This is a genomic window from bacterium Unc6 (genome assembly GCA_013626165.1).
Taxonomy (GTDB): Bacteria; Omnitrophota; Gorgyraeia; order Velesiimonadales; family Velesiimonadaceae; genus Velesiimonas; species Velesiimonas alkalicola.
This window is the reverse complement of sequence record NDHX01000002.1, coordinates 1-115,343: the sequence shown is the minus strand read 5'-3', so window position 1 is coordinate 115,343 and position 115,343 is coordinate 1. Positions and strand designations below refer to the sequence as shown.

Sequence of the window (115,343 nt, the reverse complement as noted above, 5' to 3'; positions counted from 1 at the left end):
TATATTTGATAAAAGTTCAAAAATTAAAAATTTTTAATTTAAACAAAGCAAAAAAATAAAAGATGAATATGTTTAAATCTGTATTAGTATTTATAGTTGTTATCGGTTCCTGCTTTGTTTGTGACGCAAGGCAAAAGCCAAGGAGATTTGTTCAGATGAAGGCTCTTGCGGATGAATTATATCTGAGGTCTGATTATATTTCCTGTATTAGGGTATGTGATGACATCTTAAAAAGGTTTCATTTTTTGAAACCCGAATCTGTTTATTATCTTAAAGGACTATCTTTTTTACAAAAACAGGACACAGACAATGCAAAAGCAGAGTTTAATAAACTTCTCGGTATAACCTCTGATAAAAATCTAATTAAACAAATAAAATTAGCACTTATTGATTGTGATTTTGTTGCAGGTAAGTATATGGAGGCATCTTTGGGGTATGAAGAATTTATTCAGGAAAATCCAAATCTTGATAACATACCCACTGTTAAGTTCAAATTGGCAAGGTGTTTTCAGTATATTTCAAGATGGGAAGATTCAAGAAGGATTTTAAAGGGGTTGATAGAAAATTATCCCTTAAGCCCTGAGGCTGCAATGGCAGAGGAAATTCTCAGAACGGAGGTTCCATATTTTCGTGTTCAGGTTGGTGCGTACAGTAAAAGGTCAAGCGCAGACGGCCTTGTCCGAGACCTTTCCAAAAAAGCTATACAGGCAGAGATTGTAGAGGCTGAAAAAAATAGAAAACCTCTTTTTAAGGTAAGAGCAGGTAAATTTCAGACAAGGGCAGAAGCAAAAGATTTTGCAGAAAAATTAAGACAGATGGGATTTCAAACATTTGTTATTCCATAAAAGAAGTATGAAAATACTTATTCTTGCAGCAGGATATGCAACAAGGTTGTACCCGCTTACACTTGATAAACCAAAGCCGTTGTTGCATGTTGCCAACAAGCCTATACTTGAACATATCTTGAAAAACCTTTTTGTAATTCCTGATATATCAGAATGTATAATTGTTACAAACCATAAATTTGCAGAAAAATTTAAAATCTGGGCAAATACATATCAAACCGATGTTTCTATAAAAATAATTGATGACGGCACATTGAGTGATGTTGATAAAAGAGGTGCTGTAGGCGATATGAGGTTTGTTTTTGAAGAAAAAAAGATAAAGGATGATACACTGGTTGTTGCAGGCGATAACCTTTTTGATTTTGATATGATGAAATTTTATTCTTTTGCAAAAAAACATATTCCATATTCTACAATAGGATTGTATAAGGTGCAGGATATATCTGCGGTAAAAAGATACAGTGCAGTTGAAATTGATAAAAAAAACCATATAATACACTTTGAAGAAAAGCCAAAACAACCGCGTTCAAATCTTGTTGCCATATGTCTTTACTTTTTTCCTTCGCATACACTTAAACTAGTAAACAGATACATAGAGGAAGGAAATAACCCAGATCAACCAGGTCATTATATTTCCTGGTTATATAAAGTGGAAAATACATATGGATATAAGTTTGAGGGTGAATGGTTAGATATAGGCGATAAAAATGAATATAAAAAAGCTGGTGAGATATATAAAAACAAGGCACTGGCAACAGGTATTAAGTATTAATACAAATGTGTTAAATTACTTTACATAAAATTTCCCCTAACCTTTCTTTCGGGCACCCTCTTGGTGAGAGGGGAATGTGAGGGATCTCCCCCTTTGAAAAAGGGGGGATGAAGGGGGATTTTTTTTAATTGTGTCATTTTACTTTTGTAATTTTACTTATTACGTTTGTATTAGGTAATTGAGTAATATCAAAAGAAGAAGATGCGTCATTCAGGGTAAATATGGAAAAGTTGATTCTGTTTATTAATAATAAATTATGCCGAGCAAAACCGCCCAAAATTCTGCTGGCTACAGTGCCTCCTCTTAAAGCGGACTTAGGTATTCCCGAATCAATAGCGAAAAGGGTTAAGGACATAATTAATCCGGAAATAAGGGGAATAAACAAGAAATTATCCATTCCCCTTGTGGACAACTATACACTTTTAAGGACAACGTGGAGTATCTTGAAGATGGCATACACCCGAATGAAAAAGGGTATGAACTGATGGCAGAAAACTGGTCTGTTGCCCTGAAGGAAATTATTTTCAAGAAAGAGAAAAACTCTCCTACTACAGGATTTGTCTATGATGACTTTTATCTGGCACATAATCCGGGAAAGACCCATCCGGAACAGCCGGTAAGACTTAATGCTATCCTGAAAGGATTGAGGAAGAAGAACCTGTTTCACCAGCTTTTACATATTAAACCCTTGCCGGCGAATGTAGAATGGATCACCCAGATTCATTCCCCGGACTATGTCAGAGAGGTAATGAAAGTCTCACAGTCCGGTCAAAAGTACCTGCATTCACCAGATACAGGCATTTCAGAGGAATCTTTTAATGTGGCGCTTCTGGCTCTTGGCGGAGTGTTAAAAGCAATAGATGCGGTTATGAGTGGGAAAATAAGAAGTGCATTCTGCGCCGTGCGTCCCCCCGGACACCATGCGATTAAAGATAAAGCAATGGGGTTTTGCCTGTTCAACAATGTGGCTATCGGGGCACGATACTTACAGAAAAAATACAACCTTAAAAAAGTATTTATTGTGGACTGGGATGTACATCATGGCAACGGAACACAGGATGCTTTTTACGATGACCCCACCGTCTTTTTCTTTTCGGTCCACCAATATCCTTTCTACCCCGGTTCCGGCAGAAGTGAAGAGAAAGGGACAGGGGATGGATACGGTTATACTTTTAATGTACCACTTCCGGCAGGCAGTGGCGATGAAGCATACCAGAAGGTCTTTCAAAATATTCTGAAACCAGAAATTATTAAATTCAAACCGGATTTTATCTTTATTTCTGCCGGGTTTGATGCCCATAAGGATGACCCTTTGGGTGATATGCAACTTACACCGGAAGGATTTGCGCAGATGACCGCCATATTGAAAGAACTGGCAGAGAATATCTGTAACGGCCGTATAGTTTCGGTATTGGAAGGGGGCTATAATTTGGAAGGGTTATCAATGTCAGTTTCCGCTCATATTGCTGCTCTTCTTGGGGTAAATATTACTACTTATAAATCCGGTTTGTCATTACGAGGTGAAACCAAATCTCATCCTGTCATTGAGGCTGTGTCACAACCTTTATTTTGCACCTCTATTTTTGGATTGTCTTAAAACAAGAGGATAAGTGCTTAAAAAATATTTGTTCACATCAGAGTCTGTAACAGAAGGACATCCGGACAAGATATGCGATAAGGTTGCCGATGCTATTTTAGATGCTATACTTGAAAAAGATTCTGATGCAAGGGTTGCATGTGAATGTCTTACTTCAACAGGTTTTATAATGGTTGCAGGAGAGATTACAACATCCTGTTATGTAGATATTCCTGCGATTGTAAGAAATACATTAAAGGAGATTGGATATACCAATCCGGAATATGGGCTTGATTGTCACGATTGTGGTGTTTTAACAAGTATCCATGAACAGAGTAAAAACATATCAGTAGGTGTTACACAAACAAAGACACATGAGCAAGGAGCCGGGGATCAGGGAATGATGTTTGGTTTCGCAGTAAAAGAAACTCCTCATCTTATGCCGCTTCCCATTACCCTTGCTCATGGACTTACATTTAAGATGGCAGAGGTAAGAAAGAAAAAGGTTATTCCCTGGATGAGACCTGATGGAAAGTCGCAGGTTACAGTAGAATATGAAGATGATAGACCAAAAAGGATAGATGCAATTGTTATTGCAGCCCATCATGACCCCAAGGTCGGTAGGAAACAAATGGTTTCAGATATTATGAAAAAGGTAATAAAGCCTGTCTGCGGCAGATGGATGGATAAGAATACAAGGATATTTATAAATGCCACAGGTATATTTGCAATTGGAGGCCCTGAGGCTGATTCAGGTTTAACAGGAAGAAAAATTATTGTTGATACCTATGGTGGAATGGGCCATCATGGCGGTGGTTGTTTTTCGGGCAAAGATCCTTCAAAGGTTGACAGGTCCGGGAGTTACATGGCACGGTATATTGCCAAAAATGTTGTTGCAGCAGGGCTTGCCTACAAATGCGAGGTGCAGATTGCATATTCTATAGGTGTTGCAAAACCTGTAAGTGTTTCTGTGGATACTTTTGGGACAGGTAAAATTTTGGATAGCAAAATAATTGAACTAATAATTGAAAACTTTTCTCTTACACCCGCTGGAATTATAGAGCACCTTAAATTAAAAAGGCCTATCTATAAAAAGACTGCTGCTTACGGACACTTTGGAAGAAATGATCCCGATTTTACATGGGAAAAAACCGACAAGGCAGATATGTTGAAAAAGCGTGCTGGACTATAATAGATACATTAATAAACTTTAAGGAAAATGCAATGAGATATCATATAAAAGACATTAAACTTGCACAAAAAGGGAAAAACAGAACAGAGTGGGCTTCCATTGATATGCCTGTTCTTAAAATGATAAAAGAGAGATTTCAAAAAGAGAAGCCGCTTAAAGGAATTAAAATTGCAGCCTGCCTTCATGTAACAAGTGAAACTGCAAACCTTATGCAGACGCTTAAAAATGGGGGAGCGCAAACTGTTCTGTGTGCATCAAATCCATTAAGCACACAGGATGATATAGCATCTACACTTGTAAAAGATGAAAACATACCTGTATTTGCAATAAATGGTGAGGACAATGAAACATATTATAAACATATAGAACAGGCACTTGAATTAAATCCGAATATAACAATGGATGATGGTGCAGATTTAGTTAGTACAATACATACAAAAAGAAAAGACCTTGCCAGGCATGTTATAGGAAGCACAGAAGAGACAACGACAGGAGTTATAAGACTAAAGAACCTTCAAAATCAGAACCTACTTTTATTTCCTATTATTGCGATTAACGATGCAAATACAAAACACTTGTTTGACAACAGATACGGAACAGGGCAGTCCACAATAGATGGTATATTAAGAGCAACAAACCGGCTTCTTGCCGGATGTCAGTTTGTCATATGTGGATATGGATGGTGCGGAAGAGGGGTTGCAATGCGCGCCAGGGGAATGGGTGCAAATGTGATTATAACGGAGACTGATCCATTAAAAGCATTAGAGGCGGTTATGGATGGCTTTAATGTTATGCCATCTATAAATGCAGCAAAGATAGGAGATATATTTGTAACCGTTACAGGCAATATAAGTGTTTTAAGAGAAAAACATTTTAAGGTTATGAAGGATGGGGCAATACTTGCTAATTCGGGACATTTTAATGTTGAGATAGACCTTGACAGACTTTCAAAAATTGCTGTTTCAAAAACAGATGTTAGAGATATGGTAAGAGAATACAAACTTAAAGGTGGGAAAAGAATATTTGTCCTCGGAGAAGGAAGACTCATAAACCTTACTTCTGCGGAAGGACATCCTGCTTGTGTTATGGATATGTCATTTGCAAACCAGGCGCTTGCGGTTGAATATCTTGTTAAAAATAAAAACAAACTTGAAAAAAAAGTTTACAATGTTCCGGAATCCACAGACAAAATAATTGCACAATTAAAATTAAAAACTATGGGCATAGAATGCGATAGACTAACCATAGAACAGGAAAAGTATCTTATATCATGGGAGAGGGGAACATAACTTTCCTTCCTCCATAGACTATCTGGTGTGGATTAAATTTTGATAAGATAAAATGGGGTTGTAGGGCGGGCTCGTGTACAGAAGAAGGTAATATGATTGAGATGAAACTTCTTCAAATACAGATAGATGAAACAAGGTTGGAGCAGGTGGTTGTCCTGAAAGAGAAATCCGGCACAAAGATATTACCAATAGTAATAGGTATAAATGAAGCAAGGGCTATATACGATAACATCTATGATGTGCAGTACCAGAGACCTATGACACATGATTTGATAAAATCTATGATAGAAAAATTTAAAATAAAATTAGAAAAGCTTATTATTGATAAGATTGAAAACGGAACCTTCCATGCAAAACTTGTATTTAAAAATAAAGAAGATGTAGAAGTGGTAATTGATACAAGGCCCAGTGACGGACTTGCCATTGCTCTTCGTATGAAATCTCCTATATTTGCAGAAGAATATGTGCTTCAAAACTCCCTAGAGGTATGAGGTACAATGCATTTTTTGGATTTGAATAAGTTTCTCCCCCGCAAAGTTTTCCAAGCCCTTAAAAAAGCAAAAAAAACCTCAGGTGTAGATTCTGTGTATATTGTAGGCGGAGCAGTTCGTGATATGCTCTTAAAAAAAATACCTATACTTGATGTAGATATTGTGGTAAATATAAATGCGTGTCTTTTTTCAAAAAACCTTTCCAAAATTTTAAACTCACATATTGTTTATCTTGGGAAAAATCCAACCACATACCGCATTCCTTTTCCGCCTCCGGGCCCTGCCCCTTCTAACCTTTTAAGAAAAGGCTGGATGAACAATTTTTGTATTGATGTTACAGAATATCAAGAAAGTATTGAACAGGACTTAAAAAGAAGAGACTTTACGGTAGATGCAATTGCCGTTGAATTTCCTTCCTGTAATATTATTGATACAACCGGTGGGCTACAGGATATAAAAAAGGGCTTGTTAAAAGTTCCTCGTGAGGATGCGTTCTTGAAAGACCCTGTAAGAATCATAAGGCTTTTTTCAATAGGTTCAAGTCAGTGTCTTTTGATAGATAAAAAAACAAAAATTCTTGCAAAAAGAGCGCTAAACAAAATTAAGGATATTCCGGCAGAAAGGATCCGTCAGGAATTGTTAAGGCTGTTTGGCTCAAAACAGACCTACTCAACTATGAATGATATGACAGAGATGGGCGCCTGGAATGTTTTACTTCCTGAATCTATAAAATTAAGAAAGATAAAAGGGGGAAGATTTCACAGACTATCTGTATGGAAGCATTCTATAGAAGCATTAAAATATTTTGATAATCTTGTCTTATCATTAAAAGGAACTCTTAAAAAAAAAATTGATGTATATCTTGAAAAAAAAGGCTGGATTTTAAGATTTGCAATCCTTATTCATGATATAGGAAAGCCGGATACCAGAAAGTACAGGAAAGGCAAAGGATACACATTTTATGGGCATGAATCCACGGGTGAAAAATACTGTCAGATTATAAGCAAAAGATTTAAACTATCTAATGATGAAAGGTATCTTTTAAAGATGCTTGTTAAAATGCATATGAGGGCCGGTCATCTTGCCGAACTGAATTTTCCAAAAAAAGGAATAAGAAGATTTTTCAAAGATGCAGGACCGGATATAATAGGCTTATGCCTTGTCTCTGTTTCTGATTTAGGAAGTATAAAACCGCTACAGGCAAAAAAAGTTTTGAAATTTTTACAAAGAGTTGTTTCGGGTTATTATGATACAGAAAAAAAGATGATAGAGCCGTTTTTAAGAGGAAGGGATATTTTAAGTATGGGGCTGAAACAAGGACCTGTAATAGGGCAGGTATTAAAGAAGATACAGGATATGCAGATACAGGGAAAAATAAAAACAAGAAAACATGCGTTAGAATGGTGTAAAAAAATAACAGCGATACCTTTTTATATTTAATTGACAAAATATTGCGGGCATGTTAGAGTGGGAGTATATGAAAATAATGGATGAGCAGGATATAAAAAATAGGATTCTGGATATATCAGACCAGATTATTTATAAAAACAAGGATATTCAAAAAGTTGCTCTTGTTGGTATAAAAACAAGAGGACTCCCTTTTGCCCAAAGGCTTGCCGATGTAACTTTTAAGAAGACAGAATTTAAAATTCCTGTCGGTGGACTTGATATAACGCTTTACAGGGACGACCTTACACTTGTCCCAAAAAGCACGGTTTCGTTATACGAAATAAACCGGCCCGTAGTAAAAAAAACCGAGATAGATTTTGATACATACAACAAAAACATTATACTGGTTGATGATGTTCTTTTTACCGGTAGAACAATAAAAAGCGCTATGGACGCGATTATGGATTTTGGAAGACCCAAAACTATTCAGCTTGCCGTTCTTATAGACAGGGGGTTAAGAGAACTTCCCATACAGGCTGATTATATGGGTAAAAAAATACAAACAAAAATCGGTCAGGTTATTCAGGTAAAACTTAAAGAGATTGATGGTGTTGATGAGGTGTTGCTTGAAGGAGAATAAAGCATGGCAAAATGGAGAAGGAAAGACCTTCTGGGGCTTGAAGAATTAAGTCCTGATGAGATAGAACTTATTTTACAGGCAGCAGATTCCTTCAAAGAGGTTTCACTAAGACAGATTAAAAAAGTTCCAGCCTTGAAAGGATTGACAATTGTAAATCTTTTTTTTGAATCAAGCACAAGAACAAGAATATCATTTGAACTTGCAGAAAAAAGGTTAAGCGCAGATACAATAAATTTTTTTTCCTCAACATCAAGTGTAAATAAGGGTGAAACACTCATAGATACCGTAAAAAATATTGAGGCTATGAAAATAGACCTTATTGTAATAAGACATCCATCCTGTGGTTCGGCAAAGATGGTTGCAAGTGTACTTAAACAAGGGGTGATAAATGCAGGAGATGGTTCGCATGAACATCCGACACAAGGACTTCTTGATATTTATACAATAAAAGAGAAAAAAGGAAGGGTAAAAGGACTAAATATAAGCATTGTGGGTGATATAGAACATTCAAGAGTTGCAAGGTCTAACATATGGGGGCTTACAAAATTGGGTGCAAATGTAACAGTGTGTGGACCTTCAACACTTATTCCTTGTGACATACAAAAGATGGGTGTCTGTTTGACAAACTCTCTTGAGCAGGCGGTTCGCAATGCAGATGTTGTGAATATGTTAAGAATACAGACGGAAAGACAAGGTATGGGGCTGTTCCCATCTATAAGAGAGTATCAGAGGTTTTTTGGTCTAGATACTGAAAAACTTCAGAAATGGGCAAAACCTGATATTCTTATAATGCATCCGGGCCCTGTCAATAGAGGAATTGAACTGACATCTGATGTTGTGGATGGAAAGTATTCTGTTATACTTGAACAGGTAACAAACGGTGTTGCGGTAAGGATGGCTGTTCTTTTTCTGATAGCAGGAGTAAGATAAAAAAATAGTAGGCGGCGGGCAGGGGAAAGTGTAGAAGGGGATCTTTAAAGCACAAACTGGTTAGTATTAAAAAATGAGTATGGAATAAAATGAATCAGGAGCTTGTCAATATTATAAAAATCTATTCCACAGGAACTCATCAAGAATTAAACAATTACTTGATAGGCAAATCTAAAGACACCCTCATTGGAATACTACTTGATTTATTAACAATGTATATAAATGATAAAAATTCTTCAACAATTAGGGAATTTATAACAGTGAGTTTGGCAGGATATAAACACAAAGAAGGTAAAATTGGATATAACGGATTTAAGCAAGATTCCTATACAGCAGGGAAGACAGTCAAGTGCGAAGCAAAACCTAAAAATTTTGATACCGAGGAGTTTGAAAAATATAAGAAAGGAGAAAGGAAAACAAGTCCAGCAAAATTAAATGGTGGGGGGAATTTTACTGATTATACACCAGCAAGATTAGAAAGGGATAAAAAGGAAAAAGATTTAAATTTGTTAGTAAGTGGATTTGTAGACGGCAAACTGATTTATATTATTGAATTTCTGTTTAACTCTCCTGATTTTGTGAAAAACTTGGAAATAAAAATACAGAAATGGCAGAGGAAATTAAAAGGAAGTAAAAGCACGAAAGGGCAATTTTTAAGAAGTGCTGACTTTGATTACAAAGATTTTATCAAAAGCCCAAATTTAAAAATTGTCCATCTTTTAAATAAAACTGAATTAGCAAAATATGAACCATGTATTTCTAAGGGTTTTTACGAGTTTTTAGAGGGAATGACAAAATGAACCCAAAAGAATATTTAAATAAAATAATTCAAGGGGATGCTTTAACTGTTTTAAAGAGTCTACCTGATGAAGTTGTTGATGTTGGAGTAACATCACCACCATACAATAAAGGCGAAAACAAGAAAGGTTGGTTGGTAAAAAATGTAAAGTATTCAGGAGTGACTGATAAATTGCCCGAAGATGAATACCAAAAAAATCAAATAGTGGTATTGAATGAAATTTTTAGAATTACTAAACCTGGTGGGTCATTTTTCTACAATCATAAAATAAGGTGGGAAAGGGGTGAGATGTTTCATCCTGTAGATTGGTTGAGAAAAACAAAATGGCTAATCAGGCAAGAAATAATTTGGGATAGAATGATTGCGGCTAATATCAGGGGATGGAGATTCTGGCAGGTAGAAGAAAGAATATACTGGCTTTACAAACCGAAAGAAAAGAAATTAATAGGTGAAGAATTAAAACCTAAACATGCATTATTAACATCAATCTGGCGATTTTCCCCTGAACGAAAAAATCCTCATCCTGCTCCTTTCCCTTTAGCATTACCTATTAGAGCAATTTCTTCAACAATGGATGAAAAAAAAGGAGTAGTGCTTGATCCTTATTGCGGAAGCGGAACAACTTTAATAGCAGCAAAAATATTGAGGTGCGATTATATTGGTATAGAAATCTCTGAAGAATATATTAAATTTATAGAAAATAGGTTAAAGAATTATGAAAGCGAGTTAAAATTTGTTAAAGAAGAGATGTCCAAACATATTGTAATAAAAACTTTCAAAGAAAGAAAAGAGAAGGGTGAATTTACAGGAAGATATAGTCCTAAAAAAAGGCATCAGAATGCTTTGCGACAGAAAAAACTTCAGTTTATTATAACCTAAGCACCTTGCACAACCCTACACATAACTTCTGAAATTAACTCCGGTGTGAACATTAGATAGCATTAAGACAACTTAAATGGGAAAGATATGAAGATACTGATAAGAAACGGCAGGGTTATAGATCCAAAAAATAATATAGACAACACACTGGATATTCTTGTAAAAGATGGTGTGATAGCGTCTGTCAAGAAAGGCATTACCTGTGATGATGCAAAAGTGATAAATGCAAAAGGCAAGATTGTGTTTCCAGGGCTTATTGATCTACACGCACATTTAAGACAGCCGGGGAGGGAAGATGAGGAGACAATAGAAAGCGGTTTAAAAGCAGCGGCACACGGAGGTTGGACAACAATAACCTGTATGCCGAACACAAATCCTCCCATTGATGAGCAGGAAATTGTCCGGTCAATAATAGAGGAGGCAAAACACAAAAGCAACATAAGGCTCTGTGTTGCAGGTTGTATAACCCAAAAAAGAGAAGGTATGCTATTAAGTGAGATAGGTCTTTTAAGACAGGCAGGCATATCAGCGCTATCAGACGATGGGAATTGTATCCAGAATGCATCTCTTGCCAGAAGAGCAATGGAATATGCAAGGATGTTTGATGTTCCGATATTTGAACATTGTGAGGATAGAACCTTGTCTGCAGATGGTGTAATGAGTGAGGGATACATCAGCACAAAAATTGGACTGAAAGGGATTCCTGCAGAAAGCGAAAGTATAATGGTTGCAAGGGATATAGAACTTTTAAGAAAAACAGGATGCAGGCTTCATCTATGTCATATAAGTAAGAGCATTTCAATAGAACTTATAAAAATGGCGAAGGCAAAATCGTTGTCCCTGACCTGCGAAACATCCCCGCATTATATTGCATTTACCGATGAGGATTTATTTGATTATAATACAAACCTTAAGGTCAATCCTCCGATAGGAAATATAAAAAATAGAGAACAGTTAAGAAAAGCAGTTATTGATGGCACAATTGATGCCATTGCGACCGACCATGCACCTCATACGCAAGAGGAGAAAGAGGTTGAATTTGATAATGCACCTTTTGGAATAATAGGGCTTGAAACAGCGTTAAGTGTTATCTATACTTATATGGTTCATACAAAACTGATAGATTACAGGAGGCTTGTTGAACTGATGAGTCTTGGTCCTGCAAAGATACTTTGTATAGATGCCGGTCATTTGAGTATTGGCTCAAGGGCAGATATTGTTGTATTTGACCCTGATGATGTATGGGAAGTTAAAAGAAGCACAATATTTTCAAAATCCATAAACTCTCCCTGGCTTGGCTGGACACTGAAGGGTAAGATTATTCTTACCATAGCGGATGGGGAAATAGAATATATTTGCCCAACCTTTTAATTTTAATATAACATAAATCCTCAACCTTCATTGGGAGGCAGCCTATGGGCCCTTAGCTCAGTTGGTAGAGCAGGAGACTCATAATCTCTTGGTCGTAGGTTCGAGTCCTACAGGGCCCACTTTTATAAAGTTCAAAAAAAGTTGCAAAAATCCCTGATTACAGCAGACAAAAAAATTTTTGATACATAATATACTATTTTGCAAATGAAAAAATACAGGATTGTTATTTCAATGGGCGACCCGGCAGGGGTAGGACCTGAGATAATAGTAAAGGCTGCCTGCATAGAAAAAATACGGTGTATTGCTGACTGGATAATTGTCGGGGATAAAAAAATTCTTGAACTTGCTGCAAAAAGGTGTAGGTTAAACCTTTCACAGGATATAAAAATTTTTGATTTAAAAAATATCAATATAAATACATACAAAAGAGGGGTAGAATCATCAGAATACGGAAAGGCTTCTATAGACTATATACAGGAGTCCGTTAAAATTATTAAGCAGAAGAAGGCAGATGCACTTGTTACTGCTCCTGTAAATAAACATTCCATAAATAAAGCGGGCTTTCCTTATTTTAGCGGTCATACCGAATACCTTGCACATCTGACCTCCACAAAACAGGTATGGATGATGCTCGTTGGTGGACCTTTAAGGGTTGTGCTTGTTACAACACACTGTGCACTAAGAGATGTACCGGATAACCTTTCAAGAAAAAAAATAAAAGATGCAATATTAGCAACCGATAAAGCGCTTAAACAGTTTTTTGGCATTGCTTTTCCTTGTATCGGTGTTTGCGGTCTTAATCCGCACGCATCGGATAAGGGCATATTCGGAGATGAAGAAAAAAGGCTTATAATCCCTGTTGTTAAAGAATTAAAAAAAAGTATAAAAAATCTTCAGGGTCCTGTTTCAGCAGATGCTCTGTTTTACAAGGCATATAAACATAAGTTAGATGCAATTGTTGCTATGTATCATGACCAGGGACTTGTTGCACTGAAAATGATTGCATTTGAAACAGGCGTGAACATCACACTGGGGCTTCCATTCATAAGAACATCACCTGACCATGGGACTGCAATGGATATTGCAGAAAAGTACATTGCAAGCCCTTCTTCTTTTATTTGTGCAATGAAGATCGCAGTAGATATAATAAAGAGAAAAAATGCCTGAAAATCTTTCTCAAATCAAACAAACACTAAAACAGATTGGTATAAGACCTTCAAAAAGATTGGGGCAGAATTTTCTTTGTGATAAAAATATCTGTCACAAGGTTGTGTGTTGTTTAGATAACAGGCTTCCTGTTCTTGAAATAGGCGCCGGGTTGGGGATGCTCACCTCTGCTCTTTGCGAAAAAAAGTATGATGTTACCGCAGTTGAATACGATAGAAAACTTTATGAATGGCTATGCGAAAAATTCAAAGGAGATAATTTTGTAAGGATTGTGTTTTGTGATATTCTTAAATTTAATACAGTAGACTTTGCAAAGCAAAAAGGGGGGGTGATAAATATCATTGGCAATATTCCATACAGTATATCAAGCCCCTTAATTTTTCAGATTATAAAAAATTCTAATTTTATAGAAAAAGCTGTTCTTACATTGCAGAAAGAGGTTGCTGAAAGGCTTATTTCAAAACCGTCAAAAAAATCTTACGGAAGATTAAGTGTTATGTTCCAGTATAGGGCATATGCAAGACACATTATGAATATTTCTTCGTCATCTTTTTATCCCATACCGAAAGTTGATTCAGGTGTTCTTGAGATAGGTTTTTATAAAGAGCCAAGGTTTAATATAATTGATGAGGGCCTGTTTTTTAAAGTAGTTAAACTTGCGTTTTTACATAGAAGGAAGATGCTTTTAAATACGCTCAAAGGGAGTTTTGAAAATATAACGGAAATTTTAAAACAGGTAGATGTAAATCCTCAAAAAAGGGCAGAAGAATTATCTGTGGAAGACTTTGTAAAAATCTCAAACAAGTTAGTGCAAAAAAATAGTAAGGCTTGTGGATAAAAAGCAGGAAATTATTAAGGAATCTCAGGAAAAGTATTAGATATCTAACACAGTGGGTCTTCTTAGAGACCCTCAAAATCTAATGCAGTGAGAGTCTTTAGAGGACCCCTCATATCAAAAATTTTCTTGCCTGTGAAAGCAGAGATAGGTAATATTTCAAAAATGGAAAAAGTAAAGGCTGTCATTCTTCTTTCAGGCGGGCTGGATTCAAGTATTGCCGCAAAAATTATAAAAGAACAGGGAATAGACCTTTATGCGCTTCATTTTACATCTCCCTTCTGTCAGTGTGACAAAGATGGAAACTGCTTTTCAAGAAAACTTGCCACAGAGATTAATATTTATTTCAAAACAATTTTGAAAGGTCCGGAATATATAAAAATTGTAAAAAACCCTCGCTTTGGATACGGAAGGGGTATGAATCCTTGTATAGATTGCAGGATATTTATGTTTAAAAAGGCCTGGGAGTTTGCTAAAGGTATCGGTGCAAAATTTCTTATCACAGGAGAGGTTGTCGGACAAAGACCGATGTCCCAGAAATACAATGTAATCCTTCTTATTGAGAAACAGGCTCAACTTGAAGGAAAAATATTAAGACCTCTTTCTGCAAAGATTCTTCCTCCCACGGAGGCAGAGATTCAGGGTTGGGTCAACAGAAATGAACTATTATCTATACAAGGAAGGACAAGAAAAGAACAGTTATCTTTTGCGGATAAATATTCGGTGAAAGGTTTTTCCTGTCCGGCAGGTGGATGTCTTTTAACTGTAAAACAGTTTGTAAGGAAACTTAAAGATTTGTTTTTGCATAAGAAAAATATTACACAAAAAGATATTCTCCTTTTAAAGGTTGGAAGACACTTCAGATACAAAACAGGTAAGCTCATTGTCGGGAGAAATGAAATGGAAAATAAAATTTTAGAATTACATAAACACTTAAAAGATTACATATTCAGGGCAAGAGATTTTAAGGGTCCTGTTACCATATTACAGGGTAGAAAAACAACATCCGCTATAGATTTTGCTGCAAAAATTACAGGACTCTATTCTGATTGTAAGAAAAATGAAAATGTTACTATACTTTATGGAATAAAAGAGCCATTCAAACAGACAAGTATCCTTCCTCTTATGCAAGAACAATCTGCAAAATACAATATATCTTTGTAGTATACTTAGGTGTCCCTGTTCTCGCCCCTGCCTATCTGTACCCGCCTGCTTAAAGCACGCAGGGACGGGCCAGAAAGATTTTCCCATAAGGTATCAAGATATTAAGGGAAAGCTCCACAACCCCCCTTAATCTTCAATCTTCAATCCTTTAATTGGGGGGGAATATTTTTTTCTTGTTTCCATTGAGAGATTAAAAATTACTATACACAGGTGTCTTTATATGATAAAATAATAAAATATTGAAAGCGTTGAAAAATTGGCCGTCTCAGGCCCCTTTGGGTATAGAATTTATTTGTAATTTGTATTTTCGGGTACCCTCTGGATGTGGTGCTTGTTTGTGATTTCGGGTACCCTTTGGGTGTGGAATTTGAGATTTGAGTTTTCTAACAGGGAGTGTTATATAAAAACGCACTTAAATACTTATGTTTTATATATTACAAATTAAGGAGATGATATGATAACAGTCAAATGATGTTGGTGAAGACTCTGGATTACTGGTAATATAGCCGTGGTCTGGAGTAGATAGGTTATAGGTTGTATTTTCCCGTGGGGCTTAATTGACCCCGTGAAGGAGATTAATCGAGCCTATAACCGAATAGTCACCATAGGGCTTAATTGACCTTGAATAGGAGGATGGTGTTCACCGACAAATAGCTCTACTCCGAAGACTACAACCAAAGAAAGGGGTGTAGCGATGAAGAGATGGATTGGAGTAGATTTACACAAGACGCAGTTCACCGTTTGCTATTTGCATGAAAATGGTGAATATAAGATTGAAGTTTTCAAGGTAGATGCAAAAGGTGTAGAAGCATTCAAGAAGACACTGAATAAGAGCGATGAAGTAGCAGTAGAATCAACGGGCAACACCGGGTATTTTGCCAGAGAGATAAAGGGCGAAGTTAAGGCAGTCAGGATAATCAATCCTACGCAATTTAAGATTATCTCCGCTTCGGTGAAGAAAACAGATGAGCACGATGCGGTAACAATGGCAAGGTATTTGAGCAAAGGGTTAATCCCGGAGGTAAGGATGCGAACGAAAGAAGAATCGCAGATAGCCAGTCTCATAGGCACACGGGATAAATTTGTAAAACTAAGAAGTTCTTTAAAGAATAAAATCCACAATATTCTTAATGCCAACGGCATAGTTACCAAGCGTGAAATTTTTGGTTCCAAGAAAGGGTTAGATAAAGTATTGGCTCTTGACATTGAAGCAAGCTATCAATTCGAGCTAAAGATAATTGTTGAGCAGATACACAGCCTTAACAATTCAATCGATGAGATAGACAAAGGACTTATCGAGAAGGGTAAGAAATTAGATGGACATAAGAGCATTACTTCTCTTACCGGTATAGGCAATATCTCGGCAACAATCCTTTTAAATACCATCGGTAATGTAAATGATTTTGCTGATGACAAGAAGATAGCTGCTTATCTCGGTATTGTGCCAAGAGTATCCGTCTCTAACGAAACGAGCCACTACGGCAAAATAACCAAGATGGGAAATAAGATAGCTCGGACAGCATTAGTGCAATCAACACTTATTGCGATAAGGTACAATCCATATTTGAGGAAATTTTATTTTAGGCTTAAAGCCAAAAAAGGTAGTGGCAAGGCAATTATAGCCACCGCCAGAAAGTTTTTAACTATAATTTACCGTACCTTAAAGAACAAATGGGTGTTTGAAGATTTTAATAAATTCAAATTAGCTGTAAGTATTTGATAATACAGTCTTTAGGGTAGAGAGTTATTGACTGTTAACATAGGAGAGATGATGATGGATAAGATCAGTACTCGTGACACTATAGACGGTGTCGAAAAATTGGAGATGGCAATAAAAAGGTTGAAAAAAGCGCAAAGAGTTTTTTCGACTTACACACAAGAGCAGGTGGATAAAATTTTCCTTGCGGCTGCAACCGCAGCTAACAAGGAAAGAATCCCACTGGCAAAGATGGCGGTTGAGGAAACCGGCATGGGTGTCGTTGAGGATAAGGTTATCAAAAACCAATACGCCTCCGAATATATGTATAACGCTTACAAGGACACAAAAACTTGCGGTGTGGTTGAGGAGGACAAAGCATACGGAACAAAGAAAATTGTCGAGCCTATCGGTGTTATTGCTGCGGTTATCCCCACGACCAACCCAACCTCGACGGCAATCTTTAAAACCTTGCTCGCACTCAAAACTCGCAACGGTATTATCATTAGCCCCCATCCGAGAGCTAAAGGCTGTACCATTACGGCTGCAAAAATTGTGCTTGACGCAGCTGTTGCAGCAGGTGCTCCTGAAGGAATTATCGATTGGGTTGATGTACCGAGCCTTGAAATGACCAACATGGTTATGAAGGAGGCAGATATGATCCTTGCAACGGGCGGACCCGGCATGGTTCGTGCGGCTTATTCAAGTGGCAAGCCGGCTATCGGCGTTGGTGCAGGTAATACTCCTGCGATTATTGATGACAGTGCCGATATTTTACTTGCTGTAAACTCGATTATCCATTCCAAAACCTTTGACAACGGTATGATTTGTGCCTGCGAGCAGTCGGTAATCGTGCTTGACAGCGTATATAAAGCAGTCAAAAAAGAATTTTCCGATCGTGGTTGCTATTTCCTCAATAAAGACGAAACCGAAAAAGTTCGCAAGACGATTATCATTAACGGTGCGTTAAACGCAAACATTGTCGGTCAGTCAGCATTTAAGATTGCTTCGATTGCAGGTGTCACCGTTCCCGAAAAAGCAAAGATACTTATCGGTGAGGTTGAAAGCGTTGAGCTGTCCGAAGAATTTGCACATGAAAAGCTCTCTCCCGTACTTGCAATGTATCGTGCAACGGATTTTGCCGATGCACTCGATAAAGCAGAACACCTTATTGCAGACGGCGGCTACGGACACACAAGCTCGATATATCTTAATACCGTTACCGAAAAAGTAAAGCTTGACGAGTTTGCCGCACGGATGAAAACCGGTCGTATTCTTGTAAATACTCCTTCCTCGCAAGGCGGTATCGGTGATTTGTATAACTTCAAACTCGCTCCTTCTCTCACGCTCGGCTGCGGCTCGTGGGGCGGCAACAGCGTATCGGAGAACGTCGGAGTCAAGCACTTGTTAAATATAAAAATGGTTGCCGAAAGGAGGGAAAATATGTTGTGGTTCAGAGCACCTCAAAAGGTGTATATCAAAAAAGGCTGCCTGCCTGTTGCACTTGACGAATTAAAAAACGTCATGGACAAGAAAAAGGTGTTTATTGTAACCGATAGCTTCCTTTATAATAACGGCTACACAAAGCCGATAACCGATAAGCTCGACGAAATGGGAATACAGCACACGACCTTCTTCAATGTTGCACCCGACCCGACACTTTCCTGTGCAAAAGAGGGCGCAGCACAGATGAGAGCATTTGCACCCGATTGCATTATCGCACTGGGCGGTGGCTCTGCAATGGATGCAGGCAAAATCATGTGGGTGATGTACGAGCATCCAGAAGCAGACTTTATGGATATGGCCATGCGCTTTGCCGATATCCGCAAGCGTGTTTATACCTTCCCGAAAATGGGCGAAAAAGCATACTTTATCGCTGTTCCTACCTCTGCTGGTACAGGAAGCGAGGTTACACCGTTCGCAGTCATAACAGATGAACAGACAGGCGTTAAATATCCGCTTGCCGACTATGAGCTTATGCCGAACATGGCTATTGTTGATGCGGACATGATGATGAACGCACCCAAGGGCTTAACCTCTGCCTCAGGTATAGATGCCTTAACTCACGCACTTGAAGCCTATGCTGCAATGCTTGCAACCGATTATACCGACAGTTTGGCACTGCATTCACTTAAAATGGTATTTGAATATCTGCCACGTGCTTATGACAATGGTTCAAATGACCCCGAAGCGAGAGAAAAGATGGCTAATGCCGCAACAATGGCAGGCATGGCTTTTGCAAATGCGTTTCTTGGAATATGTCACTCAATGGCACACAAACTAGGTGCGTTCCATCATCTGCCTCACGGCATTGCAAATGCTCTCATGATTAACGAGGTGTTGCGGTATAATGCTGCTGAAGTTCCAACTAAAATGGGAACCTTCTCGCAATACGACCACCCCCACACCCTTGCCAGATATGCAGAGGTTGCGGATTACCTCGGTGTAAAGGGCAAAACCGATGAAGAGAAGCTCGAAAATCTTATTAAATATATTGATGAGCTTAAGGGGAAGATTGAAATTAAAGCAGCAATCAAGGATTATGGTGTTGAAGAAAAAGACTTTCTTGACAGACTTGATAAGATGGTTGAACAAGCCTTTGATGACCAGTGCACAGGCGCTAACCCCCGCTATCCGCTTATGAGCGAAATCAAGCAGATGTATTTAAACGCCTATTACGGCACAAATAAAAAAGTATAAGGAGGACGGAATGATGAAACTTGATAAGATTATTGCAGTTAGAACATCAAAGACAGTTTATCGTGACGGGGATAAAGCTATTAAAATTTTTGATACTGACTATTCAAAATCAAATATTTTGAATGAAGCACTAAATCACGCAAGAGTTGAGGAAACAGCTTTGAATGTTCCAAAGCTTATTGAGGTTAGCATAATTGAAGGTAAATGGGCGATTGTTACCGAATTCGTAGAAGGCAAAACACTTGCATGGCTTATGGAAGAAAATCCCGATAGATATGATGAATATCTGGAACTGTTTGTCGATTTGCAAATGTCTGTCCATGCGCAGAAAGCTCCGCTTCTAAACAAGCTAAAGGATAAAATGAACAGAAAAATTTCCGAATCGGGCTTGGATGCAACAACTCGTTATGAATTACACACTCGACTTGAATCGATGCCCAAAAACTTAAAGGTCTGTCACGGCGACTTCAATCCCTCAAATATAATCATTTCCGAGGACGGTACACCTTATATCCTTGACTGGTCACACGCAACACAGGGTAATGCTTCTGCCGATGTAGCAAGAACGTATCTGCTGTTCTGGCTTGCGGGCGACATTACTGGTGCTGAAAAATATCTTGATTTGTTCTGTAAAAAAAGCGATACCGCAAAACAATATGTTCAAAAATGGCTGCCCATTGTCGCCGCTTCGCAATCGGTTAAGAGTAAGCCCGAAGAAAAAGAGTTTCTGCTGCATTGGGTAAATGTAGTTGATTTATGAATAGAAAAGGAGTCAAGATAATGAAAATTACAGTATGTATAGGAAGTTCATGCCATTTAAAAGGTTCCAGATAGGTTGTTGAAGAATTGCAATTTTTAGTTGCCGAAAACAACTTAAAGGACAAGGTTGTGCTTGCGGGAAAGTTTTGTATGGACAATTGTCAAAAAGGTGTATGCGTAAAACTTGATGAGCAACAGTTTTCGCTTTCTCCTGAAACAACAAAGGACTTCTTTAAAAAAGAAGTTCTCACAAGACTGAAAATGAAAGGAGATATCTGAAAATGGCTGATAGAGGAAAGAAGCTGATAATGAATGGACAAACCATCACTTTTGAACACGAAAGGAATATCATAGAGGTGGCAAAGAAGGCAGGGATAATTATCCCTACTTTTTGTTACCACTCTTCGCTGAGCGTCTATGGGGCCTGTCGGATATGCACCGTAGAGGTGGAAGGAAAAGGTTTTCAAATCGCTTGCGCCACTCCACCCCGTGATGGGATGATTATCAAGACCAATACTGATCGTATCTTCAGGTTGCGTCGGATGCTCATAGAACTTCTATTAGCTAATCATGATCGTGATTGCACCACCTGCGAAAGAAGCGGCAACTGCAAATTGCAAGAACTATCCAATGCCCTTGGAATTACCAATATTAGGTTCGACAGTTCCCCTGAACGAGAGATAAAGCCTGAAAATGCCGCTTCTATTGTCCGAAATCCCAACAAGTGCATCTTATGTGGTGACTGTGTCCGGATGTGCCAGGAGGTTCAGAGTATCGGCGTAATCGGTTTTACAGGCCGCGCCGCCGAGACGAGAGTAGAGCCACCATTTAATAAAAGTCTTGCCGATGTTGATTGCGTTGAATGTGGACAATGCACACTGGTTTGCCCGACCGCAGCCTTAACCATAAAATCCAATATAGATAAGGTCTGGTCCTTGCTCCACAATCCCCAGATAACTGTGGTTGCCCAGATCGCCCCGGCTATCAGAACTTCTCTTGGCGAGGTATTCGGTATTACATCAGGGACTAATGTGCTTGGACAGCTATCAACAGCCCTGAAGCAACTCGGTTTTGATTATGTCTTTGACACCTGCGTTGGTGCTGATATACATATATTAGAGGAATCCAAAGAGTTCTCTAATCGGCTAAAAAGCAATGAACATCTACCCTTAATCACTTCATGTTGTCCGGTGAGAGTTAGATTTATAGAGCAATATTTTTCTAATCTCATCCCTAACCTTTCTACCGTGCGGTCACCACAACAAATATTGGGTTCCATTATCAAAAGATTCTATTGCAGGGAGAAGAATATTTCACCAAAGAATATGGCGGTTATCTCTCTAATGCCGTGCACGGCTAAAAGAAGTGAGTCAGAGAGGCAGGAGTTATCAAATAATGGCATTCCAGATGTGGATGTTGTTCTTTCAACCAGGGAACTTATCAGTATGTTAAGGCAGGCAGGGATAGATCTGGCAAGATTGCCATCTACCCAACTTGATAACCCACTTGGAAATCCTAGTGGGGCAGGTATTATTTTTGGAGTTACCGGAGGGGTGGTAGAGGCTATTCTTCGCACTCTTTATGAGAAGACAGACAGTCGCCGTCAAAAAATAGCCTTCAACGAGGTGCGTGGTAATGAATTTCGTAGAGAGACCTCTATCAGATTAAACGGAAAGGAGATAAAGATTGTCATTGTTCATACCTTAAAAGAGGCAAAGAGATTGTTCAAGGAGATTAGTGATGGGAAAGTGGATTATCACCTGGCCGAGGTGATAGTCTGCCCAGGTGGTTGTGTGGGTGGTGGTGGCCAGCCGATACCCAAGGATACCTTTGAGACGCCGATGCTCCGCGGAGAAGGACTCTACAAGATAGATGAGTCCCTGACAGTTAGAACATCCTTATCAAATCCTGATGTTAGGGCAATATACGAAAGATGGCTCAGGTCTGAAAAATGTCGTCTTGAAACCCTTCATACGCATTATACACCCCGACGTCGGATATCTGCTGAGGCAATTTCATTATGGAAAGGTAAAGAAGAGGAGAAGACAGTTATAGAGGTGTGTGTTGGAACAAGTTGTTATCTCAAAGGCTCTTACGATCTGATTCAATTGCTGACCCAAAAAATAAAATCTTTAGGACTAACCGAGCATATTGATGTTAAGGCTACCTTCTGCATGGAAAAGTGTAATAAAGGACCAACAATTAGAGTAGATAATGATATTATTACCAACATCAACCCTGATAAGGTGGAAGATATTGTGAGCAATCTTATCGTGCCAATAGTAAAAGGGGAAAGAGTAAGTCAAGAGCGAATCCTTCCTCTGGATAGAAAGTTCCAGAGAGTAAACGAAATTATTGTCAAATATAAAAACAGTTCGGCTAACCTCATTCCTATTTTGCAGGAGACACAGGAGGAATACCGTTATCTCCCGAAAGAGACTATGATTTATATCGCTAACTGTCTTGATATTCCAGTCTCTTCAATCTACGGATTGGCCACTTTCTATGCCCAATTTTCCTTGATTCCCAAGGGAAAACACCTGATTAGGGTATGCGATGGAACTGCCTGTCATGTGAAGAATGCTGATGATATCATTGAGGTCATCTATAAGAGAACCGGTCTGTCAGAAGATATGTCCACAACGAACGATATGTTGATCACATTGGAGAAGGTGGGCTGTCTGGGTGCCTGTGCCCTTGCTCCAGTTGCGGTGATCGATGGCAAGGTATATGGACATCTAACACCGGAAAAGATGACAGAACTTGTTGATACAATTCTTGGATCTTGCGGAAAAACCTGATGGAAAAAACAATCCATATTTGTCAGGGGACCAGTTGCGAAGCAATGGGCTCCCACATTATCAAGGAGGCCTTTGAGAGAGAGCTATCGGTCCTGAATCTCGACAGGGTAACCGTTGATTTCACCGGCTGTCATGGACTGTGTCAGCTCGGCCCGGTTGTGATAATAAGACCTGGGGACACCTTTTACGGAAGAGTTAAGACCGAAGATGTCCCCGAAATTGTGGATTCGCACATAAAGAAGGGGATAATAGTGGAACGATTGTGCTATCTCTGTTCCCAAACCCAGAAACATATACCCCGTTATCAAGATATTCCCTTCTATAAACATCAGCGACGTGTTGTCCTCTCAAATTGTGGACAGATAAATCCAGAACAGATAGATGACTATTTGAGTAAAGATGGTTACAATGGTCTGAAAAAAGCCTTATCTTCTCTTACACCACTAAAAGTTATTGATATGGTGAATTGCTCTGGACTCAGAGGGCGTGGTGGCGGTGGGTTTCCTACAGGAAGAAAATGGGAGTCATGTCAGAAAGTTCAGGATGAGATTAAATATGTGATCTGTAATGCCGATGAAGGTGATCCCGGGGCATTTATGGATCGCTCAGTTTTAGAGGGAGATCCACAATCAGTGATTGAAGGAATGGCTATTGCCGGTTATGCCGTAGGCGCTAAAAAGGGATACATCTATGTTAGAGCCGAGTATCCCTTAGCCGTGAAACGGTTAAAGATTGCTACTGCTCAGGCAAGAGAGAAGGGATTCCTCGGCAAAAATGTTTTAGGGAGCGGATTCGATTTTGACATAGAGATTTTCCAGGGGCCCGGGGCTTTTATTTGCGGTGAGTCTACGGCCCTAGTTCTCTCTATTGAAGGCAAAAGAGGGATGCCGAAGCCTCTCCCCCGTCCCCGCACTACTGAGGAAGGGCTATGGGGAAAACCTACCTTACTCAATAATGTGAAGACCTTTGCCACCATTCCGCGAATTATCATCAATGGGAGCGAATGGTTTAGAAGAATGGGCACCACCGAAAGCCCTGGAACAGCAGTCTTTTCCCTGACAGGAAACATTACAAACTGCGGATTGATAGAGGTGCCAATGGGTATAACCCTGAGAGAGATTATCTATGATATTGGTGGAGGAATTCCTGATGGTAAAAACTTCAAGGCGGTTCAGATTGGTGGGCCATCTGGTGGCTGTTTGCCTTTTGACCTGCTTCATCTTCCGGTTGATTTTGATTCCCTGAAAAATGTCGGGGCAATGATGGGGTCAGGGGGAATGGTGATTCTGAATGAAGAGGATTGCATGGTTGATGTAGCCATGTATTTTCTGCAATTCACCAAGAATGAATCCTGTGGGAAATGCCTGCCCTGTAGAGAGGGTAGTAAACAGATGTTCCGCATCTTAAAAAAGATTGTTCAAGGTGAAGCCAGCCGTGATGATCTTGAACTGCTGGAGGAACTTGCTCTTGTCATCAGGGACAGTTCACTCTGTGGATTGGGACAATCAGTGCCCAATCCCGTCTTAACAACATTAAAGTATTTTCGGGATGAGTATATCGCTCATGTAGAAGAGAAAAGATGTCCTGTAGGGAGATGCCCAGCCTTAAAACACTACTATATTTTAGCAGAAAAATGCAAGGGATGCACCCGTTGTCTTAAATCGTGTCCTACAGGAGCTATTTCAGGAGAGGCTCGGAAAGTTCATGTAATAGATGATAGTCTCTGTACCAGATGTGGTCTCTGTCTTTCTGATTGTCCTTTTGATGCCATAGAACTGGAGGCATAGACAGGGATGAAAATGGTCACGGTGCATATCTGTGTAGGGAGTTCGTGCTATCTTAAGGGTGGCGGTGAAATTGCAGATAAATATTCTCTCCTGATAAAAGAATCTTCTTTGGAAGATAGAGTCCAGCTAAAAGGTGCTTTCTGTCTGAAAAATTGTTCTTCTGGGGTTGCAGTAATGATTGAGGAAGAGATTATTACTGAGGTAACCAGAGAAAACTGTGAGCAGATCTTTAGGGATAAGGTTTTGAGGAGATTGGAATAATATGAATATAATTAACATAAAAAAAGTAGACTGTGAGAATTGCTATAAGTGTGTGAGAAGCTGTCCATTGAAGGCAATTAGAATTAAAAAACAGCATGCCGAGGTGGTTGAAGAACGGTGCATCCTTGATGGCAAATGTGTGGCAGTTTGTCCCCATAATGCCAAGGAGATAGAGGATGGTCTGAATAGGATAAAGGAACTTCTTGCCTCTAAGTTCAAAGTCATAGTCAGTCTTGCCCCGTCTTTTGCCGGACTGTTTGATCTCAAGCATCCCGGGCAGATGGTTTCTGCACTGCATAAATTAGGTTTTGCCGAGGTAGAGGAGACTGCCTGGGCAGCAGAGATGGTTGCCACAGAACATATTAAGATGCTTGAGACTCTTCCAAAACCTGTTCTAACAAGCTCTTGCCCGGCAATTGTCGGTCTGGTAGAGATATATTATCCTGAACTGATTCCTCATCTTGCCAGGGTTGTCTCACCAATGATTGCCCATGGAAGAATGCTTAAGGCAGATCATACCGAAGATATGCGAGTTGTATTTATTGGACCCTGTATCGCCAAAAAGAAAGAGATGGTTGATGTGCCCGGAGCAATTGATGGGGTTCTAACCTTTGTGGAATTAAAAGAATGGTTTGAAGAAGAACATATCAATATTGGGTCTTTGGCAGAGGAAGAATTTGCCAATGAAAGTCCCAAATGGGCAAGACTTTTTCCCCTGGAAGGAGGACTATTAAAAACAGCTTCCATAAATCCTGATATGTTATCGCGAGAGGTGCTTGTTATCTCAGGGGTAGAGGAGTGCAAAGAATTTCTAAAAGATTTTGGCAAGAATATTCCGCAAAAGGTAAATATCATTGAGATGCTTGCCTGTCCAGAGGGTTGTATCAATGGGCCCGGGATAAAAACCGAATATTCTCTTCTTGCTCGCAGACAGAAGATACTCGGTTTTTCAAAAGATAATGAGGGTATCTCTATACCGATCAAGAAGTTTAAGGAAGTAGATTTGAGCAGGAGCTACGCTGACCGCAGAATAACTCCTCTCATTCCTACGGATGAGGATATTGGAGGACTGCTTTCCAGTATTGGTAAATTTACCCCTGAGGATGAAACCAACTGTGGTGCTTGCGGATATGATTCCTGTCGTGAAAAGGCGGTTGCAGTATATCAGGGTATGGCTGAGATAGAGATGTGTATCCCCTATATGCGGACAAAAGCAGAGTCTATGAGCGAGATAATTACTGAATCAATACCCAGTGGAGTGATTGTCGTAGCAGAAGATATGACCATCCTTGATATAAACGCGGCAGCCAGAGAACTCTTTTCCTGTCAAAAGAGAAAGTTGATTGGAAATAAACTCAATACGATAATTGATGACAATTATTTCAGGAAAGCCTTCTCTGAGCAGAATGTTATCTCCGGTGAGGTTTCCTATCCAGGGTATGAGCTTATATTTCAACAGACGATACTCTTTGTGCCTAAGCATAATATAGCCGTAGGTATTTTTATTGATATTACCAAGCAGCAAAGACATATTAAAGAAGAAGAGAGGCGCAAGGAAAGTTTTTCCAGGGCTCATACTGTTATTAACAAGCAGATGCGGGTTGCTCAGGAGATCGCTGGTCTCCTGGGGGAAACCACGGCTGAGACCAAGGCATCTCTTCTTGAACTGTTAAAGTTGATGGAGGGAAAATGAACCCCCGGGAGATTTTTGTGGAGGTATCTCATGGTTCTCTAACCAAACACAATGAAGAGGTCTGTGGCGATAATGTAATGGTAAAAAGAGTAGATGATGGTTCAACAATTGTGGTTATGTCTGATGGATTGGGTAGCGGCATCAAGGCATCAATTCTGGCAACGCTGACTACCAGGATTATTGCAACTATGTTAGAAAAAGGGGTTAACTTGAAGGAAGTGGTAGAAACCCTTGCTGAAACCCTACCCGTCTGTCAGGTGCGAAAATTGGCTTATTCAACATTTACCATCCTACGGATATCTTCCAGGGGAGAGGTAGTTGCGTTTGAATATGGCAATCCAGAGCCTTTTTTTATCCATCAGGGTAGACTTAACACTATTTCAGGAAATGAGTATCCAGTAGGAGGGATAAAAATATCAGAATCTTATTTTCCTATGGATAGGAATGATTATCTGGTAATAGTAAGTGATGGTATTGTTCATGCTGGCCTGGGAAAGGTATGGAGTATGGGGTGGCAAAGGGAGAGAGTAGGGAAGTTTTTAGAGGAGAAAGCAGGGTCTTTACCATCAGCTTCTTCCTTAACCAGGTCACTTCTTGATACAGCAAATAGTTTTTATGAGGAGATGCCCGGGGATGACGCCACTTGTGTAGTGATTAATTCTCGTCTATTCCAGCGACTCATCGCGATGATCGGTCCACCGCTTGATGTAAAAGATGATGAAAATGTGGTTAATGAACTGGTTAATTTTGATGGTATAAAAGTGGTGTGTGGTGGTTCTACAACCAATATCGTTGCCAGAATATTGAAAGAGGAGCTAATCGTAGATATATCCTCAATGTGCAATGGGATACCGCCTACTGGTATCCTTAAAGGGATAGATCTCGTTACTGAAGGCATTTTAACTCTCTCTGGTGCATTAGAACAGATTAAGGGAGGGGTTGTTAGTGATGAGCTGGTGGACAGGAGAGATGGTGCTTCACGGCTGGCAAAGGTCTTGCTTTCTGCAGACAGCATCAACTTCGTTGTTGGGCAGACAATAAATCCTGCCCATCAAAACCCCAATATGCCATCTGAATTAGTCATTAAACGAAAGATTGTTGAATCTATTGCATCATTATTAAGAGAGAAGGGGAAACGGGTTACAATGGAATATTGTTAACCACGGAACCTTATAAGGAGTAGAGAATAGGGTACTGTCAAAAAATAAATGAAAACCACTGAAAACACTGAATTCACTGAAAATAATTATCCTTTTTCTGAGATAACTGATAAGATTATCAAATGCGCCATTGAGGTTCACAGGACCCTTGGCAATGGATTTTTGGAAAGTATTTATGAAAATGCGATGATTTATGAATTGGAACACCAGGGATTAAAAATTGAAAAGCAAAAAATAATATCAGTGGTTTATAAAGGGAATATCATCGGTGAACACCGTTTGGATCTTCTTGTTGAAGGAGAGATAATCGTTGAAAATAAAACAGTTAAAGAATTTGATGTCATTCATCAAGCCCAGATTTTGTCTTATTTGAAGGCAGCCAAAAAGAGAATTGGGCTTTTAATAAATTTTGCTAAAACAAAAATTGACATAAAGAGAGTAATTTTGTAATTCAGTGTCATCAGTGTCTTCAGTGGTAAGATTTTGACATTATGAATAAACGACTCGGGAGATTTAATATGAAAGATAAATTGTTTTTAAAGATGGTATTAGGGCTTATTGTTGTTGTTTTTGTAGCGTTGTATATCGGATACAGGGAGATGGGCAGCCAAGAAGCCCTTGGCAGGCAAACTTTCCAAGGGAAAGATGGGGGGAATGTGGTTAAAAAATTTGCTGCTATAGACACTGATTTTGAACCTGTTTACTTAAAACTTCACAGATCAGGTGAATTAAAAAAACGGGCGGAAAAATTGTGGGCAATGATGGAAAAATGTTCACTCTGTCCGAGAAGATGTGGCATCAATCGTCTCAGGGGTGGGACCGGATTCTGTCGTGCCCCGGGTACAAGGCTTTTTGTTTCATCCTTTCATGCGCATTTTGGCGAGGAAAGGCCACTTGTTGGCAGAGGTGGTTCAGGGACGATCTTTTTTACCCATTGCAATTTAAGATGTGTATTTTGCCAGAACTATGAAATAAGTCATCTTGGCAGGGGCTTTGCAAAAAGTATTGAGGAATTGGCTGATATGATGCTTCAACTGCAAAAAAGGGGCGCTCATAATATAAATCTTGTAACCCCAACACATTACTCTGCGCATATTCTTAAAGCACTTGATATAGCCGCAAGCAGGGGACTTCGGCTGCCAATTATATACAACACTTCTGGCTGGGAACCGCTTGAGATAATCAAGATTCTTGATGGTATTGTTGATATTTACCTGCCTGATTTCAAATACTGGGATAGTGAAATGTCAGCAAAATATTCAGCCGGAGCAAAGAGTTATCCGGAGGTGACAAAAGAAGCAATCCTTGAGATGCACCGCCAGGTCGGTGTGGCAAAACCAGAAAAAGATGGTCTTGTGTACAGGGGGCTGATGATTCGCCATCTGGTTATGCCAAATAATGTTGCTGGTTCAGAAAAGATTATGGAGTGGATAGCGGAAAATCTGCCAAAAGACACATATATCAATATTATGGCGCAGTATAACCCGAGATATAAAGCATTTGATTATCCGCAAATATCCAGGAGGATAACCGATGAGGAATATAAAAAAGTTGTTGACCGTGCAAAAGAACTGGGGCTTACAAATCTTGATACTGGGTGGGGATTCTGGTGGCTGAGAAGATGATGGGATTATTATTGAAACCTGTTGCTTATAATAAACAAGTTATGGCTAAGGCCGAAAGATTTCTAACAGGGTTTATCTGTGTAGTTTTCATAATATTTATAGCTCTTGCAGACCATTGCTTGGCTTATAAAGATTACCAGGAAAGGGTTACCGAGCATACGCTCAAAAATGGCATACGACTTATAATTCTGTCCGACCATTCTGCTCCGGTTGTTTCCTTTCAAGTGCATGTGGATGTTGGCGCGGTAAATGAAAGAGTAGGGGAGACAGGGATAGCCCATCTACTGGAGCATTTAGCCTTTAATGGAACCCAGGTTATTGGAACCAAAAATTGGAAAGATGAGAAAAAGGCTTTGGCCAAACTTGACCGTATTCACAAAAAATTGTTAATGGCTAAAGCAGAAGGAGAAAATACACAGAGGCTTGAGGAAGAGTTTGAAGAAGCTAGACTTGCTGCAGATAGGTTTACCAGAACTAATGAGTTTGGTCAGATTCTCGAGCGAGCTGGAGCAATTGGCCCTGGTGCCTATATCAGTTATGATTTTACCTGTTACTGGGTTGAGCTTCCTTCTAATAAGGTCCAGTTGTGGGCGCTCTTGGAGTCTGACCGGTTACTGAATTCAGTAGCGCGTGGGTTTTATCAAGAATTGAAAGTTGTCAAAGAAGAGAGAAGGATGCTCGTTGACAACTCACCGTGGGGAAGGCTCTGGGAGGAATTCAGGGCAATTGCTTATAAAGCACATCCCTACGGGAATCCTATAATTGGGCACATGAGCGATCTTGAAAATATGACACGAGATAAGATAAGGAGTTTTTATGAAAAACACTATACCCCTTGTAATATAATAGTGGCCATTGTGGGCGATGTAGAGCCAGAAAGACTTATCCCCAAGATGGAGAAGTACTTTGGAAGATTTCCGGTTAAAGACAGACCACCTTCAGTAATAACAGTTGAACCGGTTCAGGCTTCTGAAAGAAAAGTTACCGTGGAAATAAAGGCAGAACCAATTTTAATAATAGGCTATCATACATTTAAGGCTACTCATCCCGACCGACCAATGCTGAGGATAGTTGCAGAGATCTTGGGTGGGGGAAGAACCTCTCGGTTATATGAGCGTCTCGTAAAAAAAGAAAAGGTTGCCATAGATGTGGGTTCTTGGTCCTGGGCTCCAAAATATCCCGGGATGTTTTATTTGTGGGGAATGGCATCAAAGGGCCATACAAACCAAGAAGTGGAAAGGTTAATTTACGAGGAGATTGAGAGATTAAAGAAGGAACTTGTAAATGTCACAGAATTAGAAGGAGCGAAGGCCAGGGTGAGGACCGAGTTCATCAGAGGGCTTAAGTCCAGAAGAGGGATAGCCAGGGAGCTTGCCTGGTATGAAGCGGTGACAGGCGACTGGAGGAATATGTTTAAAGAATTAGAAAAGGTTGAGAAAGTGAGCGAAGAAGATATAAAGAGGGTAGTAAATAACTACTTTTTTTCACAGAATAGAGTTGTGGGAATGGTTGAGCCTAAACTGTGAGTAAGATGAAGAGAGAACTTAAAAAGATTAAAAAAGGAATTATTTTTTTGTTAGTCCCTGTTTTTCTGATAGGCTGCTTTCCAAAAAGAGATACGACAAGGGATTTTCAGAGATTGGAGTTTGTTGAATTAGAGCCTATTGAAGTTCCGGAATATACAAGAAGAGAGCTTAAAAACGGAATGATTGTTTATCTTATGGAGGACAGAACATTACCCCTTATCCATTTCAAGGCTCTTATAAAGACGGGCTCTATTTGGGATCCCCAGGATAAGGCTGGACTTTGTGATATAACATTTGAAGTTATCAGAACAGGAGGGGGTGGACAGAGGACAGGAAACGAGATAGATATGAAACTTGAGAGGGTAGGAGCTCAGATAGAGGCAGGCGCTGATAGAGATATGGGTTGGGTTTGTGGTTTTTCTCTTAAAGATAATTTCAATGAAATCTTCTCTGTATTCGGTGATATTTTAAGGAACCCTCTCTTTGACCAGGCTAAAATAGAACTTGCCAAAATTAAAATAAGGGGATTAATTGCCCGCAGAAATGACAATATAGAGGAGCTTGCCAACAGAGAATTTAGAAGGCTTATTTATGGGAGAGATAATCCCTATGCGAGGATTGTAGAGTATAAAACAATAGAGAAGATTACCAGGAATGATTTAGTGTTATTTTATAATAATTTTTTTCATCCTAACAATATTGTTCTGGGTTTGTGGGGAGATTTTGAGAGCGAAGAGATGCTTAAAAAGGTAGAAAGTATATTCGGAGATTGGGAACCAAGAGAGATTCAATTTCCTGAGAAGCCCATAATTGAGCAGGAGCCCATTGCCTCATTTAATTTAGTTATCCGAAAAGAGGCCACCCAGTCTGCGATAAGAATGGGCCATTTAGGTATAAGGCGTGATCATCCTGATTATTTTGCTTCCATAGTGTTGAGTAAAATATTAGGAGCAGGCTGGCATTCAAGATTTGGCCGTCGTCTGCGGACAGAAGAGGGGCTCGCTTATGAGGTTTGGGCATGGCAAACGGCTGAGTTTGATTATCCAGGGTTGTTTATTGCTACTGCCCAGACTTCTTTAGGTCGCACTATTGAGGCAATAACTCTGATGAAAAGAGAGATTGAACTAATACGGCAGAAAGAAGTAAGTTATGAAGAACTTAAAGTCGGCAAAGAAAGTATTTTAAATGCAGCTGTCTTCTGGTTTGATACAAAAGATGAAATAATTGAAAGGCTTATGCGTTATGAATACTATGGGTATCCCCTTGATTATATAAAGAGGCTCATTGAGGGTATAAAAGAGGTAACAAAAAATGATATTTTAAGGGTTGCCCGGGCTCATCTAAAACCGGACAAACTGACCATACTTGTAGTGGGTAACCCTGAGTTTTTCGATAAGCCTCTTTCAAGCCTTGGTGAGGTTCGCTTACTTGATATTTCAATCCCTCAATAGTTTACCAAGCAACAAACGGGTTTACCCGTTAGAGACCTATCTGCCCTCTGGTATTTATCATTATAACTGGCAAGAGCATATTATTGTTTCCGTAAAAGAAGATGATTTTTGCAAGCAGTTAATGTTGGCAGCTCTGGAGCAGAGGATGGTAGCAAATGCTCCTGTAAGTTTAGTCTTTACTGTGGTCTATTTTTTGCACTACAAGAAGATATGGCAAAAGAGGCGAGGTTCGCTATGTCCCTATGGATGTGGGAGGTGCGGGTCAAAATGTTCACCTGCAGGCAGAGGCATTGGGTTTAGGCACAGTGATAATCGGTGCCTTCCATGACGAAGCAGTTAAGAAAATTCTCGGGGCAAAGGATGAAGTGCCTCTTTACATAATGCCAGTGGGAAGATATTAGGGGGGAGCAAGATTATGAATGAAAGGATACTTATAATTACTCTTTTGGTTTTTAGTATGGTTAAATGGGCAGTAGCAGAAGAGGTTCGGCAACCAGCAGTAGCAGGCAGTTTTTATCCTGCTTCTGTCCCAGAGTTAAGGAGGATGGTTAAAGGGTTTTTAGAACAAGTCCAGCCGGTAGAGTTAGACGGAGAGTTGGTTGCATTAGTTGTTCCCCACGCTGGTTTTGTCTTCTCAGGCCAGGTGGCGGCACATTCTTATAAACAGTTAGAAGGAAGAGATTTTGATACCATTATTTTAATCGGGGATAGCCATAGGATGAAGTTTCCCGGTGCTTCCATCGGAAACTACTCTGCCTATCGCACTCCCTTAGGGGATGTGTCAGTAGATAGAACATTAGTGAAAAAACTAATTAAAGAAAATGAAAAAATAGGTTTTCATCCTCAGGCGCATAAAAAGGAGCATTCCCTGGAGGTACAACTACCATTTTTACAAACAGTGCTTGGAGATTTTAAAATTGTGCCCATAATAATGGGTGAGCGCAACCTTCAGACCTGTAAAATTTTGGCCGATGCGCTTCTTAAACACACCAAGGACAGGAATGTGCTCTTTATCGCTTCTACTGACCTTTCCCATTTCCATCCCTATCAGGAGGCAGTAGAGATTGATAAAAAAACAATTTCGGCGATGGAAAAATTAGATGGTGATCTGCTCTTTAAAGGTTTGCAAAGAAATGAATATGAGCTCTGTGGTGGCGCAGCAACAGTAGTTACTATGTTAGTAGCCGAAAAGTTGGGTGCGAACAAAGTCAAACTGTTAAAATATGCTAACTCCGGGGATGTGCCCTTTGGAGACAAGTCCCGGGTAGTGGGCTATGCGGCAATGGCCATAACTAGTTTGGCCGGCTCTCAAGGGATAGAGACTTATGAACCTTTAAGTAAAGAGGCACAAAAGATACTTCTTAAACTTGCCCGTCAGGCCATTCAGGGGTATGCAGTAACATCTGCAACACCAAAAATTGAACCAGGAAATTATACGGTGTTAAATGAAAGACGGGGCATATTCGTCACTATTTACAAAGACGGAAAATTGCGGGGTTGTATCGGTGTACACGAATCGGAACTGCCACTTTACAAACAGGTTGCAAAAACTGCTATAGATGCTGCTTTTTTTGACAGGCGATTTCCTAAATTGAGGCCAGAAGAGATTGAAGATATTAAAATAGAACTTTCGGTGTATCTTTCTCCCTTAGTAAAGATAGACAATGTTAGTCAATATGAAGTTGGAAAGCATGGAATTATTATGCGAAAGGGCCGACGGGGAGCAACATTTCTCCCCCATGTGCCCCTTGAGCAGGGATGGGATAGAAAAGAGACTTTAGAACAACTCTGCCGCAAGGCCGGACTTGCCCCAGGAGCCTGGCGTGATAAAGATATGGAGTTCTACATCTATTCAACTCAGGTCTTTGGAGAATAAGATTATTATAATACTCTGTCAAATAAATAAGCAGTCGGGGTTTTTCTATTCTTTCCCGAAGGGCTTATCCTAAAGCACGAGGGGCTGAAGGATCTCATGAGATCCTTTGTCGCTTCGCTTCTCAACGGATGACAAGTTGGGAAACTACTCCCTGACCCGTCCATATAACTAATAAGTAGTGAGCCCGTTTATATGATTACTTTAGAATAGAGGGCCAATAATAAATGGTCTCGAAGATATGACTCGCAAGGAATTTGAATCATTGGTTGCAGATGTTTTGAAGGGGCTTCCGAAAAAATTCAAGGATAAACTTCAAAATGTAGATATCACCATTGAGGAAGATCTTAATGTGGACATGGTAAAAAAACTCAGGCCGGGCACACAAAGTCGACTCTTGGGACTTTATTACGGTGTTCCCTTGAAAGACAGGACTCATTATTATGGCATGGTGATGCCCGATAAGATTATACTTTATAAACAAAATATTGAGCTGGAATGTGAGAAAAAAGGATTAGATATTTACAAGGAGATAAAACATGTTATACAGCATGAGATCGCCCATCATTTCGGAATATCTGATAAACGTTTAAAAGATTTAAATGTGTATTAAATTATTGACCTTTGCATAATGATATGTGATAAATGGGGTCAACTCTATTTTCTCTAAAAAACCAATGTAGTATTATTAAAAAAAGAAAATAGAGTTGACCCCATTTATCCCTTTATGCAAAGGTCAATATTAAAACAATAAAATAAACCTATTGTGTTTCACATAAATAATGAAAAGTCATCCCTTTCGTTGTTCCCCCTAATCCAGAGAGTGCCCGAAAGAGGGGTTAGGGGAGATTATTTTATGTAAAGCAATTTAATGTGTTTGTATTAAATATGAGAAGAATAGGGTTAATAATATTTTTGTTTTGTTTAATATCTGCCACTTTAAAAATAAATGGGGTGGGCCTGCTTGTTCGCCGCTTTGCTCCCGCCTACGTAGAGGCTTCGGCGGACAGGCTGGCAGGCGGGAAGGAGGCGATGTTTTATCAAAAATTAGATAATAACAAGGTCCAATGTAGACTTTGTTTCCGGAAGTGTATTATTACTGAAGGCGGGCGTGGATTCTGTCGGGTAAGGGAAAATCAAGGAGGGAAATTGTACAGTTTAGTTTATGGCAGGCCCGTGGGACTTCAGATTGACCCTATTGAACTTGAGCCGATGTATCATATGCTTCCCGGACACAAGAATCTCTGTGTTTTTACCGCTTCTTGCAATTTCCGCTGCAAATACTGCCACAACTGGCATATTACCACCCGGGGTCCTGAAGAACTAGGAAGCAAAAATTATTCTCCCGAAGAGGTTGTAGAGGAAGCAATAAGAAAGGGGTGCAAGTCTATCTCCCACAGCATAAATGAACCAACAATTTTTTACGAGTATATGCTTGATGTTGCAAGGTTGGCTAAAAAGAAAGGACTTTTGAACCTTTTTCATACTAATGGCTCAATATCTCCTGAACCTTTGCGGCAAGTCCTTAAATATATGGACGGGGTTACAGTGGATCTTAAGGGTTTTGATGAAAAATTTTATCAAGAAATTTTACAGGCTCAATTGAAACCTGTATTGGAAACCTTAAAAATTATCAAGCAGGAGGGTGTGCATTTAGAGATTGTCCATTTAATTATTCCAACCCTGAACGATGATCTGGATAAGATAGAACAGATGTGTATCTGGATTAGAGACAATTTAGGAGAGGATGTCCCTTTACATTTTAATCGCTTTTCCCCGGCTTATAGACTAATGCATCTGCCAGCCACACCAGTTAGGACTTTGGAGGCGGCAAGAAAAATTGCTCAAAGCGTAGGACTAAAATATGTCTATATCGGTAATCTCCCTGGCCATAAAGGTAATAGTACTTATTGCCCTCAATGTCAAAAGAGACTAATTCATCGGATTCATTTTACAGTTCTGAGTAATAATATAAGAGATGGAGGGTGCGGATTGTGCGGATATAAAATTGCTGGCATCTGGAATAGGTAACTTGTGATAAGCAAAATAAAAATTGTGAAGATAATTTTGTTAGTAGTTTTAGGGCCGCTTCTTTTTTATCCTTTCGTATTTTGTCCTTTCCGTCTGCCTTACCTATACTGTTCTATTTGCTATTTAAAATGTCCCTGGGGAAGATTAAGGTGGTTCTTGCTTTTAGGGATGCTGGGATTGAATCTTAAAAGGAGGTTTTATTGTTCTTCTTTGTGTCCTTGCGGGACAATTCAGGATTTGCAACGGGGGATAAAGATAAAAAAGTTTATTCTACCTTCCTGGGGCCACTGGGTCAGATTTTTCATTTTTGGTTTAGTATTTTTATTTATATTGGCAACCAGAGAATACTTCTCATTTATTATTGGTGGCTATATTTTTTGGTTTCTTATCGGTTTGATATTTGTACTCTCATTTTTTAGCCATAGATTCTGGTGTTTGATATTTTGCCCAATCGGAACATTAACTGACATAATGTTAAGAATAAAAAGGTGGTTTAGACGCCGCTAAAAATAAATTTGACAAAACCGCTCTAAAGCCCTAATGCTTGGGCTTAAAGGTTACCTTGCCTTGACATTTGTTCATAGATTCTGTTAAAATAAATAAAATAAAAGAGGATGTTCTGGAGTGTTAGTTTGTAACCACATCATAAAGGCCGGGACAAACTAACAACTGTTAAACAAAGGAGGGGAAATGAATAGGATTTGCAAATTTGTTTTAATATTTTTTATTTTTTTTAGTGTTTCTGTTTTTTCAGAACCACGGATAGATAAAAAACAGACATATAAGGAACTTGAAAGGTTTACTGAGGCTCTTTCTATTGTTCAGCAGTATTATGTGGATATTGTTCCTTTAAAAAAGATAATAGATGGTGCAATAAAAGGAATGGTCCAAAATCTTGACCCAAGCAGTGAGTTTATGGATCAAAGACAGTACAGAGATTTACAAATACAGAGTAAGGGAGAGTATGGTGGGCTTGGAATGTTTATCGGCATAAGAGATGAGATTCTTACAGTTATTGCTCCTATGCCTGATACACCAGCATCAAGGGCAGGGATAAAGTCCGGGGATAGAATTGTAAGAATAGAAGGAGAATCAACAAAAGGAATTCAGGCAGGTGATGCTGTTGATAAATTAAGAGGAAAACCCGGAACACAGATTAAAATTGTTATATGGAGAAAAAAGGATAAAAAGCTTCAAGAACTGACACTTACAAGGGAAAAAATAGAAATAAAACCTGTCCAGGAAGAAAAAATCATAAAAGAGGATATTGGACATATCTGGCTTGTGCAGTTTAATGAACATACAGCAGGTGCACTGGACAAGAGCCTTGAAAATCTTAAAAACAAGGGTATGAAAAGGCTTATTCTTGATTTAAGAAATAATCCCGGGGGACTTTTAACATCGGCAATTGCCGTAAGTGAAAGATTTTTAAAAGAGGGTGACACAATTGTAAGTCTATCAGGAAAATCTGAACTTGGGGCAACAAAAGCAATAAAAAGTTCTGGCAAACATGCCACGACCGATATACCCCTTCTTGTTCTTGTAAATGGTGGAAGTGCAAGTGCATCTGAAATTGTTGCCGGTGCCATAAGGGACAACAAAAGAGGATTGATTGTCGGTTTAAAAACATATGGCAAGGGGTCCGTTCAGACAGTTATTCCACTAAAAGACAATTATGCTTTAAGGCTTACTACAAGTAGATACTATACGCCCGGTGGCCATCGCATAGACAAAGGAGGAATAACTCCTGATATTATCATTGAAGAAAAACCTCCCTTTGAAGTAGCAAAAGAAAAAACAGCAGAACAGATATTTGAGGATATAGAAAATGACAAGGTAAAAGAAGATGAGACACTTGAAAAAGAAGATGTAAAATTTTATGATTATCAGTTAGAGCAGGCAGTCTTTCTTTTGAAAGGATTTAAATTTTATGAGCAGATCAAAAAGTAGTGTTGCCGTATTTATATCCGGGATACTTGTTGGTTTGGTCCTGGGTGTCCTTGGTTATTATGTTGCTTCTTACCGGAAAACAGAACCTGTTTCTATCTTGCATGAAAAGGCTGAAGAAAAAAAGATAGAAAAAGAGAAATTAAGGCTCCTTTTGCCTGAGGTTAAACCAGGTAAAATCGCCATTATACTTGACGATTGGGGACATAGCAAACGAAACCTTCCTCTTTTATATAGTATCCAGAGGAAGATAACTATTGCAGTTCTTCCTGATGGTCCATATTCTACACAGATTGCTAAAAAGTGTAGAGAAAAAGGACTTGAGGTAATCTTACACCTTCCTATGGCAAGTGGAAAACTCAGCCTTGATGGGAAAACAAGTATCAGACCCGGTATGACAAAAGATGAGGTATCAAAAATATTTTCTCATTCTTTTTCACAGATACCTAATGCAGTGGGTGTGAACAACCATATGGGTTCTTTTGCAACAAAGGATGAAGCAGTTATGAGACTTGTTTTAGATGAAGTAAAATCAAGAAGGCTTTTTTTTATTGATAGTGTGACATCGGATTCATCTGTTGCTGACAGTGTCCGAAGGAAGATGGGCATAAGAGGGGCAAAAAGGGCGGGTCTTTTTCTTGATATAGATGCAAAAAATAAATTTGAGATAGAACAAAGACTTATTGATCTGGCAAACATTGCCAAAAAAAATGGTAAGGCGGTGGGCATAGGACATGCAAAACAAGATACACTTAAGGCTATATTAAGGGTTGCACCAAGGATAGAATCAGAAGGTGTAAGGTTTGTGTTTGCATCAGAAGTGGTAGAATAACAGGCTCTAAACAAAAGGTTTTATGAAGATATTAGGGGTTGAAACATCCTGTGATGATACAGCATCTGCGGTTATAGAAGAAAAAAATATACTGTCTGATATTGTAAGTTCCAGTGATACATTACATGAGAAATATGGCGGGGTTGTTCCTGAAATTGCCTGCAGGGCACATATTGAATGTATATGGCCTGTTGTTCAGGAATCTCTCAGACAGGCTAATGTCAAAATTGAAGATATTGATGCGGTTGCAGTAACATATGGGCCAGGACTTGCAGGGGCTTTGCTTGTTGGTGTATCATTTGCAAAAGGGCTTTGCTGGGCTTCAAAAAAGCCGTTGATTGGTATAAACCATTTAGAAGCACACCTGTGGGTCTGTTTTTTGACTAAAAATCCTCCGAAGATACCCGGTATTGGGCTCGTTGTATCAGGAGGTCACACAAGCCTTGTCCATATAAAATCATGGAAAAGATTTGAACTTATAGGTTCAACAATAGATGATGCCGCTGGTGAGACCTTTGATAAGGTAGCAAAGATATTGAAATTAGGTTATCCGGGAGGACCCAAATTACAGGAGGCTGCAAAAAATGGAAAGAAGGATGCTATAAAGTTTCCGATAGCAAAATTAGAAAAAAAATATAATTTTAGTTTTAGTGGCCTTAAAACATCTGTTCTTTATTATGCAAAAAATACTGTAAAAAAACACATTTCAGATATTGCCGCATCTTTTCAGGAGGCGGTTGTGGGCGCTATTGTAAAAAAAACTATTGATGCAGTTAAACAGGACAGTGTCCAAAGCCTTGTGTGTGGAGGGGGTGTTGTTTCAAATGAAAGATTAAGAAAATGCTTGGAACAGGAAACAAAAAAAATAGGGATACCTATCTATTTCCCCGATGTTTCACTTTGCAGGGATAATGCAGTTATGATTGCAGCACTTGGGATGGAGTACTTTAAGCAGGGTAGATTTAGCTCAATGGATTTAACGGCGGTTCCGGATTTAGGGATAGGGAAAGGAAATTAGAAGTTTTAGATTTTAAGTTTTAGATTAGAATATGAGAAATTAGAAATTTTAGATTGCTACATTTAACCAGGAAGTGCAACGTTTAAGGATTTCATGACCCCAACGAGACAGGGTCAAAGACCCTTAAAAACAAAGAGGAGAAATGATAGTAATAGGTGAAAAGATAAACACTTCAAGAAAGTCTGTATTTGAGGCGGTTGAAAAAAAAGATGAAGAGTTTATAAAAAACCTTGCTCTGAAACAAACTTCCGCAGGAGCTGATATGTTGGATATAAATTGTGGAACAAATGTTGGGAGAGAGGTTGAAGATATGAAGTGGCTTGTAAAAATTGTACAAGAGGTTTCAGATGTTCCTCTTTGTATAGATAGTCCAAATCCAAAGGCTCTTGAAAAAGGACTTGAACTTGTTAAAAAAAATGGAAAAAAATATCTTGTAAACTCCATTACAGCGGAACGGGAAAGGATAAGGCTCATTCTTCCTATTGTCCAGTGTTTTGATTGCGATGTTGTGGCGCTTACTATGGATGAAACAGGTATGCCCCATACAGCAGATGAAAGAATACAGATTGCAAAAAAAATAATAAAGATGTGTGAAGAGCAGAAGGTAGCAAAAGAAAGAATATACTTTGACCCATTGGTTCGTCCTGTTAGCACAGAACAAGAGCAGGCACTTGCATTTTTGAACGCAGTTGAAGAAATTACAAAATTAGGAGCAAAAACAACCTGTGGTCTTTCAAACATATCTTTTGGACTTCCTGAAAGAGGGCTTTTAAATGCGGTGTTTGTTGCAATGGCAATAGACAGAGGACTAACATCGGCACTTATAGACCCTATGGATAGGCTTATGATGGCAACAATAAAAGCAGCGGGAACATTGCTTGGAAAAGATGAGTATTGTATGAATTATATCACAGCATCAAGGGAAGGAAAACTGTTAAAAACAAAGTAACAGGGTAAGAAATAAGGGGAAAAAGTAGACTATGATGCAGTGGTTGATGCATAAGGTTTTTGCAAGTAAAAATGCAAGAGAATTAAAACGACTTTATCAGAAATTAGAGAATGTTAAGTCTTTTGAAGATAGCATTAAAAATCTTTCAGATGAACATTTAAGGGCAAAAACTGATGAGTTTAAGAGCAGACTAAAGCAAGGTCAGACCCTTGATGATATCCTGTGTGAGGTATATGTTGTTGTAAAAGAAGCCTGCAAAAGAATGGTTGGAAGGGAATGGGATGTTTGCGGTATAGGAACAAAGTGGGATATGATTCCTTTTGATGTCCAGATTATTGGTGCAATAGTACTTAATGAGGGAAAAATTGCAGAAATGGCAACAGGTGAGGGTAAAACGCTTGCTGCTATTATGCCTTTGTACTTAAATGCTCTTACTGGAAAGGGTGCGCATCTTATAACAGTAAACGATTATTTAGCAATGCGTGACAGAGAATGGATGGGACCTATATTTGAGTTTCTTGGGCTGACTGTTGGGTGTATACAAAACCAGATGGAGCCATCACAAAGAAAGGTTCAATATGATTGTGATATTACATATGGAACAAACAATGAATTTGGTTTTGATTATTTAAGAGATAATATGGCAACCAGGATAGAGGACAGGGTCCAGAGGGGACATATTTTTGCAATAGTTGATGAGGTGGACTCTGTTCTTATTGATGAGGCGAGAACACCTCTTATTATTTCAGGTCCTGTTGAGGTTTCAACGCATAAGTACCATGAACTAAAGGGCCCTGTTGAAAGAATTGTAAAAAAACAAACTCTTCTGGTGAACAATATAATTGCACAGGCAGAGGAATTATTATCATCGGAGAAAAATTACGAGGCAGGTATAAAACTGCTTCAGGCAAAAAGAGGTGCTCCCAAAAATAAAAAACTTATGAAGTTGTTGCAGGATAAAAAAAATATAGATTTAATGGGAAAGGTAGAACTTGATTTTATAAGAGATAAGAAACTTCATACCCTGGATGAGGACCTGTTTTTCGCAATAGATGAAAAAGGGCACAGTGCGGATCTTTCTGAACAAGGAAGAAGAGAGATTTCTCCCAACGATCCAAATATGTTTGTGCTTTCAGATATACATGAAGAGATTGCTATACTTGAGTCTGAAAAATCTTTAACCCCTGAACAAAAAATCCAGAAAAGAACAAGCCTTGAACAGGAATCTCTTGTAAAAGGAGAAAGAATACATAATATCTCACAATTGTTAAAGGCATATACACTTTTTGAGAAAGATGTTGAATATGTGATACAGGATGGTAAGGTTATAATAGTTGATGAGTTCACAGGCCGTCTTATGCCGGGAAGAAGATACAGTGACGGGCTTCATGAGGCACTTGAAGCAAAGGAATCTGTTACAATTGAAAGAGAAACACAGACACTTGCAACGATTACATTGCAGAATTATTTTAGAATGTATAAAAAACTTGCCGGTATGACAGGAACCGCCGAAACAGAGGCACAGGAGTTCTGGGAAATATATAAACTTGATGTTGTTGTCATACCCACACACAAGCCGATGGTAAGAAAGGATTATGATGATGTAATTTACAAAACAAAAAGGGAAAAGTACAATGCGGCAATAGATGAGATTGCATATCTTTACAATATAAAAAGACCTGTTCTTGTGGGAACTGTATCAGTTGAGGTCTCTGAAACATTAAGCAGGATGTTAAGAAGGCGCGGTATTTCTCATAATGTTCTTAATGCAAAATATCATCAACAAGAAGCACATATTATTGCAAAGGCAGGTCAGATTGGTTCTGTTACGATAGCGACAAATATGGCAGGAAGAGGAACAGATATAAGGTTAGATTCCCGTCTTTCAGAGACTGTTTCTTGTGCTGTCATAGAACAGGTTAAAAAGTCTTTAAACAATACAAACATATCTGTAAATGTCTGGACAGACATTGAAACGGGAGTATTCAAAAAGGCTATTAAAAGTTTAGAACCAGATGGAATAAGTGTAAATTTTAATACTAACAAAAAACCAATGGTTGCAAGGTTTGGCAGAGGCGTTAATAAAAAACAAGAGGCAGTTATGGATTATAATTTAGGTCTTGCAATTGTTGGAACCGAAAGACATGAAGCAAGAAGGATAGATAGACAGTTAAGAGGACGTTCTGGAAGACAGGGAGATCCGGGCTCTTCAAGATTTTATCTTTCTTTGGAAGATGACCTTATGAGACTTTTTGGCTCTGACAGGATATCAGGTCTTATGAGCCGTATGGGTGTGGAAGATGGACAACAGATTGCACACGGTATAGTTACACGTTCGATCGGAATTGCACAGAAAAGAGTAGAAACACAGAACTTTGAAATAAGAAAAAGACTTCTTGAATATGACAATGTGATGAATCGTCAAAGAGAAGTTATATATGAAGAAAGAAGGATTGCACTTGAAGAAAATAATTTAAAACTCCACATACTCAATATGATAGATGAGGCAATAGAAGAAATAATTTTTGAATATTTACCTGATGAAAAAGAAATAGAAAATATTGAAGAACTTGTGCAAAGAATAAGAGCCCATTTTCCCGTAAGTCTTAAATCTGAGGACTTAAAAGAAAAAGACAGGGAAGGCATATTTGAACATATTGTTAATATCGCGCATTCTGCTTATGATGAAAAAGAAAAACTCATAGGTTCTGATAGCATGCGTTTTATAGAGAAGATGTCCATGCTTACAGTTATTGATATGAAGTGGAAAGAGCATCTTTATGCAATGGATGGACTCAGAGAAGGAGTAAGTTTAAGGGCATATGGACAGAGAGACCCGCTTATAGAATACAAGCACGAGGCGCATTCTATGTTTTCAGAACTTTTAAAGCAGATGAAATTAGAAATAATAGTCAGGGTATTTAAATCATTTATGGTATCTGAAAAAATGCCTGTAAGTCTTATAAGACAATTTTTGCATCCGCAAACATTGCATTTTGGAAAAGAAAAAGAATTTGCCCCTGCTGTTGGTAAATCCACCAGAACAGCACTTACGGAGAATATTCCCATCACCCTTGCAGGTTCTTCTCAATATAAAAGACAAACACCCAAGGTTGGCAGGAACGACCCCTGCCCTTGCGGAAGCGGGAAAAAATATAAGAAATGTTGTGGTGCAAATTTATAGAAAGGAGGGTTATGGTGAAAAAGGCTTTATTTAGTGCGGTTGGTGAAAAAGAAATCACAAGAGCAATTGTTGGGGAATTTGCAGATGAGTTTAAGGAGCACATAGAAAGCGATTGCCTGATTGTTGGAGCGGGCCCAAGCGGGCTTATGGCTGGAAAAGAACTTGCCGCAAAAAAGAAAAAGGTTTTTATTGTAGAAAGAAACAATTATTTAGGAGGTGGCTTTTGGATAGGTGGGTATCTTATGAACAAACTTACAGTAAGAGCGCCAGCCCAGAAGGTTCTTAAAGAACTTAAAATCCCTCACAAAGAAGTAATTAAAGGGCTTTTTGTTGCAGATGGTCCTTATGCATGTTCAAAATTAATTGCGGCAGCTTGTGATGCGGGTGTAAAGTTTGCAAATATGACTGTGTTTGAAGATGTGGTTGTCAGGCAGGATAACAGGGTGTGTGGTGCAGTTATAAACTGGACACCTGTTCAGGCCTTGCCAAGACAGATTACCTGTGTAGACCCTGTTGGCCTTGAGTCAAAAGTGGTTCTTGATGCAAGCGGACACGATGCAGTTGTTATAAAAAAACTTGAAGAAAGAGAAATAATAAAAACAAAAGGATATGGCGCAATGTGGGTTGAAATGTCAGAAGATCTTATTGTTGAACACACTGGAGAGATTCACCCCGGCCTTGTTGTAAGCGGTATGGCAGTTTCAACAGCCTACGGTCTTCCCAGAATGGGGCCGACATTCGGAGGCATGCTTCTTTCAGGGAAAAAGGCCGCAGAGGTTATATTGAAACTTCTGAATGAAGAAAAAAAGTAAAACTATAATTCAGTATGACGGATGTTGGAAGAATATAATTCTGTCCGATATAACAAAAAGATGTAAAAAATACTTAAAATCATTTAATTTTGCGATAAAAGATGAAATCCTGAAACCTTTTATATCAGAAGAACTGGCATGCAGGATTGCGCTATGCAGAATAACGGATATTGCTAAAATGAGCAATCCCAAACAAAAGCCTTTTCCAGCAGAGATAAGTCTTGAATACAGAATTTTAACAAAAAAGACACAGGTATTAAAAGGGTTATTATATGATGGTTTTATGTTTCAACACATATTAAGAAAAATATATAATGACCCTTTCTTGTTTATATATATTACTGATAGGCTGATGTGCACAATGGGACAGGATGGAAGGTATCATGCAAGAACAATAATTCTTGGGAATCCCGCTATTGTCTCAACCACGGGCCTTGTTGAAGGCCCTGCAAAAGTTTCTTCCTATTACAGAATAAAATTTGCCTTGTCAAAAGTAAGTCCTGCTCTTGATGCAGGTTTAGAAAAAGTTTTAGAAAAAAACTATCTGTTAATTGATGATAAAAGGATAAATAAAATTATTCCTGGTTATATCTTACAGGCCATATTCTTTCATTGGACAGGAGAGCCTTTTTGTTCCGATAAAATGTGTAGACTCTACAATGCTCACTGGCAGAAAGAAATGTTAGAATGTCAATTACAAAGGGGTGTTGGATTGTGTGAGGAACACAGGAAGAAACTGGGGAAGATACTGTGTATGATGAATTTATAAAATATGTAAATTTGCCTCTATCTGAGGTTGTGCATATTGCAGATAATATCAGAAGAAAATATTCTAATTCAAAGATAGAACTTTGCAATATAATGAATGCCAAGTCAGGTATCTGCAGTGAAGATTGTAAGTTTTGTGCTCAATCCTGCCATCATTCCACGGGTGTTTCTGTATATCCTTTAAAAAGTAAAGAAGAGATTTTAGAGTCTGCAAGGGTAGCAAAAAAAATAGGAGCACATAGATTTGATATTGTCGCAAGCGGCAACAGTCTTTCAAAACAAGAATTGAAAAATGTTGTAGATGCAGTATGTGAGATTAAAAAATCTATCCGTATAGATATATGCGCTTCTCTTGGGAAATTAAGAAAAGATGAACTTGCAATTTTAAAAAGTGCCGGGCTTTCAAGGTATCATCATAATATAGAAACATCAGAAAGATATTTTAAAAATATTGTAAGCACACATACATTTCAGGAAAGGATTGATACAATAACAGCGGCAAAATCCGTTGGATTACAGGTTTGCAGTGGCGGGATAATAGGCATGGGTGAAGATTGGGAAGATAGGATATCAATGGCTCTGACTTTGAAAAAAATGGATGTAGATTCTGTTCCGTTGAATATACTTGTTCCGATAAAGGGCACTGCCTTACAGGATGCGGCTCCTTTGTCCTGTTCTGATGCAATAAGGACGATTGCAATGTTTCGTATAATCTTAAAAGATAAAATAATAAAGATTGCAGCAGGAAGAGAAACCATACTAAAAGATTTTCAAGCCCTGGGATTTATGTCCGGTGCAAATGGTATGCTCATAGGCGGGTATCTTACACTAAAAGGAAGAAGTATTGAAGAGGATTTAAAACTTGTAGAAGAGATTGACAAAATATTATAGCCCTAACATACCTGTTTGTTAAGAAAATCTACAATCTCTTTTGCAGCCTCTTTACAGGCACCACCTTGGCCTAACATATCTTTCACATTTTTTAAATCATTTTTAATCTTTGTGTATATTTCTTTGTCTTTTAATATTGCTATAGCCCGTCTTGCTATGTTTTCTTGTGTTGCTCGGCCTTGAACATACTCATCTACTATTTTTTTCTCTGCGACCACATTCACCATTGCAATATTTTTTATTTTAACAAGGTTTTTTGCAATAAGAAAACTTAAAAAAGACAGTTTATATGCCACAATCATAGGGGTGTTGATTATTGCTGTTTCAAGCGTTGCTGTGCCTGAACAAACAAGTGCAAAATCCGATGCATTCAGTATGTCATATGTTGAGCCGCTTATTATTACCGGTAGGTTGTGTTTTTGTAAGTATTTCTGATATATATCTTTTTTAAGAAACGGCGATTGGGCAATAAAAAATATAGAATCTTGAAATTCTTTTTTTATGATCTCTGCAGAAGATAGAAATACAGGTAAGATCTTATTGATTTCATTTGAACGAGAGCCGGGAAGTATTGCCACAACATTTGTACCTTGCGGAATATTATTTATCTTTCTGAAAAGTGTTCTGTTGTGTTCTGGTTTTACAATATCAAGCAATGGGTGACCTACAAATCTTACAGGGATATTATGTTTTTTGTATATCTGTTCTTCAAATCTGAATACAACTATCATAAGGTCTACATATTTTTTTATAAGTCCAATTCTTTTTATGCCCCACGCCCATACTTGCGGGCTTATAAAATATATTACCGGAATGTTCCTTTTTTTTGCCTCTCTTGCAATTCTTAAATTAAAACCAGGATAATCAACAAGAACAACGGCATCAGGTTTTTCTTTTTCAAAGTCTTTTATACATTTATTAAAAGCGAACTTCAAAAGATTTATCTTACCTATAACTTCAAGAAAACCTGTTACACCTAATTTTTCCACCGGCAGAATAACATCCATCCCCTGGCTTTTCATTCTTTCCCCGCCGATCCCCCTTATTTTTACTGATGGGTCAAGACTAATTAATTCTTTTATAAGAAAACCTGCCAACAGGTCCCCTGATGCCTCGCCGGAGATAAAAAAAATCTTTTTATCCATTTCTTCTGATATTCCTTATTATTTTGAATGCAAGTTTTACTGCTTCAAAGCCCTCTTTACCAGATACCACAGGCTGTGTCTTATTTCTTACACAATTTATAAAAGACACTATTTCTTTTTGGAGTGGCTGTTCTTTTTGTATTGGTATATCTTTTTTCAGGATCTGATTATTTACCTTTTTGTATAAGACTGCGGTTTGCGCACTATAATCAATACTTATATACATATTGCGTTCAAAGAGTCTTATTTTTCTCATAGACTTGGAAGAGATTCTGCTTGCTGTAAGATTTGCAACAGCACCATTTTCAAACTCAATCCTTACATTTGCAATATCCTCTTCTTTAGAAAGAACAGGGGTTCCAACAGCATTTATTTTTCTAATTTTAGAATTTATCAGAGTAAGAATAATATCAATATCATGTATCATAAGGTCAAGAATTACGCTTACATCTGTGCCTCTTGGTCTGTAAGGGGCAAGTCTGTGGCATTCAACAAAGCGGGGATTTTTTGTAACCTTTCTTATAAATTGTATAGCAGGATTAAACCTTTCAATATGTCCTATCTGCAGGATTGTATTTGTTTTTTTAGTGATATTAAATAAAGATAAAGCCTGTTCAGGTGTTGCTGTCATAGGTTTTTCAAGAAAAACGGGAATGCCTCTTTCTAAAAACGGATACGCAACCTTATAATGGCAAACAGTAGGGACAACAATACTTACCGCATCAACTTTGTCAAACAGGTATCTTATATCTGTACACCCTTGTATATTATATTTTTTTGTGAACTCCGATACTTTTTGAGGATTTATATCGCACACACCCACAAGTTTTACATCCTTTATATTTGAATATATATCAGTATGAACAGAACCTAGGTGTCCAAGCCCTATTACAGCAATATTTATTTTTTTCATAGATAGTATTATATACTGAAAAATTTTTATTTTATCTTGTTTTTTTAGAAAAAATATGTTATACTCTTACCATTAAAAAAAGGAACAGAAACTATTGTTGAAGATAATCAAAACTTAAAAAGACCGTGTAAATGAGCACTCACAGAAATAGAATATAATGTAAAAACTGTAATAGTAAAATCAGGTAGTCTTAATGAACTTAAAGAAACCGTCAACTGTTTTTTTATCACATCTTAAACAAATCCGTTCTGGTAAGGTCCCATCTTGAGATTAATGTATGGAAATTTGTCAAACCAAAATAATAATAGACCTTACAGCAGTGGAGAAAAATCTGAATTTTTTAATATCAAGGATTTCTAAAAACACAAAGGTTATGGCAGTAATCAAAGCAAATGCATATGGGCATGGGCTTTTGGGGCTTGCTAATTTTTTAAAGAATAAGGTTGATTTTTTTGGTGTATCAAGTGCTGATGAGTCAATACAGTTAAGAACAAATAATATAAGAACTCCAATTCTTATATTTGCTATTGTTCATCCGGAATTTTCATATACAGCAGCAAAAAACAGTGTGTCTTTGAGTGTGTGTGATGTAAAGGATGCAGAGGATATTGCAAAAACCTTAAAAAATAAAAATCTCATTGTAAATCTTCATCTTAAAATTGATACCGGGATGGGAAGACTTGGACACTGGTATAAGGATGCATTAAAGATTGTTGAAGGTATAAAAAAAATCAAGAAGGTTTATTTAGAGGGAATATATAGCCATTTAGCCTGTGCTGATAGTATAAAAAAAGTGGTTTCTAAAGAACAGATAAACAGATTTTCACAAGTTGTCAGCCTTCTTCAAGAGAAAGGTTTGAAACCGCCTATCTGTCATCTTTTAAACAGTGCAGGTATATTAAAGTTTCCGGAAGCAGAATTTGATATGGTAAGACCCGGTCTTACACTTTATGGGTTATCTCCCTGCAAGGATAAGAAATATAGAAATCTTTTTTATCCTGCAATGAAATGGATAACATATCCGATGTTTATAAAAGATATTGAAAAAGGAAAAGGGATTTCATATGGACATACATTTATAACACCAAAGAAAATGAAGATTGCAATACTTCCTATTGGTTATGCCAACGGATATAACAGACTTTTTTCAAATCTTTCAAGTGTACTTGTACATGGGAAAAGGTGTAAGGTTCTCGGAAGAGTATGTATGGACCAGACGATAATTGATGTTACAGATATTCCATCTATAACTAAAAAAACGGAAGTAGTGATTTTAGGGAACCAGAAGCAGAACATTGTTTCTGCTGAAGAACTTGCGGGATTTGCAAAAACAATTCCTTATGAGATAGTATGCAGTATAAAAAACCGGATAAAAAGAGAATACATAACATAAAAAGTATAAAAAGAATTAACACTGCCTGTAAGTATTTTCCCTGCCATAAGAGACTACAGGACTGTACATTTTGCTACTGTCTGTTTTATCCTTGCTTAGATAAAGCTCTGGGGGAATATGTATATCTTAAAAAGTCTAAAGAAAAGATATGGTCATGCCAGAGTTGTAATTGGATACATAAAAAAAGTGTTGTTGATAAAATACTTAAAATAATAAGAAAAAATAAAAACATTATAAGATTTAGAATACAGTAAAAATGTAAAATTTAAGTATAGTTGCAATAGGGATAAATCGCAGGACAACATCTCTACAAGTTAGAGAAAAGCTTTTATTGTCAAGCCATTCTAAAAAATAATTGAAGATACTATAAGGATATGCGGTTCGGCGTTTAAAGAAATGAATTGATCGCCAGTCAATTTTATGTAATTATATTACAATTGTACTGGCAGAGTTTGTGATAAAATTACAAAAACTAATTATGAATAAAATAATTCAAGAATTAGAACAATATGGAAAATTGATTGTAGAGAAGGGACTTACAGCAGGTCCGGGTGGCAATATCAGTGCAAAACAGGGTAGCACCATTTATCTTTCCCCAAGCGGGTTCAGTCTTGCCGAAATTGACACCAATCAGTGGGTTAAAATAGACTTAAAAACAGGGAAGAAAAAAGGTAAAAACAACGGACTGAGACCAACCTGTGAGGTTTCTATGCACCTCGGTTGTTATGTTTGTAGGTCCGATATTAGTGCGGTAATTCATACGCACCCCATTGTTGCAACAGCACTGGCAACCGCTGATGTAGAATTTAAGGCGCTTTTTCCGGATTTTGTTGCTCTTTTAAGTTCCGAGGTTCCTGTTTTAGATTATGTAATACCTGCGGGTGAGAAAATTAGAGCATCTGTTACTGGAGAAATTAAAAAAGGGTATAACGCTGTTCTTCTTAAAAATCACGGGGCAGTTTGTGTGGGTTGTAACCTTAGAGAGGCGTATTACAGGTGTTTGGTGTTGGAAGATGCGGCCCGTTTTTTACTAATTACACTTTCTATCGGTAAAAAACCAAGGTATCTTACTTCAAAAGAAGTAAAGGGGATTGATAATTTAGAGGCAGAGGACTATAGAAAACTTTTGTTAAAAATGTATAAATAGCCTGCTGTATAACCCTAATAGAACTGGTGATAGGTGACTGGTTAAAATTTGGTCCAAAGTCTAAAATTTAGTTTGTAGTCAATAGTTTATAAATAGCAGGTCGTATAAAAAGAGGAATGTATGGACTTAAAGGAATTTAAAAATCCTGGTTCCCAATACCGGGGAGCACCATTCTGGTCGTGGAATGGGAAATTAGAGCCGGAAGAATTAAGACGGCAGATACAGATTATGAAACATATGGGTCTTGGCGGATTTTTTATGCATTCAAGGGTAGGACTTGATACGTCGTATCTTTCAAAAGAATGGTTTGAATGTATAAACACTTGCGCTGATGAAGCAAAGAAACTTAATATGAAGGCTTATCTTTACGATGAGGACAGATGGCCATCAGGCGCAGCAGGCGGGCTTGTTACAAAAAATTCCAAATACAGGATGAGGTATCTTGTAATGGCAATGACAAAAGATATTAAAAAAATTAAATGGACAAAGAATGTTATTGCAATATTTATTGCTGAATTTAAAGGAGAAATTATAAAAAAATATAGTTATCTTAAAAATGGTAAAAAAATAAAAACGCTTTCTCCATCTGAGACAATGCTAATTTTTTCTATTGAACAGGAAAAACCAAGCGACTGGTTTAATGGCTACACTTATCTTGACACAATGAACCCAGGAGCTGTCAAAGAGTTTATCAATACTACGCATAACGCCTATAAGAAAAATTCAGGCAGGCATTTTGGTTTAAGTATCCCTGGAATTTTTACAGATGAACCACATTACGGTCTGAACTTTGCTCACTGGGCCGGGGCTGATGCTCCTGAAGGATATATTATGGTTTCGTGGACGGACCATCTGCCAGAAGTTTTTCATAAAAGATATGGATATAATATTTTAGACCACCTACCAGAGATTTATTTTGATATAGAAGGACAAAAAATTTCAAAAGCAAGATACCATTACAGGGATTGTCTTACCTTTCTTTTTGTAGATTCATTTGCAAAACAGATTGGACAGTGGTGCGAAAAAAATAAAATATTATTTACGGGTCATGTTCTTTGTGAAGATTTTCTTTCTTCCCAAGTGCAATGGATTGGGAGCACCTTAAGATTTTATGAATATATGCAGGCGCCGGGTATGGATCTTCTTACAGAACACTGGAGGATTTTCAATACTGCAAAACAGGTTAGTTCAGTAGCAAGACAGTTTGGAAGAAAATGGAGACTAACAGAAACATATGGTTGCACCGGTTGGGACTTCCCCTTTATAGGGCATAAGGCGCTTGGGGACTGGCAGGTTGCTCTGGGCATTAATCTTCGTTGCCAGCATCTTTCTTATTATACAATGCTTGGAGAAGCAAAAAGAGATTACCCGGCAAGTATTTCCTATCAATCTCCCTGGTGGGATGCATATCCAAAAGTTGAGGATTATTTTGCGAGGGTCCACTCAATTATGACAAAAGGAGAAGAGGTAAGAGACCTTCTTGTGGTCCATCCTATAGAAAGTATGTGGGCGATTTTCAAGGCGCCCAAATGGAACACTGAAAAAAAGACAGAAAAACAGGACACAAAAGTAAAAGAATATGATGAAATGTTCGCCACACTATGTGACACTCTTCTTTCCTCGCATATTGACTTTGACTATGGCGATGAGGAAATATTGTCAAGATGGGCAAAAGTATCAAAAAAAAATGGTGTGCCTGTTCTTATAGTAAATAAAGCAAAATACAAAGCAGTTCTTGTTCCACCGCTTTATACAATTAGAAGCTCAACAATTAAACTCCTTAAAAAATTTAAACAGACAGGCGGACAGGTTGTTTTTGTTGATAAAGCGCCTGAATATGTGGATGCAGTTTGTTCTATGCAGGCGAATGATTTTGCCAAATCCTGTGAAAATGTTTCTTCTTTTAAAGAGGCAATAACAAGGATTGAAAAAACATCAAGAAAAATATCAATAACAGACAAAGAGGGCAAAGAAATAAACCCCGCCATATATCTTTTAAGAGAAGATAAAGAAGCATTCTATCTTTTTGTCTGTAATACAGGTATGAACTGGGATAATAAAGATGTTTTCGCAAGAAGTCCGCTTGCAAGAGAAAGGCTGATTGAATTTCCAGAAGTGATAATAAAAGCAGTGCCAGAGTGGAAACATCAGCCGATAGAACTTGACCCGGAAACAGGGAATATATGTTTGGCAAACTCTATCAAAACAGACACAGGTTACCAAATCAAGACAGACCTTGGACCTATAGCAAGCAGGCTGTTTATAATACCAAAATCTGATACGATACAAACTGTCATTGCAAGAAATATGAGCTCTTCCTGTGGTGGGCAAGGACAGGCAATCTCATTTTTAACTGGCAAGGAAAACCTTCAAGAAGTAGATCGGTTCAAGATAGAAAAGGAAATCTGGGAAATAAAACTTTCAGAGCCAAACATTTGCGTTCTTGACAGGCCCTTTTATAAAATAGGTAATGGAAAATGGAAACAAGAAGAAATACTTCGTATAGATAAAACTGTAAGACAACACCTTTCTATTAAAGAAAGAGGTGGAGCGATGGTTCAACCCTGGGCAAGAAAAAAGAACAAAAACCCCAGAAATGCGCCTGTTACTTTAAAATATTTATTTGATATAGAAAAAATTCCATCCGGAGAAATATCGCTTGCAATAGAAAAACCGGAATTTTTTAAAATAAAGATAAATGGCTCTAAGATTTTAGCTAAATTAGAAAACGGATGGTGGGTGGATAAATCCTTAAAAACTTTAAAATTTAATTCAAGCATCTTGCGTGCTGGCAGAAACGAGGTTCTTTTAGAATGTAACTACAATGAAAACCATCCGGGACTTGAGATAGTCTATATACTCGGAGATTTTGGTGTAAAAATTAAGGGAAAACAGGTTATTCTTTGCGAACCTGTGGGTTTTTTAAAAATAGGTGATTGGACAGAACAAGGGCTCCCATTTTATTCCGGCAATATAGGTTATACTTGCAAAATAATCCGGGATTTGAAAGAAAATCAGCGGATTTTTGTTAATATTTCAGATTATAGAGGGGCTGGAATCAGGATACTTGTAGATGGGAAAGGCGCAGGTGTTATTGGATGGCAACCCAATCAGTTGGATATAACCAACTATGTTAGGGGCAAACAAGAAGTTGTTTTAACAATAGAAGTTTTAGGGCATAGACGAAATTCCCATGGGCCACTACATTTATCAGAAAAATGGCCAATCTGGACAGGACCCGGTTCTTTTGTTGCCGAGGGGAAGGATTGGTTTGAAGGCTATCAAACTGTTCCCTGCGGATTGATGAGCAGACCGGAGATTATTATAAAAGAAAAACAAATATGACAAAAAAGGAAAGGGTTATACGAACAATACAGTTAAAAGAAGTGAACAGGGTTCCAATCTATAACTTATTATGCGATGGCGATTATTTTTCAATGTCAGACAGCAATGGAATATAAAGTATAACAAAGATAGAAGATGATAGATAAATACAAATTTGGGGCGTATCTGCCAACATTTGGGTCTTATGCAGACAGGTATTGTCTTTCAGGCTACGAAGGTGTGGCGGAAAGACAACAGAAGAGATGCTTGATATTGCTATGAAGGTAAGGAAATTAGATGGTTTAGAGCTGGTTAGCAACTGGCATATAATAAATGATAAAAATGTTGAGCAGGTAAAAAACTTTTTTAAGGAAAGAAATTTAAAAATTTGTATGGTTGCTCCTGATTTATAGACGCAGGCTAAATGTGGGGGGGAACAAGCCAGCCCTTTTTTTTGCAGGAAACACAATGGCGTTTATCACCAAATTCGGTAAAGATACTTGCCGTTAGATGAGTATAAAATTGTTGGTATCCAGAAAGTGAGGAAAATTTGGGTTTTGAGATTTGTTTGGGATTTGTATCTTCGGGTACCCTCTGGGTGTGGTAACTGGTGCACTGGTGCTCTTAAGAGACCGGTTTTCCAGTTACCTTAAAAGATGAGAAATATAAGAAAGATAATAGAAGGAAAATAGAGCGCAAAGGATTGGATAAATGTCTGGACCATAAATGTTGGTAAGGCATATCACTGTAATAGGTGCGAGAATATATTGATGGTTACAAAGAAAGATATTGGAAATCTTGAGCCGATATGTATGTTGTGGAAAAATGATGGAGCCTTTAATGTCTGACAAGAAGAAGAAATGATACAGTGCAAGATTGGGAGTGTGCTTATATGCTCTGTTTGTGGTCCGGAGGTTACAGTTGTCTTTTATAAGGGGGTTAAGCCTTCTCCTGTATGCTACAATAAACCAATGGAAAATCACATCCTGTCTTTTAAAAATATTCTACTGTTCTGTTTGTGGCTTGGAGGCTGCGTTAATAAAAAAACCACTGGCAAAGTAGAACCTTTTTGTTGTAATAAGCCTATGATATTTAAAAAATGAACGGGGATAATCTTAAAAATATGTATCTGAATAAAATACTTGAAAATAAAAAAATAGAGATTGAGAAAGCAAAAAATATTGTTTCTCTTAATTCAATTATTAAAAGGTGCAAGAAAGTTAATTTTAAGACGAAATCATTATGTACTGCAATAAATAAATCCCACCACATCAGCCTTATTGCCGAAATAAAAAGAAAATCTCCTTCTAAAGGTATATTGGTGGGGCGTCTTAATCCTGTTGTGCTTGCACAAATATATGAGGCTTCAGGTGCTTCTGCAATATCTGTTTTAACAGATACAGAGTTTTTTGGCGGAAGCTTAAAAGACCTTGAAGATGTAAAAAAAACTGTCCATATCCCCGTATTAAGAAAAGAGTTTATAATTGATAAGTATCAGATATATCAGTCTTATGCTTCCGGCGCAGATGCAGTGCTTCTTATAGCAGGCATACTAACACTTAAGGAACTTGAGAATTTTTCACACCTTAGTCATAGTTTAGGCATGCAGGTGTTGTGCGAAGTTCACACCGAAGAAGAACTAAAATGTGTGCTTGACTGCAAGGAAAAAATCAATATCATAGGAATAAACAACAGAAACCTTGAAACATTGGACCTTAATCTCAACACCACCGAACAAATTATAAAACATATCCCGAAAGACAGGGTTGTCGTATCGGAAAGCGGGATAAAAAATTATGAGGATGTCCTGCACCTGCAATCACTTGGTGTCCAAGCAATACTTGTCGGAGAAACGCTTATAACAGCAGAAGATGTCCAGTTAAAAATAAAAGAGTTATTGGGCAATGAATAAAGGCCAGATATTATGGTTTAAAAAAACTACATCTACAAATGATGTTGCATTATCGCTTGCAAAGCGTGGTTTCCCGCAAGGAACTGTTATTGTCTCTGATTTTCAAACCAAAGGAAGAGGAAGACAGGGAAGAACATGGGAAAGTCAACAGGGTAAAGACCTTCTTTTCTCCATAATTTTTAAGTCTTGCGGTTCTTTTTTACAAGATAAGATTTCACTTCTTGCCTCTGTTGCAGTTGCAAATGTTCTTAAAAAAAAATTTAATATTACGACTTTTTTAAGATGGCCTAACGACCTTTTATTTGAAAATAAAAAAATATGTGGGGTCCTGGTAGAAGGTTCTCCTGATGATGAATATTTTGTTGTGGGCATCGGTATAAATGTTAATTCAAAAAAAAATGAATTACCTGAATCTGCAACATCCTTGTCCTTGATAAAAAAGACACACCTTGAAAGAAGAACCCTTCTTGTAAATATTGTTGATTCTTGCGACACATTATATAGGGAATCAAAATACAAGTCCGATATTATTATAAAAGAGGCAACACTACTGTGTGAGACATTAGGAAGAAGTGCAACAATAAAAGAAAAGAAAAAAAGATTTGAAGGCTATTGCATAGGTTTAAATACAGATGGTTCTTTGTTGGTAAGGCTTGACAGCGGGATGCAAAAGACAATAAGGTCAGCAGAAGTGATGGTTATAAAATAGAGTAGAGATTTCAGAACATAGGAAACAGGTGACAAATAAAAGCCATATATCGTATTCCGTCGGCTGTTTTTTTACACAGTACACGAACGACTGCTTTTACGGGCAACGAAATACGGCTGATGAGGGCGGTGCCATCTGGGTTTCGGGTTGTTCCACCCTCCACTTGAGTATACCTGACGACAACATTTACCGCGACAATGTGCCCGATGATATTTATTACGAATGATTGTCAAACAGCGAGGTTGTGCGGAGAACTATAAATGACATTCGGCCGTTATTTCTAATGGGTAAATAGTTACAAATTTAATCTATTATTGCAAAGACACGGGAAAGAAGAGTGATGAAAGGCTTCGGTTTGCTTAAGAAAAAATTAACGGTTATTTTTTTGCTGGCGCTGGCTTTAAGGCTTGTCTGGATTGCCACACTTGACAATACCGTTGACGAGTGGAACGAGGAGGGTGTCAAGGAGGCGGCCTGGTCAATCATTCAGGGCCGGGGTTATTCCATGCCCCGCAGTGTTTCCATTTATCCAGGCACGGAACCGCTTTATTCCTGGAGGGAACCAGGATTTACTTTATTTTTAGTCCCCGTCTTCTTCTTTTTTGGTGAGAACTACCTGGTGGCCAAGATTCTTTTAGCGATTTTAGGAAGCCTGTCTGCGGTTTTACTCTACCGGATTGGTCAGAATACCTTTAATTCTACATCAATAGGAATGACCTCGGCCCTGGTGTTCGGTCTCTTACCGGAGTCTGTCTTCTGGAGCGGTTATCTTGCACGGGAATCCTTCCACGTTTTCATGTTAATGTTGCCGATACTTTTTCTGACGGAAAATTTCAGGAATCCTTCCCGGTGGAATCTCTTCCTGGCCGGTTTTTTCCTTGGTCTGGCGGCCCTTACCAGGGCTCAAACGATATTGATTACCCCTTTATTGCTCATCACTTTTTTTCTGACCCAGCGCGATCGAACAAAAGCGTTCCGAAATACTTGCTTCGTTTTTCTCATCTTTATGGTTACTTTTTCGCCCTGGGTCATCCGTAATTATGCTATTCACCATCGTTTAGTAATAATTCCCACGGTGACCGGCGAAGTTTTTTACATAGCAAACAATCCTGCGGTGGTCAAAAAAATTGACAATCATGCGGGTTTTTTCCGTAGTGAAGACCCTTCTTTATTTGAAGGAATGTCGGAGGTTGAGGTGCACAACTGGTACCGGCATCAAGCATTTGAATTTATTTTTGCGCATCCAAAAGATTATGTCAGGCTGGTCGTCAACCGGTTTTTTCGTTTCTGGAGGTTTTATCCGCACTTGGGTGCGGGCGTGGCTGACCATACCTACGGAAAGGTTCACCTCTGGGTTAGTCTTTTGACCTCCGGCATAATTATTATGCTCTTTGTAGTGGGTGCGTTTCTTTCTCTCAAGAACTGGCGGCAGAGCCTGCTTCTTCTTACCCTTGTCTTTTCCTATTCTTTTTTAACTATACTTGGCAGGGTTGTCATCAGATACAGATTTCCGATTATGCCTTATATAACCTTATTTGCCATTTATGGAATTTACCAATTATGGTTATTTCGAAAAAGGAGTTGAGGTGTCTGACGGTTATTACCGCATACGGTTCCTGAATGATAAAAACCGAGGGGCTGTCTGGAGAGAGATTGTTCGTTACCTGAAGAAGTTCATTCCGAAAGAAGGTGCAGTTTTAGATTTGGGCGCCGGATATTGCGATTTTATCAATCAGGTTGGAGCGCAGGACCGATACGCTCTGGATGTAAATGAAAATTTAAGTAAATACACGGCAGCAGGAGTTAAGCCTCTGGTGGGTAAAACCGAAGAAGTGCTGGAACAGTTTGCGAACAATTCTGTGGGGCTGGTTTTTTCCAGTAATTTTTTGGAACATCTAAATTGGCCGGAAATAGAGCGGGTTGCTTTTCAGGTGAGACGAATTCTCCCCGAGGGTGGTTGCTGGATTATCATACAGCCAAATTTTAAATATGCTTACCGCGGTTACTTTGATGACTACACCCATCGTACAATTTTTACCGAGACCAGCCTTTCCGACTATCTGGCCAGCAAAGGATTTATTTTAGAACAGAAGTTTGCGAGATTTCTCCCTTTTTCTTTTCACACCCGGTTACCGAAGCTTGCATTTCTGGTGAGAATTTATCTACGGTTGCCGTTCAAACCCTGGGGTCGGCAGATGTTGATAATTGTCCGCAAGAAGAAAAATGTGGCATAAAAAGACTGTCTCTGTAATCTTGCCGACCTATAACGAAAAGGATTCCATCCGCCGGGTAATTGAAGAGTTTTTCCAGACCGGCGTGGTGGACGAGGTTATCGTTGTAAATAACAATGCTGTCCCGGGCACCAGCGAAGAGGTGGCGAAGACCGTTGCCAGGGAAGTCTTTGAGAAGAGACAGGGTTACGGAGCTGCCATCAGGCGGGGGTTTAAGGAGGCCGCTGGCGACATCATCGTACTCTGCGAGCCGGATGGAACTTTCCTTGCCCGAGATATCTTCAAGTTTCTGGCTTATGCCGATGATTTTGACACGGTCTTCGGCACCCGGACAACTTCTGTTCTAATTTGGAAAGGCGCCAATATGGGACCTTTTTTGAAGTGGGGAAACTGGGCGGTCGCAAAGATGCTGGAATTCTTTTTCAACACCACTACCTTTACCGATGTGGGATGTACAATGCGACTTATTAAAAGAGATGCATTAAGAAAGATTGAACCCCGGTTCACCGTTTATGGAGAACATCTTGGCCCGGAGATGATGATTTTGGTTGCATTGAACAGACTTAAATACATAGAAATACCGGTAAATTACCTGCCGCGCGTTGGCCATTCCTCGGTAACCGGCCATAAAGGAAAGACCTTTTGGCTGGCTGTAAGGATGATTGTACTTGTACTCCGTTACCGGTTAATTTTTTTGTTCGGCTTACCGTCAAGGAAATAAAACTACAATGCAGGAAAATCTTTCTACGGAAGATGTTTTCCGTCAGCTCTGGACAGGCCGGAGCAAAAGGGAAGCGTTGGGTGCCCTGTATCTTTACGAACAGGGACTTGGAAATTACCCTGGTGCTCCTGAAATTGAAAATCTTGTTTCTTTGGGTCTTGCCATAAAAAAGAGAGGCCGTTTATCCCTTACTCCGCTTGGTTCTTCACTTGCCTACAACCTCCTGGAATACGTCGGCCAGGTTAAAGAAAGAAAGATTGATGAGATTTTACAGCAGTTAAAGATTGATTCTGAATCAATCGTGGCTGATATCGGCTGCGGCGGAGGCCAGACCCTTTTTGCCATACAAAAGTATGTGCCGAAAAAGGTCTTCGGTGTTGACCGTGACCACAATGCGATTAACTTTGCCAAATTTTTGTTCTCGCAAGAAGGAATCCCTGCGGAGCGTTACAACTTTTTAGAGGCAAGAATGGAAAAATATTTCCTTCCGAAAGGTTTTTTCACTCATCTTATCTGTAGAGGCGTGCTTCAGAAATTAAGGGTGGCCAAAACCCTTGCCAGATTTAATTATTCCCTGCTCCCGGGCGGGCGAGTTTATCTTATGGTAATGACCGGCCGCTATTATTTCTCCCGCATGAGAATTGTTTTGCAGAGGCCAATATGGCTCTGTTACTTTCTCTTTGTCTTTCTTAACGGTTGCCTCTTTGCGGCAACCGGTCTGCAATTGACAGTCCGGCTGGGCAGTCGTCGCCTTTCAGAAGTCTTCTTCACGCCGTCTTCCCTGAAACGGGTGCTTCGCCGTAACAACTTTGAAATTGAAACCTTTTCGTTGCGGCCTTTCACAAGGAAGAGCGCCGTTGCTTTTGAGGTCATTGCCCGAAAAAAGAGTCTGGAAGGTTAAAGGAAAATGAACCCCCACCCACTCCCTCCCCTCGGGCGGGGGGTATAGGGAGGGATTCTGAAGGAAATTGGATAGTGCACCGTTGCATAAGTTTAGTCTACCTATATTGTAAGTGGATCTTCAGATAAATGATAGGTGTTTTAAACACCACAGGCAAGAAAGATAGGCTCGGGTTAAGCTCTCTACGGTTTGTATAATCAAGGGTGTTTTTCACAAAATAAACATTCGGAAGAGAAGGATTTTTATAAGATGAAGATTTCAATTATAATGCCGACTTATAATGAAAAAAAAACTGTTTTGAAGATATTAGAAAAAGTTAAAAATGTTCCCATTGATAAAGAGATAATTATTGTAGATGATGGCAGTACGGATGGCACAAGAGAGATTTTAAATAAAATAAAAGAAGAGGGCATTAAGATAATTTTGAAAGAAAACAATGAAGGAAAAGGCGCCGCCGTAAGAGAAGGATTGAAACATATTACTGGTGAAGTCGTGGTTATCCAAGATGCAGATTTAGAATATGAACCGAATGACTGGATTGAGATGCTAAAAATAATGGAAAAAAATAATTTAAGTGTCGTTTATGGTTCAAGAATTCTTGGTAAGGGGAAAAAATCATCTTTCTTTTTCTATTTAGGGGGCAGGATTCTTTCCTTTCTTGCCAATTTTTTCTATAATGCCGGCATTACTGATGAGTCAACCTGTTATAAAATGTTCAAAACGAAAGTTATAAAGGAGATAAATTTAAAATGTAAGGGTTTTGAATTTTGTCCGGAGATTACTGCAAAAGTCAGAAAAAAAGGATATAAAATTACAGAAGTGCCAATTTCTTATTATCCCAGAAGTGTCAAGGAAGGGAAGAAGATAAAATGGAAAGATGGCATTGAAGCTATCTGGACACTATTAAAATACCGATTTATTAATTGATTTACATATTCATCCAGTTTTGGATTTTGCTTTTTTCTATTTCAAGATAAACATTCTCTTTGAGTTTGACGCAACCACAAATACATAGAACCTTTCTTATCTCACAGGCGGGAAGGGACACTTGTTATCTTATATTTATCTGAGATTCGAAGCTTACCTGCCCATAGATTTCCTGTTTAACCGCCGCTATTCTTTCATCAAAACGGGGATGTGTTCTTATGGACCTGTGGGGTCTTATAGGATCTTTCCACATTTTTTCTTTCATCATCTCTAAAACTGTAAGAACGGCTTCAGGATTATAACCTGCTAATTTCGTATATTTCACACTTAATTTATCGGCAAGGATCTCATCTTCCCAACTGTAACCAGCCATTATCTGTGCGAGTGCATAGTTTATATTTCCCCGTACACTGATATTTTCTCCTGCTGTACCTGCAAGAATTTGGAATAATGTAAGTCCCATTGCCCCTTGTAGTTTTTTTACACTGTGTCTTGCGGCTATATGTCCTACTTCGTGTGCAAGAACAGCGGCAATCTCATCATCTGTTTTTAATCTTTTTAGAAGCCCTGTAAAGATATAAACATAACCACCCGGCAATGCAAATGCATTTACCTGCTTTTCATCATCCAGTACCTTAAAATAATACACTATCTCTTGCCTATCACTTACAGCCACAATCTTTTCACCTATGGACTGAATTTTTTCCTGTGTTTTTTTATCTTCTAAAAGTTTAAATTCTCTTTCAACCGAATCTGCAATTCTTCGTCCCATTCTTACCTCTTTTTCTGTGCTTATAAAGATAATATCCTCTGTTTTTGAGGCTGGGTTATATTCGGTTGTAACACACCCACAGATAAGCACAGGCAGAAAAATATATAATATTTTAGTTTTAAAGAAATCCATGTTCTTTCAGATCGGTAATATTGGAGGGAAGTGAATTGGCTATCATTTCTATAACATATCTCATTACAGAAACTTCCCACATATAAGGACTTCCCTTTATTATGGCAGTAAGCATATCCTCTTCACTATCAATCTGAACTGAAAGTTTTTCTATCAGATCTTTTTGAAGTTCAGATATTACCTTGACACAGTGCATAGTGTTGTTGTATTTATAAGGTGGAATATATGCAAGTCTTGAAAGAATAAAATGATTAAGTGTCTTGTTCATATCTCCAAAGCCTTCTAACAACGGATGGTTTGCGCCTGCTCTATAGAGGATAGGTCTTCCTACAATTACTTCTCCTTTTCTTACAACCGTATCGGTATCTCTGACCAATGATTTTGCAAGAAGTATATACGGAAGACGGGTTTCACTAAAAGTGTAGAGCCGTCTTTTTGAAGGTTTTACAATTGTTGTATCTTTCCATACCTGTTCAATTTTTTCTATTAAGTCTTTTTCCATACCAATTATTATATCACTTATTTACAAATAGTCAATATGGCCAGCCTGTTGTATTGTGCAACAGGTTTATTCTTAAAAAAATGATGGAAATATTCTGTATTTAAGATAGAATAATGAAAACTGCCTTATATTCAGGTAGTTTCCATTTGGGGTAAAATATGGCGCTGTTTCTATATAATACACTTACAAGACAAAAAGAAGAATTTAAAACCATTGAAAAAAATAAGGTGAAAATATATGCCTGCGGTGTGACTGTATATGACGGGGCACATATCGGACATGCCCGTGCAATGTTTTCACTTGATGTTATAAGAAGATATCTAAAGTACAAAGGTTTTCAGACAATATCTGTAAGGAATATAACAGATGTTGATGATAAGATTATAAAAAGAGCCCAGGAAGAGTTAGGATTGAACCCATCTCTGAATATCGTTTCTGCTACAAAAAAAATTACAGAAAGATATATACAAAGTTTTCATCAGGATATGAATGACATAGGGGTTGAACCTCCTGATATTGAGCCAAAAGCAACAGACCATATAGGTCAGATGCAGGAGTTAATAAAAAAACTTATACAGAATTCTTTCGCATATGTAAAAGAAGGTGATGTATATTTCAGGGTTAAAAAATTTAGTAATTATGGAAAACTTTCAAACCAAAGTATAGAAAAAATGCAAGGAGACGCTCGTATTGAACTATCTGAAAAAAAGGAGAATCCCCTTGATTTTGCATTATGGAAAGCATCAAAGCCTGATGAGCCATACTGGGAAAGTCCGTGGGGGAAGGGAAGACCCGGATGGCATATTGAATGTTCTGCAATGGCAATGTACTACTTAGGAGAGCATTTTGATATACATACAGGCGGGCTTGATCTTGTGTTTCCTCATCATGAAAATGAAATTGCTCAGAGTGAATCTGCAACAGGCAAACCATTTGCCACATACTGGCTTCACAATGGAATGGTAACAATAAACGGTGAAAAAATGTCAAAGTCACTAGGCAATATAGTTTTAATCAGTGATGTATTAAAGAAATATTCTGCTGATACAATAAAGATATTTTTTCTTCAGGCACATTATTCAAGCCCACTTGATTATTCAGAGAATAAAATGCAAGGGGCGGCCTCTGCACTTGAAAGAATAAAGGTATTTTTTGACAGAGTTGAAAAACTTCCCAAAGATAGAACAAAAAAAAGCGCGCTCCTGCCAGATGAAATGGATTTACTTATCAAGCAGGCAGATGTTTTTACCCTCAGTGTAGAAGAATGTAAAATAAAATTTGAAAAAGCAATGGATGATAATTTTAATACTGCAAGGGCGTTGTCTGTTATATTTGAATTTATAAGCCGTTCTAACAGACTGCTTGATGATATGTTAATCCCTGTGGATAGAAAAATAAATATGTTACGGTGTTTAAGATTTTTTATAACACAGATGGGAAAAATGCTTGGGCTTTTTGTAACCCCTGAAAAAGAAAAACAATCATTAGATGAACAAACAATCTTACAACTTATACAAGAAAGAAACCATGCAAGGACTGAAAAAAAATACAATCAAGCAGACGAAATAAGAGAAAAACTTTATGAAAGTGGAATAATCCTTGAAGATACAAAAGATGGGACAATGTGGAGACGCAGATAGGAGATAGTAGGCGGTAGGTAGTAGATAGGGAAACAAGAGGGTAGGAGCGGGCTTTTGATTTTTGAATTTGTTTTCACCCTACTTCCTACCTACTAATTCCTATCTACTATGTTTATATGGTAGCCCCAAGGGGAATTGAACCCCTGTTTGATGGCTGAGAACCATCCGTCCTTGGCCACTAGACGATGGGGCCTGTTGAGAGAAAATATTAGCATAACAAATAGAGAATGTCAACTATGAGTGGAAATGTCATATAACTGCTATTATAATGTCAAAAGTAGATTTTAGAAGATTCTGTTTGGCCCAAAAGAAAAAGTTCACAAAAAGATTGTTAGGTCAGTAATAAAATAATATGCCAAAAGTATTAATAACCGGTGGTGCTGGTTTTATAGGTTCCCATCTTGCAGAAAGGCTTGTTAAAGATTTAGATGAGGTTTTTATATTAGATGACCTATCAACAGGTTCAAAATTAAATATTGAACATCTAATCGGGGATAGATGTCATTTTTTTCATGATACAATATTTAACCATAACCTATTAAGTGACCTTATCCAGAGTGTAGATGTTATATATCATTTTGCGGCATCTGTCGGGGTTTGTTATGTACTTGACCATCCCTTAAAATCACTCCAGATAAATGTGCAAGGCACAGAAAATATTTTAGATATTGTAAGCACTTTTAATAAAAAGGTGTTTATAGCATCTTCAAGTGAGATATATGGAAAAAATGAAAAGGTGCCACTCTCGGAAGATGACGATAGGATACTCGGCTCAACAAGGATATTCAGATGGAGTTATGCCTGTTCAAAGACAATGGATGAGTTTTTGGTTGCAGCATACCGAAGGGAAAGGGGATTAAAGGCTGTTATCGGAAGGTTCTTTAATATATGCGGACCAAGACAGACGGGCAGGTATGGTATGGTGATCCCAAGATTTATAGAACAGGCACTCTCTGAAAAACCTATTACAGTGTACGGGGATGGAGAACAGATAAGAACATTTACATATGTTTGTGATGCGATAGAGGCAACCGTAGGTCTTATGAACACAGAAAAAGCAGAGTCTGAGATATTTAATATAGGAAGCAGTGAACCTGTTCGTATTAAAGAACTTGCCGAAATTGTAAAAGAAATAACAAAAAGTAATTCAGAGATTATTTATATCCCATATGAAAAGGCATATGAAAAAGATTTTGAAGATATGAGATGCAGGGTGCCGGACATAACAAAGATACAAAGGACGATAGACTATAAACCAAAGTATGATTTGAAAAAAATGATTCAGGAGATTTTAAAGGATTTGCATTGAGAAAACTATCTTATGTATGTATATTCTTTTTAATATTCTCCTGTTCAAACATCTATCCCATTTCAGGTCTGGAACAGGGAAAACCTGTTAAGGAGCGTCAAAAAATACCCATTGTTGTAGAGGGGGATTCTATTGAATATATGACAACTGAACAAAAAGTGGTAGGAAAGGGGAATATAAAAATAAAATATCAGGATGTGGTACTTACCTGCGACAGGGTTGAAATTGATATAGTTAAAAGAATTGCATGGGCAAAAGGAAATGTCCTTCTCAAGCAGGATACACAAATTCTTAGAGCCCCTGAAATGGAATATCATTTTGATACAGGATATGTAAAAACATTTGACGCAGATATGGAAGTATATCCCTGGTATGCCCATCTGAAACGGGGTAAAAGATATGCAAAAAAGTCATACCTTGCGGAGGATGGACATATCACAACCTGTCCACTGGATATAATGTGTCATAGAATACACGGCAGACAGGTAAAGATATATCTTGATGATAAGGTTGTGGTAAGACATGCTATATTCTATATCGGGAATATCCCTGTTATGTATCTGCCGTATTATAGCCATTCGTTAAAAGATAACAGGGTTAATGTTACCGTTGTGCCCGGTCGTTCAGATAGATGGGGATATTATGTTTTGACATCATGGAGATATTTTTTAAGCGAAAATGCAAAAGGTAATATTCGTATAGATTACAGGGAAAGGAAGGGATGGGCACAAGGAATAGATTACATTTACAAAACAGAAAATTTTGGCAAGGGTATTGTAAATGTATATTATATGAACGAAGTAAGCAAGGATAAAAAAGGAAACATTGAAAAAATATTTGATCCGGCAACAGGCCAATGGCATGAAAAAAGAGACACAAGATGGAAAGCAGAAGCAAGACATAATTGGAGGCCAAACGACAGGACCCATGTAATGGCAGAATACCACAAATTAAGCGATGAAACATTTCTGAGAGACTATTTCTGGAGGGATTATAGAATAGACCCGCATCCTATTTCATATCTATCTGTGATAAATAATCAGGATGAGTCCATATTTTCACTTTTTGCACAAAAAAGAGTGAACAGATGGATGGAAGAGGTAGAAAGGCTTCCTGAACTGAAATGGGATTTGAGAAACTATAAACTCACAGATTTTTTAGATGGCTCATTTTACTTTAGGTCAGAAAACTCTGTTTCTAACCTTAATAAAAAATTTCCAGCCCCCAGTGACAGGGATTATAGCGCATTAAGGGCTGATACATACAATAAAATGTCGTATGTAACAGCATTGCCTGGTTATTTAGACTTTTTACAGGCCTCTCCTTATATCGGTGTAAGACAAACATTGTATCAGCGGACAGACAACCCTGTGGCAAGAACAGCATTTTACAGTGGCTGGAATCTGAATACACGCTTTTATAAAATTATAGATAGACAAACAAACTTTCTTGGCCTGAATGCAGAATCGTTCAGACACATAATTACACCACAGGTTAGATTTTCATATATAGACCCGCAGGTTCCACCTTTTAAAATTCCACAGTTTGATGAGATAGACTCAATTGACAAAACATACAAGTACACATACTCACTTGAAAATATCCTTCAGATAAAAAGACGAACGGATATAAAAAATACAGAAAAAGTAGAACTGGTATATTTTAATGCGGAGATAGATCAGTATCCCTTTCCAAAACCACATCAAAAAGATTATTCAAATTTAAGGCTTCAATTGCAGATTCTCCCGTACAATTGGCTTAGTCTTTATAGTGATGCAGAATACAATTTTTTTACCAGAGATTTTGATACTGTAAATACCGAAACAGCGGTAATTGGTAAAAAATGGTCAGTAGGACTTGGAACAAGATATACAAAAGATACAAGCACACAGGGAACACTAAGGGCATCCTTTCAGATTACTGATAAATGGTCAGCAGGAGTATATCAAAGATTTTTATTTAAAAATATAGAAGGGAGATTAGATATTAAAAACAGGTTTGAAGAACAGGAATACAGACTTACAGGGAATATACATTGTTGCTGGTTAATGGACATAGTGTATAGTAAAGATAAACGTGAAGGCAGTGAAATACTTGTTGTATTCAGGTTGAAGGCATTTCCTGATATTCCAATAGGCCCATTTAGAACAACAATGTAAATACATTATGATAAAAAGTCAGATAAAAAAGAATATGGGAAAATTAGAAGATACTGTTTTTAAGGTTTAAACCTCCTGAAAATAAATATTTTGAGAAATAACTATTCAGGTAGATAGACAGAGGGCTCAAACATTCTAATATTCCTTTTTTGTTTTGCATTTTAGGGGGAGGTATGGCAAAATTGACAGTTAAAAGCGGTCCTGATGAAGGAATAGTATTTAAAATACAAGAGGAAATTACTACCATAGGAAGAATAGAAACGAATAAAATTATAATTCATGACGAAGGGGTATCAAAGGGGCATTGCGTTATAGAAGCAAGAAAAACAGGCTACTTTATAACAGACCTTGGTTCTACAAACGGGACATATCTAAATGGAAAAATTGTTAAAACAGAAGCAGAATTATACACAGAAGACCAGATAAAAGTAGGTAATACTGTTCTTATATTTGAGTCAAAAACAGAAAAAAGAAAGACCGATCTTACAAATGCGTTTAAGGAGATAGAAGAAGAGGAACAAAAAGGTAAAGGGTATACAACACTCTTACAAGAATTTGTAGAAACAGCAAGCATTAAATCTGAAGAAGAGGGTATTGTAGAGATAGACCCTGTTTTGATAAAAGAGATTGTTCCTTGTAAAGAGGGGGAGATTCGATTAGTTTTTTCAAATATTATAAATGGAACCGAAATCGGCAATAATGTCAAATTTGATAGAAAAACATATCTTGTTGTAGGAATAGACAAAAAACAAGATAATAAGGGTATTGTTTATAGATTAAAAGAAATCTAATTTATGAAACCTGTAAAATATTTTATAGGTGTAATTTCTAAAAATCCTGATATGATGCAGGCCTCTATTCAAAAACTCCCTGATCCATGGAGATTGATACAGACAGAGAGTAAAACCTTTGATTTTAATTTTACGGATTATTATAAAGAAGAAATGGAAAATCCTCTTTATAAAAAAATTTTTTTGATAACAGGCATCCACACTGAAGAAAATCTTTCAAAAATTAAATTACTCTGCGGTGAAATAGAAAAAAAGACATCAAAACAGAGAAAAAGGATTGTTAATCTTGACCCAGGATATATAAACGAAGGTTCCGTTGTTCTTGCAAGCACAAAATTTGCTTCACACAGAATATATATAGGTTATAATATTTATGCAGAAATTACACTATACTGGTATAAAAACAAATATGAAAATTTACCCTGGACATATCCTGATTTTAGAACACAAGATTATAAGCAATTTTTTTCTGAATGCAGAAAAATATTTTTATCGGAGAAAAAGGCGTTGGTTTAATTGTATAATATTTGTCTTTTTTTTAGCTCCCTGCTTATTTGCAAATGGGAAAGGCAGAATAAAAACACCGGATCCAATTACTAAAACAGTTATAGACGCAGGTAGATTTATTGTTTCACAGGTTAAAAAAGAAGAAAAACTTCCCCTCTCACAGATAAATTTGTATAGAAACAAAATAAAAGAAGCATTTGAAAAAGAAGACTACGAACAGGTAATTAAAACAGTAAGAAAATTTGTTAAGACTTCATATGGAATTGATATGTATGAATGTATATTTCTTACCTCTACAGGTAGACCAGTATTTTTAACAAAACCCAATATTAAGCCCTATCAACAATATCCGGTATATATTCTTGTACAGGATAATCAACCAGACCACAGGCACTTGATTTGGATAAAACACTCATTTCTGTTTGCAAAAGAAGATATTATTACAGTTACAACGCAATACCGAGAAGATAAAGTTGAAGATATTACTTCTATCATTGAATTTTTAAAAAAATTAGAATACACTGATAGTACTCGTATAGGGATTATTTCAGAAGGGAAGGGAAGTATTGCAAAAATAAAAGATTCAATTAAGGGTATAAAATACTATAAAGAAATGGATTTTAATTTTGATACTGACACCCGAACCTCCACATATGGCAGGCAGGAATGAAATCTTATAGACAAGAAATATGGTTTCAAACAAAAAACAGACAAGAATTTATTAACATTACGGACGAGGTTACATCAACTGTTGTTAAAAGCAATATAAAAGAAGGATTATGCCTTGTAAATGCAATGCACATTACAGCGGCTGTTTTTATCAACGATGATGAGGAAGGGCTTCATAAAGACTTTAAAATCTGGCTTGAAAAACTTGCACCTTACGAAAAAAATTTTTACAGACACAATAAAACCGGTGAAGATAATGCAGACTCGCACATGAAAAGGACAATAATGGGACGTGAGGTTGTGGTTGCAGTAACAAACGGCAATCTTGACATTGGCCAATGGGAACAAATCTTTTATGGTGAGTTTGATGGCAAAAGGCGAAAAAGAGTTCTGATTAAAATAATCGGCGAATAAAAATATTAAAAAAGAACAAGGATATGGAAAGAAGCAAAGATTGGTTGATATAAACAGATCTATGAATGGTACTGCTTTGCCAGTTAGCAATCAACAGAAAAAAAGACTATCCAATCGTTATATTGTAAAAAAACAAATTCACGAACTAATCCTTGTTTTAATTTTAAATCTCGTCAGATTAACCCTTTGTTTAATGTCCTATAATATATATTATGTTAATCCAGCACAACTACCAACAATCCCGGGTTAACCTGAAATCTTACCCCGTTAAAAACCCCGCTTCTAACAGGGCCTATTTTACTTTCTATCTATCCAATCCCCACCTGCCCTCAACTTGTCTGTTGGGCAGGCAAATTCTCAAACTTTAAGATTGGAATAACAATTACAGTCGCACCACCTATTTGAACTTTCAAAGGATATGCTATGCCTGTTATGGGTGGGAAAATGGGTGCTTCTAACGATTGTGTGTTGACAATTTTTGTTCTTGGTTTACAACTGGTTCTGATTATTTCTAATACATTATTTAGTTCTTCGTCATGGATAGCAACTAAAAATGTAGTATTCCCTTCAGAAAGAAATCCTCCTGTTGATGATATTTTTGTTGCAGGGATGGACTTCTCACGAAATGCGTAAGAAAGATCGTCTGTATCAACATCCTGAACAATTGCAATAACCAGTCTATTCGGCATTTCCATAATTTTTTTAAAAAAGGGGTTGTTTTATAAGCCGGATTCTGTATCTCATAGCCATTCATCTTGTCCCAATGTTACCACTGGGTTCATGCAACCAACCCGGAATATCTACCTGACTAAAAACAATCGTGAATAACGGCGGGCTCGCCTTGATATCCCCTATTCGGTCTTGCTCCGTGTAGAGATTGCCTCTTTTCACCCTCTTTCCCCATATTGGGGATGAGTTGTAGTCTCTGTGGCTCTAATCCTTATCTATCCCGGCATTCAATCAGTTGGAATAGACAGCCCTAATTTCTTAGGGTACACTGCCCTATGGAGTCCGGACTTTCCTCCCCAACTTTCTCAAGTCGGAGCGGCTATTTAACCAACCCCCTTATTTGAAATCAAATTTTTTGATTTTTACGCATATATTATACGAGAACAGTTTGGACAAAAACATATTTTATTGCTTATTTTTATGTCAATACTGGTCTGAACAGGAATATCCATTGAACATCCCTTGCAGGTATTTCCGATAAGCTGAACAACGGCTGTTCCTATGTTTGCTGAAATTTTTTTATATGCTAAAAATATCTCTCGTGGAATACTTTTACCTTTTTCCTCTTTTTCAGATTCTATTCGTAGAATATTATTTTTAAGAGCATTTATCTTTTTTTGTGCCAAATCTTCTTGTTCCTGAAAGTGTTTTATTTTTTCGTCTAATATTATTTTCTCTTCTTTTAATTTTTTATTGATGTTGTCAATGTCATAAAATATTTTTAATACCTTTTCTTCTATTAAAGAATAATCCGCTTTAAACCCTGATATCTGCTGCTGCAATATTGCATATTCTTTATTTGTTTTTACCTGGCTTAATTGCTGCTGATATTTTTTTATTAATTCATTTTTGTTTTCCATCTCCCCTTCTTCTTGTTTGGATTGGATGGTTATCTGTCTAAGTTCCTGTTCAATTTGCAGACAGACGTGTTTTTCTTTTTCAGCCTCCTGTTTTTGATTTTGCAACCTATTTGTCAATTCTAAAACCATTTTTTGCATGGAATCTATTTTAATATCAAATTCTTGTAATTGCAATAAGGCCGCAATTATTTGTTTTAGCTCCATTTAGAGTTTTCCTGCCATCTCTTTAATAGTGGGCGGTACCGGACTTGAACCAGTGACCTTTGCGATGTGAGCGCAACGCTCTAACCAGCTGAGCTAACCGCCCCCTGCAATTATACACAATATTATTATACACAGGATAGAGTGTGAAAATCAAGTAAAGAATGTATAAGTTATACACATATGAGACATATTATCCCCATTTAGAGGTTTTTTACTTCTAACAGGGTGTACCTATTCCTAATAGATAATCATAACTCTGTTTCAATGCTTCCATCATATCAATGTCGCAACTGTCAAGCTCTACAATCAACAGTTCGGCGTAGTCAGCAACTTCGAGAATAGGCGGGAAATCCATTTTTCCGGTTCCGAGTGGTTGCATTGCTGATGTCTTATCCCCCGGGCCGTCTTTAATGTGTAGGACCTTACCCCGAGGCCCAACTTCTTTAATTATATCAACGGGTTTCTTGCCTCCAACAAATACCCAGTAGGTATCAACCTGCATTAAAACTTCTTCTGGGGTATTGTTCATTAAAATCTGATAACCAGGTCGGCCGTCAACATCAAACATTTCCCAATCGTGATTATGGTAGCCCACCTGAATGCCGTGTTCTGTGGCATTGGCACTGGCTTTTGTCCAGATATCGGCCACCGCCCTGATTTTATCAACAGTTTTAAAGTCTTCAGGACAGCAACCACTAATAATATATTTTGCCCCAATTATCTGAGCCTCTTCAATAGCCTGGTTTTTGTCTTTCCCTATCGGCAATTTGCCGTGGCAGCTTAATGCCTGAAGTCCATATCTTTGGAAAATCTTTGCGGCTTCCGCAATCGTTGATCCCGGATAACCTGCGGGTTCAACATAACGGTACCCCATCTCAACGATTTTCCTGATGGTTCCTTCATAGTCATTTGCAGATTGTTCTCGGACACTATACAATTGAACGCCAATTTTAGGTGCCATTGTTCCTCCTTTCAATAAGTTGTTCTTTCACAAAAAAAACTTGTTTTTATGTCTAATGTGTGCCTTTTTTAATAAATTCAGTGGCATATTTTTAATACCTTGTGACACACTTTTCGGGGGTTGTTAAAAAAAGCCTGAAGATAATCCCATGAGGTTGCACACCTTTGGTTTCTACTTAGGGCGCCATTTGGGTAAAGCAGTTATGCTCACAGGCTCTAAATAGGGTCTTATGAGAAAAACTCATCACACAGACCTTACGATAATCTGTATTTATCTAAATTATAGTGTATTTTAAGCAAGGAGGCAATATGAAAATCAAAAATGGATTTACACTTATTGAAATTATTAGCGCTTATTGTTGTGCTTGCACTTTTAATATTTCCTGCTTTTAAGAAAATCCAGGGATACTATCCACTGTATTATATATCTTAGCAATTAAAAAACAATTTTTCTTGCTTATAAAATATTTTTAAGATAGAATATTAAAAAATATGCAACAAGGAAAAACCGTATTTTAAAATTTTTTATAACTAATGTATTAAAAATAGGAGAAAAATATGTCAAGGATATGCAGTATTTGTGGCAAAGGGCCGATGGCAGGAAGAAATATAGTAAGAAAGGGTATGGCAAAGAAAAAAGGTGGGGTGGGTAGGAGAATTGTAAGAGTAACAAAAAGGGTTTTTTTACCAAATGTAAGGAAAATAAGGGTTCGTGAAGGCTCTTCAATAAAATGGAAGTATGTTTGCTCAAAATGTCTGAAGGCAGGAAAAGTAGAAAAACCAATACCAAGACAAAAACAAGAGATTAAAAAGTCTGTTGTATAGCCGCCCCACCCAGAGGGTACCCGAAGGTGCAAACCCCAAATAAATTCAGAATATAACCCGCCCACCCATCCTTTCTGGCACCCTCTGGGTGAGGAGGGTGTTTTCCCCTACCTCCTACCTCTTATGCCTGTCGCCTGTCGCCAGTTACCTGTTGTTTATTATCTGTCACCTTCTCACCAGTCACCTGTTCTATGGGGATTGTGCTCACGGGCTCTAAAACACAGAGGATATTTTAAGGTCTATTATATCAATTTTTACGGAAGCCATATTTTCAATATATGTTAAAGATGCACCAAAAGCAATGTCCACACTTACAGGTGTTGAAACATAATGTTTTATATTTTGTAGTCTTTTTTTTATCGTTCCCTGATATACCACATTTCCATCTGTAAGCCAGACAATAGTTTTTCCATCCTTTGTAAGAGAGGATGCTTTTACTTTCAGGTTCCTTGCAACAAATATCGGTTTAGGATTGCCCTGTCCGAAAGGTTCAATCTTTTCCATTTCTTCTAAAAAGTCGGGTGTAATATCTTTTAGTTCAATGGACGCATCAACATTTATATTTTCTCTTAAATCTTCCAGTTTTAAGATATCAGATGCTGCTGTGTTTAATTTTGATTTAAATCTTGCAAGGTTATCCTTCTTTATGGCAATGCCAGCAGCGAAGGTGTGTCCGCCATATTTCTCAAGAACATCTGAACACTGGTTCAAGCCTTCTATAAGATTAAACTTTTCAATTGACCTTCCAGAACCTTTCCATATTTCTTTCTCATCACTGCATACAATTACACAGGGCCTTGAATAAATATCCACAATCCTTGATGCAACAATACCAATTATTCCTGTTGACCATCCGCTGCCCTCTATAACTAATGCATATGTATTTCTCAAATCTATTTCTTGTTCAATTCTTCCCTGCACCTCCCGTAGAATACGGTCCTCCTGTCTTTTTCTTTCCCTGTTTGCATCTTCTAATATCCTTGCAATCTCAAAAGCAGTCTTCCTATCTTCCGAGAGCAAAAGTTGCATTGCCTTGTTTGGATCGCCCAATCTTCCTACCGCATTTATTCTCGGTCCCAATATAAATGCAATATGCTCAGAGCGTAATGTCCTGCCTGTAAGACCGCTTGTGTTAATAAGAGCAGATATTCCATAGTCATTTGTATATTGAAGTTTTCTTAAACCGTGTTTTACAAATATTCTATTCTCACCAATAAGCGGAACAACATCGGCAACTGTTCCTATGCATACAATATCAAAAAATTCCTCAAGAACTCTGTTATCCTGCAAAGATTGTATTAGTTTAAACGCAATCCCGACACCTGCAAGATTGTCATCAGGATAAGAGCAATCCAACTGATGTGGGTTTATACAGGCAAATGCCGAAGGGATACCATCTTTAGGGATACAATGATGATCGGTTACAATAACATCTATTCCCTTTGATTGTAAAAATCCTATCTCATCTTTTGCAGATATTCCACAGTCAACGGTTATAATAAGTGAAATATCTTTTGCCTGTTCTACCTGGCAAGATAGTATATTATTCAAAAACTGTCTTGATATCCCATATCCTTCTTCTATCCTGTCAGGTATATACCAGCCTGCATTTACTTTAAATCTTTTTAAAAATTTTACAATAAGAGCGGTTGCGGTAATCCCATCTGCATCATAATCACCGTAGACAATAATTTTTTCTTTTTTTGCAATAGCGGTTCTTATTCTTTCTTTTGCTTTTTCTATACCGAGTAATTTTTCATGGGCATGAAAAGACGAGTATCTACAGGATAAGAATTCTTCAGCAGATTTCAGACTTTTAATATTTCTATTAAGAAGGATTTGTGCAAGCAGAGGAGATATTTGTAAGTTTCTGGAAAAAAGTTCTCTATCTTTTGAAAGTTCTTGTATAATCCATTTCATTTTTAATATTTACCTTTAAAGTCCCTTGCGCAATCCCGTGAGGTTTCGCATCTTCGGTTCTTAACTTTAAGCACCTTTTTGAATGGGCAAGTTATGCAACAGGTTCTTCTGAAGATTTACTGTTTGAAGCAATGCCACCTGAGATAATAAAATTTAGAGCCTCTTCTACACTCATTTCAGGGAATATAAGGGTGCTTCTTGGGACAAACATAAAATATGCAGTCAGTGGGTTTGGAGTGCTGGGGACAAGAATCCCCACAATATCCTCACCTACCACTTTTGAAGATGTTGGGGCATGATCACAGGAAAGAAAGCCTATTGAATAAATCCCTTTTCTCGGATACTCAACAAGCACCACTTTTTTGAGACTTGCCCTATGTTTTACGAAAAGAAAATCTACTACCTGTTTTGTGGGTGAATATATGTGTTTGACGCCTGGAAGATTTGAAAACCATCTTTCAACCCAGGATACAAATTTTTTACCAAGTATTTTGTGAACCACAAAACCAATTAAAAAAACTATTAGAATTGAAAGAAGAAGCCCTGTGCCAGGAATATAAGCTTCGTAATGTCTTTTTTCAAATAAAATCCTTATATATTTACCCAAAATCCCGTCAAAAAAAAGAAAAACGATTCGTATAATCCAGAATGTGATAATAACTGGAAGTATAACTACAAGCCCTGTTATAAAATATTTTCTAAATATCCTTAACATTTTTAACCCCCTGTATTTTATCTGCCCTTAACTTGTCTAAGGGGTAGACAGGTAGAAGATAGTGCGTCTAAAGCGTAAGCGAATTTTTATCTTGTAATTGGAATCAAACCCTGAAATCCCTGAAATGCAAGCGCCATCAGTCCTGCAATAATAAAGGCAATCGGCGCTCCTTTTAAAGACTCAGGAATATCTACAAGTTCCAACCTCTCTCTTATTGTTGTAAGAAGAACAATTGCCAGTGCATAACCGACACCCGCACCAATACTCTGAAACACACTTTCTACAAATGTAAGTTCCTGTTGAACATTCAACAATGCAACAAAAAGCACAATACAGTTAACAGTGATAAGCGGAAGATATATTCCGAGCGACTTGTACAGGGGCGGGTAAAACTTCTTAATAAACATCTCCACAAGCTGAACGAAGGAGGCTATAACAAGTATAAACGTTAAAATATTCAGAAACTCAAGGTGCGCGGGGACAAGAACAAAGTTATATACAGGCCAGGTAATAATGGATGCTATTGTTATAACAAATATAACAGCAGCGCCCATCCCAAGTGCAACTTCTGTCTTTCTTGATACACCGATAAAAGAACAAAGCCCCAAGAAACGGGAAAGAACAAAATTATTTACAAGTATAGCACTTAAAAATAAAAAAAACAACCTGACAAAAAATTCCATATATCCCCTCTATAAAATAAAGAAATGTCAAATGACAAATATCAAATGGCAAACATCATTTGTATCTTGGTTCTTGGAATTTGATTTCGGGGCATCCACAATAGTGGGTCGTCTGGTTTTTAAATTTTCTATGTGATATTTCCCTTTCTATAATTTTTCTGCTATCTGGATTGCGTTTGTTGCCGCTCCTTTTCTTAAGTTGTCTGCAACAACCCACATTACAAACGCATTCTTTACATCAGGGTCTTTCCTCATCCTTCCGACATAAACAGGGTCTTTGCCTGTTACATTTACAGGCATAGGATATGTGCCTGTGGAAGGCTCATCAAGAAGAACAATCCCTTCTGATTTTGATAAAATCTTTCTTATCTGTTCAAGGGTTATATTGTCTTTCGTTTCAAAATAGACTGATTCAGAATGAGCATTAAATACTGGAACCCTTATGGCTGTTGCATTTATAAACATATTGGGCTCATGCATAATCTTTCTTGTTTCTTTTACAATCTTCCATTCTTCTGTCGTATAATCAAGCTTGGTAAAACTGCCTATCTGAGGGATAACATTAAATGCAAGCGGATGAGCAAATGACCCTCCATCAGATAAAATCTTGTTTTTCAAAAGAAGTTCTTCAGATTGTTTTTTTAAATCCTCTATTGCCTTCCTGCCTGCTCCTGATGCTGATTGAAATGTGGTTACAACAATCCTTTTTACTCCTGCGGCCCTATGTATTGGATTTATTGCAACAACCATCTGTATGGTAGAACAGTTTGGATTTGCAATTATTCCCTTATGAGTTTTTATATCTTCCGGGTTGACCTCAGGAATAATAAGAGGAACACTATCTTCCATCCTGAAATCAGCACCGTTGTCTATAACAACTGCCCCACACTGGATGGCGGGCTTTGCAAATATTACTGCTGCGCCTTTTTCACCTTCTGTTCCTGCAAAAAATACTATCTCCATCCCCTTAAAAGCATCTGGTGTGGTTTCTATAACATCATATTTGTGTCCGTCAACCTCTATTGTTCTCTGTCTTCTTGCCATTACAACAAGTTTTTCTGTCGGGAAATTCCTCTGTCTTAAAACCCTTATCGTTTCTATGCCAACAGCCCCAACCCCTATAACAGCAACATTATATTTTTTCAATTCCCTTCCTCTAAGACTATCTCTTTATTTCCTCAGGGTCCGCAACCCTTCCAAGTATTGCACTTGAGATAGCAACTGCAGGACCTGAAAGTATTACCTCGCTTTTGGGATGCCCCATCCTTCCTACAAAATTCCTGTTTGTTGTTGCAACTGCCCTTTCACCTTCTGCAAGTATTCCCATATGTCCGCCTAAACAAGGACCACAGGTAGGAGTTGAAACAGCCCCGCCGGCGTCTACAAATATATCAAGAAGTTCTTCTCTGTTTGCCTGTCTGTATGTCCATTGTGTTGCAGGAATTACAATAAGACGAACATTTTTATGAACCTTTTTCCCTTTCAGTATCTTTGCTGCTATTCTTAAATCTGTAATTCTTCCGTTTGTGCACGAACCTATTATAACCTGATCTATCTTCATATTTTTAATTTCTCTTGCAGGTTTTACATTACTTGGTAAATGAGGAAGTGCAACAAGGGGTAAAAGGTTGTCTACATTGTACTGATGAACTTTTTCATATATGGCATTCTCATCACTTTTCAAATCAAAATTAAAATATCGCATAGTATCGCCGGGAAAACCATCCTGTTTTGCTCTTTTTAGTCCCTGTTCTAAATATTTCTGTGTAAGGCCATCGGGTGCTATAATCCCATTTTGTGCACCCGCCTCAACTGCCATGTTACACATTGCAAGCCTTTCTTCTATCGGAAGGATTTCTATTGCGCTGCCTTCAAACTCCATAGAACGGTCTAATGCACCATCTACTCCTATGTCACCGATTATACTTAATATCAGGTCTTTCCCACCAACCCATTTTTTGAATCTTCCTTTACAAATAAATTTTATTTGCTGTGGGACTTTTAGCCACACCTTTCCTAATATCATTGCACAGGCAAGATCTGTTGAGCCAACACCTGTTGAAAAACATCCCATCGCACCATATGTGCAGGTATGTGAGTCTGCTCCTACAACAAGCATACCGGGTCCAACAAGTGCAAGTTCTGGAAGAAGTGCATGTTCAACACCCATTCTGCCCACCTCAAAGTAATATCTAATCTTTTGTGTTTTAGCAAACTCTCTTATAATCTTTGTCTGCGTAGCACTTTTTATATCTTTATTGGGTGTGAAATGGTCCGGGACAAGAGCAATTTTATTTGTGTTAAAAACCTTTTTTGAACCTATATGATAAAACTCATTTATTGCAACAGGTGCCGTTACATCATTGCCTAAACAGAAATCAACCCTCGCAAGTATCAGTTCTCCCGGTTTAACATATTTTTTCCCGCTGTGTTTTGCAAGTATTTTTTCTGATATTGTCATTGAAACTTTATTTTCATCCGCTCATTGGTGGCATATTATTCCTCTTCCTTATGCTGTTTTTAAAATTTCTTCTGCTGTATAAAACCTTACTTTCCTGTCCTTTTCCTTTGTTTCAAATGTTTTAATCGCTGTCCTGTCTTTTAAATCTTCGTACATTCCCAGTAATGATTTTTTTAAAATCTTTGAACAGTCCTGAGCATAATACCTCCCCAATCGTTTCAAAATTTTTTCCTCCCGTTCATTAAACCTAACAGATATTATTCCCATTTTCTATAAACCTCCTCTCTTTTTGCGATGCTTATTACATAGTAATCATTTTTTTCCGTATAGAATATAGCCCTGTATTTATTTTTTTCTTAGTCTGTAGTAAATTCTGTTTTGATTTGATCTTAATCTTTTTACATCAAACAAATTCATATTGCCGGTTATCTCTAACGCAATAAAAGCATCGTTAAACAGTTGAAATACATCTTTGGAAATTTTACCTTTTTTAAAATTTCTCAAAACTTCATCTTCATATTTTATCATGTTTACATTGTATTACTTTTACATAATATGTCAAGAAAAATGCAATGTGCATTTACTTAAATTGCAGTTCGTATAATCTTTTGTATAAATCAGAAGATTCCATCAGCTGGTCGTGCCTTCCCACTGCTGAAATATTTCCGTTTTCAAGAATAACTATTTTATCCGCATTCTGAACGGTAGAAAGACGATGTGCAATAATAAAAACAGTTTTACCCTGCATAAGATTTTGAATTGCATTCTGAACAAGTTTTTCAAGGTAGCTATCAAGTTGAGATGTTGCCTCATCCAATATAAGTATAGGCGCATTTTTAAGTATTGCTCTTGCTATTGCAATCCTCTGTCTTTCTCCACCTGATAGGGTATATCCCCTATCCCCGACAAATGTATCATAGCCTTTTGGAAGACTTAAAATAAAGGAGTGTGCATTTGCTTTTTTTGCTGCATCTATAATCTCGTCCATAGATGCGCCCTGCCCGCCTGCAACGCCTCTGCCTATCCTGGCGGATTTTCCGAAAGCTATATTTACCGAAACCGTATCATTAAAAAGTATTGTTTCCTGTGTTACAACTGCAATCTTTGACCTTAAATCCGATATCTTAAAATCTCTTATATCAGTATCATCTATCTTGATGCTTCCTCCTGTAATATCATAAAAACGCGGGATAAGATGGACAAATGTTGTTTTACCTACACCACTTTGCCCTACTATTGCAACTGTTTCACCTACTGCTACATCAATGTTTATACCATTGAGAATTAATTCACCGTCGGCATAAGCAAATTGGACATTTTCAAATTTTATACTTTTTGAGATATTTTTTAAATCAATCGTCACATTTTTTTCTTTAACGGTTGGGACCTGGTCAAAAACCTCAAATATCCTGTTTGCAGCAGCAACAGATACTTGCGCAATACCATATATCTCGGTTAGCCTTTTGGCAGGTTTCACCATTGAAAGGATAGACCCTATAAAAAGTATAAACACACCAGCAGAGATATTTTGATTAATCACTGCTCGAACACCAAACCATAAAAACAGGGCTGTTCCGACCACAGCAATAAATTCGGTTGCAGGCCCTATAATTTGTGTTCTTTTAAAAGCACGCATAATATTTTTATAAAATCCATAGTTGTATTTTTTAAACCTATCTGCCTCAATCTTTTCCATAGAAAATGCTTGGACAAGTCTTATTCCTGATACTGTCTCAAAAAGAACAGAGTTTACATCCGCCATCTTCTCCTGGACTATAAATCCAATCTTTCTTAATTTTTTACCCACTTTCAGAACGGGAATAATAATAAATGGAATAAGAATTATTATAAACATTGAATATTCGGGGGATATAAAAAATGCAATACTTATAAATACCAGAAGTTGCAAACTCTGATATATAAAATCCATAGTTCCCCTGCAAATAAAATCCTGTATTATTGAAACATCATATGTAACCCTTGAAACAATCGTCCCTGTTTTTGCTCTGTCATAATAATCCAGTGAAAAACAGAGAAGTTTCTCGTATAAACTGTTCCTTATATCCTGGACAACCCTCTGGCTTGTTCCAAAGGTAAGATATGAGGATAAAAATGTTGTAGCATATTTAAAAAGAAAAAGCGATATAATAACAGGAATAAGAAAATTCAATATCTGCATAGGATGCAAGGTATTTATCCAGTCTATAATGTTTTGAAGATAAGGTGGAACAGTCCTTCCAATTATTATTTCTCTGTTATAAAGAAGTTTATCAAAAAGGGGAATAATCATCCCCAAAGACACACCTCCAAGCAGGCTTGATATAAACATAAAAATTATACTGAAAGAAAAAATTAAAAGGTGTGGTCTTAAAAATTTTAAAAGACGAAAATAAATTTTCATAACTAAGACCTAATAAGCCCCGGATGCAACCATTATTGCTCTTCTGTTACAATGAAATTATTATATCATTTTTTAATTTGTCAACCCTGTTAAAAATAAAAAATTTCTAAACAGGGTAGATATTAAAATTTTTTCAATCTAACAACATCAGACTATTGAATATATCATAGGCGTGAATAAATACAGGGGATATGATGAGCAAGGTTACTCTTTTTATGGTAGCGGGGGACGGATTTGAACCGCCGACCTTTGGGTTATGAGCCCAACGAGCTTCCTGACTGCTCCACCCCGCATCAGTATTATTAGTCTACACACTTTCTATAAGTTGTCAACTTTTATTTTAAAAATCTATCGTCAAAGAAAGTGTTAGAGATAATTTTATTAGAATATTTAAGGGGGAGTAAAAACCAATTTTCTGTATGCTGTATGGTTTGGTTGGGCTTTAAATTAAAAAGCGGACCTAATGTTTCAAGTTCCAACATCTTTGAGTTTGTATAGATTTCCAAGGAGCATCCATAATCAGGATACCGGGCATCTGCTTTATGTTTAAATGTTTTAATAAATATCCCGTTTTTATGGATGTATGCACCCCAGCCTTTATTTGCCATCATACCGAACTTAAAGGCAGATTCGGCTCAATACCTACCTTACCCACAATTTTTTACCCTCCTCTCTAAAGAAAATTCAAAAATCCTTGCCTACCGCAGGCAGGGAACCCTCAACACCTCGAACCCTCGACACTTTATCTACACTGTTTATTAGGCTTTATACATTAAAATGGATGTTCAGGATGTCGCCGTCTTCCAAAATGTATTCCCTGCCTTCCCTGTCCATCTTCCCTTCTTGTTTGACTTTTTGTTCAGTCCCAAGCCTTATAATATCATCATATTTTATAACCTCTGCTCTTATAAAACCTTTGCCCATACTTGTATGTATTAAAGATGCGGCATCAACAGCAGTTGAGCCTTTTTGGAGCAGCCATTGCGTTGCCTTACCTTCTCTAATTGTGAAAAAAGATATAAGATTCAATTCTTTCATGCACAAGCGGGTAAGAAGATGCAGGGCAGGTTCTTGTATGCCAAGAACATCAAAAAACTGTTTCCTATCTTTCTCTTCAAGAAATGCAATCTCGGATTCCACTTTTGCGCAAATCTGTATTCCTGTAAAATCTATATAAGTTCCCTTTATCGCTTCTAAAATCTTTGTATTTTTTATATCCGGTTCAGATACATTTAAGATAAAAATGATTTTCTTTAAAGTAAGAAACGGATAGCCGGCTATTATCTTTTTTTCCTGAGAATTAAAATTACAGTCTATAAGCAGTAAGGATTTTTCAAGATGGCCCTTGATTTTATTAAGAAATGCTCTCTCTTGCTGAACTGTCTGGTCTTTTATCTTTTTTAAATCCTTATCAATTCTTTCAAGTCTTTTTTCAATAAATAAAAGGTCACTTAAAAAAAACTCTGATCTTATAATTTCTATGTCTCTTCCGGGGTCTATTGAACCTTTTATATGACAAACAGAGTCGTCTTTAAATGTTCGTATAACACAGCATATAAGGTCGCTTTTGACAATGTCATTGATAGTCTGTGGATTGGATGAAAATCTTTCCTCTGTGTTTTGAAAGAGTTCTATTTTTATGGCAGGTCGGACACTTGTTTTGGGATTTAATATGCCCAATAGCACATCAAACCTGGGGTCATTAACCCTTACAGTCCCTTTTAACAGGGGTGCTGAAATATCCTTATCCTTGATTTCACACTCTGTAAGGGCCTGAAACAATGTCTTTTTACCTGCACCTGGTAGACCAATTATACATATTTTCATTTTAAGTATTCTTTCTACTTTTTACACATTTTGACATAACCAACAAATACAACAAGAAAAAATATCAGATAATAGATAACTATTGCCCAAGCCGGAAAATCAAACATAAGGTAACCAAATGGAATATGTGAAAGAAATTCTGCAATTTTACACATAAATAATGCAAGAATAGAAGTTGTTTCTCCTAATACACCTGCTAAAAAATTAGAAAATATGCTGAAAAAAAGTGCGGCAATACTTGTTGCAAGAAACAGACTTGCCAGAGGGATTATGATAATGTTTGCAATAAGACCGACAGGGGTTATTATGCCAAAATACATAGATATCACGGGCAATGTTGCAAGGCAGGCAAATGAAGATATAAAAAAAGACTGTGTAACATAAGATGTAATTTTTTGAAAAACACTTTTTATATCAAACCGCCATACTTTCTTAAAAATATGTGCTCCTATAAAAACACCCGCAAGAGACAAAAATGAAAGTTGAAAACTAATGTTAAACAGCTGTGACGGAGAAAAATATAATATAATAAGAAGTGCAGTACATAGTGATACCCAGACAGATGTTTCTCTCTCCATTGAAAGTCCTATCAGAAATATAACCCCCATGATACTGGCACGAATAACAGGCGGCTTTAAACCTGTAAGTATTGAATATGCTACCAGAAAAACCATAAGAACAATCCAGATAATTTTTTTTGGACATCTTGCCATATAGAGAAAATAAAGAAGTATAAATATAATTATACCAACATGAAGACCGCTTACCGAAAGTATATGTATGGTACCTGTTCTGAAAAATCCGAGCTCTACAGAAGAAGGAATATTTATTCTGTCTCCCAATAAAAGAGCAGAAACAAGAGCGGATGAGGTGTGGGATTGAAGGTTTCCAAACACAGGATCCGGAATAATATCTTTTATAATAGATTCTGCCCTGTTTTTAAGCCTAAGAGTTAATGCCACAAACTTATTTCCCCTGTCTTTATTTATAATATGGGTTGCATTTCTTGCTCTTACTTTGAATATTGATGCTGCGTTAAATTTTATACGATCAGATCTTCGTGTGTTTTTTTCTAATCTTCCTTTTATAAGAATCTCATCTCCATAACAGACCGTATTCTTATCTCCATATGCAATGACAATTATATTGCAGTTTGCAGTATGGTTTTCAATCTGTTGAACCCTCAATACATATCTAAATCTTGTTCTTCCAGTAGGTGTGTATGATACAACCGGCCTGCTTACAACAATGCCTCTTACAGAGACTGTTGAATGTTGAAAATTATTTAAAAATTCAACCTGTTTGTTAATCTCTTCATTCCATAATGAATATGAAGATGCCCCTGTAAAAAGACTTGCAAAAATCAAAACTATTGTGAAAGGCAAAGAAAGGTTTAATAGAAAGAAAAGTAAAACCAGAAGTGTAAGGGCAATGACGAAATACAGGGCAGAGTTAAAGAAGGCGAATGAACCTAAAAGAATTCCCAAACAAAATGATATAGCAATAACAACTATCGGATAAACCGCTATCCTCATAGGTTCATCTCTAAAAGTTTATGTATCTATTTTTATTTTTTTATCATTTTTAAAAAACGCCGAATATGAATCTATATCCTCCCACAGTACCATTTTTTATTACAGGGGGTCCGCAAGAAAAACTCATCAGACCTTAAAATCGGTGCCATTTTTCAAAAATCTGTGTCCTCAAGACTTACAACTCGGAACAACCCTGTTCCCATCAGGGATCGCTAGGCTTTTCCGCCTTGACAAAAGTCATTTTGAATATTAATAATAAAAAGCATGTTTTTTAAATTTATCATTTTTTAATACTTTTAATTTTTTCTATTCTTTCTTGCGCAAATTTTGATTCCGGCACATTTTCATTTACAACATTTTTATATAATTTAAGGGCATCATCAGTTTTTTGTTCGTATTCTAATATCTTTGCAACGCGCAAATATGCCTTTATCTTCCAGGACAAATTTTCAGGAAAAAGGTAAGGAATCCTTAAATATTCAGTAACTGCTTCCGCAACCTTTCCCATCTCTTCATAACAGGTGCCTATTGAAAAATGTATCTGCGGCAAAAAGGCTTCTTCAGCATTTTCCTGCGCCTTCCTGTAAGAAGCAATTGCCTGTGTATAAGACTTTTGAGCATTATAAACATCCCCCAATCTCTGCCACAATATTGATGACATATAGGCTTCGGGATATTTTTTGAGATGTCCAGAAAGTATTTTTATTGCCTCCTCATCGTTGTCTTTCTCTACAAGTATCCTTGAAAGAAGAAGCAAAGACCTTGAACCAGCAGGGCTTTTTGGGTTATCAGACACAACCTTCTCAAGGAAGGATACAGATGGTCTTATCTGATCTCTATTGTAGGATATAAGACCCAGTAGATAATATGCATCATACTTTAAATTTGAACTCTGATAATCCTGTATTATTGTTTTTAAGTATCTTATTGCAGATCTTGTATCGTTTTTTTCATAAAAATATTCTGCAAGCCAGTAAAGTATATCTGGAACTATCTGGGATCTTGGATATTCTATTATAAACTGTTCAAATTCCTTTACTGCGATATCCTCTTTCCCTGTCTGCAGATATATCCATGCGATCTGATACTTAGATTTCCAGCCTATTTCTTCAGATGAATAATTTTTTACAATATCTTTAAACACCACCAGAGCATCTTCATATCTGCCGTCATTATACATTGCAATACCTGTTTGGAACAGTGCATCCTGCTTAAAAAGTGTATCAGGATAATCTTTTAAAAGTCTGGAGAATGTTTCAACAGAAGCCCTGTAATTGCCACTTTTAAAATACGCTACACCTATTTTGTATAATGCTGACTGTCTATAAATACTTTTAGGAAAATTCACATACACACTCTGAAACGCCATAATTGAAGCCTCATACTTTCTCTGTTGATAAAGAACAATGCCTATCTGGTACTGTGCATAATCTGCCTGAATAGAGGTTGGATACTGTTTTAATACACTATCATATGCTTCCATGGCAAGTTCATATTCCTTTTTTGCAAGTCTTATATCACCAATCCTACACAAAGAAGATGCTTTTAGCATCACATCTTTTGAATTTTTAATGATAGAAACAAACCCGTTAAGAGCTTCCTTTTCTAAACCAGCCAAATACAGTGTCCAGTAGAGGTTATATTCTGCCTCATCGGTTCTGGGGCTGTATGGATATTTTTCAATCCCTAATTTATAATATGCAATTGCATCGGTGTGCATACCTTTTCTTGAAAGGTTATCTGCAATATCAAAGACTGCATCATCAGCCAGTTCAGATGATGGGAATTTTGTATAAAGTTCCTGAAGTTTTTCAATTGCAGCATCCTGTTTTCCTATAAGAAAAAATATTCTCCCCATCTTGTATAAGACCGAATCGGCAAAAGGCACATCAGGGTGTTCTATATATGCTTTCTGAAAATAGAAAATACTTTTTTCAAGATTATTTAACTTCCAGTATGCCCATCCTAAACCATAAAGAGAGGCAGATGCATAAACACCTTTTTTATCCATAGCAGACACTTGATAATTTTCAATTGCTTTACTATAATCTCCTTTACTGTATGATATTTCGGCAAGCCAGTAGTAAGAATTAGAAAAATTTGCACCCACAGGGAATTGTTCAATATACTTTTTAAACCATAGCGTGGCCTGCTCTTTTTTACCGGATAGATAAAAAACTTGCGCAATTTTAAATGTTACATCTTCTGCAATATGGCCTGATGGATTGTTTTCAAGCACCTTTTCCAACCTTTTTAATGCTTCATTATAATTTTCAAGTTCAACAAGATACCATGCAGATGCTATTTCTGCATATACAGACAAAAGAAAATTGGGAAACTCCTTTTTTAACCTCTCATAATACTGCATTGCAGTTTTATAGTTTTTATCTTTATAGTAAACCTCTGCAATTAGATATAATGCCTGTTCACTGAATTCATTGTATTTTTTTGATACAAGAAATGTATCAAGGATGGCAATTGCTTCTTTTGTTCTGCCAAGATTTAGATAAGACCGAGCAAGAAGAATATTTACCTCTTTGATGCGTTTACTACTGGGATATTTACTAATGAAGGTATTTATTTGATTGACAGCACTTTCATACAATCCATCATTTACAAGCTTTTCAAGAACAATAAAATTGTTTTCCTCCTCGTTTGCACAAAAACAATATGTGCTAAAGGAAAGGCTTACTAAAAAAATATAGAAAAATCTTTTTAACATAAATTTAAAGTAAAACTCCACGTTTTTTTACCTGTATCATTTTGGAGTCTCCGCCTCTTATTGTACCATAAAGGACGAAGGAAGAATGAGTCCAATATCTGCTACAACGACCTTTCCGGTGTAATACTTTGCCTCGGGATTCTTAAAACCAATCTTGGGATAGCCAAAGGTAACGGTTACATTTGCTTTGACGGCTTCACCAGCGCAGGGTTCTCCGGTATCGGCATCAAGACCACTTGGTATGTCCACTGCTACCACCGGTACGCTGAAAGCATTAATTCGGCCAATCAGTTTTACATAAAATTCATCCAGATACCGCCGAATACCTATCCCGAATATGGCGTCAACAATAAGATCTGGGGCAAATTTATTAAGGTTCTTCTCTATTTCATTAATGGTCGCAATCTTTTGAGATACCACACCTAATCTCGAAATCTTCCGGTGATGTTCTTCTGTTTCCGGGCTGAAGACACGATTCTTACCCACTAAAAATACCCTAATGTTATAACCTCGTCTTTTAATATATCTTGCAGTTACCAGGCCATCTCCACCATTGTTACCGTACCCGGCAAAAATAGCCACCGTTCCGGTTCTTATTATCTTCATTGCCTCTTCTGCCACGGCTCGGCCAGCGTTTTCCATCAACACAGATGCCGAAACGCCCTCCTTTTCAATAGTGTAACGGTCAATCTCTCTCATTTGTTGAGCAGTGACATATCTCATAAAATTATATTACTTATCAGAGGTTTTTCTTAAATTTTTATGCTTTTGAACTGGGGTATGTACGGCCTGTTGATAGCCAACATCTCCGCCACCATTTTCTTAATCTCCGCTAACGACAATACCGCTGCGGTAAGCGGGTCATAGGCGATAGCCTGAAAGGCTAACCGGCTATTACCGGTCAGGGCTGCCTCCACCGCCATTTCCTCCACCGCAATACTGACGTTATTGAGCGCCGCACACTGAGGCGGAAGCGCACCCACATGAACGGAATTGAATCCCCGCCTGTTGGCAACCACCGGCACCTCAACGCAGGCACCGTACGGAAGGTTGGTAACGATTCCGTTGTTCGGCACGTTACCGTTAAATTCGTACATCTCCCCGCCTAAGTAGGCGTTAATAATGCTGGCGGCATACTCCTTGCCCCTTTCTAAAGGAATCGGTTCTTTCTTTGCTAACCACTCCTTTGTCTCTTTCTTCCAGGTATCTTCCCTTCCTAAGTATTCTTGCAGAATGTAGGCGTAGACACCGGGATTCCAGTTAGTTCCGTGCGTACAGTACTTCTCAATCAAATCCGGCCTCTTCCGGAACCACCAGTTATATTCCGAGTTGTGACCGCTGGATTCGGTAACGTAATAGTCTAAATGGAGAAACATCTCGTTACGGACAAGCTCGGCATTATAAATCTCCTTTTTCCGTATCGCCTTCCGAATCAAAGGTCTGGCATCCTTTCCGTCCTTCTTGTATTCTATAAACCAGGACTGGTGGTTGATACCGGCACACAGGTAGGTAATCCGGTCCATAGAAGCACCGATCCAGTCCGCCAGCATCTCCGCGGTTCCCTGGACACTGTGGCACAGACCGGTAACCTTAATACTGGAAGTTCTTTGCATCGCCCGGCAAAGCATCGCCATGGGATTGGTATAATTAAGCAGAATCGCATCCGGACAATATTTCTCCATATCCCGGCAGATACCAACCATCACCGGAATGGTCCTCAGCGCTCTAAAGATACCCGAAACTCCCCGGGTATCGCCGATATTGATATCCACACCGTACTTTTTGGGGATTTCTATGTCGTGCCGGAAAACACGAACACCTCCGGATAGGATGGTACACAACACCGCATTTGCTCCCTTAACTGCCTCTTTGCGGTCCAGGGTTGCCTTAACTTTTGCCGGATATTTGCCTAAATCCACAATGCGCTGGACCGCATCCTTAGCAAATTCCAGACGCTCCTTGTCAACGTCCATTAAGTGCAATGTGGCATCGGCCATCAGGGGAAAGGTCAGAATATCTCGCACCAACCCCCGGGTGAACCCTAAACTGCCAGCGCCAATAAAGGCTATCTTTGCCACGCTTTCTCCTATAACTTTTTATGATACAATCGCAACAACATGGTTTTTTGGGAAAAAAACTTTGCCATCGCATTTTGCAAAAAGAGTAAAATCTCTTCCTATCCCTACATTCTGTCCTGCATCAAAGTGTGTGCCTCTCTGACGGATAAGTATGGTGCCGGCCTTAACTGTTTCTCCCCCATAACACTTTATACCAAGATATTTTGGGTTTGAATCCCTGCCATTTCTACAACTACCCTGACTTTTTGTATGTGCCATATATCCTCCAAAAACATAGTAGGCAGGAATTAGTAGATAGTAGGTAGGAAAAATATCCCTCCTTTTATAAAGAGGAGGGATATTTTTCCTACCTACTACCTACTACCTACTATCTACTGACCATTACACTACTATTTTTTCCACCTTCAACAGAGTATATCTCTGTCTGTGTCCCTTTGTCCTCTTAGATTCTTTTCGTCTTCTATACTGAAATGCAATAACCTTTGGTCCTTTTACTTCTTTAAGGACAGAACATTCAACAGAAGAACCTTCTACAAATGGTCTTCCAATCTTTATCTTTTCACCATCCTTTATCATAAGAACATTTTTAACGGTAAACTTGCCGTTCTGTTCAGGTGTAATAAGTTCTGTCTTTATCTGTGAACCCTGTTCCACACAATACTGCTTATCCCCAACTTCTACAACTGCATACATTTTTTACCCTCCTCTTAAGACATAGTCAGGCAGGAAAAACAAATTAAATATCCTCCGACTTGTCAGGGGATATTTAATTTTTTAATATTTGATATTTATATTGTTCTTAACCTATTAATCTTTCTTACCTATATCTGTTTTATCCGATACTCCTCTGTCCCCATCCCGACAATCGGACGAATATAAATCTTAACACCATTTTCATTTTCCATAGCATTAACAGAATTCCTTTCTTCATTTAGAAGATAAGAAGATACATCTGGATGAACTTTTACCTCTAAGGATTTTTTACCATGCCTGTGTAAAGATTGTTTTATATCTCTTAAAATCTCTATAGAGATTGTAAGATATGTTTTTACAAGTCCCCTGCCTTTACAGGAAGGGCACTGCTGGTATGATGCACTTTCAAGGCTCTTTCTTGTTCTCTGACGCGTCATCTCAACCACACATAGTTCCGACATAGGAAGGACCTTTGTTCTTGCCCTGTCTGTTTTTAGCGCATCCTGCAATTCATTAAACACAGCCTTTCTGTGTTCGGGAATGTCCATATCTACAAAGTCTATTACTATTATACCGCCTATGTCTCTTAGCCTTATCTGCCTTGCAATCTCTTTTGCTGCTTCAAGATTTGTTGCATATGCGGTTTCTTCCAGGCTCTTTTTCCCAACAAATTTACCCGTATTTACATCAATGGCAACAAGCCCTTCGGTGGGTTCAATAATAATTGTCCCGCCTGATTTTAGGTGGACAGACCTTTGATATATCCTGTCTATCCGATCTTCTACTGAAAATTTTTCAAAAAGATGTATTTTTTCTTGGTAAAGTCTAATCTTTGACCTCAAATTAGGAATTATTTTTCCAAAATTTTTTAGGATAATCTTATGCTTATCTTTTGAGTCTATATATATCTCAGAGAATTCATTTGAAAATATATCCCGCAATACCCTGGATATAACATCCTGTTCTTCTAATAAAAGAGAAGGAACAGGGGATTTAACAGCCTTTGTCCTTGCATCAGCCCACAAACTTAAAAGATATTTTATATCACTTATTATATCGTTTTTTGAACATCCACTGGCAGCTGTTCTTACAATTACGCCTGCACCTTCTGGAACTCTTATGGTCTTTAATATCTCTCTTATTCTTTCTCTTTCTTTTGGTTCTGATATTCTTCTTGATATACCGCACTGTTTTGTATTCGGCATAAAGACCACAAATCGCCCGGGGATAGCAATCTGGGAGGTAAGCCTTGCCCCTTTTGTGCCTAATGGCTCTTTTACAATCTGAACTGTTATCTCCTGTCCTTTGTGGACAACCTTTTCTATCTTTTGATAAGGCTTCTTTGCTTGAGTTTCTATTTCTAGCTCATCTGTAATCTCATTTGGTGGTTCTGTAATATCCGAAATGTAGAGAAACCCATTTTTCTCCAATCCTATATCAACAAAAGCAGCCTGTATCCCACTTACAACAGCAACAACCCTACCCTTATAAATATTTCCAACAAGCCTTTCTGTATCTGTTCTTTCTACATAATAGTCCCCAAGAACAGAGTCTTCAATAATGGCAATTCTTATTTCTTTTTTTTCAACATTTATTAGCATTTTTTTATTCATATGCTTTATAGACCTCTTTTATAAGTATGCCTTGCGGAAGATTATTTTGTAAAAGAATCTTTATTTTTTCTGCTTCTAATTCGTGCTCTAAATATAAAACAAATTCCTCTTTTTCGCTTTCAGTCCCAAGTTTCAGTGCTCTTTGAAATTGCATCTTCGGATGAGGATGAAATCCTTTCGTCAATTTAAGCGGAATATGTGCCCTCCTTGACGCTCGCTGAAAAAGACGCAACAAATCCAAATGAGACACAAACTTCATAAGGTCTTTTTTCGCATAAACTACTCTGTATGGATAAGACATATTAAAATTGTTTCTCCCAGTGTAATTGCCCTGCCCCTGACAATGGGTCATATTTCCCTTCAAGACCAAATCTATGTAAGGTTTTTTCAATTGTCTCGTACTGGCCTGTTGCGATCTCAAACCCAGCTTCCGCATCAAGGGGTATGTACTGCCATCGTGAAAGTTCTTTTATTGTCTCCGGTGTAAGGATAAATGTTTCTGGATACTCTTCTTTACTATATACATCCTCATTTAAGTAAGACTGAAAACTTTCGGATACCCTTTCAATAGAGGATGCCAAATAATGAGCATTACTTCCTTTTTTAATTAGTGTCTGTTTTGAAGCAGCACAACCTAATAAAAAAATAAGTATTAATGGACAGAATTTTAGGTTCATATTAGTTTTGCGATGGCGATTTTGCCGGTTCTTGTAATATCAAAACCGCCGTCTTCTTTTATTAATTTTAAAAACTCAGAAATATCTTTTGAGTCTGCGCATAGCCCGAGTATCTGATATTCTTTTGTAGAAGATAGAGTTTCTGCTTTGTATTTTTTTACTGTATTCTGGAATTTATGGTCTGCTTTCTTGGACAAAGGCACCTTACAAAGAACAAGTTCTCTGTCTATGATGTCTTCTTTTGTAAGGTCTTTAAGTTTTATAACATCTATAGTCTTTCTTAACTGCTTTTTGACCTGCTCTATAATTTTATCATCACCTGCAACAACTATTGTCATCTTTGAAACTGTAGGGTCCTCTGTCTCTCCAACTGCAAGGCTTTGTATATTAAATCCCCTTGCACTGAAAAGCCCGGAAATCCTTGCAAGCACCCCAGCTCTGTTTTCTACAAGCACTGATAATATACAATGCATATACCTCCCAAAATAGTAGGCAGGAATTAGTAGATAGTAGGTAGGAAAAATATCCCTCCTTTTATAAAGGAGGGTTGGGTGGATTATATTTTCCCCTATCTCCTACCTACTACCTACTACCTACTATTTTTTATGCTAATTCTATCATCTCTGTTATTGCTGTTCCAGATGGAACCATAGGAAAGACATTTTCAGTCTCATCTATTACAAAATCCATAACAACTGTATTATCTATTTTCAATGCCTTTTCAATTGCAGAAGGTACATCTTCTTTTTTTGTTATTCTCATTCCAACAGCACCATATGCCTCTGCAACCTTAGCAAAATCAGGATTTTTGTTGAATATAGATGCGTAATAGTGCTTATTATAAAATAACTCCTGCCACTGTCGTACCATACCTAAACAACCGTTATTCAGTATGGCAACCTTTACGGGTATGTTGTATGAAAGACAGGTTGCAAGTTCCTGAATATTCATCTGAAAACTTCCATCCCCGGCAATATCAAAAACTGTCTTGTCTGGGCATCCCACTTTTGCACCTATGGCTGCTGGAAATCCATATCCCATTGTCCCAAGACCTCCGCTTGATATCAATGTTCTTGGTTTTTTAAATTTATAAAACTGGGCCACCCACATCTGGTTCTGTCCGACTTCTGTGCATATTATTGCATTCTGTCCTGCAATTTTGCATATCTGTTCTATAACATATTCAGGTTTAATCTTCAGTCCCTCTTTATAACGAAGAGGATGCTGTATTTTCCACTTTTTAATTTCTTCTAACCACCGGGATGTGTCCTTTGTTTTATCAGTCTGCAGAATAAGTTCTTTTAATATACCCTTTGCATCTCCTACGATAGGGATATCAACCCTTATGCTTTTACCTACGGATGAAGGGTCAATATCAATGTGTATAATCTTTGCCCCGGGAGCAAATGTTTCAACCTTCCCCGTAACTCTGTCATCAAATCTCGCACCAACTCCTATGATAAGATCTGCTGACATTATAGCATGGTTTGCCCATCCTACTCCGTGCATACCAATCATTCCAAGTGAAAGAGGATGGTCCTGGGGAAAGCACCCCAGCCCAAGAAGTGTTGTTGTAACAGGAGCCTTGATTTTATTTGCAAACTCTACCAGATCTTCCGATGCATCTGAAGATATCACACCCCCTCCTGCATATATAATCGGTCTGCAACTGTCAGATATAATCTTTGCAGCTTTTTTTATCTGCCCCGGATGCCCTTCATAGTTGGGTTTGTATCCTCTTATACTTACATTTTCAGGATACTGAAATTCTGTTTTAGCTGTTGCAACATCTTTGGGAAAATCAACAAGAACAGGTCCCTGCCTTCCGGTAGATGCAATATAAAACGCTTCTTTTATGACCCTGGCAAGTTCTGTTACATCTTTAACAAGATAATTATGCTTGGTTATTGGTCTTGTGATACCTGTTATATCTGCCTCCTGAAATGCATCGTTTCCTATAAGGTTTGATGTTACCTGCCCTGTAAAAACAACCACTGGAACAGAATCCATATATGCGGTTGCGATACCTGTCACTGTATTGGTAGCCCCGGGTCCCGATGTAACAAGAACAACGCCTGTTTTGCCTGTTGCTCTTGCATAGCCATCTGCCATATGTGTTGCACCCTGTTCATGCCTTGTAAGAATAAACCTTAAATCGGAATTATACAGTGCATCCATAACCGGAAGCAACACCCCCCCTGGTATGCCAAATATTGCTTCTGTATTTTCTTTTTTAAGCATCTGAACAAAAATTTCAGCACCAGTCATTATTTTTTTATCAGTCACAATTACCCTTTAATTTGCCTTGCGTGCCTGTGTCTGCCTCGCACAGGCAAGTTTGAAATAAATATTTACTAAATACCGTTTATATTTCAGGCAACACAGTTGACTGAGTATTTACTTGCCGAGTAAGAACCAATTTTTCCCCTGCCACCAATCTCGCCTTAACTAAATACTCAGTACTTTATATTCTTTCCTCATCTCAAACATTGTTTTTGTAACAACAACTGCTGTATACAGGTTTATAAGAACACCAAGTCCCAGTGTTATTGCAAACCCCTGAATCTGCCCACCTCCAAACATATAAATAATAGCTGCTCCTACGAGTGTTGTAATATTTGAATCACATATGGTAAGAAATGCCTTGTTATATCCTGTTTTTATAGCCTGCTTTATACTTAAACCCCTTGTCAGCTCTTCTCTTATCCTTTCAAATATAAGAACATTTGCATCAACAGATATGCCAATTGTAAGTATGATACCCGCTATACCGGGAAGTGTTAGCGTTGCACCTAACATAGCAAGAGAAGCAAGAAGTATAATAATATTGACCACAAGCCCTATATCAGCAATAAGACCTGATAATTTGTAGTACATCCCCATAAAAATAATAACTGCAAGTCCACCCACAATACAGGCGAGGATTCCTTTTTTTATAGAATCTATTCCCAGTGTAGGACCTACAATTGTTGTTTGTATTACATCTACTGGAACAGGCAGTGCGCCTGCTCTTAAAATTATTGCTGTATCGCTTGCATCTTGAATATTCCCTCCACGATGTGTTATGATTGCCCTACCATCCGGTATGGCTGTCTGTATAACAGGTGCAGACTGGACAACCCCATCAAGTATAATGGCAAGTTGTCTGCCTATGTTCCGCTCGGTAACCCTTGCAAATTTTCTTGCTCCAACTCTTGTGAACTCTATACTTACATGCGGCTCTCCAAACTGACCGCCAAAATCAACCCTCGCAGTAGGTTTTAAATCGCCCCCTGTCAAAAGAGCGGTTGATTGGACAACTATTTTTTCTTCTTCCGTACCTGGTAGAACCTCTAAACCTGACGGAATATCTCCGGACAATGCTCTTGAAACAAGTTCAGGAGTATCTTCAACAATCTTAAATTCAAGCATTGCGGTTTTACCTATAAGCTCAAGGGCTCTTTTTGTATCCTTTACCCCTGGCAGTTGAACCCTTATCCACTGTTCACCCTCTCTTACAACAAGTGTTTCGGAAAGCCCTAGCTGGTCAACCCTTTTTACAATTATGTCTTTTGACTGTTCAACTGCCTGCCTCTTTGGCATACCTTCGGGACGTTTTTTTACATCAACCTCTAAAAGAACATCCATCCCACCCTGAAGATCAAGACCAAGGTTTATTATTCCCTTTTGAAGATTAATAACTTCCTCTTCGTCAAGTTCTTCTCTTTCATCCTCAGACATTCCGTACCATCTTACAGTGGGATGCAAAAGCCAGGCACAAAACCCGAGTATTGCAACTGTAATCAAAACCTTTGATTTAACATCCATTTTACCCCCACAAACATAGTAGGCAGGAATTAGTAGGTAGGAGTTAGGAGATCGGGGAAAATATAATCCACCCAACCCTCCTTTATAAAAGGAGGGATATTTTTCCTACCTACTACCTACTATCTACTACACCATTCATCCCTTCTTAGTTATCCTTCCAACACAGGTTTTGTCAACCTCAATCTTCCCTTCCTCAACCCTTATAACAACTGTCTTGTCTTTCACATTTATAACTGTCCCGTGTAGCCCACCTGTTGTAATAATCACATCATTTTTAGAAAGAGATGAAATTACTTTTTCATGTTCTTTCTGCTGTCTGCGTTGAGGTCCAATAATAAGAAAATACATAACAGCAAAAAGAATAATAAGTGGAAGAAGTGATAAGAGTATGTTTCCACCCCCCTGTCCCTGCTGACCTACCATTGCAATTAGATTATGCATCTGTAATCCTCCATTCTTGAGGCAACTAAAAGACTATCAACGAGGAAAACCAGTCTCCAGAGCACCAGAGCACCAGTCACCTGTTACCCTATTTCTTCTCGTCTTCTACCTTAAACTCAGCATCTACAACATTCTCGTCTTTCTTTGTTTCACCTGCTTTTTGTGAAGGTTCTTCTTTCTCTTCTTGTTGCCCGCCAGGCGCCTTCTGCTTATACAATTGTTCTGCAATGCTGTGAGAGGCTTGAACAAGTTCATCCATATCCTTTTTTATTTTCTCTATATCTCTGCCTTTCAGTGTGCTTTTAAGTTGATTGATCTTCTGTTCTACTTTTTCCTTTTCAGGTGCAGATACCTTGTCCCCGTATTCTTTTAATGACTTCTCAGTTGTATGAAGAAGCCCGTCTGCCTGATTTCTGACATCAACCTCTTCTTTTCTTTTTTCATCTTCTTTTACAAAGCGCTCAGCATCTTTTACCATTTTTTCTATTTCCTCTTTACTTAACTTCTTTGGGGCGGTTATCCTGATTGACTGTTCCTTACCCGTTCCCATATCTTTTGCATTAACATGCACAATACCATTTGCATCTATGTCAAATGTGACCTCTATCTGGGGAACCCCTCTTGGAGCGGGAGGAATCCCTATAAGGTCAAACCTTCCAAGTTCAACATTATCGTCTGCCATTGACCTTTCTCCCTGAAGAACCCTTATTGTAACAGCAGTCTGGTTATCTGCTGCTGTTGAAAATATCTGACTTTTTTTTGTGGGTATGGTTGTGTTTCTTTCAATAAGTTTTGTAGAAACACCGCCTAATGTTTCTATGCCTAATGAAAGAGGAGTTACATCAAGAAGAAGTACATCTTTTATTTCTCCTTTTAGTACTGCTCCCTGAATTGCGGCACCAATAGCCACACACTCCATCGGATCAACCCCACGTTCTATTTTTTTACCAACTATGTCTTCTACAAATTTTTGAACAGCAGGCATCCGTGTAGGTCCTCCTACAAGAATAATTCTGTCTATATCCTCAGAGGCAAGTTTTGCATCACCAAGTGCCTGTTCAATAGGATGCCTGCATTTTTCTATAATCGGGGTTACAAGATCTTCAATCTTTCTTCTTGTGATTGACATCGTAAGATGTTTTGGACCTGTGGCATCAGCAGTTATAAACGGAAGATTTATATCCGTTGTCATTGTGCTTGAAAGTTCTATCTTTGCCTTTTCAGATGCTTCTCTTAATCTCTGTATAGCCATCTTATCGTTTCTGACATCTATGCCTGACTCTTTTTTAAACTCCCCCGCAATATAATCAATCAAGCGGTTATCCATATCGGTGCCTCCCAACTGTGTGTCTCCGCTTGTGGATTTTACCTCAAATACACCTTCTGCCATCTCCATAATCGTTACATCAAGCGTTCCTCCACCAAAATCAAATACAAGTACTTTCTGTTCTTTTTTTTCTTTTTCAAACCCGTAAGCAAGACAAGCAGCAGTCGGCTCATTGATAACACGAAGAACCTTAAAACCCGCTATCTCTCCTGCATCTTTTGTTGCAGTTCTCTGGTTATCATCAAAGTATGCAGGGCAGGTAATAACAGCCTCTGTGATGGGCTCCCCGATATAGGCTTCTGCATCCTGTTTTACTTTTTGAAGTATAAATGCCGAAATCTGCTGTGGAGTGTATTCCTTACCGTGTATCTTATATTTATGGTCAGTTCCCATCTTTCTTTTTGCAGTCATTACGGTTCCTTCCGGGTTTATTATTGCCTGACGACGGGCTGGTTCACCCACAAGCCTGTGCCCATCTTTCGTAAAGGCAACATATGAGGGGAATGCCTTACCTCCTAAACTTGTTCCTTCCGCACTCGGAATAATTGTAGGACGCCCCGCTTCCATTGCCGCTGCTGCAGAATTGGATGTACCAAGGTCTATACCTATCACTTTTGCCATATGAACCTCCTCTCTGTATATCATTGTTTTTACACATATTATATGTTTTTATCTAATTTTGCTCAAGTATTTTTGTAACTTTTTGCAGGTCTTCCCATGTATCTTGTTTTGCAGAAAGATTACGAAGAAGATAGGCAGGATGATACGTTGGAATAACAGGTATATTTTTATACACCCCCTGTTTTCCCCTGAAAGTGGTTATACCATCTATTGTTCCAAGTATTGTCTGTGCTGCATACCTCCCTAATGTACATATAACCTTTGGAGAGATCAACTCTATCTGCTTTTCAAGATATTTTCTGCATACCGAAATCTCTATCTGCTGCGGGGGTCTGTTGTCAGGTGGTCTACATTTAAGAACATTACATATATACACATCTGTCCTTTTTAAGTTCATAGCCTCTATCATTCTTGTAAGAAGTTGCCCTGCCCTTCCCACAAATGGCTTTGCCTGTAAGTCTTCGTCCCTGCCCGGGGCTTCACCGATAAACACAATCTTTGCACTTTTATTTCCTTCTCCAAAAACAACATTTGTTCTTGTTTTTGAAAGTTCGCATAAACGGCAACCCACACATTCTTTATAAAGTTCTTCCCATCTATCTTCCAGGCAATCATCGGAGGCGGTGAAAATATATGAGGGGATTGATATATTTTCCCTTCTAACTGCAAGCATCCCAACGCCTGCCATTATGTGTGAATCAAGATATGTTTTTACAGAATTTATTAAATCTTTTTTTGCTGATTTATCCATATTTATTTTAGGGTCTGCTGAAAAACTCATCAGACCCTATCGGTGTAATCTTTCAAAAATCTGTGTAATCAGGGCTTTCAGTAAGCCCTATTTTAACACAAGCCTACAAATATCTATTGCAGAATGGGGCTTCCTTATCTTCTGTATTCCTTTCTTTAATTCAAGTATGTGGTCTTTGTCTTTCATTAAAAACCGGACACTCTCTATCGCCTGCTGGACATTATAAGCCCTTATTCCTGCATTGTTTGATACAAGAACTTCAGTATTTTTTATCTCCTGCCCAGGAATAGGCCTTATTATAATAATCGGCAATTGTTTTGCAAGTGCCTCTGCAACGGTTGAGCCACCTGCTTTTGAAATTATTATATCGCTTACAGACATAATCTCATGCATATTATTTACAAACTCAAATATACAAATCTTTTTTTTATTCATCGCATATGGGGAGGGTTCTGATATTTCTAAACTTGATCTAGCAAATGCAGTCAAATCCTTAAAAAGTTTTGGACTTTTTCCACAAACAACAAGGATCTGTAGTTCCTCAGAAATTATAGTTAAAGATTGGACAATCTTTTTTACAGGTCCTATACCCAATCCACCAGCAGTAACAAGTATTGTAAACACAGAGTCTTTGATTCCTAATTTTTCGCATAATTTTTGCCTATCTAAATCATTAGAAAATTCAGGATGAACAGGTATACCAAAAACTTTTATCTTTTTCTCTTCTACACCCCACCTTAAAAGGTCCTTTTTACCCTCTTCGCCTCCGACAACATAATCATCCACTCCATCAAGTATCCAGAATGAATGAACCCTTAAATCTGTAACACAGGTGACGAGTCTTCTCTCATACAACCCCTTTTTTTTCATTGAACAGACAATCTCTTCGGGAAGAAAGTGTGTGCAGATTATAACATCAGGGGATTGCTCTTTTATAAATTTAACCAACCCCTTGCAGGTTAGTTCGTTATATACCCTTCTTAAAACCTTAAAAAAAGGGGCCGAAAATTTTACATCTGTTACAGAATAAAAAAAAGCCCACAACAACAGAGCATGTTTTAGAAGAAAATCATAACCTTTTACATATAATTTTCCTGCAAGTTTATTTACAAATTCAAGTGAGTTTTTTATTATGACCCGCTCATCAGGGTGTCCTGATCTTTTAAAACCTTCTGCAATTGACTCAGCAGCCCTTCTATGACCTGCTCCACAGGGCGTATAAAATATTATTATTTTTGGATTCATTTTTTGACCGAAATTTCTAATTCTTTCTTTAATGCTTTTATAAATGATGGGGTTGTTCCGCAACATCCGCCTATGATGCTTGCTCCCGCATCTATGAGCATTTTAAGATGTGATGCAAAATCCGCAGGGGTTTGCTCAAACACCGTTTTTCCGTTTTTTATTTTAGGAATCCCTGCATTTGGTTCTGCAATAATTGGAACAGATACAGATGTAGAAATCTGTTTTACAAGACCTATCATTTCTTCAATTACGAGTCCGCAGTTTGTTCCAACCGCACAAGAGCCCTCATCTTTTAATCTTACTGCTGCGCCTTGAGGGGTTTGTCCCATAAGAGTTCTAAATTCACCTTTTTTTGTTTTCTGAAATGTAATAGATGAAAATATCGGAAGTCCAAACTGTTTTAATCCTTTAACCGCACATACAGCCTCTTCAACATCTATCATAGTTTCAATTATAAATCCGTCCACACCTGCAAGGGTAAGAACCTCTCCCTGCTTTTTAAATACATCTATGGCATCTTCTGTTTTCAATTCTCCATATGGCTCAAGTAGTTCACCTGTAGGTCCAATATCACCAAAAACATAATCGGCTTCGGCAGAACGGGCAATTCTTACAGCAGCAGAGTTTATATCTTTAAACAATACTTCAATTCCAGCCTTTTTTAATTTTATTAGATTACCTCCGAATGTATTGGTAAGAATAACATCTGAACCTGCGCCCACATATTCTTTGTGTATCAGGGAAATTATTTCAGGGTGTTTTATATTCCATAATTCAGGCGCTTCTCCCGATTGCAATCCCTGTTCCTGAAGTCGCGTTCCCATTGCACCGTCTAAAAGCAAAACTCTTTTTTGATTTAAGGTTTCAAGTATATTTCCCATAATTGAATCAAAATCCTGCCTGTAGGCAGGTCTGTTGTTTTTGTAAAGACTTTGTATTTCTTCTAACCATAATTGCCCTGTTAAATAGATAGGTGGTTCAATATTTGGATTTATAATACTACCCTGAAATGTGAAAAGAGACAGGAACAGGTTTTTATGTCGTTCCCGTGCCCGCCTTTGGCTGATTGCTCGGCTCAGCCGAGTGCAGGCGGCAAGTTCTTTGGTTAATATAATAAAGCGAGTCTTGCACCTTCAAATATGATATACCTAACCAATTTAGACTGCTAATCAATTTGTCATATTTTTGCACATCGCACAAAGATGGTCTATATGCGTTTTTATGAACAATATCATTTCTTGTTTTATTAATATCGGTATTCTCAATTACGCAAAAACTTTCAGTTCTTTTATCCTCTTTAAGTTTTTCCAGTGTTGGCAATTTTGTTTTTTGAGAAAGGACTTTGAGCAAGAGATTAAGTTGGGCGATTTCAACTGCTTGTGTGTCCAAGCCAACGCCGTAGATATTGTCTTTCAGAATATCAAACTTGGCAAAAAGTGAGGTCTGTGGATTTTGTTTTGTTAGAGTTTCCAAAATCCTATCGTATGCGGCAGTAAGGAAAGAACCTGAACCGCAAGCAGGGTCAAGCACTTTTATTTTTTGTATCTCTTTTGGCCTGGCTTTCCTTAACACCTCACCCAGGGTTTCCTTGACGATAAACTCAACAATATATTTTGGCGTATAATAAATTCCCTGTGATTTTCTTTTTGATTTTTGTTTGTCTCCGCTTTTTCGCCCATTGTGCCGACATTCTCAATCTGAGATAAGTTCCAATGTAACTGGTCTGATTGATAGTTATAATGATGTTTGTAATACCAGAAAATAGCCGTTGAAATGATGCTTGATTTTAAAGATTATGAATTGTTTTAATTCCGTTTTGTTAAAAATTGATTCTGCTTTTTTAATTATTTCTTTTTCTTCATTTTCGTTGTGACAAGGTAAAACAAAATTTAGCGTGTTATCTTTTATCTCAGGATATTTCTTTGGATTTAAAATATTGCCTTCTGCTTTTACCTCTGTCATTACACGGAACCTTAATTTAACAGAGGCTTTTTTAACGTCCCTTACCTTACTGAAACTCTGTTGTTCAGACAGAATTGTCAGGAGTTTTTTCTTTACATCTTCATCAAAACTTTCTCCTCTATCCCTAAGTCTTTCTTCCAAAACCTGTAAAAACGATTGACTGATTAAATCTTCAATGCAAATAGTCTCAAAAAAACTTCCATAAACAAGGCAGACTTTTACATTCCTATTCTTTTTGCCTCTGACGAGATAAAAAACATCCCTGATCGGTAAAGAGTAAATATCTTCGCCATTATTTTCCATCTGTTGTTTGATATTGCTGGTTTCGCTAGTTATTATTTTTGTTATCTCCTTTTTTCCCGAAGGAATGGTTGAATTGAAAGAGGACACTGTATAACTATTGCTATCTTTCGATTCAATTAATTCACCGCCAGTAAAGACTTCCCTATTCGTATTTAGTCTTATAGCCATATCTGGAAAAGTCCCCTTATTTCTGCATGAAAGCAAGTTTTCATTAAACGGGAAGTCTTCAAGTTTATATTCTGTCAAAAAGTGTCTTTTGCTTTCTATAAGCGATTTAAAAAAGTGATATATGGAATACATCATCTCTCCGAACCAAACATTGAAAGCTGTTTAACTCTATACTTTTTAGAGCTATCACCAACTCCATATCCCCAAATTTTTTCAATATCATCAGTATAAACATAATCATTATAATATCTTTGAATATTATCAGACTCTCTGCTATTCGTCAGCCTTTTTTCTATACAATTTATATTTTCTTTATCTTTTTCTATGCCTACAGAATTCCTTCTTAATTGTTCCGCGACTACCAATGTTGTTCCTGTTCCTGCAAAAGGGTCTAAAACTGTATCGTTTGGATTTGACGAGGATAAAACTATTCTTAAAAGCAATTGGATAGGCGATTGTTGTTTATGGAAACGGTTGCCATCTGGTTTACGAATAGCCTCATCTCCAGCAAAATAGCCTGCTGTAAGCTCTCTGATATCGTCCCATACATCAGTAACATACATACCGTCTTCTCGTTTACACTTGTAGTTAGACGGCAAGGGTGGATTGATCCTTAATCTATTAAAAACATTCGCCTTTTTCCCCTTGATTGCATAAGCTATTATCTGGTAATGTTTTCCAAATTTGTTACTGCACGGTACTGCTGAAGTTTTCTTCTTCCAGATTATTAAATTTTGTAAATTCCATCCTGATTCTCTGAGACAGCTTAAAATATGTTCAGTATTTTTTTCCCTTTGCATAAAATAGATTGCTCCGCCTTGTGAAGTTAATTTGTAAATATTGCTGCATACCTCCCGCATCCACTGCCAGTAAACATCGTCAGGCATATTATCATCATGTTCAGCATACTCTTTACCCTGATTAAAAGGCGGATCAAGGAATGTCAAATCAATAGTTGTTGTTAATCTCTCTAATTCTTTTATGCAATCACCCATGATTATTTTATATGCCATTGATTATTCCTCATCTTCGTATTCTTTTATTTCTCCACTTTCTGCAACAATGTTCTCCCATTCTCCTTCTTTTCTGTCATCATCCAATTTGTTTTCAAGATAGTCACAAATCTTGAACTGATAAGAAAGTTTTCCGCTATTTTTGTAAATTTTTTAGCTTTTTCTTCTAAGATAGTCCATGTTGAGTCAAGGTATTCCGGATCAGAATCGTAATTCTCATCTTTTTGTTCAGTATGAAGTTCAGATAATACCGCATTGAGATTATTGATACAGGAAGTTCTTTTGGTTATTTTGCATATTGCTCTAATATAAAACTCAAAATATTTTTCGTCAATTTTATCGCAACCGACTTGAAAATCGTATCTCTTGCCAACTATATTTTCAGTCATTTTTTATCTCCTGCATCGCTCATCGAGCCTATCAACACATTAACCATATCCCACAAAGTCATAAACCATTTATTATCCTGAAAATTCTTTTATGTTAATTTTTGAAGCCCCTCTGGTTTCTTTTGGAATAGATTTATAATCAAATTTTCTTTTTTGGAAAATAATTATGCTTTCCAAAAGATTATCGGGATAGAAATACATCGGATATGGATTTTGCAGCATGACCCCGCTTCGTCTGCTAATTCTTAAATAACCTTCGGGTTTATTCATATGATTATTTCAATAAATTGTCTGATATAATAATTTTTGCTTTTGTGAGTTATATTAAGTTACTGAAAAACCCGGTAATAACTTGATTACAGAGATTTCACAAAAGATTACGGAGATTATTCCGGCAAAACAAAATCGCTGTAATCTGAATTTAATCGCCGTAATCAATAGTTTCCATGGTTTTTCAGTGGAAACTATATTAGGTGCCGAGGTCTCTATTATTCATCTGTCCCTGCCTGCCCCCTATAAATCTAAATACTTAAAAAATTGTGCCTGTTATTTTTTAGAAATAAGTCTATAAGCCTTCCTTAATGCAATTGCTCTGTGGCTTATTTTATTTTTCAAAGACGGAGAAATCTGTGCCATAGTTTTGTTATACCTTGGAAGAAAAAACAAAGGGTCATACCCAAACCCACACCTGCCTGACAACCTGCGGGCAATAATACCCTTGCATTCTCCTCTTACAACCTTATAATGTCCGTCCGGAAAAGCAATTGCTATGGCACATACATAACGGGCTTTTCTTTTTTCTCCTTCCATTGCTTTTAACGAAAAAAGAAGTTTCTCATTATTCATTCTATCATCTGCACCTTCACCTGCAAACCGTGCAGAATATATGCCGGGTGCACCGTTCAGCCCTTCAACCTCAAGTCCTGAGTCATCTGCGATGGTAAAATGGTTTGTGAATTTACAAACTTCCGTTGCTTTTTTCAGGGCATTTTCTTCAAAAGTAGTTCCATCTTCTACAGTCTGAGGAATGTTAGGAAAATCGTTAAGGGTTAAAATTCTTACCTCCAAATTTTTAAGAAGCGATTTTAACTCCTGAAGTTTTTTAAGATTTCTTGTTGCTAAAACAATTTCCATTAGTTTCAATCCCTATCATAACAGGAAAATCCTCAAAAAAAATCTTATATATTGCCTCTGTCCCAAGGTCAGGATATGCAGCAATATTGCATTTTTTCACAAATCTTGAAAGAAAAGCACCCGCCCCTCCGAATGTAACAAAATATATTGCCCTGTATTTTTTTATTGCAAGCCTCACCTGTTCAGACCTTTCTCCTTTTCCTATCATCCCTACAAGCCCGTTTTCAAGAAGCACAGGAGTGTATTTATCCATTCTGGATGAGGTTGTAGGTCCGCACGAACCTATAATATGACCACTGAACGAAGCCGTAGGTCCTGTATAGTATATTATCTGTTCTTTTAAGGGTATTGGAATCTTTTTACCCCTTTCTATTGTCTTTGCAAGTCTTTTGTGAGCGGCATCTCTCACAGTATAAACATAGCCTGTAAGCCTGACCCATTGTCCTGCTTTAAGTGATTTTGCCACAGAATATTTTAATGGAAGAATTATTCTTTTACCACTTAATATATCCATCCACTGATACCTCTTTTCACCTCAAGGGTTTGTTATATAGTTTTCTGGCATCCACGCAGCGCATGGCAACCTATCTGCAGCGCCACAGGAAGTCCTGCAATATGTGTTGGAGCAATCTTTACTCTGACACCAAGGCAGGTTGTCCTTCCACCCAATCCCAAAGGTCCTATACCTGTTTTATTAATCTGTGAAAATATCTGTTTTTCTAATCCTGATATATTTTTCAATTCTGAAAATCTATCCATCCTTTCGGTAAGTGCCTGTTTTGCAAGAACACAGGCAACATCCTGTGTTCCGCCAATCCCTACACCTAAAAACACTGGAGGGCAGGGTCTTCCGCCTGCATCCTCTACACACCGGACAATCCACTGGATAATTTCATCTCTGTCTGCTGTAGGATAAAACATCTTAACAGAACCTGCATTCTCACTTCCGAATCCTTTTATCAAAATCTTTATATCAATTTTATCGCCCTTTGCAACATCCCAGTGAATAAATACACCCGATGCATTACTTTTCTGTCTTGTTATAGGCTCTGCAACAGAGTCTCTGAAAAAACAACTCTTATAAATGCTTTGGACAGACTCTTGAATCTTATCCTGAACATATCCACCTTTGATTCTCACATCCTGTCCTAAACTGATAAAAACAATGACAAGTCCCGTATCCTGACACATTGCAAGATTATTGGCTTTTGCATAATGAGCATTTTCAAGAAGTATCTTTAAAATCTGTTTGGCTTGCGAATTTTTTTCTTTTTTTATTGCTTTGTTAAATGAGAAAACCGCATCTTCTCTTAGAACAAGATTTGCTTTCTTTGACAGGCCAGAGACAACATCTGCAATATGCTGGGAGTCTATGTATTTAGACATTACATTTCTCTAAGTCTTTTGATTCTTTCTTTAACAGGAGGGTGTGTGCTAAAAAGATGGAAAATTCTCTTTTCTGCTCCAAACGGATTTGCAAAATACATATGGGCAGTGCCTTCGCTTGCGGTTTCAACAGAATGAGAGTCAGCAGATATTTTTAACAATGCACCTGCAAGCCCCTCGGGGTATCTTGTAAGTTCTGCACCGGATGCATCTGCAAGAAATTCCCTCTGTCTTGAAAGTGCAAGGTGAATTAGTTGAGCAATAAAAGGGGTAAGTATCGCAAGAACTATTCCCACTATTATAAGTATCGCACCCAAACCACCGTCTCTTCCTCCTCCTCCGCCCCGCCTGCGACCCCCTCCCCAGATGAGATTCTGCAAGAAAAACCTTGAAAGTATAGCTACGGTTCCTACAAGGATTGAGGCAAGGGTGCTTATCCTTATATCAAAATTCTTTATATGAGACATCTCATGTGCAACAACACCTTCTAATTCTTTTCTGTTGAGTCTCTCAAGAAGTCCTGTTGTAACTGCAATGGATGAGTGTTGCGGGTCCCTTCCCGTTGCAAATGCATTAGGAGCCTGTGTTTTAATAAAATATATACCCGGTGTAGGAACGCCTGCTGCAATTGCAAGCCCCTCAACAGTATGGACAAGATAAGGAAAGTCTTCTTTTTTAACAGGTTTAGCCCCTGACACTGCAAGAACAATTTTATCGCTATAATAATAGCTGAATATACCGGTTATAAATGCAATAAAAAATGCAATAATAAGCCCACCCCACCCCATTCCTGAAAGTCTGCCAAGCAACCATCCTAATCCAATGACAATAATAAGAAATATAATAATCAAAAACCAGGAACGGATTTTATTATCTATTATCTGTTCATATAAATTACCCATATTTCCCCCTCGGCACCAGTGCACCAGAACACCTGCCATCTGTTGCCTCGTTGCCTGTCATCTATTCTTTAGAAGATTATCTTTGCCGCTTCTTTTGCCGCCTCTTTTACTTGAAAATATTCTCTTATCTTAAAACTGAACATACCTGCAATAACATTTGAAGAGAATGTGCATGGTCAATACTTGTGAGCAAACTCAAAGAAAGTCCTATTGCGAGAAGAAACAACCATTTATCAAAAGATGTCAATTGGGGATATTGCAAGAAACTTAAAATTGCAAGCAAAGATGCTAAACCACCGATATAGATATAATGAAATGGGACACCCGCTATTTTAATATCAAAAACAATATTAAACGGAATCAACGAAACACTAAAAAATAAAAAAATAAATAAATAATAAATTATGGAGTTAAATAATTTGGATTTAATTACCGATTGTATGGTTGGTCTGGGAGACATAATTGGGCACCATCTCTTTAAGTTTTTTTAAGATTTTTTCTTCATCCATTATGATGGCAAGATGCTCCAATTCCCTTATATCTTTTCTGATTTTAGAGGGGTCAAAATTTTCCGGAGCAGTCACATATATTTTTTTGTGTTTTGTAATTTTATCTTTTTCTTTGTCTAAAAGTATCTCTTCATAAAGTTTTTCACCCGGACGAAGTCCGATATATTTTATTGAAATATCTTTGTCAAGTTTAAGCCCCGAAAAAGCAATAAGATTTTTTGCAAGGTCAACTATTTTTATCTGCTCGCCCATATCCAGAATAAAAATTTCTCCGCCGGCGCCGAAAGCGCCTGCCTGTAATACCAATTGAGCCGACTCCGGGATACTCATAAAATATCTTCGGACATCCGGATGGGTTACGGTAACGGGCCCGCCCTCTTCAATCTGTTTTTTGAAAAGAGGAATTACGCTTCCCGACGAGCCGAGAACATTCCCGAAACGAACGGCAATAAATTTTGTTTTGCTGACTTTTGCCTTTGCCTGTAATATCATCTCTGCGATTCTTTTCGTCGCACCCATTATGCTTGTCGGATTTACCGCTTTATCGGTAGAAATTAAAACAAATTTTTCAACTTTATAATGGTTTGAGGCATAAATAAGGTTTCTTGTTCCGATGATATTAACCTTAACCGCCGAGACCGGATTATCCTCCATCAACGGAACATGCTTGTGGGCGGCGGCATGAAAAACAACCTGCGGTTTGTGTTCGGTAAAAACATGCCTTAATATACCTACATCTCTAATATCACCGATGATGGTCTTATATTTTATATCGGGATATTTTAAGTTAAACTCAAGTCCGAGATAATGGATATAATTTTCGTGATTATCAAATAACACGATTTTTTCAGGAAAAAATCGTGTTATCTGGCGGCACAATTCCGAACCGATTGAGCCGCCGGCGCCGGTAACAAGAACCCTTTTGTTTTTAAGATATGAACTGATTTCCGTCTCATCTATGTTTACGGGCTTTCTTCCCAAAAGGTCTTCCGGCTGGACATTGCGGGGCCTTAATTCTAGATGTCCGCTGATGATTTTATCAAGTCCGGGAATGATTTTTATTTTTGCATCCGTCTGCTCGCAATAAGAAAGTATCCCGCGGATAACATCTCCTTTTACTGACGGGAGCGCCAGAATTATTTCATCAATTTCCAAATCAGCGGCAATCCTAGGAATATGTTCTCTGCCGCCGAAAACTTTCACTCCGTAGATATTGTGTCCTTTTTTGGCAGGGTCGTCATCAACGAAACCGGCGACCTCAAAATCAATTTTCGGATTATTTATACACTCTCTTAAAATTGAAACCCCGGCATCACCGGCGCCGACGATAAGAACTTTTTTCTTTTTCTGAATAAAATCAATTTTTGTCCGTTCTCTGATAAGGCGGGTAAAAAATCGGACGCCCGAGACAAAACCAAAACATAATATAAAATCAATTATAACCACCGAACGCGGAAAACCGAGCAACCCGTGATAAAACACAACCGCTCCGAAAAAAGCAACAGATGACAAGGCATTGGCAAGAAAAATTTTCCACAAATCATGGGTACTGACATACCGCCAGAGACCGGAATATAACCCGAAAAAATAAAAGAAAAGAAGTTTGATTAAAATCAAAAGCGGAAGGGTTTTGGGTATAACCGTTTGAAAATATTCTTTGGGAAAATTAAAATCAAACCGCAAATAAAACGCAGCGAAATACGCCAATACAATAATCCCGAGATGTAATATAATGATTAAAATCCGGCGATAACTATTTATAAGATTTTTAATTTTCATTTTACCAATTTTAATGAGATATTCCCTCTTTTTTTATAACCTTATAAAGCGTTATGAATAAAATTTTGATATCCAAAAAAAAACCTCTATTTTTTAAATAATACTCGTCAAGTTTAACTTTGATTGGGATAGGGATATCATCTCTCCCGTTAATCTGTGCCCATCCGGTAATTCCCGGAACTATTATATGGACATTCTTTTTTGTTCTTAAATCTATCAAATCGTGCTGGTTGAATAATGCCGGTCTTGGTCCTACAAATGTCATATCACCCGATACTATGTTAAATAATTGCGGCAATTCATCTAAACTAAATTTACGCAAAAAAGCACCTATCGGCGTAAGATAGCGGTCGGCATCCTTAAAAAGATGCGTCGCAACTGCCGGGGTATCCACCCGCATCGTGCGGAACTTGGACATCTTAAAAATTGTGTTGTTCTTACCCACCCTGTCTGACCAATATAAAACTGGACCGGAAGAGGTCAATTTAATAATTATTGCAAGTACAAGCAACGGCAAGCTTAAGCAAATCAATAGCAAAATTGCAGTAGTTAAATCAAAAATACGCTTCATCATGATTCATAGTATTTGACGGTTTCCTTTATTCCTTCTTCAAGAGTAAAAGGCGGTTTCCACCCAAGCAGATTCCTGATTTTACTGCTATCAACAAGAAGAGACCCTGTTAATTTTTCCATCTCTTCTCCCTTACCTGCAATTTTGCACAGCGACTTTAAAATACCGGGGTGCAAAGAAAATAAAATTACCTTCTTATTCATCGCGGATGCAATCATCTTTATTAAATCCGGCGTAGACACATCCTGCCCATCACTTACCATAAAAGTCTCACCTGCTGCCAGTGGATGAGTGACACAAGTAATAATAGCGTCTATTAAATTGTCTATATACACAAAACTGCGTAAACTTTTTATATTGCCAAAAGGCAGAGGCAAACCGGTTTTGATTACGCGCATTAACCTCGCGAAATTCCCCGGGGCATCCGGCCCATAAACTAAAGGGGGTCGCAAAATTACAACTTCCATTCCAGAATTTTTTGAAACAACATGTAAAACCTGCTCAGCTTCCCACTTTGAAACAGCATAAGCATTATGTGGATTTGGGAGATTTTTCTCACTAAACGGCATTTCCGAACTAAATTCCCCGTTTACACCTATTGAACTAATAAAAATTAAACGACGTACACCATATTTTGCCGCCATACGCGCCAGTCGTTCGGTCCCCAAAACATTGACTTCCCTGAATGCGGCAAGGGGGTCGGCAGCAGTATCATCCATCACATGCACCCGTGCCGCTAAATGAACAACAGCATCTATACCATCCAGTGCTTCAGACCAATCAGTTTCCGGGCTGATATCGCCGACCATCGCCCCTTCAACCCCTGAAGGCAGAGCCGTCATTTGAGTGACGGCCCTGACAGCTCCCCGCACCTGGTATCCGTCAACCAGCATCCTTTTGCAGAGTGCTTGACCGACAAAACCGTTGGCTCCGGTAACCAATATATTCATTCTATGTCCTTTCTCTCTTTTTCTTTATTGTGTATTTTCGTTCATTTTATCAAACAGCCTTTTATATAATCCAACAACACACTCCCTTGAATATTCCTTTTCAACTAACAGACGTGCGCATCTCCCCATAGCCGCAAGTCGCTCAGAATCGGATTCTGCCTCCAGAACCGCACTTACAAAAGCACTGACATTATTAGGTGGCGCTATCCATCCGACCCCCTCTTCCCGGCATCACCAGCCGATAACCATAAATCAGAAATCCAGAAATAATAAATGTTAAAACACCACTGAGGATAATTTCTCCTACATACTTAGGAGAGTGAAAATCTTTCTTGACATCATAGAGGTCAGCGATGTAGAAGAACACAAGAAAGACAATACCGGTTAGCAGGAAGACAAAAAGATGCTCCTGGAGATAAATTACCCCGACATCTCTACCAAATCTGATAAAAGCAGCCAGAAAAGATGCAGTAATAATAATTATTACGTCAACAAGAAATAAAATCAGCTTTTTTTTAGTAATGCTCAGCAAAAACATTTTAATCCTTGAACCTTAATTCACCCTTACGAAAAAGTAGCCTGGTCCCTTATTCTTTCAGGAGTCTACTATAAATCTCTTCAACCTGGGAAGCAGCATTTTCCCAACTGTGGTTATGCATAACAAACTCACGAGCTTTTCTCCCTATGCGGTCAGCCATTTCAGGTGACTTTATAAGTGTCACAACTGTTTCTGCAAAATCCTCCGCCGTATCAGCCACGCAAATCTCTTCTCCTGGTCTTGCTTTGATATCACCTAAACCAAGTGTTGTTGTCACAACAGGCAAATTACATGACATTGCCTCCAGAATTTTGAACTGCATCCCTGACCCTGACTGCATGGGCGCAATGGCAACCTGAGCCTTATTCAATTCATCCACCATCGATTCTACGAACCCGGTGACAAAAATGGAAAGATTGTCCCCTAATTTTTTTATCTTTGAGCTTGGGTTATTTCCCGCTATTACCAGTTTCGCATCAGGTATCTCTTTTTTTATCCTCCGAAAACATTTCTCTACGAACCAAATAACGGCGCTTTCGTTTGGGAAATACCCCATATTTCCTGAAAAGACAATCGCCGGTTCCTTAGATTCTTTGCTCTGTGGTTTGAACAGTTCTGTATCTACGCCATTAGGGATGACCCTTACCTTTTTATTTGGAATAAGCGCCCTGTCTTTTTCAGAAACTACGATCATCTGATCAAAATAATCCCCAATGTTTCGCTCATAGTGAACTATACGGCGCAATTCCTCCTGAAAGAGCCAGCGTTTTGGAATCCTTTCCATTGCTACACGGCGCTCAAGATTTAGCTGCATGGAATCAATCAACTCCAATACCTTAGGGGCAGACACATCAGATAGATATGGCGCAACCCTCAGCATATACGCATGGATCAAATCAAAGCTATTTTCAGCAAGCAACTCATCAATCCGTTTTTTAAATGCGTTAGACCAATAATACAATGCCTGCAAAGGCAAAGACGTAAAAGGACCTTTCAAGGCTACATTCATGACCGACCGCCATTGGGGTAGCCTGACAGTATGGATCGCCTTGCAAAAAGGTTTTAAATTATCGAGTCCCGCAAGCTCATCCTCTTTATCATAAAGGGAAAGAAGAGTAATCTCATGCCTTCGGTTCAAAATGCGGAGACGGTGATATGGTACCGCTTGGTCACCCTTTAGCGGGGGATATGGAAAGCGTGGCGTAATGAACAATATTTTCATCCTTAATTTTCGTTCCTTAAAGATTCGTAGATTTCAAGAGTTTCCTTTGCCATTTTTTTCCAAGAAAATTTTTTCGCTTGCCGAAAACCTCGCTCCCTCAA

At 37.9% G+C, this 115,343-nt stretch carries 107 protein-coding genes, 4 tRNA genes, 1 other RNA gene and 3 pseudogenes; 63 read left to right on the top strand and 52 right to left on the bottom strand.

Annotation, left to right across the window (positions count from 1 at the left end):
- Positions 1 to 62 precede the first annotated feature (62 nt).
- The 43 genes and pseudogenes from B9J78_01545 to B9J78_01335 all read left to right on the top strand — a co-directional run bounded on the left by B9J78_01545 (position 63) and on the right by B9J78_01335 (position 47,103).
- A complete protein-coding gene (locus B9J78_01545) occupies positions 63 to 845 on the top strand; it encodes a hypothetical protein (GenBank protein ID MBA2123617.1) in 783 nt (260 codons plus the stop codon).
- A gap of 7 nt (positions 846 to 852) precedes the next feature.
- Positions 853 to 1,617 (top strand): hypothetical protein, encoded by a 765-nt coding sequence (locus tag B9J78_01540; GenBank protein MBA2123616.1) that lies wholly within the window; start codon positions 853 to 855, stop codon positions 1,615 to 1,617.
- Between the two features lie 221 nt (positions 1,618 to 1,838).
- Positions 1,839 to 2,102 carry a hypothetical protein gene (locus B9J78_01535; GenBank protein ID MBA2123615.1) on the top strand — a complete coding sequence of 88 codons (264 nt, stop codon included), beginning with the start codon at positions 1,839 to 1,841 and terminating at the stop codon, positions 2,100 to 2,102.
- Positions 2,102 to 3,214, top strand: coding sequence for a hypothetical protein (locus B9J78_01530; GenBank protein MBA2123614.1), 1,113 nt, complete (start codon positions 2,102 to 2,104; stop codon positions 3,212 to 3,214). The genes B9J78_01535 and B9J78_01530 overlap by 1 nt, the downstream gene beginning before the upstream one ends.
- A 13-nt stretch (positions 3,215 to 3,227) precedes the next feature.
- Positions 3,228 to 4,385 (top strand): methionine adenosyltransferase, encoded by a 1,158-nt coding sequence (locus B9J78_01525; GenBank protein ID MBA2123613.1) that lies wholly within the window; start codon positions 3,228 to 3,230, stop codon positions 4,383 to 4,385.
- 32 nt (positions 4,386 to 4,417) lie between these two features.
- Complete coding sequence (locus B9J78_01520; protein ID MBA2123612.1) at positions 4,418 to 5,674, top strand: adenosylhomocysteinase; 1,257 nt, start codon at positions 4,418 to 4,420, stop codon at positions 5,672 to 5,674.
- A 92-nt stretch (positions 5,675 to 5,766) separates the two neighbouring features.
- Positions 5,767 to 6,165 (top strand): hypothetical protein, encoded by a 399-nt coding sequence (locus B9J78_01515; GenBank protein ID MBA2123611.1) that lies wholly within the window; start codon positions 5,767 to 5,769, stop codon positions 6,163 to 6,165.
- A 6-nt stretch (positions 6,166 to 6,171) separates the two neighbouring features.
- On the top strand, positions 6,172 to 7,605 hold the full coding sequence (locus B9J78_01510; protein ID MBA2123610.1) for a hypothetical protein: 1,434 nt from the start codon (positions 6,172 to 6,174) through the stop codon (positions 7,603 to 7,605).
- 19 nt (positions 7,606 to 7,624) lie between these two features.
- Complete coding sequence (locus tag B9J78_01505; protein MBA2123609.1) at positions 7,625 to 8,194, top strand: bifunctional pyr operon transcriptional regulator/uracil phosphoribosyltransferase; 570 nt, start codon at positions 7,625 to 7,627, stop codon at positions 8,192 to 8,194.
- Positions 8,195 to 8,197: 3 nt separating this feature from the next.
- Complete coding sequence (locus B9J78_01500) at positions 8,198 to 9,124, top strand: aspartate carbamoyltransferase (protein MBA2123608.1); 927 nt, start codon at positions 8,198 to 8,200, stop codon at positions 9,122 to 9,124.
- 89 nt (positions 9,125 to 9,213) lie between these two features.
- On the top strand, positions 9,214 to 9,924 hold the full coding sequence (locus B9J78_01495) for a hypothetical protein (GenBank protein ID MBA2123607.1): 711 nt from the start codon (positions 9,214 to 9,216) through the stop codon (positions 9,922 to 9,924).
- Entirely contained in the window at positions 9,921 to 10,802 is an 882-nt protein-coding gene (locus tag B9J78_01490) for a site-specific DNA-methyltransferase (GenBank protein MBA2123606.1), read from the top strand. Before B9J78_01495 ends, B9J78_01490 begins: the two co-directional genes overlap by 4 nt.
- 87 nt (positions 10,803 to 10,889) lie before the next feature.
- On the top strand, positions 10,890 to 12,173 hold the full coding sequence (locus B9J78_01485; protein ID MBA2123605.1) for a hypothetical protein: 1,284 nt from the start codon (positions 10,890 to 10,892) through the stop codon (positions 12,171 to 12,173).
- Positions 12,174 to 12,219: 46 nt separating this feature from the next.
- Positions 12,220 to 12,292 (top strand) — tRNA-Met (locus B9J78_01480).
- A 79-nt stretch (positions 12,293 to 12,371) separates the two neighbouring features.
- Positions 12,372 to 13,340 (top strand): 4-hydroxythreonine-4-phosphate dehydrogenase PdxA, encoded by a 969-nt coding sequence (locus B9J78_01475; protein ID MBA2123604.1) that lies wholly within the window; start codon positions 12,372 to 12,374, stop codon positions 13,338 to 13,340.
- Positions 13,333 to 14,178: a ribosomal RNA small subunit methyltransferase A gene (locus B9J78_01470; GenBank protein ID MBA2123603.1), complete on the top strand. Its 846-nt coding sequence runs from the start codon at positions 13,333 to 13,335 to the stop codon at positions 14,176 to 14,178. Before B9J78_01475 ends, B9J78_01470 begins: the two co-directional genes overlap by 8 nt.
- Positions 14,179 to 14,340: 162 nt before the next feature.
- Positions 14,341 to 15,339, top strand: a complete 999-nt coding sequence (locus B9J78_01465; protein MBA2123602.1) for a hypothetical protein — start codon at positions 14,341 to 14,343, stop codon at positions 15,337 to 15,339.
- 694 nt (positions 15,340 to 16,033) lie between these two features.
- Positions 16,034 to 17,059 (top strand): IS110 family transposase, encoded by a 1,026-nt coding sequence (locus B9J78_01460; protein ID MBA2123601.1) that lies wholly within the window; start codon positions 16,034 to 16,036, stop codon positions 17,057 to 17,059.
- A 54-nt stretch (positions 17,060 to 17,113) separates the two neighbouring features.
- Positions 17,114 to 19,735 (top strand): bifunctional acetaldehyde-CoA/alcohol dehydrogenase, encoded by a 2,622-nt coding sequence (locus B9J78_01455; protein ID MBA2123600.1) that lies wholly within the window; start codon positions 17,114 to 17,116, stop codon positions 19,733 to 19,735.
- 13 nt (positions 19,736 to 19,748) lie between these two features.
- Positions 19,749 to 20,495, top strand: a complete 747-nt coding sequence (locus tag B9J78_01450; protein ID MBA2123599.1) for an aminoglycoside phosphotransferase — start codon at positions 19,749 to 19,751, stop codon at positions 20,493 to 20,495.
- A gap of 20 nt (positions 20,496 to 20,515) precedes the next feature.
- A pseudogene (locus tag B9J78_01445) lies at positions 20,516 to 20,773 on the top strand (hypothetical protein).
- 2 nt (positions 20,774 to 20,775) lie between these two features.
- A complete protein-coding gene (locus tag B9J78_01440) occupies positions 20,776 to 23,295 on the top strand; it encodes a hypothetical protein (GenBank protein ID MBA2123598.1) in 2,520 nt (839 codons plus the stop codon).
- Positions 23,295 to 25,082 (top strand): NADH-quinone oxidoreductase subunit F, encoded by a 1,788-nt coding sequence (locus B9J78_01435; GenBank protein ID MBA2123597.1) that lies wholly within the window; start codon positions 23,295 to 23,297, stop codon positions 25,080 to 25,082. The genes B9J78_01440 and B9J78_01435 overlap by 1 nt, the downstream gene beginning before the upstream one ends.
- A gap of 6 nt (positions 25,083 to 25,088) precedes the next feature.
- Positions 25,089 to 25,343 carry a hypothetical protein gene (locus B9J78_01430; protein MBA2123596.1) on the top strand — a complete coding sequence of 85 codons (255 nt, stop codon included), beginning with the start codon at positions 25,089 to 25,091 and terminating at the stop codon, positions 25,341 to 25,343.
- Between the two features lies 1 nt (position 25,344).
- Positions 25,345 to 27,036: a hypothetical protein gene (locus tag B9J78_01425; GenBank protein MBA2123595.1), complete on the top strand. Its 1,692-nt coding sequence runs from the start codon at positions 25,345 to 25,347 to the stop codon at positions 27,034 to 27,036.
- Complete coding sequence (locus tag B9J78_01420; protein ID MBA2123594.1) at positions 27,033 to 28,196, top strand: hypothetical protein; 1,164 nt, start codon at positions 27,033 to 27,035, stop codon at positions 28,194 to 28,196. The genes B9J78_01425 and B9J78_01420 overlap by 4 nt, the downstream gene beginning before the upstream one ends.
- A 48-nt stretch (positions 28,197 to 28,244) precedes the next feature.
- Positions 28,245 to 28,646 carry a hypothetical protein gene (locus tag B9J78_01415; protein MBA2123593.1) on the top strand — a complete coding sequence of 134 codons (402 nt, stop codon included), beginning with the start codon at positions 28,245 to 28,247 and terminating at the stop codon, positions 28,644 to 28,646.
- Positions 28,647 to 28,795: 149 nt separating this feature from the next.
- Positions 28,796 to 29,821, top strand: coding sequence for a radical SAM protein (locus B9J78_01410; GenBank protein MBA2123592.1), 1,026 nt, complete (start codon positions 28,796 to 28,798; stop codon positions 29,819 to 29,821).
- Positions 29,818 to 31,347 carry a hypothetical protein gene (locus B9J78_01405; GenBank protein ID MBA2123591.1) on the top strand — a complete coding sequence of 510 codons (1,530 nt, stop codon included), beginning with the start codon at positions 29,818 to 29,820 and terminating at the stop codon, positions 31,345 to 31,347. Before B9J78_01410 ends, B9J78_01405 begins: the two co-directional genes overlap by 4 nt.
- 5 nt (positions 31,348 to 31,352) lie before the next feature.
- Positions 31,353 to 32,798 (top strand): hypothetical protein, encoded by a 1,446-nt coding sequence (locus B9J78_01400; GenBank protein MBA2123590.1) that lies wholly within the window; start codon positions 31,353 to 31,355, stop codon positions 32,796 to 32,798.
- A 242-nt stretch (positions 32,799 to 33,040) separates the two neighbouring features.
- Complete coding sequence (locus B9J78_01395) at positions 33,041 to 33,199, top strand: hypothetical protein (protein MBA2123589.1); 159 nt, start codon at positions 33,041 to 33,043, stop codon at positions 33,197 to 33,199.
- A 14-nt stretch (positions 33,200 to 33,213) separates the two neighbouring features.
- On the top strand, positions 33,214 to 34,674 hold the full coding sequence (locus B9J78_01390) for a hypothetical protein (GenBank protein MBA2123588.1): 1,461 nt from the start codon (positions 33,214 to 33,216) through the stop codon (positions 34,672 to 34,674).
- A 238-nt stretch (positions 34,675 to 34,912) separates the two neighbouring features.
- Complete coding sequence (locus B9J78_01385; GenBank protein MBA2123587.1) at positions 34,913 to 35,284, top strand: hypothetical protein; 372 nt, start codon at positions 34,913 to 34,915, stop codon at positions 35,282 to 35,284.
- Positions 35,285 to 35,559: 275 nt separating this feature from the next.
- Entirely contained in the window at positions 35,560 to 36,702 is a 1,143-nt protein-coding gene (locus B9J78_01380; protein MBA2123586.1) for an AmmeMemoRadiSam system radical SAM enzyme, read from the top strand.
- 3 nt (positions 36,703 to 36,705) lie between these two features.
- Positions 36,706 to 37,209, top strand: coding sequence for a hypothetical protein (locus tag B9J78_01375; GenBank protein ID MBA2123585.1), 504 nt, complete (start codon positions 36,706 to 36,708; stop codon positions 37,207 to 37,209).
- A 183-nt stretch (positions 37,210 to 37,392) separates the two neighbouring features.
- Positions 37,393 to 38,652: a hypothetical protein gene (locus B9J78_01370; protein MBA2123584.1), complete on the top strand. Its 1,260-nt coding sequence runs from the start codon at positions 37,393 to 37,395 to the stop codon at positions 38,650 to 38,652.
- Positions 38,633 to 39,481, top strand: a complete 849-nt coding sequence (locus B9J78_01365; GenBank protein ID MBA2123583.1) for a hypothetical protein — start codon at positions 38,633 to 38,635, stop codon at positions 39,479 to 39,481. Before B9J78_01370 ends, B9J78_01365 begins: the two co-directional genes overlap by 20 nt.
- A gap of 22 nt (positions 39,482 to 39,503) precedes the next feature.
- On the top strand, positions 39,504 to 40,499 hold the full coding sequence (locus tag B9J78_01360) for a tRNA (adenosine(37)-N6)-threonylcarbamoyltransferase complex transferase subunit TsaD (GenBank protein MBA2123582.1): 996 nt from the start codon (positions 39,504 to 39,506) through the stop codon (positions 40,497 to 40,499).
- A gap of 142 nt (positions 40,500 to 40,641) precedes the next feature.
- Positions 40,642 to 41,448, top strand: coding sequence for a methyltetrahydrofolate--corrinoid methyltransferase (locus B9J78_01355; protein ID MBA2123581.1), 807 nt, complete (start codon positions 40,642 to 40,644; stop codon positions 41,446 to 41,448).
- Positions 41,449 to 41,479: 31 nt separating this feature from the next.
- Positions 41,480 to 44,632, top strand: a complete 3,153-nt coding sequence (locus B9J78_01350) for a preprotein translocase subunit SecA (protein MBA2123580.1) — start codon at positions 41,480 to 41,482, stop codon at positions 44,630 to 44,632.
- A gap of 11 nt (positions 44,633 to 44,643) precedes the next feature.
- Positions 44,644 to 45,444 carry a ribose 1,5-bisphosphate isomerase gene (locus tag B9J78_01345; GenBank protein MBA2123579.1) on the top strand — a complete coding sequence of 267 codons (801 nt, stop codon included), beginning with the start codon at positions 44,644 to 44,646 and terminating at the stop codon, positions 45,442 to 45,444.
- A complete protein-coding gene (locus tag B9J78_01340) occupies positions 45,428 to 46,213 on the top strand; it encodes a hypothetical protein (protein ID MBA2123578.1) in 786 nt (261 codons plus the stop codon). The genes B9J78_01345 and B9J78_01340 overlap by 17 nt, the downstream gene beginning before the upstream one ends.
- Before the next feature lie 11 nt (positions 46,214 to 46,224).
- Entirely contained in the window at positions 46,225 to 47,103 is an 879-nt protein-coding gene (locus B9J78_01335; protein MBA2123577.1) for a biotin synthase BioB, read from the top strand.
- Between the two features lie 2 nt (positions 47,104 to 47,105).
- Here the strand turns inward: B9J78_01335 and B9J78_01330 are convergent, their stop codons facing one another.
- Both B9J78_01330 and B9J78_01325 read right to left on the bottom strand, forming a co-directional pair.
- Complete coding sequence (locus B9J78_01330) at positions 47,106 to 48,248, bottom strand: lipid-A-disaccharide synthase (protein MBA2123576.1); 1,143 nt, start codon at positions 48,246 to 48,248, stop codon at positions 47,106 to 47,108.
- Complete coding sequence (locus B9J78_01325) at positions 48,241 to 49,161, bottom strand: hypothetical protein (protein ID MBA2123575.1); 921 nt, start codon at positions 49,159 to 49,161, stop codon at positions 48,241 to 48,243. Before B9J78_01325 ends, B9J78_01330 begins: the two co-directional genes overlap by 8 nt.
- A 277-nt stretch (positions 49,162 to 49,438) precedes the next feature.
- On the opposite strand from B9J78_01325, the gene B9J78_01320 reads away from it, so the two are divergent.
- The 12 genes from B9J78_01320 (at position 49,439) to B9J78_01265 (ending at position 62,426) form a co-directional block, all read left to right on the top strand.
- A complete protein-coding gene (locus tag B9J78_01320) occupies positions 49,439 to 50,554 on the top strand; it encodes an alanine racemase (GenBank protein ID MBA2123574.1) in 1,116 nt (371 codons plus the stop codon).
- Positions 50,512 to 50,808, top strand: coding sequence for a hypothetical protein (locus B9J78_01315; protein MBA2123573.1), 297 nt, complete (start codon positions 50,512 to 50,514; stop codon positions 50,806 to 50,808). Before B9J78_01320 ends, B9J78_01315 begins: the two co-directional genes overlap by 43 nt.
- A gap of 224 nt (positions 50,809 to 51,032) precedes the next feature.
- Positions 51,033 to 51,701, top strand: a complete 669-nt coding sequence (locus tag B9J78_01310) for a hypothetical protein (protein MBA2123572.1) — start codon at positions 51,033 to 51,035, stop codon at positions 51,699 to 51,701.
- A gap of 120 nt (positions 51,702 to 51,821) precedes the next feature.
- Positions 51,822 to 55,046: a hypothetical protein gene (locus B9J78_01305; protein ID MBA2123571.1), complete on the top strand. Its 3,225-nt coding sequence runs from the start codon at positions 51,822 to 51,824 to the stop codon at positions 55,044 to 55,046.
- An 839-nt stretch (positions 55,047 to 55,885) separates the two neighbouring features.
- Positions 55,886 to 56,128 carry a hypothetical protein gene (locus tag B9J78_01300; GenBank protein MBA2123570.1) on the top strand — a complete coding sequence of 81 codons (243 nt, stop codon included), beginning with the start codon at positions 55,886 to 55,888 and terminating at the stop codon, positions 56,126 to 56,128.
- Complete coding sequence (locus B9J78_01295; protein ID MBA2123569.1) at positions 56,125 to 56,937, top strand: hypothetical protein; 813 nt, start codon at positions 56,125 to 56,127, stop codon at positions 56,935 to 56,937. The genes B9J78_01300 and B9J78_01295 overlap by 4 nt, the downstream gene beginning before the upstream one ends.
- The gene (locus tag B9J78_01290) at positions 56,930 to 57,646 is read left to right on the top strand and encodes a biotin--[acetyl-CoA-carboxylase] ligase (protein MBA2123568.1); all 717 of its coding nucleotides are present in this window, start codon (positions 56,930 to 56,932) and stop codon (positions 57,644 to 57,646) included. The genes B9J78_01295 and B9J78_01290 overlap by 8 nt, the downstream gene beginning before the upstream one ends.
- 340 nt (positions 57,647 to 57,986) lie before the next feature.
- Positions 57,987 to 59,231 (top strand): hypothetical protein, encoded by a 1,245-nt coding sequence (locus B9J78_01285; GenBank protein MBA2123567.1) that lies wholly within the window; start codon positions 57,987 to 57,989, stop codon positions 59,229 to 59,231.
- Positions 59,182 to 59,880, top strand: coding sequence for a hypothetical protein (locus B9J78_01280; protein ID MBA2123566.1), 699 nt, complete (start codon positions 59,182 to 59,184; stop codon positions 59,878 to 59,880). Before B9J78_01285 ends, B9J78_01280 begins: the two co-directional genes overlap by 50 nt.
- The gene (locus B9J78_01275; protein MBA2123565.1) at positions 59,870 to 60,598 is read left to right on the top strand and encodes a glycosyl transferase; all 729 of its coding nucleotides are present in this window, start codon (positions 59,870 to 59,872) and stop codon (positions 60,596 to 60,598) included. The genes B9J78_01280 and B9J78_01275 overlap by 11 nt, the downstream gene beginning before the upstream one ends.
- Positions 60,599 to 60,605: 7 nt before the next feature.
- Positions 60,606 to 61,499 carry a hypothetical protein gene (locus tag B9J78_01270; protein ID MBA2123564.1) on the top strand — a complete coding sequence of 298 codons (894 nt, stop codon included), beginning with the start codon at positions 60,606 to 60,608 and terminating at the stop codon, positions 61,497 to 61,499.
- 249 nt (positions 61,500 to 61,748) lie between these two features.
- Positions 61,749 to 62,426 carry a glycosyl transferase gene (locus B9J78_01265; GenBank protein ID MBA2123563.1) on the top strand — a complete coding sequence of 226 codons (678 nt, stop codon included), beginning with the start codon at positions 61,749 to 61,751 and terminating at the stop codon, positions 62,424 to 62,426.
- A 124-nt stretch (positions 62,427 to 62,550) separates the two neighbouring features.
- Here B9J78_01265 and B9J78_01260 read toward each other — a convergent pair whose 3' ends face one another.
- Both B9J78_01260 and B9J78_01255 read right to left on the bottom strand, forming a co-directional pair.
- Entirely contained in the window at positions 62,551 to 63,330 is a 780-nt protein-coding gene (locus B9J78_01260; protein MBA2123562.1) for a hypothetical protein, read from the bottom strand.
- The gene (locus B9J78_01255) at positions 63,317 to 63,832 is read right to left on the bottom strand and encodes a hypothetical protein (protein ID MBA2123561.1); all 516 of its coding nucleotides are present in this window, start codon (positions 63,830 to 63,832) and stop codon (positions 63,317 to 63,319) included. The genes B9J78_01260 and B9J78_01255 overlap by 14 nt, the downstream gene beginning before the upstream one ends.
- A 158-nt stretch (positions 63,833 to 63,990) precedes the next feature.
- Here B9J78_01255 and B9J78_01250 point away from each other — a divergent pair, with 158 nt between their 5' ends.
- Complete coding sequence (locus tag B9J78_01250; protein MBA2123560.1) at positions 63,991 to 65,472, top strand: cysteine--tRNA ligase; 1,482 nt, start codon at positions 63,991 to 63,993, stop codon at positions 65,470 to 65,472.
- A 117-nt stretch (positions 65,473 to 65,589) separates the two neighbouring features.
- On the opposite strand, the gene B9J78_01245 is transcribed toward B9J78_01250, so the two are convergent.
- Positions 65,590 to 65,665 (bottom strand) — tRNA-Glu (locus tag B9J78_01245).
- A gap of 159 nt (positions 65,666 to 65,824) precedes the next feature.
- Between B9J78_01245 and B9J78_01240 the strand changes: the two genes are divergently transcribed.
- The 6 genes from B9J78_01240 to B9J78_01215 all read left to right on the top strand — a co-directional run bounded on the left by B9J78_01240 (position 65,825) and on the right by B9J78_01215 (position 71,321).
- Positions 65,825 to 66,781 (top strand): nucleoside-diphosphate sugar epimerase, encoded by a 957-nt coding sequence (locus tag B9J78_01240; GenBank protein ID MBA2123559.1) that lies wholly within the window; start codon positions 65,825 to 65,827, stop codon positions 66,779 to 66,781.
- Positions 66,778 to 68,940 carry a hypothetical protein gene (locus B9J78_01235; GenBank protein MBA2123558.1) on the top strand — a complete coding sequence of 721 codons (2,163 nt, stop codon included), beginning with the start codon at positions 66,778 to 66,780 and terminating at the stop codon, positions 68,938 to 68,940. Before B9J78_01240 ends, B9J78_01235 begins: the two co-directional genes overlap by 4 nt.
- 173 nt (positions 68,941 to 69,113) lie before the next feature.
- Positions 69,114 to 69,731 (top strand): hypothetical protein, encoded by a 618-nt coding sequence (locus tag B9J78_01230; protein ID MBA2123557.1) that lies wholly within the window; start codon positions 69,114 to 69,116, stop codon positions 69,729 to 69,731.
- 3 nt (positions 69,732 to 69,734) lie between these two features.
- Positions 69,735 to 70,247, top strand: a complete 513-nt coding sequence (locus B9J78_01225) for a hypothetical protein (GenBank protein MBA2123556.1) — start codon at positions 69,735 to 69,737, stop codon at positions 70,245 to 70,247.
- Positions 70,141 to 70,908: a hypothetical protein gene (locus B9J78_01220; GenBank protein ID MBA2123555.1), complete on the top strand. Its 768-nt coding sequence runs from the start codon at positions 70,141 to 70,143 to the stop codon at positions 70,906 to 70,908. The genes B9J78_01225 and B9J78_01220 overlap by 107 nt, the downstream gene beginning before the upstream one ends.
- Complete coding sequence (locus B9J78_01215; protein ID MBA2123554.1) at positions 70,905 to 71,321, top strand: secondary thiamine-phosphate synthase enzyme; 417 nt, start codon at positions 70,905 to 70,907, stop codon at positions 71,319 to 71,321. Before B9J78_01220 ends, B9J78_01215 begins: the two co-directional genes overlap by 4 nt.
- A gap of 329 nt (positions 71,322 to 71,650) precedes the next feature.
- Here B9J78_01215 and B9J78_01210 read toward each other — a convergent pair whose 3' ends face one another.
- The 5 genes from B9J78_01210 to B9J78_01190 all read right to left on the bottom strand — a co-directional run bounded on the left by B9J78_01210 (position 71,651) and on the right by B9J78_01190 (position 74,075).
- Complete coding sequence (locus tag B9J78_01210) at positions 71,651 to 72,010, bottom strand: hypothetical protein (protein ID MBA2123553.1); 360 nt, start codon at positions 72,008 to 72,010, stop codon at positions 71,651 to 71,653.
- Between the two features lie 17 nt (positions 72,011 to 72,027).
- Positions 72,028 to 72,385, bottom strand: an RNA gene (rnpB, locus tag B9J78_01205) — RNase P RNA component class A.
- Between the two features lie 27 nt (positions 72,386 to 72,412).
- Positions 72,413 to 73,114: a hypothetical protein gene (locus B9J78_01200; GenBank protein ID MBA2123552.1), complete on the bottom strand. Its 702-nt coding sequence runs from the start codon at positions 73,112 to 73,114 to the stop codon at positions 72,413 to 72,415.
- Positions 73,115 to 73,140: 26 nt separating this feature from the next.
- A tRNA-Val gene (locus tag B9J78_01195) sits at positions 73,141 to 73,217 on the bottom strand.
- A 114-nt stretch (positions 73,218 to 73,331) separates the two neighbouring features.
- The gene (locus B9J78_01190) at positions 73,332 to 74,075 is read right to left on the bottom strand and encodes a hypothetical protein (protein MBA2123551.1); all 744 of its coding nucleotides are present in this window, start codon (positions 74,073 to 74,075) and stop codon (positions 73,332 to 73,334) included.
- A 557-nt stretch (positions 74,076 to 74,632) separates the two neighbouring features.
- Here B9J78_01190 and B9J78_01185 point away from each other — a divergent pair.
- Positions 74,633 to 74,899: a hypothetical protein gene (locus tag B9J78_01185; GenBank protein ID MBA2123550.1), complete on the top strand. Its 267-nt coding sequence runs from the start codon at positions 74,633 to 74,635 to the stop codon at positions 74,897 to 74,899.
- 213 nt (positions 74,900 to 75,112) lie between these two features.
- Here the strand turns inward: B9J78_01185 and B9J78_01180 are convergent, their stop codons facing one another.
- The 42 genes and pseudogenes from B9J78_01180 to B9J78_00975 all read right to left on the bottom strand — a co-directional run bounded on the left by B9J78_01180 (position 75,113) and on the right by B9J78_00975 (position 115,242).
- Positions 75,113 to 76,819: a single-stranded-DNA-specific exonuclease RecJ gene (locus B9J78_01180; protein MBA2123549.1), complete on the bottom strand. Its 1,707-nt coding sequence runs from the start codon at positions 76,817 to 76,819 to the stop codon at positions 75,113 to 75,115.
- Positions 76,820 to 76,910: 91 nt separating this feature from the next.
- Positions 76,911 to 77,534, bottom strand: coding sequence for a hypothetical protein (locus tag B9J78_01175; protein ID MBA2123548.1), 624 nt, complete (start codon positions 77,532 to 77,534; stop codon positions 76,911 to 76,913).
- Positions 77,535 to 77,620: 86 nt separating this feature from the next.
- Entirely contained in the window at positions 77,621 to 78,217 is a 597-nt protein-coding gene (locus B9J78_01170; protein ID MBA2123547.1) for an electron transport complex subunit RsxA, read from the bottom strand.
- A 147-nt stretch (positions 78,218 to 78,364) separates the two neighbouring features.
- The gene (locus B9J78_01165) at positions 78,365 to 79,363 is read right to left on the bottom strand and encodes an aspartate-semialdehyde dehydrogenase (protein MBA2123546.1); all 999 of its coding nucleotides are present in this window, start codon (positions 79,361 to 79,363) and stop codon (positions 78,365 to 78,367) included.
- A 16-nt stretch (positions 79,364 to 79,379) separates the two neighbouring features.
- On the bottom strand, positions 79,380 to 80,678 hold the full coding sequence (locus tag B9J78_01160) for a 3-isopropylmalate dehydratase large subunit (GenBank protein ID MBA2123545.1): 1,299 nt from the start codon (positions 80,676 to 80,678) through the stop codon (positions 79,380 to 79,382).
- A 48-nt stretch (positions 80,679 to 80,726) separates the two neighbouring features.
- Positions 80,727 to 80,945 carry a hypothetical protein gene (locus B9J78_01155; protein MBA2123544.1) on the bottom strand — a complete coding sequence of 73 codons (219 nt, stop codon included), beginning with the start codon at positions 80,943 to 80,945 and terminating at the stop codon, positions 80,727 to 80,729.
- Positions 80,936 to 81,206, bottom strand: a pseudogene (locus tag B9J78_01150) (hypothetical protein). The gene B9J78_01155 and the pseudogene B9J78_01150 overlap by 10 nt, the downstream one beginning before the upstream one ends.
- 52 nt (positions 81,207 to 81,258) lie before the next feature.
- On the bottom strand, positions 81,259 to 83,079 hold the full coding sequence (locus tag B9J78_01145) for a hypothetical protein (GenBank protein MBA2123543.1): 1,821 nt from the start codon (positions 83,077 to 83,079) through the stop codon (positions 81,259 to 81,261).
- Between the two features lie 216 nt (positions 83,080 to 83,295).
- A tRNA-Met gene (locus B9J78_01140) sits at positions 83,296 to 83,372 on the bottom strand.
- 42 nt (positions 83,373 to 83,414) lie between these two features.
- Positions 83,415 to 83,690, bottom strand: a complete 276-nt coding sequence (locus tag B9J78_01135) for a hypothetical protein (GenBank protein MBA2123542.1) — start codon at positions 83,688 to 83,690, stop codon at positions 83,415 to 83,417.
- Between the two features lie 154 nt (positions 83,691 to 83,844).
- The gene (locus B9J78_01130; protein ID MBA2123541.1) at positions 83,845 to 84,906 is read right to left on the bottom strand and encodes a hypothetical protein; all 1,062 of its coding nucleotides are present in this window, start codon (positions 84,904 to 84,906) and stop codon (positions 83,845 to 83,847) included.
- Positions 84,907 to 84,920: 14 nt separating this feature from the next.
- Entirely contained in the window at positions 84,921 to 86,441 is a 1,521-nt protein-coding gene (locus B9J78_01125; GenBank protein ID MBA2123540.1) for a hypothetical protein, read from the bottom strand.
- 280 nt (positions 86,442 to 86,721) lie between these two features.
- Positions 86,722 to 89,184: a hypothetical protein gene (locus tag B9J78_01120; GenBank protein MBA2123539.1), complete on the bottom strand. Its 2,463-nt coding sequence runs from the start codon at positions 89,182 to 89,184 to the stop codon at positions 86,722 to 86,724.
- Between the two features lie 36 nt (positions 89,185 to 89,220).
- Positions 89,221 to 89,886, bottom strand: a complete 666-nt coding sequence (locus B9J78_01115; protein MBA2123538.1) for an NAD(P)H-hydrate epimerase — start codon at positions 89,884 to 89,886, stop codon at positions 89,221 to 89,223.
- Between the two features lie 29 nt (positions 89,887 to 89,915).
- Positions 89,916 to 91,241 carry an alpha-glucosidase/alpha-galactosidase gene (locus tag B9J78_01110; protein MBA2123537.1) on the bottom strand — a complete coding sequence of 442 codons (1,326 nt, stop codon included), beginning with the start codon at positions 91,239 to 91,241 and terminating at the stop codon, positions 89,916 to 89,918.
- Positions 91,242 to 91,259: 18 nt separating this feature from the next.
- Entirely contained in the window at positions 91,260 to 91,499 is a 240-nt protein-coding gene (locus B9J78_01105) for a 50S ribosomal protein L27 (protein MBA2123536.1), read from the bottom strand.
- Between the two features lie 123 nt (positions 91,500 to 91,622).
- Positions 91,623 to 91,934 carry a 50S ribosomal protein L21 gene (locus B9J78_01100; GenBank protein ID MBA2123535.1) on the bottom strand — a complete coding sequence of 104 codons (312 nt, stop codon included), beginning with the start codon at positions 91,932 to 91,934 and terminating at the stop codon, positions 91,623 to 91,625.
- A gap of 128 nt (positions 91,935 to 92,062) precedes the next feature.
- On the bottom strand, positions 92,063 to 93,547 hold the full coding sequence (locus B9J78_01095; protein ID MBA2123534.1) for a hypothetical protein: 1,485 nt from the start codon (positions 93,545 to 93,547) through the stop codon (positions 92,063 to 92,065).
- Positions 93,540 to 93,983, bottom strand: a complete 444-nt coding sequence (locus B9J78_01090; GenBank protein MBA2123533.1) for a hypothetical protein — start codon at positions 93,981 to 93,983, stop codon at positions 93,540 to 93,542. Before B9J78_01090 ends, B9J78_01095 begins: the two co-directional genes overlap by 8 nt.
- A 237-nt stretch (positions 93,984 to 94,220) precedes the next feature.
- On the bottom strand, positions 94,221 to 94,697 hold the full coding sequence (locus tag B9J78_01085) for an acetolactate synthase small subunit (GenBank protein ID MBA2123532.1): 477 nt from the start codon (positions 94,695 to 94,697) through the stop codon (positions 94,221 to 94,223).
- 130 nt (positions 94,698 to 94,827) lie between these two features.
- A complete protein-coding gene (locus B9J78_01080; GenBank protein MBA2123531.1) occupies positions 94,828 to 96,492 on the bottom strand; it encodes an acetolactate synthase, large subunit, biosynthetic type in 1,665 nt (554 codons plus the stop codon).
- 180 nt (positions 96,493 to 96,672) lie between these two features.
- The gene (locus B9J78_01075; GenBank protein MBA2123530.1) at positions 96,673 to 98,031 is read right to left on the bottom strand and encodes a protein translocase subunit SecD; all 1,359 of its coding nucleotides are present in this window, start codon (positions 98,029 to 98,031) and stop codon (positions 96,673 to 96,675) included.
- Between the two features lie 135 nt (positions 98,032 to 98,166).
- The gene (locus B9J78_01070; protein ID MBA2123529.1) at positions 98,167 to 98,472 is read right to left on the bottom strand and encodes a preprotein translocase subunit YajC; all 306 of its coding nucleotides are present in this window, start codon (positions 98,470 to 98,472) and stop codon (positions 98,167 to 98,169) included.
- 88 nt (positions 98,473 to 98,560) lie between these two features.
- Complete coding sequence (locus B9J78_01065) at positions 98,561 to 100,420, bottom strand: molecular chaperone DnaK (protein ID MBA2123528.1); 1,860 nt, start codon at positions 100,418 to 100,420, stop codon at positions 98,561 to 98,563.
- 52 nt (positions 100,421 to 100,472) lie between these two features.
- Positions 100,473 to 101,171 carry a hypothetical protein gene (locus B9J78_01060; protein ID MBA2123527.1) on the bottom strand — a complete coding sequence of 233 codons (699 nt, stop codon included), beginning with the start codon at positions 101,169 to 101,171 and terminating at the stop codon, positions 100,473 to 100,475.
- Positions 101,172 to 101,258: 87 nt separating this feature from the next.
- A complete protein-coding gene (locus tag B9J78_01055) occupies positions 101,259 to 102,482 on the bottom strand; it encodes a hypothetical protein (GenBank protein ID MBA2123526.1) in 1,224 nt (407 codons plus the stop codon).
- Complete coding sequence (locus B9J78_01050; protein MBA2123525.1) at positions 102,413 to 103,297, bottom strand: hypothetical protein; 885 nt, start codon at positions 103,295 to 103,297, stop codon at positions 102,413 to 102,415. The genes B9J78_01055 and B9J78_01050 overlap by 70 nt, the downstream gene beginning before the upstream one ends.
- 154 nt (positions 103,298 to 103,451) lie before the next feature.
- The gene (locus tag B9J78_01045) at positions 103,452 to 104,045 is read right to left on the bottom strand and encodes a hypothetical protein (GenBank protein MBA2123524.1); all 594 of its coding nucleotides are present in this window, start codon (positions 104,043 to 104,045) and stop codon (positions 103,452 to 103,454) included.
- A 105-nt stretch (positions 104,046 to 104,150) separates the two neighbouring features.
- The gene (locus B9J78_01040; protein ID MBA2123523.1) at positions 104,151 to 104,981 is read right to left on the bottom strand and encodes a hypothetical protein; all 831 of its coding nucleotides are present in this window, start codon (positions 104,979 to 104,981) and stop codon (positions 104,151 to 104,153) included.
- Complete coding sequence (locus B9J78_01035) at positions 104,981 to 105,862, bottom strand: modification methylase (protein MBA2123522.1); 882 nt, start codon at positions 105,860 to 105,862, stop codon at positions 104,981 to 104,983. Before B9J78_01035 ends, B9J78_01040 begins: the two co-directional genes overlap by 1 nt.
- Positions 105,863 to 105,888: 26 nt before the next feature.
- Positions 105,889 to 106,251, bottom strand: coding sequence for a hypothetical protein (locus tag B9J78_01030; protein ID MBA2123521.1), 363 nt, complete (start codon positions 106,249 to 106,251; stop codon positions 105,889 to 105,891).
- A gap of 32 nt (positions 106,252 to 106,283) precedes the next feature.
- Positions 106,284 to 106,515 (bottom strand): annotated as a pseudogene (locus B9J78_01025) (site-specific DNA-methyltransferase).
- Positions 106,516 to 106,797: 282 nt separating this feature from the next.
- The gene (locus B9J78_01020) at positions 106,798 to 107,385 is read right to left on the bottom strand and encodes a non-canonical purine NTP pyrophosphatase (protein MBA2123520.1); all 588 of its coding nucleotides are present in this window, start codon (positions 107,383 to 107,385) and stop codon (positions 106,798 to 106,800) included.
- Positions 107,354 to 107,899 (bottom strand): fumarate hydratase, encoded by a 546-nt coding sequence (locus B9J78_01015; GenBank protein MBA2123519.1) that lies wholly within the window; start codon positions 107,897 to 107,899, stop codon positions 107,354 to 107,356. Before B9J78_01015 ends, B9J78_01020 begins: the two co-directional genes overlap by 32 nt.
- Before the next feature lie 32 nt (positions 107,900 to 107,931).
- Positions 107,932 to 108,771, bottom strand: coding sequence for a hypothetical protein (locus B9J78_01010; protein MBA2123518.1), 840 nt, complete (start codon positions 108,769 to 108,771; stop codon positions 107,932 to 107,934).
- Positions 108,771 to 109,673 carry a zinc metalloprotease HtpX gene (locus B9J78_01005; GenBank protein ID MBA2123517.1) on the bottom strand — a complete coding sequence of 301 codons (903 nt, stop codon included), beginning with the start codon at positions 109,671 to 109,673 and terminating at the stop codon, positions 108,771 to 108,773. Before B9J78_01005 ends, B9J78_01010 begins: the two co-directional genes overlap by 1 nt.
- A 124-nt stretch (positions 109,674 to 109,797) precedes the next feature.
- Positions 109,798 to 110,133 carry a hypothetical protein gene (locus B9J78_01000; GenBank protein MBA2123516.1) on the bottom strand — a complete coding sequence of 112 codons (336 nt, stop codon included), beginning with the start codon at positions 110,131 to 110,133 and terminating at the stop codon, positions 109,798 to 109,800.
- Positions 110,099 to 111,961, bottom strand: coding sequence for a hypothetical protein (locus tag B9J78_00995; GenBank protein ID MBA2123515.1), 1,863 nt, complete (start codon positions 111,959 to 111,961; stop codon positions 110,099 to 110,101). The genes B9J78_01000 and B9J78_00995 overlap by 35 nt, the downstream gene beginning before the upstream one ends.
- Positions 111,962 to 111,971: 10 nt before the next feature.
- The gene (locus tag B9J78_00990) at positions 111,972 to 112,532 is read right to left on the bottom strand and encodes a lipid carrier--UDP-N-acetylgalactosaminyltransferase (GenBank protein MBA2123514.1); all 561 of its coding nucleotides are present in this window, start codon (positions 112,530 to 112,532) and stop codon (positions 111,972 to 111,974) included.
- The gene (locus B9J78_00985) at positions 112,532 to 113,482 is read right to left on the bottom strand and encodes a hypothetical protein (protein ID MBA2123513.1); all 951 of its coding nucleotides are present in this window, start codon (positions 113,480 to 113,482) and stop codon (positions 112,532 to 112,534) included. Before B9J78_00985 ends, B9J78_00990 begins: the two co-directional genes overlap by 1 nt.
- 193 nt (positions 113,483 to 113,675) lie before the next feature.
- The gene (locus B9J78_00980; protein MBA2123512.1) at positions 113,676 to 114,020 is read right to left on the bottom strand and encodes a hypothetical protein; all 345 of its coding nucleotides are present in this window, start codon (positions 114,018 to 114,020) and stop codon (positions 113,676 to 113,678) included.
- Positions 114,021 to 114,069: 49 nt separating this feature from the next.
- Positions 114,070 to 115,242 carry a hypothetical protein gene (locus B9J78_00975; GenBank protein MBA2123511.1) on the bottom strand — a complete coding sequence of 391 codons (1,173 nt, stop codon included), beginning with the start codon at positions 115,240 to 115,242 and terminating at the stop codon, positions 114,070 to 114,072.
- Between the last annotated feature and the right edge of the window lie 101 nt (positions 115,243 to 115,343).

Coding starts and splice junctions, on each gene's coding strand:
- B9J78_01410 (MBA2123592.1), top strand. CDS start 28,796: ATGGGCAGCCAAGAAGCCCTTGGCAGGCAAACTTTCCAAGGGAAAGAT.
- B9J78_01270 (MBA2123564.1), top strand. CDS start 60,606: ATGCAGGAAAATCTTTCTACGGAAGATGTTTTCCGTCAGCTCTGGACA.
- B9J78_01430 (MBA2123596.1), top strand. CDS start 25,089: ATGAAAATGGTCACGGTGCATATCTGTGTAGGGAGTTCGTGCTATCTT.
- B9J78_01295 (MBA2123569.1), top strand. CDS start 56,125: ATGAACGGGGATAATCTTAAAAATATGTATCTGAATAAAATACTTGAA.
- B9J78_00995 (MBA2123515.1), bottom strand. CDS start 111,961: ATGAAAATTAAAAATCTTATAAATAGTTATCGCCGGATTTTAATCATT.
- B9J78_01450 (MBA2123599.1), top strand. CDS start 19,749: ATGAAACTTGATAAGATTATTGCAGTTAGAACATCAAAGACAGTTTAT.
- B9J78_01465 (MBA2123602.1), top strand. CDS start 14,341: ATGGAAAAAGTAAAGGCTGTCATTCTTCTTTCAGGCGGGCTGGATTCA.
- B9J78_01415 (MBA2123593.1), top strand. CDS start 28,245: ATGAAAACCACTGAAAACACTGAATTCACTGAAAATAATTATCCTTTT.
- B9J78_01135 (MBA2123542.1), bottom strand. CDS start 83,690: ATGATGGCAAATAAAGGCTGGGGTGCATACATCCATAAAAACGGGATA.
- B9J78_01315 (MBA2123573.1), top strand. CDS start 50,512: ATGCAGTATAAAAAACCGGATAAAAAGAGAATACATAACATAAAAAGT.
- B9J78_01090 (MBA2123533.1), bottom strand. CDS start 93,983: ATGCGGAAGCTGGGTTTGAGATCGCAACAGGCCAGTACGAGACAATTG.
- B9J78_01145 (MBA2123543.1), bottom strand. CDS start 83,079: ATGAAAATTTATTTTCGTCTTTTAAAATTTTTAAGACCACACCTTTTA.
- B9J78_01125 (MBA2123540.1), bottom strand. CDS start 86,441: ATGAGGATAGCGGTTTATCCGATAGTTGTTATTGCTATATCATTTTGT.
- B9J78_01015 (MBA2123519.1), bottom strand. CDS start 107,899: ATGGATATATTAAGTGGTAAAAGAATAATTCTTCCATTAAAATATTCT.
- B9J78_01290 (MBA2123568.1), top strand. CDS start 56,930: ATGAATAAAGGCCAGATATTATGGTTTAAAAAAACTACATCTACAAAT.
- B9J78_01345 (MBA2123579.1), top strand. CDS start 44,644: ATGGTGAAAAAGGCTTTATTTAGTGCGGTTGGTGAAAAAGAAATCACA.
- B9J78_01155 (MBA2123544.1), bottom strand. CDS start 80,945: ATGGGAATAATATCTGTTAGGTTTAATGAACGGGAGGAAAAAATTTTG.
- B9J78_01240 (MBA2123559.1), top strand. CDS start 65,825: ATGCCAAAAGTATTAATAACCGGTGGTGCTGGTTTTATAGGTTCCCAT.
- B9J78_01330 (MBA2123576.1), bottom strand. CDS start 48,248: ATGGATAAAAAGATTTTTTTTATCTCCGGCGAGGCATCAGGGGACCTG.
- B9J78_01390 (MBA2123588.1), top strand. CDS start 33,214: ATGAATGAAAGGATACTTATAATTACTCTTTTGGTTTTTAGTATGGTT.
- B9J78_01435 (MBA2123597.1), top strand. CDS start 23,295: ATGGAAAAAACAATCCATATTTGTCAGGGGACCAGTTGCGAAGCAATG.
- B9J78_01515 (MBA2123611.1), top strand. CDS start 5,767: ATGATTGAGATGAAACTTCTTCAAATACAGATAGATGAAACAAGGTTG.
- B9J78_01355 (MBA2123581.1), top strand. CDS start 40,642: ATGATAGTAATAGGTGAAAAGATAAACACTTCAAGAAAGTCTGTATTT.
- B9J78_01040 (MBA2123523.1), bottom strand. CDS start 104,981: ATGTATTCCATATATCACTTTTTTAAATCGCTTATAGAAAGCAAAAGA.
- B9J78_01220 (MBA2123555.1), top strand. CDS start 70,141: ATGAAAATTTACCCTGGACATATCCTGATTTTAGAACACAAGATTATA.
- B9J78_01395 (MBA2123589.1), top strand. CDS start 33,041: ATGGATGTGGGAGGTGCGGGTCAAAATGTTCACCTGCAGGCAGAGGCA.
- B9J78_01000 (MBA2123516.1), bottom strand. CDS start 110,133: ATGTCTCCCAGACCAACCATACAATCGGTAATTAAATCCAAATTATTT.
- B9J78_01320 (MBA2123574.1), top strand. CDS start 49,439: ATGGAAATTTGTCAAACCAAAATAATAATAGACCTTACAGCAGTGGAG.
- B9J78_01385 (MBA2123587.1), top strand. CDS start 34,913: ATGACTCGCAAGGAATTTGAATCATTGGTTGCAGATGTTTTGAAGGGG.
- B9J78_00980 (MBA2123512.1), bottom strand. CDS start 114,020: ATGTTTTTGCTGAGCATTACTAAAAAAAAGCTGATTTTATTTCTTGTT.
- B9J78_01325 (MBA2123575.1), bottom strand. CDS start 49,161: ATGAAAAAAATAAATATTGCTGTAATAGGGCTTGGACACCTAGGTTCT.
- B9J78_01230 (MBA2123557.1), top strand. CDS start 69,114: ATGGCAAAATTGACAGTTAAAAGCGGTCCTGATGAAGGAATAGTATTT.
- B9J78_01405 (MBA2123591.1), top strand. CDS start 29,818: ATGATGGGATTATTATTGAAACCTGTTGCTTATAATAAACAAGTTATG.
- B9J78_01460 (MBA2123601.1), top strand. CDS start 16,034: ATGAAGAGATGGATTGGAGTAGATTTACACAAGACGCAGTTCACCGTT.
- B9J78_01060 (MBA2123527.1), bottom strand. CDS start 101,171: ATGGATAAATCAGCAAAAAAAGATTTAATAAATTCTGTAAAAACATAT.
- B9J78_01260 (MBA2123562.1), bottom strand. CDS start 63,330: ATGGATTTCTTTAAAACTAAAATATTATATATTTTTCTGCCTGTGCTT.
- B9J78_01470 (MBA2123603.1), top strand. CDS start 13,333: ATGCCTGAAAATCTTTCTCAAATCAAACAAACACTAAAACAGATTGGT.
- B9J78_01510 (MBA2123610.1), top strand. CDS start 6,172: ATGCATTTTTTGGATTTGAATAAGTTTCTCCCCCGCAAAGTTTTCCAA.
- B9J78_01425 (MBA2123595.1), top strand. CDS start 25,345: ATGAATATAATTAACATAAAAAAAGTAGACTGTGAGAATTGCTATAAG.
- B9J78_01055 (MBA2123526.1), bottom strand. CDS start 102,482: ATGTTGCGGAACAACCCCATCATTTATAAAAGCATTAAAGAAAGAATT.
- B9J78_01360 (MBA2123582.1), top strand. CDS start 39,504: ATGAAGATATTAGGGGTTGAAACATCCTGTGATGATACAGCATCTGCG.
- B9J78_01190 (MBA2123551.1), bottom strand. CDS start 74,075: ATGGCACCTAAAATTGGCGTTCAATTGTATAGTGTCCGAGAACAATCT.
- B9J78_01035 (MBA2123522.1), bottom strand. CDS start 105,862: ATGGCATATAAAATAATCATGGGTGATTGCATAAAAGAATTAGAGAGA.
- B9J78_01070 (MBA2123529.1), bottom strand. CDS start 98,472: ATGCATAATCTAATTGCAATGGTAGGTCAGCAGGGACAGGGGGGTGGA.
- B9J78_01350 (MBA2123580.1), top strand. CDS start 41,480: ATGATGCAGTGGTTGATGCATAAGGTTTTTGCAAGTAAAAATGCAAGA.
- B9J78_01520 (MBA2123612.1), top strand. CDS start 4,418: ATGAGATATCATATAAAAGACATTAAACTTGCACAAAAAGGGAAAAAC.
- B9J78_01265 (MBA2123563.1), top strand. CDS start 61,749: ATGAAGATTTCAATTATAATGCCGACTTATAATGAAAAAAAAACTGTT.
- B9J78_01420 (MBA2123594.1), top strand. CDS start 27,033: ATGAACCCCCGGGAGATTTTTGTGGAGGTATCTCATGGTTCTCTAACC.
- B9J78_01185 (MBA2123550.1), top strand. CDS start 74,633: ATGTCAAGGATATGCAGTATTTGTGGCAAAGGGCCGATGGCAGGAAGA.
- B9J78_01305 (MBA2123571.1), top strand. CDS start 51,822: ATGGACTTAAAGGAATTTAAAAATCCTGGTTCCCAATACCGGGGAGCA.
- B9J78_01030 (MBA2123521.1), bottom strand. CDS start 106,251: ATGACTGAAAATATAGTTGGCAAGAGATACGATTTTCAAGTCGGTTGC.
- B9J78_01530 (MBA2123614.1), top strand. CDS start 2,102: ATGGCAGAAAACTGGTCTGTTGCCCTGAAGGAAATTATTTTCAAGAAA.
- B9J78_01170 (MBA2123547.1), bottom strand. CDS start 78,217: ATGGAATTTTTTGTCAGGTTGTTTTTTTTATTTTTAAGTGCTATACTT.
- B9J78_01490 (MBA2123606.1), top strand. CDS start 9,921: ATGAACCCAAAAGAATATTTAAATAAAATAATTCAAGGGGATGCTTTA.
- B9J78_01340 (MBA2123578.1), top strand. CDS start 45,428: ATGAAGAAAAAAAGTAAAACTATAATTCAGTATGACGGATGTTGGAAG.
- B9J78_01250 (MBA2123560.1), top strand. CDS start 63,991: ATGGCGCTGTTTCTATATAATACACTTACAAGACAAAAAGAAGAATTT.
- B9J78_01065 (MBA2123528.1), bottom strand. CDS start 100,420: ATGGCAAAAGTGATAGGTATAGACCTTGGTACATCCAATTCTGCAGCA.
- B9J78_01210 (MBA2123553.1), bottom strand. CDS start 72,010: ATGCCGAATAGACTGGTTATTGCAATTGTTCAGGATGTTGATACAGAC.
- B9J78_01105 (MBA2123536.1), bottom strand. CDS start 91,499: ATGGCACATACAAAAAGTCAGGGTAGTTGTAGAAATGGCAGGGATTCA.
- B9J78_01080 (MBA2123531.1), bottom strand. CDS start 96,492: ATGACTGGTGCTGAAATTTTTGTTCAGATGCTTAAAAAAGAAAATACA.
- B9J78_01285 (MBA2123567.1), top strand. CDS start 57,987: ATGAAAGGCTTCGGTTTGCTTAAGAAAAAATTAACGGTTATTTTTTTG.
- B9J78_01020 (MBA2123520.1), bottom strand. CDS start 107,385: ATGGAAATTGTTTTAGCAACAAGAAATCTTAAAAAACTTCAGGAGTTA.
- B9J78_00985 (MBA2123513.1), bottom strand. CDS start 113,482: ATGAATATATTGGTTACCGGAGCCAACGGTTTTGTCGGTCAAGCACTC.
- B9J78_01160 (MBA2123545.1), bottom strand. CDS start 80,678: ATGACAATATCAGAAAAAATACTTGCAAAACACAGCGGGAAAAAATAT.
- B9J78_01225 (MBA2123556.1), top strand. CDS start 69,735: ATGAAACCTGTAAAATATTTTATAGGTGTAATTTCTAAAAATCCTGAT.
- B9J78_01050 (MBA2123525.1), bottom strand. CDS start 103,297: ATGGGAAATATACTTGAAACCTTAAATCAAAAAAGAGTTTTGCTTTTA.
- B9J78_01495 (MBA2123607.1), top strand. CDS start 9,214: ATGAATCAGGAGCTTGTCAATATTATAAAAATCTATTCCACAGGAACT.
- B9J78_01365 (MBA2123583.1), top strand. CDS start 38,633: ATGAGCAGATCAAAAAGTAGTGTTGCCGTATTTATATCCGGGATACTT.
- B9J78_00975 (MBA2123511.1), bottom strand. CDS start 115,242: ATGAAAATATTGTTCATTACGCCACGCTTTCCATATCCCCCGCTAAAG.
- B9J78_01005 (MBA2123517.1), bottom strand. CDS start 109,673: ATGGGTAATTTATATGAACAGATAATAGATAATAAAATCCGTTCCTGG.
- B9J78_01100 (MBA2123535.1), bottom strand. CDS start 91,934: ATGTATGCAGTTGTAGAAGTTGGGGATAAGCAGTATTGTGTGGAACAG.
- B9J78_01545 (MBA2123617.1), top strand. CDS start 63: ATGAATATGTTTAAATCTGTATTAGTATTTATAGTTGTTATCGGTTCC.
- B9J78_01130 (MBA2123541.1), bottom strand. CDS start 84,906: ATGAAAATATGTATAATTGGTCTACCAGGTGCAGGTAAAAAGACATTG.
- B9J78_01085 (MBA2123532.1), bottom strand. CDS start 94,697: ATGCATTGTATATTATCAGTGCTTGTAGAAAACAGAGCTGGGGTGCTT.
- B9J78_01310 (MBA2123572.1), top strand. CDS start 51,033: ATGAATAAAATAATTCAAGAATTAGAACAATATGGAAAATTGATTGTA.
- B9J78_01300 (MBA2123570.1), top strand. CDS start 55,886: ATGATACAGTGCAAGATTGGGAGTGTGCTTATATGCTCTGTTTGTGGT.
- B9J78_01505 (MBA2123609.1), top strand. CDS start 7,625: ATGTTAGAGTGGGAGTATATGAAAATAATGGATGAGCAGGATATAAAA.
- B9J78_01440 (MBA2123598.1), top strand. CDS start 20,776: ATGGCTGATAGAGGAAAGAAGCTGATAATGAATGGACAAACCATCACT.
- B9J78_01500 (MBA2123608.1), top strand. CDS start 8,198: ATGGCAAAATGGAGAAGGAAAGACCTTCTGGGGCTTGAAGAATTAAGT.
- B9J78_01380 (MBA2123586.1), top strand. CDS start 35,560: ATGAGAAGAATAGGGTTAATAATATTTTTGTTTTGTTTAATATCTGCC.
- B9J78_01400 (MBA2123590.1), top strand. CDS start 31,353: ATGAAGAGAGAACTTAAAAAGATTAAAAAAGGAATTATTTTTTTGTTA.
- B9J78_01010 (MBA2123518.1), bottom strand. CDS start 108,771: ATGTCTAAATACATAGACTCCCAGCATATTGCAGATGTTGTCTCTGGC.
- B9J78_01075 (MBA2123530.1), bottom strand. CDS start 98,031: ATGGATGTTAAATCAAAGGTTTTGATTACAGTTGCAATACTCGGGTTT.
- B9J78_01370 (MBA2123584.1), top strand. CDS start 37,393: ATGAATAGGATTTGCAAATTTGTTTTAATATTTTTTATTTTTTTTAGT.
- B9J78_01095 (MBA2123534.1), bottom strand. CDS start 93,547: ATGAATAAAAAAATGCTAATAAATGTTGAAAAAAAAGAAATAAGAATT.
- B9J78_01485 (MBA2123605.1), top strand. CDS start 10,890: ATGAAGATACTGATAAGAAACGGCAGGGTTATAGATCCAAAAAATAAT.
- B9J78_01540 (MBA2123616.1), top strand. CDS start 853: ATGAAAATACTTATTCTTGCAGCAGGATATGCAACAAGGTTGTACCCG.
- B9J78_01200 (MBA2123552.1), bottom strand. CDS start 73,114: ATGGAGCTAAAACAAATAATTGCGGCCTTATTGCAATTACAAGAATTT.
- B9J78_01455 (MBA2123600.1), top strand. CDS start 17,114: ATGGATAAGATCAGTACTCGTGACACTATAGACGGTGTCGAAAAATTG.
- B9J78_01535 (MBA2123615.1), top strand. CDS start 1,839: ATGGAAAAGTTGATTCTGTTTATTAATAATAAATTATGCCGAGCAAAA.
- B9J78_01175 (MBA2123548.1), bottom strand. CDS start 77,534: ATGTTAAGGATATTTAGAAAATATTTTATAACAGGGCTTGTAGTTATA.
- B9J78_01255 (MBA2123561.1), bottom strand. CDS start 63,832: ATGGAAAAAGACTTAATAGAAAAAATTGAACAGGTATGGAAAGATACA.
- B9J78_00990 (MBA2123514.1), bottom strand. CDS start 112,532: ATGAAGCGTATTTTTGATTTAACTACTGCAATTTTGCTATTGATTTGC.
- B9J78_01275 (MBA2123565.1), top strand. CDS start 59,870: ATGTGGCATAAAAAGACTGTCTCTGTAATCTTGCCGACCTATAACGAA.
- B9J78_01180 (MBA2123549.1), bottom strand. CDS start 76,819: ATGAAATGGATTATACAAGAACTTTCAAAAGATAGAGAACTTTTTTCC.
- B9J78_01215 (MBA2123554.1), top strand. CDS start 70,905: ATGAAATCTTATAGACAAGAAATATGGTTTCAAACAAAAAACAGACAA.
- B9J78_01115 (MBA2123538.1), bottom strand. CDS start 89,886: ATGAGATATGTCACTGCTCAACAAATGAGAGAGATTGACCGTTACACT.